Here is a 111702-nt window from a genome sequence, read left to right as displayed (position 1 = left end):
TCAAATTGTCGAAATGGCTGGTCAGGGTGCGGATCGGCTGCGTGGCGTTCAGCACCAGATACATGTCGCCGACGTAAATGGCGGCGCGATAAGGCCCAAAGATGGTGTAGGGGATCGAATAGCGCATCCGCCCGTCATAGAGAAACAGGCGGAAGGTGGGATAGAGGTCGTCGAGCAGTGTCGCCATGTGCAGGAGTTGCTGGTGGCGGTCGGCCTCCGGAAAGCGGTCCCACACGCCCAGCCCGCGCGCGAAGATCTCCAGCGTGTGGCGCGGCATACAGACTTCCATGTCGGTTTCGGGCCGTCGGTTGTAGTCGATGCGGTACTGCGTTTCGCCGGCCTGTGCTTCGCGGCTCTTGTTGGCGATGACGGCTTCGTAGTCGACAAGCGCCTCGGTGCGCAGAAGATCGGGAATGCCGGCCGGCACGTAGCGGATTTTCGTTCCCGCCGCCTCGGCATGCCAGCGAGCCAGCAGCGTGCGGTCGAAGCCGTCCGGCGCCTCCTCGATCTCAAGGCTCTCGCGGATTTCACCGGTGACGCCCTCGTCCTGGCTGAGGCCGAGCAGCCAGTCGAGCGAGACTTTGAATTCGGCGGCGATGTTGAGCAGCGTCTCGGCGCGGGGAAGGCGGGTCGAGGCGCCGGAGAGCAGCTGCGACAGCGCCGAACGGTCGATGCCAACGGCGGCGGCGAAGGCCGACTGGTTCAAATCGGACCTTGTCAAGAGCATTTTCAGGCGCTCGCGAAAGATCGTCGACAGGTCGCGCTTGTCCAAATCTCTACTCTCCCTGACGTGAGCAAAATTTTGCGCCGAAGCGGTCTACATGGCGTTTCGAGCGCAAATGAATCTACGAGCTTGTTTACAATAGATAACATCTGCAGCTGAAAATGCGCAATCGCAACAGTTTGTGCGCTTTATCGCGTTGCAGCGATGCAACGCTCCTGACACAATGCTGTCAGGAATCAAACGGGTTCCGGCGACTGGGAGGCAGTGGTCGATAGCATGACGAGCATGGGCAACAGGCGACACGGCGCAGCGGCCATCGAATGGCCGACAGTATTTCTCGCACTTATCTGCTACGGCGGCTGGCTCGCTACCGGCTTTCTGCTCTGGCCATCCTACCCGCTGCTGGCACTCGCCTTTCTGACCCTGATTGCGGCGCTGCAATCCTCGCTGATGCACGAGGTCCTGCACGGCCACCCAACCCGGAACGCGCGGCTCAATGAAGCCCTTGTTTTCCTGCCGATTGGCCTTGTCTGGCCGTTTCGCCGGTTCAAGACCATTCACCTGCGCCACCATGCAGACGAGCGCCTGACCGATCCGCTCGACGATCCCGAAAGCTATTACAAGGCGCTCTGGCAGCACGAGGAGCTGCCGTCGGCGATGAAATTCTTGCTCAAGGTCAACAACACGATGCTCGGCCGTTTGGTGCTCGGTCCTTGGCTTTCCTGCATAGGGTTCTTCATCGACGACGCCAGGCAGGTTGCCGCGGGCGACAATTCCATCCGCAAGGCATGGCTGCTGCACGCGATCGGCCTCGCCGTGGTGTTGCCTGTCGTGCAGTTCGGCTTCGGCATGCCGTTATGGCTCTACATACTGGTGCCGGTGTGGCTTGGGCAGTCGCTGATTTCGATCCGCACCTACGCCGAGCACCAATGGTCGGAACATCCGGAAGGCCGCACGATCATCGTCGAGCGCTCGCCGCTGTCCTTCCTGTTCCTCAACAACAATCTGCATTTCGTCCATCACAAGAGCCCGACGGTGGCCTGGTACAGGCTGCCGAAGCTGTTTCGCGACCGCCGCGACGAGTGGCTGCGGATGAACAATGGCTACGCCTATCCGAACTATTTCGCGCTGCTCAAGGCCTATGCCTTCAAGGCGAAGGAGCCGATCGTCCATCCCGTGCTGCGGCGCATGCCGGAACCAGGACGCGCATTCAAGCCGCGCGTCAGGGCACGCAGCCTCAATGGGCTTGGCAGCGCGCCGGTACCCGCCGAGCCGCCGAAGGAATGATTCTTGCGTTGTTGCAGGCGGTGCCGCGCGGACGACGCTTTCCTGACCTTGTCAATTTCCCCGCATAACGGTCAAATCCCGGCATGAGCGAATTCATTGCGGCTTTGCCGATGTACGACTGGCCGGAAGCGCGGGACGATGTCGACGCGCAATGGGCGCGGCTGCGCGATGCTTTCAGACAAAAAGGCATCGATGCGCCGGAGACGATCATCCGCCGCACCGGCGATTTGCCCCCCGTGCCTGGCGGTATTCGCGATGATCAGGGAAAACCCATCGCGCCCGATACGGCGACATTGCCGCCGGACGAGCTGGATTTTCACCAGCTCTGGCTGCATCCGGCGCTGCTCTTGGCGCAAACCTGTTGGGGACCGATGGAACTCGGCCTGTCGCAGCGTGTCCAGCTCGTCGGCCAGCCGCGTTACGACGCCTTCGAGGGTGGACAGGGCGAACTCTATTCGAGCGCCATCGTCATGAGGGCGGGCGAGGCACCGCCGGCAAGGTCGCCGGCCGACGGCGGCGCCGTCATTCCGCTCGATCTGCTGCGCAGCAAGCGTTTCACCTTCAACAGCCTCGATTCCATGTCGGGCATCATCGCGCCAGCCCGCGACCTGCAAGCATTGGGCGAGAGTTTGGATATCTTTTCCGGGCTGAGCGAGAGCTGCGGGCACCGCGCTTCGGTCGTTGCCGTTGCCGAGGGCAGGGCAGATGTGGCGGCGATCGACTGCGAGAGCTGGGCGCTGGCGCAGCGTTTCGAGCCTGCGGCGCAGAAGGTGACGGTCGTCGGCTGGACAAGGCGGCGCAAAGGCTTGCCGTTCATCACCGCCAGGACGATGCCGGAAACGATCGTCGCCGCGATGCGCGAAGCGATCGCCGCGTTCACGTAAAGCGCGTCGCGTTCGGTCGGCCTCATGCGACGCACTTAGATTCCTGTTTATGCATGTCGTTATCGCAAAACCGCTGCACACCGTCGGGTCAAGCCCGAGGGCATGCTTTTGCGCGACATGCATTAGCTTCGCTCAGCCGCCAAGCAGCCGATTGTCGAGCGGGTAGGTCGAAAGCTTCTCGCTGCCGGTCTCGGTGATCAGGATCTGTTCTTCGATCTTGACGCCTTCGTAGCCGCCAAGCCGGCCGATATAGCTCTCGACGCACAGCACCATGCCAGGTTCGAGCATTCCGTCGGGCGTGTCGTCGGTCCAGTCGCTAGCATGCGGCAAAGTCGGGTATTCGTCGGCAAGGCCGACGCCGTGATAGAGCACCCCGTAACGGGCCGGGAAGCAGTCTCCCGGCGGCACTGACGAGCGCTCGACGAGGCCGCGAAACGATACGCCCGGCCGCATCAGCTCCGTGTTGTAGGCGATCTGGTCGGCGGCGATGCGGAACAGGTCGCGCTGCTCCTGCGACGGCGGCGCGTCACCGCAAAGCCAGGTGCGCGAAAGGTCGGCGCAGAAGCCGTAAGGACCGATCAGGTCGGTGTCGAAAGCGACGAGCTCGCCGGCCTCGATCATCCGCGACGAGCACTCCTGGAACCATGGATTGGTGCGCGGACCTGACGACAGGAGCCGGGTTTCGATCCATTCGCCGCCGCGCGCGATGTTGCCGCGATGGAGTTCGGCCCATAATTCGTTCTCGGAGATGCCAGGCCTCAGCGCCTGCTCCATCTCGCCCATCGCCGCCTCGCAAGCGACGATCGCCCGGCGCATGGCAAGGATCTCGTCGGGTGATTTTATCAGCCGCGCATTTTCCATCACCGCCTCGCCATTGCCGGTCGAGATGCCGAGACGGGCGAGCTCTTCGATGCCCTCGGGATTGATGTGGTCGACTGCGATGCGGCGATTGCCGCCACCATGTTCCAATACCAACTCGGCGATGCCGGCTGCCCAGCGGCGGACTTTTTGACCGGTCAGCTCGCCGCTGTAGAGGTAAGCCCACGACACCGCCGGCCGCACCTCGTCGACGACGCCGGAATGGTCGGAAAGGTGCTCGCAGGAGAAATAGTCGAACAGCACCACCGGGCCATCGGTGGCGACGAAACAATGCCTGGTCGGATTGTGCGCGACCCAGAGCTGCATGTTGGTCGCATCAGTCGCGTAGCGCATGTTGACCGGATCGTAGAGCAGGGCTCCCGCATAGTCGCGGCGCTTCAGCTCGGCGCGGATGCGCTCGAGCCGGTATCGGCGCATGGCGGGCAGCTCAGGAGCAGCAATGCCCGCCGCCTGCCACTCGGCTTCCGCAAGCGCCCCATAGCCCAGCAGATGCTGGTTGAGTTCAGCGGCCTTCAGGCGCGATTTTTTGCGCAGCGCATCGATCGAGCTGTCCGGCTCGAACGGCATGATCTTGCGATGATGACGGGGCCGGTCACTCGGGTTCCTGTCCACCCTCGACTCCTTCGCCAGCGCCTTTCTTGGGCGCCATGGCTCCTTCCATTCTCTTCAGTCGGACGAATGCGCCGGGCCGGGCGGACTTGTCGGTGCCACGCAACAGCGGAACCATCATTTGCCGTGGCTGGCCGTCCGGCTCATAGCCGGCCGCTTTGAGCTGCTCCAAAATGACCGGCCGCGGATCGTCGCGGTCAAGCCAGACGAGTACGGCCGGCTCCTGCATCAGCGTTTCGAAATTAGGCACTTCCTGGTTAAGTGCGACCAGTTTTTGGTCGACCAACCGCAGATTTCCGACCCATGCACCATCAGATATTGCGGTTTTGACCGGTCCGTCCGCAGTCAATTGGCGATAGAGGGCGGGGTAATCCACGCGGATCATGCGCGACAGTCCACTGGTCCCGTTTATCTGGACGTACCAGGTGGCGGGGGCGAGCAGCACGGCGATGATCGCTCCAGCCGAGATCACCAGGAGCTGCGCATTCCTGCCGCGCGGCGCCAGCCGTTCCATAGTGGCGACGATGGCCAGCGGCAAGATGAACAGGACCGGCAGCAGCCAGCGGTCCTTGACCACCGTCACGCCGGTGGCCAGCACAAGTATCGCCAGCATGGCCAAGCCGAGCGCCAAGCTACGCCACAACAGAATTTCCCTGGCCGGACGTTTCGGGTGCCGCTCGGAGAAACGGAACTTCGCCAGCCAGAAAGCCAGGGCGGAGACGAGCACCGGCAAGACCGCGAAATTGAAGGTCCCCATGACAAACTTGCCGGCGCCGATAAAGGCCGCCGCCATGCGCTCTTGTTGCGAGTCTATTCCGAACTTCTCGCCTCTCGACAATAAATCGGCGGGATGCATGAGGCTCCAATAGGTGGTTGGCGCCAGCACTAATATCGCGACCGCTATGCTGATGGCGAACTTCGGATCAAGGATTGCGCTGCGCCATTCGCGCAGCGACAGCACGGCCGCAACAAGGGCAACCACGAGGAAGACATCATTATACTTGGCAAGAATTGCCGCCGCGGTGGCCAGGCCAAACGCCGCATAGGCGATCATGCTTCGCCGCTCGAGAAGATAGGCCATGGCGAGCAGGAGCAGCGAGCAGAAGCCGACGACGGCGACGGAATGCGACAAGGCGCGCTGCGATTCCCAGACGATCTGCGGGATCGTAAACAGGCCGAACATGGCCGCCGCCGCTGTCGCTTTGGTGTAGCCGAACCGCCGCATGGCGGCGAACACGCTGCAGGCGGCAAGGAACAGCACGGAGTATTTGACGAGCTTCAGCGTGAAGATACTGGTGCCGAAAACATGCGCGGCCAGCCAGTTGATCCAGGTGTACAGGGGTGGTTGTGAGCCGCCATATCCGGCCCAGAGATATGGAACATAGATCAGTTGCTCCGCATCATCGATGCCGACGCCGGTTCCCGCCCAAGAGCTCAACAGGGATAGTATGACGGTCTGTAAGGCAAAGTAAGCCGTGACCATGACGATCGCCGCCGGGAACGGGCCGATCCGTCCCTCGGCCAGCCACTCGGCCCATCTCAGATTGTACTTCAATGAAATCTCATCGCCCTTGCCAGCAGAGTGTTGCCGGCTGCGCTAGCATGAAGAGTATGCTCCGCACAATGCGACCGGCTGGCTGCGCCTACGTCCTCATCTTTTCGCCGCTCGGGTCGAAGGGCGGCTCGACATTGATGCGTGCCGGCCGCCGGTGTCCAAGAATTTCGACTTCGAACAGCCCGGCGCTCTCGTTCTCGGCAAGCGCTGCCGGTACATAGCCTTGCGCCATCGACTTCTCGACATAATGCGCATAGCCGCCGGAGGTGACCCAGCCGACCACGCGCCAGTCGCCGTCGACAATGCCGCGCACGGCAGACGCGCCTTCGGCGGCATTCGAGCCGCGCACTTCGTTACCACCCGCATCGAAGCGCGGCGCGCCATAGCCATGCGGCTTTTCCACGGTGCCGTAATCCTTGCCGCCGACCTTGGCCCAGATCGGCTCATCGCCCATGACGTCGGCATCCGCGGCATCGACGATGAAGGAGACACGGCGCAGTTTCGGCCCTTCTGCCTGTTCCTTGGCCGCTGCTTCCCGGCCGATGAAGTCGTTCTTCTCGAGCTTGATGAAGCGGTCCATCGAGCCTTCGAACGGTCCGTAGATCGGACGTAACTCGCGGAACCAGGTCGGGAAGTTCTTCTCAAGGCGCATCGAGAGCAAAGCCCGCATGCCGAAATCGACAAGGCCAAACTCTTCGCCAGCCTCCTTGATCGCATTGTAAACCAGGCGCTGGTAGGCAGGCGCCATCCAGATCTCATAGCCGAGGTCGCCGGTGTAGGTGATGCGGTTGACCATGCAGGGCGCGCCGCCGACCGCCATCTCGCGGAAATCCATGAAGCGGAAGGCCTTGGTCGAGATGTCGACATCGACCAGTTTCTGCAGCAGGTCGCGCGATTTCGGCCCGGCGATGGAGAGGCCGACCAGCGTCTGGTCGAAGCGGTGGATGCGCACGCTCCCGTCCTTCGGCAGATGCTTCTCGAACCAGCGCATGTGGTATTTTTGCGCTGCCGAAGAACCCCAGATCATGAAGCGATCTTCCCCACCCCTTGGGCCCGCCTTGGCGATGGTGAAGTCCCCGATCAGCCTGCCGAACTCGTTCAGCATCGGCGTCAGCACGATGCGGCCGGATTTCGGCATGCGATTGGTCATCAGCCGGTTGAGGAAGTCTTCGGCCCCTGGTCCGGAGACTTCGTATTTGGCGAAGTTGGCGATCTCGGTGACGCCTACCCTCTCGCGGGTGGCGCGCACCTCCTCGCCGATCGGGCCGAAATCATTGGAGCGGTGGAAGGACACGATGTCCTTCGGCTCCGAGCCTTTCGGCGCGAACCAGAGGGGGGTTTCGAGACCCCAGCTGTCGCCCATGACGGCGTTGTTGGCGAGCATGGTGTCGTAAAGCGGGGTCGTCTGCGCTGGTCTTGCCGCCGGTAATTCCTCATTGGGAAAGCGGATGGAGAAACGGCGCGAATAATTTTCACGCACCTTTGCGTTGGTATAGCGCAGCGTTGCCCATTCGCCGAAGCGTGCAACGTCCATGCCCCAGACATCGAAGCCGGGGTCGCCATGGACCATCCAGTTCGACAGCGCCAGGCCGACGCCGCCGCCTTGGCTGAAGCCGGCCATGACGGCGCAGGCGCACCAGAAATTGGTCAGGCCCTGCACCGGGCCGACCAGCGGGTTGCCGTCCAGCGCGAAGGTGAAGGGGCCGTTGATGATCTGCTTGATGCCGGCCTTCTCGATGCCGGGAAAATGCTTGAAGCCGATCTCCAGCGACGGCGCGATGCGGTCGATGTCTGGCTGCAGCAGTTCGTGGCCGAAATCCCACGGCGTGTTGACCGGCGACCACGGCTTGCAGGCCTTTTCATAGGTGCCGAGCAGGATGCCGTTGCGCTCCTGGCGGGTATAGATCTCGCCCTTGAAATCGAGCACGCCGATCATCTCGCGGCCGGTCGACTTGTTGAATTCCTCGACCTCCGGCATCGGCTCGGTCAGGAGATACATGTGCTCCATGGCCAGCACCGGCAGTTCGACCCCGACCATGCGGCCGATCTCGCGCGCCCACAGGCCGCCGCAGTTGACCACATGCTCGGCTTTGACTGTGCCTTGCTCAGTGACGACGTTCCACGTGCCGTCGACCTCCTGCGTCAGTTCCACGACGCGGTTGCGCAGTACGATCTCGGCGCCCAGCTTCCTGGCGGCCTTGGCATAGGCATGGGTGGTGCCGGAAGGGTCGAGATGGCCCTCGACTGGATCCCACATGGCGCCGACGAAATTCGTCTCGTCCATCAGCGGGAACATTGCCTTGGCTTCGGACGGCGTGATCAGTTCGGTGTCCATGCCGAGATAGCGGCCCTTGGCGTGGGCGAGCCGCAAGAAGTCCATGCGCTCGGGTGTGTCGGCCATCATCACGCCGCCGGTCAGGTGCAGCGAGCAGGATTGGCCGGAAATCTCCTCGATCTCCTTGTAAAGCTGCACCGTATAGGCCTGCAGCTTGGCGACGTTGGGATCGCCGTTCAGCGTATGGAAGCCGCCCGCCGCATGCCAGGACGAGCCGGAAGTGAGCTCCGAACGCTCGATCAGCATGATGTCGGTCCAGCCAGCCTTGGCCAGATGATAGAGCACCGAGCAGCCAACGACCCCGCCGCCGATAACAACCGCTTTTGCGTGAGATTTCATGAAGATAGTTCCGTTTTTGAAGAGATTGAATCGAGTGAGCGGGGCGCGAAAACAAAGCGGAGATCGGAAACGGCGATGTTTTCGGCCAGCCTGCCATCAAGACGGAGTGGGGGTCGACTACTCATCAGATGATCAAAAATCGGTCGGCGCGCCGCCTTCGGCCCGGCGCTTGTCGACGAAAGCGTTGAGCTCCTCGCGGATCGCCGGATCCATGTAAGGCTCTTCATAGGACGCCAGCCGTTCCTTCCAGACGCGATTGGCCTTTTCGAGTGCCGTCGGCGACCCGGCCTCCGCCCAACTCTCGAAATTGCGCCAGTCGGAAATGATTGGCGCGTAAAAGGCGGTCTTGTAGCGGTCCTGCGTGTGCTGGGTGCCGAAGAAATGGCCGCCGGGGCCGACCGACTGGATGGCGTCGAAACCGAGCGCTTCGTCGGAAAGATCGAGCGGCGTCAGGAACTCGGCGACCATCTGCAACAGGTCTATATCGAGGATGGTCTTTTCATAGGAGCAGCGCAGGCCGCCTTCGAGCCAGCCGGCGGCATGCATCATCAGATTGCCGCCGCCCTGGATGGCGCCCCACAGCGAGAACACGCTTTCATAGGCGGCCTGCGCGTCGACCGTGTTGGCGGCGCAGGTGTTGGAGGTGCGGTAGGGGATGTTGTAGCGGCGGGCGAGCTGTCCGCCGACCAGCTGCGCCTTCATATATTCCGGCGTGCCGAAGGCCGGCGCGCCGGACTTCATGTCGACATTCGAGGTGAAGCCGCCGTAGCCGACAGGCGCGCCCTTGCGCACCATCTGCGCGAAGGCGATGCCGGACAGCGCCTCGGCATTCTGTTGCACCAGCGCGCCGGCAATCGTCACCGGCGCCATGGCGCCGGACAGGGTGAACGGCGTCACGATGACCACCTGGCCCTTGCTCGACATCTGGATAATGCCTTCCATCATCGGCACGTCGAGCTTGAGAGGCGAATTGGTGTTGATGATGGTGAACACCGACGGCTCTGCGAGCAGCTGCTCATGACTGATGCCGCGTGCGATCCTGGTGATCTCTATGCCGTCGACATTGCGTTCCTTGCCGAGCGAATAGATGTGGAACATCTTGTCGGTCAGCGTGGCGAGGTCACGGATGCATTCGAGGTGGCGGACGGACGGATGGATGTCGATCGGCTCGACCGGATAACCGCCCGTGCAGTTCAATATGTTGTGCATCTGCGCAAGCTTGAGGAAGTTGCGGTAGTCCTGCTGGTTGCCCGGCCGGCGGCCGCGGTCGACGTCGGAGCAATTGGGCGCCGACGCCATCATCGAGATGATCAGATTATCGCCGCCGAAGCGCACGTTGTGCGCCGGGTTGCGGGCGTGGATGGTGAATTCCGGCGGGCAGTGCGCAACCAGTTCCAGGATCATGTCACTGTCGAAGCGCACCCGCTCGCTGCCTTCGCGGACATCGGCGCCATGCGCCTTCATGATGCGCCGGGCTTCGTCATGCAGCACGTCGACGCCGATTTCCCTGAGCACGCGCAGAGAGGCGAGGTGGATGGATTCCAGCTCGTCGTCGGAAACCAGCCGGGTCGGCGCCAGCGGGTTCTTCAACTGCCGAAACGGCGGCTGCTCGAACGCCGCCGATCCGCCGGCACGCTTCCCCGCGCGGCCGCCGCGACGGGCGCGATCGTTTGCCAATGCCGGTTCGGCGGGCTGAAGGGCGGCGGTCATGATAGTCCTCGTACGCTGCGGCAATGCGGCGGCATAATGGACTGCCGGCTGGCCGGCCATTGCGGAGGCGGCGACCACTAGGACGAGGGAAGCGACATGCCCTGGGGGCAGCCGGCGGGATCGTCAGCCTCTTGATCGCGTTCCGGCTGGCGCAAGCGGTTTTCGTTGCCGGTGCTTACTGTGACGGAACCGAACGCTAATGCTGCAGCCCGATATTTGGTGTGGATCATGGCGCGGGCGGAACAAAGCAGCGGCGAGACAGTGCAATGGGCGGCGATCACCGGCGTGATCGCCACCGTCTCAGTGTTCGCCATCGCGCAAGGGCTGAGCTATCCGCTGTTGAGCTTCATCCTGCAGCGCCAGGGCGTCTCGCCGGCCATGATCGGACTGTCGGCGGCAATGACGCCGATCGGCTTCATCGTCTCTTCGCCGCTCGTTCCGGCGTTGGCGCGCCGTTTCGGGGCAGGGCGCACCGCGCTTATTTGCGCGGCACTTTCCGCGCTGGTGCTGGCGCTGATCGGCTGGACGCAAAATGTCTATCTGTGGTTTCCGCTGCGCTTTTTGATCGGCGCCGTCACCAACCCGCTCTACGTGCTGAGCGAAGTCTGGGTGATCGCACTGGCGCCGCCGGAACGCCGCGGCCGCGTCATGGGCATCTATTCGACGATCATTTCGGCGGGCTTTGCGGCGGGGCCGCTTTGCCTGCTTGCGGTCGGCACCGTGGGATGGCCGCCGTTTCTGGTCGGCATCGGCGCTTTCCTGTTTTGCGGCGCCTGCCTAGCCTCTGTGCTGGCACGGCTGCCGAAGGTCGACGAGAGCGGGCACCGGGTTTCGGTCCTGGGATTCGTGCCGCAGGCTTGGCTGTTGTTATCGGCGGTCGTCGTGGCCGCCGGTTTTGAACAGGCGGTGCTCGCCTTACTGCCGGTCTATGGAACACATTACGGCATCGCCGAAGCGCGCATGTCGGCGCTGCTGTCAGTGATGATCGCCGGCAATATCGCTATGCAGGTGCCGCTCGGCTTGTTGGCGGAACGGCTGACGGCGCGGCTGGTGCGGTTCATCTGTGTTTCGGTGACGGTGCTCGGATGCGTGCTGTTGCCGGTTCTCATCGAGACGCCGCTGATCTGGCCATGCGTCTTCATCTGGGGAGCGGTTTCCTACGGGATTTACACAATGTCGATCATCGAGCTCGGCGAGCGGTTCACCGGCTCGGCACTGGTCGCCGGCAACGCCGCCTTCTCGCTGATGTGGGGCGTCGGCGGGATCGCCGTGCCGCCGCTGGCGGGCAGCGCCATGGATGTCCTTGGGGCAGGCGGTCTGCCGATGACGCTCGGTGCCATTTGCCTGGCGCTGGCGGTTGTAACCGTTATTCGAAGGCGGATGGTGTGAGATTCCGACCGGATGCTGAGATCCTCAATTGTCTTGCCGCCTGAAGACCGCCCAGAGGTCACAGTCGGCGTGGCGTTCTTCGGGATGCGTCTTGTGCAGCAATTCCTGAATCTCAACGGCGCGATCAAAGTCGTCTATCAGCCCAACGCAGGATAGCTCTTCGTTGGCGAAGACGTCGGGGAAACCACCGCAATTGGTCAATGCGCTGATGTCGACGTTCTTGTCGAGCAGATCATAGCCCATGAAGGTGAACTCGTCCCAACCGAATGAGCGCAGATCCGCCGAAGGACTTCGGATTACGCCAAGGATGTTAAGGTTGCTCGTATCGGTCAATTGCGAACGCAAAAACCCCAGATCCACGAAGAAATCCAGCATGAAATCTTCGTTCACGATGTAGGGCCAGTAGCTATCCTTTATCTCCCCAAGTGCGGTCGGGCACAGCATGCCGTCGAGAGAGACGACCTCTGTCAATTGGGTGAGGCCCGACCACTCCATGTACTTGTCCCATCCCGTGCCGTGGGATGGATCAAACTTCTCAGTCGCAATGTACAGACGTTGCATGAGGTTCCTCGCAGTCCATGCAGAGAGCGTTGTCATGGCACTCTCCGACCATTCGTATTTACGTGTTCCGGTTGAATGTCGGTAGCGCCATGCCGATGTTTGTGGCACCGAGCCTGACGAATTTTGGAGACCACATGACCGAGCCGATCACTCAAAAGCAGCCAGGTTCAGCCGGCGAGACAAAAGACCCCTTCCTCTGGCTGGAGGACAGGACCAGCAAGCAAGCGCTCGACTGGGTGCATCGCCAGAACGAGATCACGGTCGCCGAATTGCAGGGTGATCCATCCTATCAGGCAACGTTCCAGACCGCGCTCGACCTGATGACGGCCGAGGACAATATTGCTGTCGGGGCTGCGATCAACGGCCATGTCTATAATTTCTGGCAGGACCGGACCAATATACTCGGCCTCTGGCGGCGCACCACGGTCGCATCCTACAAGACCGACGAGCCGGAATGGCAGACGATCATCGACTTCGACAGTCTGGCGGCGGAAGAGGGAGTGAAATGGGTGTTCAGCGGCGCCAGCCGGCTCTACCCCGACTTCAGCCGCTGCCTGCTCAGCCTGTCGCCGGATGGCGGCGATGCCAGCGAGATGCGCGAATTCGATATCGAAAGCAGGTCCTTCGTCGATGGCGGTTTTCGGGCTCCTGCCTCGAAATCGAGCTTTAGCTGGCTGGACGAGGACGCAGTTATCGTTTCCGCCGCCTTCGAGGAGAACGACAAGACCCAGTCCGGTTATCCGCGCGTGGTCAAGCTTTGGCGGCGCGGCACGCCACTGGACGAGGCGATGCCGATCTTCGAGGCGCTGAAGCAGGATCTCGCAGCCGGCGGGTCCGTCGAATTCGACGGCGACAAACGCCATGTCTTCCTCGCCCGGACCCTCGACTTCTTCGCCTCGCACAGTTTCCTGCGGCTGCCATCGGGCGAAAACAGGCGCATCCCGCTGCCGGACGACGTCACCGATACAGCGCTGTTCAAGGGCCAGCTCGTCTTCGGCGTGCGTACCCCGTGGACGGCGCCGGACGGCACGCTGTGCAAGCCCGACGGGCTCTATTCACTCGATTTCGAGCGCTGGATCGAAACCGGGCTATTCGGATCCATCGATACCGTGCTCGAGCCGGCGCACCGCGTCTCGATTGCCGGCATTGCCCGCACGCAGGACCGGCTGTTCATCAATTTGATGGACAATGTGCGCGGCAAGGTCATCGCCGGCGAGCGCAGCGGCGGCGGCTGGGAGTTCAAGCCCGTTGCATTGCCCGAAAACGGCAATGTCGGCATCAGCCATGCCGAGCATTTCGGCTCCAGCGTCTCCTTTTCCTTCACCGATTTCCTGACGCCGAGCTCGATCATCTGGTCGGACGACAATGCCGCGACGCTGGCACCGGTGAAATCGCAGCCGGCGCGCTTCGACGCGTCGTCCCTGGTCTCCGAACAGTTCGAGGCACGCTCGAAGGATGGCACGATGATCCCGTACTTCGTGGTCAGGCGGCGCGACTTGGATGGACCCGTGCCGACATTGCTTTACGGCTATGGTGGCTTTGAAGTGCCGCTGTTGCCCGGCTATGCCGGCGTGCGCGGCAGGCTGTGGCTGGAGAAGGGCAATGCCTATGTGCAGGCCAACATCCGCGGCGGTGGCGAGTTCGGCCCGAACTGGCATCAGGCCGCGCTCAAGGCCAATCGCCAGAATGCCTTCGACGATTTCGCTGCGGTCGCGCAAGATCTGGTCAAACGCGGCATCGCTACGCCCGCCACGCTGGGCATCCAGGGCGGATCGAACGGTGGCTTGCTGACCGGCGTCTCGCTGACGCAGCGCCCGGAATTATTCGGCGCGGTGATCATCGACGTGCCGCTGCTCGATATGCTGCGTTACACCGAGCTGCCGCCCGGCGCGTCGTGGATGGCCGAGTATGGCGATCCGGCGAAACCGGAAGAGGCAGCCTGGCTCGCCGCCTATTCGCCCTACCAGCATGTAGACACGGATGCAGCCTATCCGCCAGTGTTGCTGACGACCTCGACCGCCGACGATCGCGTCCATCCCGGGCATGCCCGCAAGATGGCGGCACGGCTGCAGGCGGCCGGCCACGGCAAGACGCTGTTCTTCGAGGAGACCGAGGGCGGCCATGGTGGACGCGGCGATCGGCGGCCGCAGGCCGCACAGGCGGCGATGAAGTACGTCTTCCTGCAGCGGGCCCTGACTGGCACCAATTGACCGGCGTCGCTTGACCGGCACGGCTTGAACTGAGGGCTCGAGGCAGCCTAAGGTACATGCATGGCTCGGCTGGCGAAATCGGGTTGCGCATTTGGGGTGGCGGTGACGCCGTCGTCGCGCACGCTTCGCGCCGAGCTGTTGCGGCTCTGCGCCCGCATCGGCTATTCGCCGCCCGCTGTCCTCTGACGAATCCGCCCCGGCGCGAAAGCTGCCGGATTGGTTCAAGAGGAAAGACCAGACATGACCTACCAGAATTATTCGCTGAAGCAGCTTCAGCAGATTGATGCCGCGCATCACCTTCATCCGTTCACCGACCACAAGGAGATGCGCGAGACCGGCTCGCGCATCATCACCCACGCCAACGGGCCGTTCATCTACGATTCCGAAGGGACGGAAATCCTCGACGGCATGGCCGGGCTGTGGTGCGTCAATGTCGGCTATGGCCGCGACGAGTTGGCCGACGCCGCCTACGCCCAGATGAAGGAATTGCCCTACTACAACTCCTTCTTCAAATGCTCGACGCCGACGCCGGTTCTGCTTGCCAAGAAACTGGCGGAGATCGCGCCGAAGCATATCAACCAGGTGTTCTACGGCTCGTCCGGTTCGGAGGCCAACGACACGGCGCTGCGTCTTGTTCGCCACTATTGGGTGCTTGAAGGCCGACCCGAGAAGAACCGCATCATCTCGCGCAAGATGGGCTACCACGGCTCGACCATCGCCGGCGCCTCGCTCGGCGGCATGGATCTCATGCACAAGCAGCTCGGCGGCGCCGTGCCCAACATCGTCCACGTGATGATGCCCTACGCCTATGAACTGGCACTGCCCGGCGAAAGCGACCATGATTTCGGCCTGCGCGCGGCGAAAGCGGTCGAGGAGGCGATCCTCGAAGCCGGCGCCGATAAGGTGGCCGCCTTCATCGGCGAGCCGGTGATGGGGGCAGGCGGGGTGAAGATCCCGCCGATGGGCTATTGGCCGGAAGTGCAGCGCATTTGCCGCAAATACGATGTCCTGCTGATGCTGGACGAGGTCATTACCGGCTATGGCCGCACCGGCGAGTGGTTCGCCGCACAAGCCTTCGATGTCGAGCCCGACATCATCACCACGGCCAAGGCGCTGACCTCTGGCTATCAGCCGCTGTCGGCGCTGCTGGTCGGCGACCGCATCGCGGCGACGCTGGTCGAAAAGGGCGGCGAATTCTATCACGGCTACACCTATGCCGGGCATCCGGTGGCCTGCGCGGTGGCGCTGAAGAACCTCGAGATCATCGAGCGCGAAGGCTTGGTCGAGCGCGTCAGGAACGATACCGGGCCTTACTTCGCCAGGGCGCTGCAGGAACGTCTCGGTGGGCACGATCTGGTCGGCGAGGTGCGCTCGTTCGGGCTGATGGGAGCGATCGAGATCGTCAAGGACAAGGCAACCAAGGAGCGCTTCCTGCCGGCCGGCAGCGCGGCGGTGATGGTTCGCGACTACGCGATTGCCCGGGGCATGATGCTGCGCGCCACCGGCGACACGATGATCCTGTCGCCGCCGCTGATCTGGACGCGCGAGACGATCGACATGGCCTGCGACCGCATCGGCAGGGCGCTCGACCTGGCCGAGGCAGATTTGCGCAAGCGGTAAGATGGAACGATCGCCGGGCGCCCGGGTAATCGGGCGCCCGGAGATTGAATGCCGCTTTATGGCGAAGCGTTCGCCAGGCGAGGCTGTTGGCGGTATAGACGACCACGCGTGATCACTGGCCCGCCTTGACACCGATGACGTGCCCCTTAGCGTCAGTGACCAACATCCCTTTCGATTGGTCCAAGATCACAACTATGTTGCCGAAAGGATCGCGGACACGGGCGCACCGTCCGACCGCGATCTCGAATGGCGGTTGCACAGCCTCACCGCCGGCGGCCAAGAATTCCTCAAACGCGTCGTCCACGTTATCGACCAGGATATCGGTCTCGGGACCGATATGAAGATGGACAACCAGTTCCGCATCGGTTTCCGGCAGCGCAAAGCCAGCGGCTTCATCGTCCCGCCAAACGAGGGCATGACCGAGCCGATCCCCATAGAACGATACGGCTGCATCGAGATCGCTCACGCGTAATAGATGATTATCGAGCTTGCGGAATAATGGTCTTTTTCGAGGCTCGTGCGCCATTGCGGGACCTCAATATGTGAAGAGATTCGTGCGGCCATATAGCCTTTAACGAAATAGTCTTCGAGACTATGTCTGCAACCGAGTTGCCTTCAAGCTTCGAGCCCGCCCGGTGGAAATGGCGGGGCGTGTCCTGTCGACTTCAACAAGTGATCCGAAAGGCGATGGTGCCTCGGTTTGGATTCGGCTGTGGGTGGAATGTTGCCATTCGTCTCGTCGATGGAAACGAGCAGCAGTAAAGGTGTCATTAGGGTGGCGGGCGGATCGTCCTAGCGATCTGCACTGTATCCATGTTTCCCGGTCCGGTTGCTAGTTGATAGACACGTGCTTTAAGATGGCTGCTTGAAGCGCCGATCGGCCCGTTGCCCGAACGGCTGGTCCGGGAGGGACGCTATGGCCCAGCAAGAGCAGTGGCAGCTGGAAGGCAGCGCTGCGGAACTCTACGAGCGCTACCTGGTTCCGGCAATCACAGCCCAGTGGGCTGCCGACCTTTTGGATCGTGCTGCACCTCAATCTGGTGAGCGGATTCTGGACGTAGCTTGCGGCACCGGCGTGGTGGCACGCTCGGCGGCCGAGCGTATGGGAAATGGGCAGGTCGTCGGCCTCGACATCAACACGGGCATGCTTGCCGTTGCTCGCTCGCTCCCGAGAGGTGCTGGACCGCATATCGACTGGCACGAGGGAAGCGCGCTCGAAATGCCGTTCCCTGACTCCACCTTTGATTTGGTTCTTTGCCAGCTCGGACTGCAGTTTTTTCCGGACCGATCGAGTGCGCTACGTGAGATGTTCCGGGTTCTGGTGCCTGACGGCCGACTGGTCTTAAACGTTTTCAGCGCCATCGAGCACACTCCCGCGGCCAAGGCGTTGGCGGATGCCTTGGATCGACACCTCGGTCCCGGCGCTTCGGCAACGAAACGGTCCGAGCATTCACTCGCCGATGCGGACGAGCTTTACCGATTGGTGGCCGGGGCGGGATTTCGTCAGGTGACCATCCACACGACGACACAGAACATCCGGTTCCCCTCGTCAAAGCAATATGTGCGATTACAGTTGGCAGCGACTCCGCAGGCTGGGCTGGTCAGCGGAATGGAGGCCGGACATCGGGACGCAGTCATCGCAGCGATCACGGCTGATCTAAGTTCTTCGCTGGCAATCTATTCAACTGGAGGGGAGCTGATATTCCCCCAAGAGGCTCACGTCTTGCTCGCACGCAAGTAGCGCAGCTGACGCGCCGGTCGTCAACGTAGGTCAGGACCGCCGCCACGAGGCTGACGATCATCTGGAGTCGCGCCAGGGCGATCGTCTCACTGTCCTTGAAGAGTCCGAAACGCAAAAACCGCGCTCCATCGGAGCGCGGCTTTGCCAGATACGCATGGCGCTTCGCCAACAAAACACTTGCGAAACTTACGGCGAAACTTGCGGGCTCCGGTACGCGAGACCTGATCCGGAGCGCCGGGCGGATGTCCGCCTCGCAATCCGTTTTAAACGCACATCGTTACTGCAAGGTTAGCAAGAGCTTAAGCAAACCTAAACTTGCCAGCTTTCCGCATCAGGATATCGAAAAAACGATGAAATTCGGAGTTTACCCCGTGGCACCGCGCAGGAAATTTATGATGCCGGAAAAATCCGCGCCGGCGTTGCCTTGTGCATTGAACAGCGCATAGAGCTGGGCTGCCTCGGCGGCGAGCGGCGTTACCGCACCGGCGCTCTGCGCGGCCTCCTGCGACAGTTTCAGGTCCTTCAGCATCAGTGCCGCTGCGAAGCCAGGCTTATAGCCATTGTTGGCGGGCGATGTCGGCACCGGGCCGGGCACCGGGCAGTAAGTGGTCAGCGACCAGCACTGGCCGGACGAGGTCGAGGCGACATCGAACAGCGCCTGGTGCGACAGGCCGAGCTTTTCCGCCAGCACGAAGGCCTCGGCAACGCCGATCATCGAAATGCCCAAAATCATGTTGTTGCAGATCTTCGCCGCCTGTCCGGCGCCATCGTCGCCGCAATGAACGATGCGGCCGGCCATCGGCTTGAGGATTGGTTCGGCCTTGGCGAAGGCGTCCTTCGAACCGCCGGCCATGAAGGTCAGCGTGCCGGCCGCCGCACCGCCCGTGCCGCCGGAGACCGGCGCGTCGATCGTCAGCAACCCGTGCTTGGTGGCGATGGCATGGGCCTTTCGGGCCGACTCGACGTCGATGGTCGAGGAATCGATGAACAGCGCGCCTTTTTTCGCCTTGGCCGCGATGTCCGCGTAAACCGACAGCACATGCTTGCCGGCCGGCAGCATGGTAATGACCGCATCGGCATCCTTCACCGCTGCAACGGCATTGGCCATGATGACGACGCCGTGCTCCCTGGCGATGACGAGGTTCTCCGGCACCAGGTCGAAGCCGTGCACGGCATACCCGGCCTTGACCAGGTTGGCGGCCATCGGATTGCCCATATTGCCGAGGCCGATGAAGGCGATGGTGGTCATAATGGCACTCCGTGGTTTGGGTAGGCAGTAGGCAGTAGGCAGTAGGCAGTAGGCAGTAGGCAGTAGGCAGTAGGCAGTAGGCAGTAGGCAGTAGGCAGTAGGCAGTAGGCGACCTATTCGGGCGCAAGTTTGCTAATAAGTTGGCGAAGCATTTTTCTGATGCCCTTGATCTTGGCGGTCATCTTTCTGCCTACTGCCTTACCGTCCGATCAGGGCGCGAGCGATGATGACGCGCATGATCTCGTTGGTGCCTTCGAGGATTTGGTGGACGCGCAGGTCGCGCACTAGCTTCTCGATGCCGTAATCGTGCAGATAGCCGTAGCCGCCATGCAGTTGCAGCGCGTCGTTGGCAACGTTGAAGCCGGTGTCGGTGACGAAGCGCTTGGCCATAGCCGACCATTTCGAGGCATCCGGTGCCTTGCGGTCGAGCTTCGAAGCGGCGGTGTAGAGAAAGATGCGCGCTGCCTGCAGTTCGGTCTCCATGTCGGCGAGCTTGAACTGCAGCGCCTGGAACTGGTTGATCTTCGAGCCGAAAGCCTTGCGCTCGGCGGTGTAGGCGAGCGCCCTGTCGAGTGCCGATTGCGCGCCGCCGAGCGAGCAGGCGGCGATGTTCAACCGGCCGCCGTCAAGCCCGGCCATGGCGATGCCGAAGCCGGCGCCTTCGACTGAGAGCAGGTTTTCCGCCGGCACCTTGCAATCCTCGAAAACGACCTGGCGGGTCGACTGCATGTGCCAGCCCATCTTGTGCTCGTTGGCGCCGAAGGAAAGGCCCGGCGCATCGTTCGGCACGACGAAGGTGGAAATGCCTTTTGGCCCGTCGGCCCCGGTGCGCGCCATAACGACATAGAGGTCGCTGTCGCCGGCGCCGGAGATGAACTGCTTGGCGCCGTTCAGCACATAGTCGCCCCCGCTCTTTGTCGCGCGCGTCTTCAGCGCCGCCGCATCCGAGCCCGAACCCGGCTCGGTCAGGCAATAGCTGGCCAGCCATTCCATCGAGGTCAGTTTGGGCAGGAAGCGCCGGCGCTGTTCGTCGCTGCCGAAGCGGTCGATCATCGATGCCACCATGTTGTGGATCGAGATGAAGGCGGAAAACGCCGGATCGGCGCGCGAAAGCGCCTCGAAGATCAGCACGGCGTCGAGCCGGCCGAGTCCCGAGCCGCCGACATCGTCGCGGACATAGATGCCGCCAAGGCCGAGAGGGCCTGTCTCGCGGATCACATCGGCGGGGAAATATTTGTTGCGATCCCAGTCGAGTGCGTTCGGCGCCACACGGTCGGCGGCGAAGGCCTCGGCCATCTCCTGGATGGCGCGCTGGTCCTCGTTGAGTTCGAACTGGCTGGTGCCCGCATCGACAGCGGCGTCCATGGCGTGCTCCCTGATGTTTCCGGCCTTCTGGCCTGTCGTTTTTGGCTTTGCGCTCAGTCCAATCTAGACCAATGATGCCGCCGCGCAACCCGACCGTCTGCTCAGCCGCTGTGCGCGGATGCGCTTTGGAGCAAAGTGTGACGACAAATTTCGACGAACTGCTTGGACGCTTCCATGCCTATCTCCAGACGTTCGACGATGCGCTGGTGCGCGACGCCGTGGCCCGGATCGGCTGGGACATGCCGGCCCGGCCGCTCGAGCCGCATGCACTGCCTTGTCTCGTCCAGCTCGACCGGATCGTCGAACTCGCTCCCGCTGCGGCCAAGCCGCTGGCGCGGCTGGTTGCGGGGCGTCGCGGCGATCTGCGCTGGGGCCAGACCTATGGTGAAGCGGATTTCGGCAGGATTTTCATGGAGAATTACGGCTGGCTGGAGGTGTTCGGCACACGCGGCCATTTCGTCAATGAAGAGGTCGCCGGCGGTCTGCTGATCCTTGGACCCGACATCGTCTACCCCGATCACCACCACGTCGCGGAGGAGATCTACATCCCGCTGACCGGCGGCGCCGAATGGCGCATGGGCGATGGCGGTTTTCACCTTCGATCGGCGGGCGAGGTGATCCACCATGCCTCTGACGTCAGCCACGCCATGCGCACCTGCAGGGAGCCGCTGTTGGCGCTCTATCTCTGGCGCGGTGGGCCACTGGCGGCCAAGTCGACGATCACCGGAACCGTTGCGCAGGGCAGGGGCTGATATGGCCAAGGCGATCATGCTGCAGGGCACGGGTTCGGATGTCGGCAAGACGGTGCTCGTCGCCGGCCTCTGCCGCGCGGCGAAGAAGCGTGGCTTGAAAGTGCGGCCGTTCAAGCCGCAGAACATGTCGAACAACGCGGCCGTCGCCGATATTCCCGGCGTTTCAGGCGGCGGTGAGATCGGCCGCGCCCAATGGCTGCAGGCGATCGCCTGCGGCGTGCCGCCCACCATCCACATGAACCCGGTGCTGCTCAAGCCGCAGACCGATGTCGGCGCTCAAGTCGTCGTGCAGGGCAAGGTGTTCGGCGAGGCGCGGGCGCGCGACTACCAGGCGCTGAAGGGCCGGCTTATGGATGCGGTGCTGGACTCCTGGGCAAAGGTTGGCGAGGGCGCCGATCTGGTCATTGTCGAGGGCGCGGGATCGCCGGCCGAAATCAATCTCAGGAGCCGCGACATTGCCAATATGGGCTTTGCGACGCGCGCCGGCGTGCCGGTGATCCTGGTCGGCGATATCGATCGCGGCGGCGTCATCGCCTCGGTCGCGGGCACCCACCTGATCCTGCCGGACGAGGACCGCCGCATGATCGTCGGCTATCTCATCAACAAGTTCCGCGGCGATATCTCGCTGTTCGACGATGGCATCGAGGCGATCGAAAAATTCACCGGCTGGCGCTGTTTTGGCGTCGTGCCGTGGCTGAAGGCGGCGGCGCGGCTGCCGTCGGAAGACTCCGTCGTGCTCGAACGGCTGTCGTCCGGCGAGAAGCGCGCGCTGAAGATCGCCGTGCCGGTGCTCTCGCGCATCGCCAATTTCGACGACCTCGACCCGCTCAAGGCCGAACCGCAGGTCGAGGTGGTGTTCGTGCCGCCTGGCCAGCGCCTGCCGCAGGATGCAGGTCTGGTGGTCATTCCCGGCTCGAAGTCGACGATCGGCGATCTCCTGAAATTCCGCGAGAACGGCTGGGACCGCGACCTTGCCGCGCACAGGAAACGCGGTGGCCATATCGTCGGCATTTGCGGCGGCTTCCAGATGCTCGGTCATATCGTGCGCGATCCCGACGGCGTCGAGGGCAGCGCTACCGAGACGCAAGGCCTCGGGCTGCTCGACGTCGAAACGGTGATGGAGCCGGAAAAGACGGTGCGCAACGTCAGCGCGCGCTCGGTGCAATTCGATCTGCCGCTCGAGGGCTACGAGATCCATCTCGGCCGCACCACCGGTCCGGATATGCTGCGGCCGTCCGCCGTTATCAACGGCATCGATGACGGCGCTATCTCGGTCGACGGCAAGGTATTAGGCACCTATATGCACGGGCTGTTTTCCGCCGATGCCTTCCGGGCGAAATTCCTCGAAAGCCTCGGCGTCAAGGGCGGCGGCATCGACTACCGCGCCGAGGTCGAACGGGCACTGGACGAGATCGCAGCCGAGCTGGAAACCCACCTCGACTGCGACGCCATCTTTGGGCTGGCGCGTTAGCTGGCAGCTTCGTCAGCCTTCGGCCAGTAGGTGCCGAACGACCAGACATTGCCTTCCGGATCGCGGCAGATGAATTCGCGGCTGCCATAATCGCGGTCGGTGAGTTCTTCCAGAATCTCGGCGCCGGCCGTTTTTGCCCGAGCGTATGCGGCGTCTGCGTCCTCGACGGCAACATAGATCGATGTACCGCCGCCAGAGCCGGGCGCACCGACCATCTTGCCGTAGGCGTCATCGCGCGCCGTGCCGAGCATGATGATCGAGGAGCCGAATGCGAGTTCGGCGTGGTGCACCACGTCGCCTTCGCCATAGCGGGCGCGGACGCTGAAGCCGAAGGCCTCGCCCAGCCAGTCGATCATCTTGCCGGCATTCCTGTAGCGCAGCGCCGGATAAAGCCGCGGTGGTTCGGTGGTGTTCGGCATGGCTGATCTCCTTCAGCGGGTTGGTCGATAACCCAGTCTGGGCGAAGGCCGGTCGTGCGTCTTGAAGAAATGTTACCTCGCGCCAAGCGCCGTCGGCGTTATGCCTGCGAGGTCGCGGAACTCGCGCACCAGATGCGCCTGATCGGCATAGCCGCAGTCGGCGGCGATGTCGGCCCAATCGCTGTTGACCTGTCTCGACAGGCCGAGCGCATGGTTGAAGCGGACAATGCGCGACAGCGTTTTTGGGCCGGTTCCGATCGCGTCCGAAAATTTTCCGGCAAGATGCTTGCGGCTCCAACCCAGCTTGTTGGCAAGCAATGAGACGCGAATCCGGCCACCTGTCGTGACGATCGTCTGGTAGGCCCAGGCTATTTCGGCTTGAGTGCGGTCCGCCGTTGCCAACCGGTCCGCGACGAAGGCCTCGGAGATGGCAAAGCGTGTGCTCCAATCCGGTGCATTGCCAAGCCTTTCGCGAAGCGCGATGCCTTCAACGCCAAGCACGTCATCGAGCCCGACCATGCGGTCGGTCAGCTCGCTCATCGGCCGGCCGAAGAAGCGACGGGCGCCGAGCGGCGTGAAATTGATCTGCACACAACAGGCGCCGCCGAAGGATTCGATCACCACCGGCCCGGCGTAGAGGCCGGCGGCAAAACTGCCGAAGCGGTCATTGTCGCTTGGGTCCTTGCCGAGCCCGATGGCAAAGGGTTCGGCAAAGCTGATGACCAGCGGCACGGTCAGCGAGGCATATTCGACGACACGGAAATGGCCTGGCATGGTTTCGCGAAAGCCGCATATGTCGGTGACGGCGCCCTGAAGCCGATGACTGGGCGCGCGCCGCACCATCTCGAACCGATCGAGCCCTGTTCTGTCGTGGGGGCTGCCGTCTTCGCTGGCGGGCATGTGCTTTCCCTCGTCCAGGAATTCTAACAGACCATCCTGCAGAATCAAAAGCGCCCGGCTTTTGGCCGGGCGCTCCGAGTTGCCTGAGATTCTGAATTGTCTGGACGTGTTTAAGCGCCGCGCATCAGGCAGCCGGCGGCCAGCACAATGTAGGCGATGACGACAATCCACGCGGCATTCAAAGGGATAAACGCCAGAACGCCAAGCGCGGCGAGAACGCCGATGATGGCGATGACAAGGGATATGATGAAAATAAGCTGGGTAGGCGCACTAAGATTCATGTTCGGTCCCTCCTCAACATGATTCGTACAGCGGCATAGTATCAGTCGCGCGGTCACACACCAATGAGCCCACGCAGCCGGCTTGCCGGATTGGCCGGCAGTTTCCGGCGACAGAATATGGCGGGTTCCACCATGCGCACCCCGTTTGCGCCAAGCCGATTCCGCGCTACCTTCCCGACGAATCGGAAGGGGCTGACGGCGATGGGATTGCTGGACCAGATACGCTCGATCTTCGACGGCGATCCCGGCGTGCGCAAAGTCGCGGACGATCCGGTGCTGTCGGCAGAGCTGCTGATGCTGTTCCGCATGATCCTGGCCGATGGGTCGGTCAGCGAAAGCGAAATGACCGCCTTCAGGCGTATCTGCCGGGACGCCTTCGGCATTCCCGAAACCAGCATCGACAGCGTTATCGAATATCTCAACGAGTTCGGCTACGAGACCAACGGCTCGCAGGCCGTCGCCCAGTTTCGCGACCTCGACGTCGAGCGGCGCAAGCTGCTTGCCCGCCACATGGCCGAGATCGCCAAGGCCGATTCGCAACTTGCCGGGAGCGAGATGCAGCTGTTGCGCCGCACGCTCGACCTGCTCGACATCAGTCCGGTCGATGTGGTGAAGCCGCAAGACTGAGGCATCAGCTGGGCGAACGCGATAAAAGTGCACTGTCACCGTAATTCACGGAAGTTCACTCAGGGCAGCAAAACAGCGACACAAAAAAGCAGCGGAGAAAGAGCAAAATCCACTGTCCGCGAGAGCCCAAATTTCGTGCGCGCAAACCGGATTCGATGACAAAATTTGCAGGCCGCGAACGCAAAATTCTACCCGCGCGAAGCACTATCAGAGGCAAAAATCAGCATGCAGAACAGCCAAAAATCGCTGCGCGGGCCCCAGGTGTCCTCTCTATTTGATCGTCAATCGACCGGTTAAATGCAACAATAGAAACAGCGCAAAGGACACAGTAACGGCAGCGAGAACTGCGATGCACGCCTTTCTTTCGGTCGGCTTGGCGTATCGCATCAGTATCAAGAGACCAAAAATGGAAGCCAGCGGAATCAGGTATTGCCTGACTAATTCGGGCTCCCCAATCCAAGCTCCGGGTACATCGTAGCGGAACATGTGCCAGATCAGTGAAGCAGTCAGTGCCGCATGCATCAATGCCAGCAGCCCAAGTACAGCGATGGCAATCCACTTCAGTATCGTCACCATCTTTCGCCCCCACAGGATCGGGCGACAGGTCAACACGCCCACCAAAATCAAAGCCTCTCCACACACCCGCCAACGTCGCCGTCGTCCCCGTAGTGACAGGACCATCCGGCCCCAGACTCACATAAGAATTACGGTGACAGTGCACTTTTCCTTTCCCGGCAGCCGTGTCTTTCCTGTTTCACAGCTTATCCGGTTTGCTCGGCAATCCGGTCTAAAAATGCGTCGCTGCCGACCGGCCAACCGATACTATCGGCCTTTCAGGCAAATCGAACAGTCCCGCCTACGATGACAGCCGGTTCTCCTTTGACATTCGTAACGCTATCGGGTGTCGGACGTACGGTGCATTTTGGCAAGCGCGCCTCAGGCTTTGGCCCGGCCGACATCAGGATCAGCCGCACACGGTTCTGCATCGGGCACTACGCCCAGATGCCGATTTCGGCGACGCAGCAATGCAACTCGAGCCATACGGTCAGTCTACACGGCGATAGCGACCACAGCAAAAAAGTGCATTGTCACCGTAATTCAGACAACGTTTTATCTGCAGCCTTCGACTGCACGCCAACACAGATTGTGTTGGAAAACTTTTCTGCTGAAATATTCGCAACGTCTATCAGGCTGTTTACATTGGAGACTTTCTTTCCAAATACGACATTGTCTCAATCAGTCGCTTTCTAACAAACTCGACGTCAAAAAGAAATTCTCCACCACCAGGCCTATATCTAGCAAGAATCTCTATTGTTTCTTGTATAAAACCGTCGTCACCAAAATTGTCACCTAAGTTAGACTCAATTTTATTGACCAAACTTATACTTGTATCCTCCGTTGACGTGAACTTAACAACCATATTTTTTAATGACATTGTTTTACTCACCATCCAAAGAAGTCGCCAATAGTTCTAACACCTTGCCGTCTGCAGCCGTTTCGCGATCGCCCGGTGCAGGTCGGGGGCGCTAAGCAAGCCCGAATGCCAGGACCAGGAAGCCCATCGCTCCGAACCCGGCGTGGATAACGATCCCGGCCCATGTGCTGCGCCGCCGCTGGACGACATAGGGCAGCAGCAACGTGATCGGCACAAGGGTCAACAGGACTTGCCAGGGGAAGGCAGCGTGGAACAGCAACCACAGGATCCCATTGACCAGCCAGGCTCGCCTGCCGAAAGCAATCTCTTGCCGCGGCAGCGCGAACCCCCGCCAGACAAACTCTTCCCCAACGATGTTCAGCACAAAAAACGGAAGCCACGCGCCGAGGATCCAGTAGCGGCCGGGACCGAGCGGCTCGAAAGCCATGAACGAGGGATTGAAATTCGCCCCGTCTTGCAGCATCCGGAGCGCGCCGCCGATGCCGCTGGTCAGCACGCCGACGGCCGCCAGCCCTCCAACAGCCCAGAGCCAGTCGCCGCCATTCATCGGGCGAAGCCATAGCCGCGCGGCCAACGACCCCGGCAGACGCCGTTCCCGATACAACAGCAGGGCAGCTGCGAGAAGCAGAGGGCCAAAAAGGACGATGCTTGCGGCCAGGAACCACATCGCCACAGGCTCTGCCCCCGTGGCGGAGACGAACGCCGGGACGGCTACCCGCGTTGTCAGGAACAGCAGCAGGGCACCCGCGCCGAACAGAGCAGCGGAGCCGCCCAGGGCCAGCGGAGGAACCCGATCAGGCTCCGGCCCGTCGCGCCTTTCATAACCGTTTGCTGTCAATGACCATTCTCCCGCCCGTGCGCCGAGCGAATAAAGTCTGCTCACCCCTGTTCCTGCAGTCTTTTCGCAATTGCCCGATGCAAATCGGGAGCGGCGGCGACCAGCGCCTTGGCCGCTTCGGATTGCGGGTGGTCGAGCACTTCGCTCGTCCTGCCGCGCTCGACGATCTTGCCGTCATGCATGACCATCACTTCGTCGGTGATGGCGCGGGCGACGGTCAGATCATGGGTGATGAACAGATAGGCGATGCCGAGTTTCTGGTTGAGCTCGGCGAACAGGTCGAGAATCTGGGCGCGGATCGAGACGTCGAGCGCCGAGACCGGCTCGTCGGCGACGACCAGCTTCGGCCGGGTGATGATGGCGCGGGCGATCGACAGGCGCTGGCGCTGGCCGCCCGAAAACTCGTGCGGGTATTTGTCCATGTCGCCTGGTGAGAGGCCGACCTCGTGCAGCGCACGCGCCACCATCTCGCGCCGCGCGGCGGGCGCCGGCGTCTTCTCCAGCACATACAGCGGCTCTGCCACCAATCTTTCGACCTTCTGGCGTGGGTCGAAGGAGCCATACGGGTCCTGGAACACGACCTGCATGTCGCGCCGTGCCGGCTTCAGCTCCGCTTCGCTCTTGCCGGTGAGGGTGTCGCCACGGAAGCGGATCGTCCCGGCGGTCGGCCTATCCAGCGCCAGGACCATGCGGGCAAGCGTCGACTTGCCACAGCCGGAACGGCCGACCAGCGCCACCGACTGGCCGGGCGCAATCGAGAACGAGACATCGTCGACGGCGCGGATCGGAGCTGCGCGTTTCAACAGCGCTATGCGCCGTCCCGGATAATCGCGCGTCACGCTGTCTACCTGAAGAAGAGGTTTACCTTGCCCGACCTCATGTGTCTTGGCCCGCGCGGGCACATGCATCGAGGCCTGCGCCAGCTGTCGCGTGTAGGGATGAAGCTGTTCGGACAGCGTGCACGCGGTATCGCCGGCCTCCATCACCTCGCCATGGCGCAGGATGGTGATGCGGTCCGCCATCTCGGTCACCACTGCGAGGTCGTGCGAGATGAGCAGAAGGCCCATGCGGTTTTCCGCTACGAGGTCGCGCAGCAGGTCGAGGATCTGCGCCTGCAGCACCACGTCGAGCGCCGTCGTCGGCTCGTCGGCGATCAGCAGCTTGGGTTTCAGTGCACAGGCAATGGCAATGACAACGCGTTGGCGCTGGCCGCCGGAGAGTTCGTGCGGATAACGCGACAGCGGGAATTGTGCTGCCGGCAGGCCGACCCGGTCGAGCATTTTTCGCGCTCGTTCCTCGGCGTCGGCGCGGCTCGCCCTGGTGTGCCAGCGAATACCCTCGGCGACCTGCTCGCCGATGGTCTTGACCGGGTTGAGCGCCGTCATCGGCTCCTGGAACACCATGCCGATGTCGTCGCCGCGCAGTGCGCACATCTGGTCCTCGCTGGCGGCAAGGATGTCGATGCCGTCGAAGGTGATGCGGCCGCTGGCGTGTGCCGCCCAGGGCAGAAGCTGCATCACCGTAAGCGCCGTCATCGATTTGCCGGAGCCGGATTCGCCAACCAGCCCCATCACTTCGCCGGCCGCGACGGAAAAATCGACGTCTCTGAGGATAGCGGTGTCGCCGATGGTCAGCGACAGCTTGTCGATTTCGAGCAGGCTCATCGCTGCCGCCGCGATTTCGGATCGAGGATGTCGGCGATGCCGTCGCCAAGCAGGTTCAGGCCAAGCACGGTGACGACAATCGCCATGCCAGGAAAGATCGCCATCCACGGCGCCACCACCATGCGGGTCTGGGCGTCGAACAGCATGCGGCCCCAGCTCGGCATCGGCGGCTGGGTGCCCAGCCCGACATAGGAAAGCCCGGCTTCGGCCAGTATGCCCAGCGCGAACTGGATGGTGCCTTGCACCAGCAGCAAGGTGGCGATGTTGGGCAGCACATGTTCGATGCTGATCAGCGTCCTGCTCTTGCCGGCGGCGCGGGCGGCGAGGATGAATTCGCGCGGCCAGATCGCCAAGGCGCCGGCCCGGGCCACGCGCGCGAACACCGGGATGTTGAAGATGCCGATGGCAATGATGGCGTTGAACGCGCCCGGCCCGAAGATGGCGGTGATCATGATTGCCGAAAGCAGCGCCGGAAAGGCAAAGACCAGGTCGTTCAGCCGCATCAGCACGTCGTCGGCGAAGCCGCCGCGCGCCGCGGCAAAGGCGCCGAGCGGCACACCGATGCCCATGCCGATGCCGACCGCCACCAGAGCCACTGCAATCGAATTGCGGGCGCCGACCATGATCATCGACAGGATGTCGCGACCGAAATGGTCCGTGCCGAACCAGTGCGCCAACGATGGCGCCTGGGTCTTGTCGGAAATGACCAGCCTGGTGACGTCGTAAGGCGTCCACAAGAAGGAGAGGATCGCGACCGCAGCCACCAGTGCGGTGACGACGAAGCCGGCGAGGAACGAACGGTTTCGAAACGCCTTGGCCAGGATGCTGGCAAGGTTCTCGTCGGGGATGTCTATGTGCAGCGTCATTGCCTGCCTCTCAGGCGCGGATCGACCACCGCATAGGAGAGATCGACAACGAAATTGACGACGATGACGGCGGCAACCAGCAGCATGACGACGCTCTCGACCACGATCAGGTCACGCTGGTTGATCGCCTGGAACACCAGCCGGCCGAGGCCAGGCAAATAGAAGACGTTCTCGATGATGATGGTGCCGGCAAGCAGGAAAGCGAATTGCAGGCCTAGAATGGTGACCACCGGGATCATGGCGTTGCGCAGCGCATGCCGCCACAAGACAAGGCGGTAGGGCAGGCCCTTGGCGCGGGCGGTTCGGATGTAGTCCTCGTTCAGCACTTCGATCAGCGCCGAGCGAGTGACCCGGGCGAGGATTGCCGCCTGCGGCAGAGCGAGAGCGACCGCCGGCAGAAGCAGCGATTTCAGCGCCGGCCAGACGCCGGCGCCCCAGCCGGGAAAGCCGCCGCCAGGCACCAGCCGCAGCCAGACGGCGAAAAGATAGATCAGCATCAGCGCAAACCAGAAATTTGGCACGGCGACGCCAAGCTGGGCGGCACCCATCGCGATCGTGTCGCCGGTGCGGCCGCGCCGGCTGGCGGAAAACAGTCCGACCGGAATGGCAATGACGGTGGACAGCGCCAGCGCCATCAGTGCCAGCGGCAGAGAGACGACGAGGCGCTCACGGACCAGATCGATGACCGGCACCGAATAGGTGTAGGAACGGCCGAAATCGAGGCTCAGCAAGCCGCCGGCCCAATGCAGATAGCGCAGCACGACGGGAGCGTTGAGACCCATCTGGTTGCGCAGCAATTCGATCTGGTCGGCGCTGGCGTTCAGGCCAAGCATCAGCCGCGCCGGGTCGCCGGGAATGATCTCCAGCACGGCAAAGACCACCATGGAGGCCAGAACCAGCGTGACGACGGCGATGGTGAGGCGCTTGAGGAGATAGGCGGTCATGGACGTTGAGGAACCGCTGTGTTGCCGGACAAAACCGGGCGAAGCTTGCGTTCCCGCCCACCCCCCTCTGTCCTGCCGGACATCTCCCCCTCAAGGGGGGAGATTGAGCCCTCATCGCCGCTTTCGCTAACCACTAGCGTTGCAAGGACAGTGCCAGCGTGGAAACTGCCAATCTCCCCCCTTGAGGGGGAGATGCCCGGCAGGGCAGAGGGGGGTGGGCGGGAACGCAAGCTTCGCCTCTTTGCCCAGCGACCCCTCAATCCGTCCACTTCACGTTGGTCAGGTCGTTGGCCTGGATCGGGGCGTTTTCCCACAGGCCCTGCAGTTTGGCGTCCCAGACGCCGACCTTCGGCAGCTCGTAGAGGAAGCCGACCACGGCGTCATCGGCCAGGACCTTCTGCGCCTCGCCGAGCAGCGTAATGCGCTTGGCCTCGTCGGAGGTAAGGTTCAGCTCGTCGATGATCTTGTCGAAGGCCGGATTGTCGTAGTTGAAGTAATAGTCCTTGCGCGAATAGATATCGATGTCATTGGGCTCTGTATGGGAAACGATGGTGAGGTCGTAATCCTTCTTGGTGAAGACCTGGTCCAGCCACTGCGCCCATTCGACCGGGATGATCTCGAGATCGATGCCGATTTCGCGAAGCTCGGAGGCGATGATCTCGCCACCAAGCCGCGCATAGGAGGGCGGCGGCAGCTTGAGCGTCGCCTTGAAGCCATTCTCCAGGCCGGCTTCCTTTAGCAACTCCTTGGCCTTCTCCACATTGTGCGGATAGAGGCCGGTGAGGTCGACATAGGCCTTGCTGGCGGGCGACATGTGCGAGCCGATCGGCACGCCGAGGCCGGCCGAGGCGCCGTCGATGATCGCCTTGCGATCGAGCGCAAAAGAAATCGCCTGCCTGACCTGCAGCTTGTCGAAGGGCGGCTTCTTGTTGTTGATCGACAGGATGGTTTCACCCTCGGTCGAGCCGATCACCACCTTGAAGCGTGGGTCGTCCTTGATCTGGGCGAAGCTGTCGGGGTCGAAGAACGGAAAGGCCTGGACGTCGCCGGAAAGCAGCGCCGGAACGGCTGCGGCAGCATCTGGAATGATGCGGAACTCGGCCTTGTCGAGAAACACCGGGGCGCCCCAGTAATTGTCCGATTTGACCAGCGTGATCGATGAGCCCTTGGCCCAGTTCTGGAATTTGAACGGGCCGGTGCCAACAGGCTTTTCCTTGTTGGTGTCGGCTGTCTCAGGCGCCACGATAACCGCGTCGCCCCAGCCCATATTGTAGAGGAAGGAGCCCTGCGGGTTCTTCAGCGTGACCGTCACCGTCGTGGGATCGACGACCTCGACCTTGTCGATGGCGGCAAACAGGCCCTTTTGCGCGTTGACGGAATTGTCGGCGCGGGCGCGGTCGAGCGAGAATTTCACGTCGTCGGCGTTGAAGTCGGTGCCGTCATGGAATTTCACGCCGGTATGCAGCTTGAAAGTGTAGACCTTGCCGTCGTCGGAAATGCTCCAGCTTTCGGCGAGATCGGGCAGCACTTCGCCGTTCGGGCCGATGCGGGTCAGGCCCTCGAAGACATTGGCATAGAGCACCTCGTCGATCGCCGCGGCGGCGCCTGCGGTCGGGTCGAGATGCGGGGGCTCGAGCGTAATGCCGATGACCAGGTCGGTGCGCGCGGCCATCGCCGAGGTTCCGGCCGCCAACGCCAGCGCCGCAGCGGCCAGAATGGTTTTCCACAATTTCATCGTGCAACTCCCCATATGCTAAAACACGTGCTCAAACCCGGCGGATAGAAGCGTGAATTCGCCGCCGAGTAAATTGCGTTTCGTACCGTCCGCCGACGCCGGGAGGAATGTTTTTCCGCCCATCGCCGGATCATCGCGGGCCGGCGCCCCTCAGCAGCACGTCGAGGCCGATGGCCATCACCTTTGCCGAGTCCAGCATGTCGGCAATGCCGACCCATTCGTCGGGCCGGTGGGCGAGGTCGAGAATGCCCGGGCCATAGGCGATGCAGTCATAGATGTGGCCGATGCGGGCGATGTGCTTCTGGTCGTAGGTGCCGGGCGAAATCACATAATCCGGCTCGCGGTCGAATATCTCCATGATGCCTTGCGCGACCGCCTTAACCACCGGCGCATCGCGCTCGGTCATCAGCGGCAGCACCTCCATCAGATCGCGGATTTCGTAGTCGAACTTTTTGCGCTCGCGCTTCAGCCGTTCGAGGATATCGGTCACCTCTGTCTTGACCGTAGCGAGATCCTCTTCGAGCAGGAAGCGGCGGTCGATAGTCAGCCGGCAGGAATCGGGCACGTTGGGCGAGGGCAGCCCGGGCCGGAAATCCTCCGTCTGGCCGCCATGGATCGAGTTGATGTTCATGGTCGAGCGTTTTGCGCCTTCGGGCACGACCGGCATGCGCGTCATCTTGCGGTCGAGCGCCGGAAACAGCTCATCCTCGAAGGCCCGCAGCACGGCGCCCATATGGCGCACCGCATTGTCGCCGAGGAACGGCATCGAGCCGTGCGCGATCTCGCCCTTGGTCTCGATCTCCGCCCACCAGACGCCGCGATGGCCGAGGCAGATGCGGTCCTTGTTGAGCGGCTCGGGAATGATGACGTGGTCGACCTTCGGCCTGGAGAAATAGCCGAGCTTGGCCAGATGGGCGACGCCGCCAAAGCCGCCGGACTCCTCGTCGACCGTCCCCGAAATCTCGATGGCGCCGGGAAAATCGGGAAAGACCTCCATGAAGGCTTCAGCGGCGATGATCGAGGCGGCAAGCCCGCCTTTCATGTCGCAAGCACCGCGGCCATAGACCTTGCCATCCCTGACGATGCCGGCGAACGGATCGAGGCTCCAGCCGTCGCCGGGCTCGACCACGTCGATATGCGAATTGAAGTGCACGCAAGCACCCGGCGCCCGGCCATCGAAACGGGCGACGACGTTGACGCGCGGGTAACGGTCAGTGTCGCCGGGCGTCCCTTCGGCACGGATGAATTCGATCTCAAAACCACGCTTCTTCAACCGCGCGCCGATATATTCGGCACATGGCCGATAGGCTTCGCCGGGCGGATTGATGGTCGGAAAGCGGATCAGATCCGCGGTCAGTGCAACCAGATCATCGGCTCGGTCATCGATTGCCTTGAGGAGCCGTTCGTTCGGTTCGTTCATTCGGTGAATTGAGCAGCGGATGAGGCGGTTTTGCAAGCCCGATGGCGAATTGCCAGGCGATTGCGTGTCGTTACGGCAACTATTGCGGGAAATCGTTCAAATTCGCTGCTTTGGATTGGTGAAATCGTCAGGGAGTGGGTGTTAGCTCGCTGGCTTGCCATCAAAACGCTGGAGAACAGCGTGACGGCAGGCAGGCAAGGGGCATCAAAGGGGTTTGATTGCATGAAAAACACTGTTCTCATGGCAGCGGCATTGATGGCGATGCTCTTCGGTTCGTCGTTCGAGAGCCGGGCGGCCAGCCTGGTCGCGAACATCGATATTTCCTCACAGACGATGACGGTAAGATACGGGCTTTCGTATTACCGGTGGAGCGTTTCCACCGCCCGCAAAGGCTACATCACGCCGCGCGGCAGCTATCGTCCACAGCGGACGGCCCGGATGTGGTATTCGCGCAAATACGACATGTCGCCGATGCCCTATTCGGTGTTCTTCCGCGGCGGCTATGCTATCCACGGCACCGGCGCGATCCGGCAATTGGGGCGCCCGGCATCGCATGGCTGTGTGCGCCTCCACCCCAGCAACGCCGCCGCGTTCTATTCGATGGTGCGCAAAGCCGGCTTCGGCAATACGCGGATCCTCGTGACGAATTAGGGCCTGTCCTGGGCCCGAAATAAAAACCCGCCGGAACGGCGGGTTCGTCGGGGCCAAATGGCACCATAGCGAGATTAGTAGCATAGCTGCCGGCACAAAGCAAGAACAAAATAGCGTTTGTGCCCAAATGATGGTTCCGCTCAGGCGGCTTTGTCGCGCACTGTCGGCGGCCGACGCTTTTTGCGGCCGCTGATCTCCCAGCGCTTGTGGAACCACATCCACTGGCCGGGGTCTTCTCGCACCCAGCGCTCGACCACGTCGTTGAGAAGCTGGGTGGTGGCGCGGACGTCGACACTGCCGCCGACGGTGCGCGGCAAGGTGAGCTTGTCCTCGATCTCGAGCCGGAAACGGTTGTTCGGCAGGCGCACGCAGCGCGCCGGGTAGACATCGCAATCGTAGTGCCGCGCCAAGGTGCCGAGAACCCGGTTGCTCTCGCACGGGCGGCCGAAGAATGTCGTCTCGAGCCCGCCCGTGAATTTCTGGTCGACCAGCACGCCGATATTGCCGCCTTTCTCGAGGATGGCCGCAAGCGCGAACGAGGCGCCGGTCGAAGACGGCAGCAGCGATCCCATGCTCGAGCGGCGGGTCGAGAGGATGTAGTCGGCGAGGTAAGGGTTGTTGGGCGGGCGAAAGAGCGCCGTGATGTTCATGCCGAAGGTCGCCGCCGCCACTGGCAGCAGCTCGAAATTGCCGAGATGCCCGGTGAAGACGATGTGCGGCTTGTCCTCGCCGGCAATGCGCACGAAATGCTCCACGCCCTTGACCTCGACGCGGCCCGGCTTCGTCGCAGCCGGATCATAATCGAACAGAGCATCGAGGAAGATATATTCGGCGGCGAGGCGAGCCATGTTGCCCCACATGTCGGAAGCGATCGCCTCGATCTCGGCGTCGCTCGTTTCGGGATAGGCCTTGCGCAGATTGTCGACAGCAACCTTGTGACGCTGCACCCAAGGGCCGATGCGGCGGGCGGCGCTGTCGGCGAAATTGAGCGCCCTGTCGGGCGGCAGCAGGCGCAACGCGGAGATGATGATCATCGCGACGCGCGCGACCAGCCAGTAGTTGAACTGGCGAAGCCGCCTGCCATAGCGGAATCCCACGTCCCTGCGGATCTTCCTGAAGGCGTTGCCGATCATTTCAGCCGACGCGCAGGATGATCTTGCCGAAGACGTCGCGGCCTTCCATGCGCTTCAGCGCCGCATCGATGCCGTCGAAGCCGACCTCGGTGTCGATCACCGGCGCGACCAGGCCCGACGCCATTTTCTGCATGGCGTCGGCCATGTTTTCCATGCGGCAGCCAAACGAGCCGAGCAGGTTCAGTTGCTGCTGGAACAACTGCATCAAATTGATCTGCGTCGACACGCCCGAGGTCGAGCCGCAGGTGACCAGCCGGCCGCCGCGTTTAAGGCACAGCATCGAGGCGGCAAAGGTGTCGGCACCGACATGCTCGAACACCACGTCGACGCCCTTCTTCTTCGTCAGCTTGCGCACGACGCCTTCGAAGCGGTCGTCGCGGTAATTGATGACGTGGTCGGCGCCGAGCGCCTTTGCCTTGTCGATCTTGTCGTTCGAGCCGACGGTGGTGATGACCGTGCAGCCCATCTTCTTGGCCAGCTGAATCGCGGCGGAGCCGATGCCGGAGCCGCCGGCATGGACCAGTATCGTCTCGCCGGGCTGCAGCCGGGCATTGTCGAACAGCATGTGCTCGACCGTGCCGAAGGTGACAGGCGCCACCGCCGCGCCGATCTCGCTCACGCCGGGCGGGGCAGCGACGAGCAGGCGCGCCGGCAGGTTGATCTTTTCCTGCGCAAAGCCGTCGAGATGGAAGCCGTGAACGCCCGAAACATGCTCGCAGAGATTGTCACGGCCTTCGCGGCAGGCGCGGCAAAGACCGCAGGTGCGGGCGCCATAGATCGACACCAATTGCCCGGGCACAAGGCTGGAAACGCCGGGGCCGACCGCCTCGACCTCGCCGGAGGCCTCGGCGCCGACGACCAGCGGCAGCTTGCGCTTGGCAAAGGCCATGCCGCGCCAGCCCCAGACGTCGATATGGTTCAGCGCCACGGCCTTGATGCGCAGCGTCACCTCGCCGAGCGAAGGCGGCGGCGGTGGCGGCAGGTCCACCGTCTCAAGACGGCGATCCTCGATAAGTTGCAATGCGCGCATGCCAGATCCCAGGTTGCGCAGGACCGAGAACCGTTTCGGAAAGGACCATGCGCACGACAACAGTGCTAGAGCGGAACGGTCGCTTAGACCGGTTCCCGCGCCATGACAAGGCAGGTGTTCTGGCCGCCGAAGCCGAAGGAGTTCGACAGGACGGTGCCGACCTCGGCGTTGCGCTTGGTGTTCGGCACCACGTCGAGCACGATCGCCGGGTCGGGATTGTCGTAGTTGATGGTCGGCGGAATGACGCTTTCGCGCATCGTCATCAGCGAAAATGCAGCCTCGACGGCACCGGCAGCCGATAGGGTGTGGCCGATCATCGACTTGTTCGACGAGACCGGCATCGACGAGATCCGCTCGCCGAACACCGTCGACAGCGACAAATGCTCCATCTTGTCGTTTTCGGGCGTCGAGGTGCCATGGGCGTTGACATAATCGATCCCGTCTTCGCTCAAGCCGGCATCGGCAAGAGCGGCGCGCACCGCCGCGATCGCCGGCGAACCGTCCGGCTTGGAGCGGGTGCGATGGAAGTCGTCGGCCTTTTCGCCGCAGCCGCGCAATATGCCGAGAATGGTGGCGCCGCGGGCAATTGCTGCCTGCAGCGATTCCAGCACAAGGGCGCCCGAGCCTTCGGCGAGCACGAAGCCGTCGCGATCCTTGGAGAACGGCTTGGAGGCCTTTTCGGGGATGTCGTTATGGGTGGAGAGCGCGGACAGAAGCGAGAAGCGGATCAGCGCTTCGGCGGTCGCCGAGCCGTCGGCGCCGATCGACAGCGCCCTGTCGCATTCGCCGCGGCGGATCGCCTCGACGCCGAGCTGGATCGCCGTGGCGCCCGAAGCGCAAGCGGTCGACAGCGTGATCGGCAGGCCGCGCGTTCCGAAACGGTCGGCAAGCCGGTCGGCGATCGAGCCGAACTGGGTGGTCTCGAAGATGTCGAGTTCCCTGAGGCCGCGCGCCACCCGTAGCAGCCTCTCGGCGCCGGTGTCGTGCGTGTCGGAATTGTAGAGCGAAAAGCGCTCGCTCCAGTCGAGCTCGACCGGCGGCGAAGCGAGGAAAAGCGGTCCGCCGAAATCGCCGGCATCGAGGCCCGCCTCCGACATCGCTTCCTGGGCGGCGGTTTCGGCAAGCTCATAGGTGAGGAGACTGGCGCCCTTGGAACTCGACGGCAGGAAATCGACCATGCCGGAGATGCGGGTGTTGAGATGATCGACCGGGAAGCGGGTGATCGGATGGATGCCGGATTTGCCTGATGTCAGTGCAGCCCAATTGTCGGCCTTGCCGACACCGAGCGACGTCACCACGCCGATGCCGGTGACGGCGACGATCGGCCTGCCCATGTGGTCGTTCAGATTGGCCATTTGTTGTCCAAAAACCTGTTTCTCTTGGAGCGTCGGATCGCCCGAAAAGCGCGTCACACTTTTCGGTCCGATGCTCTAGGCGGCTTTGATCAGCGCCATGCCCTCGAATTGGTGATAGCCGATCGCCGTTGCAAGGACGGTCTTCGGGACGCCGGAAAACGGTTTTTCGACTGTGGCGTCGAAGACAGGGTAGGCGGCCTTGCGGTCGACAGCCAGGGCCGCCAGCGCAACAGCAAAGGGGAACTGCGCTTCCTTCATGTGGCCGGTCAGCGTCGAAAAGCCGCGTGCGGCGATCGCCGGATTGGCCTCGAGTGCCGATTTCTCGGCGGCGGTCGCGACATGGGCGCCCGAAGCGCCAGAGATCGCCAGCAGTTCGCCGTCCGGCAATGCGGCTTGCTTCAGCAGCGCTGCGATCTCACCGTCGAGTTCGCCCCGCCGGCGCCTAGCACGGCCGGACAAGACCGGACCGAGTTCCGCATAGATCTTCCGGCCACGGCTTTCCGCGTGCTCGCGTTGCTCCAGGACGAGAAACGCGCCGCCGGATCCGGTCACCACACCGCCGCCTTCGGCACCTTGCCTTTGCCAGACCGGCCGCCACGGACCGCGATGCAGGTAGCCGGCCAGTTCATAGCCGAGCAGCATGTCGGAATGTTCGGTCTGGAAAGCGCCGCCGACCAGTATATGCGTCGACTGGCCGGAGCGGATGCGCGCGGCTGCCGTCTCGACTGCGGCAACACCCGCACCTTCCTCGCCCATGAAGGTGCGAGAGGAGCCGGTCACCTTGTGGACGATCGAGATGTTGCCGGCGAGCAGGTTGGAAAGCTGTGCCAGAAACAGCGTCGGGCGCAATTCGGTGGTCAGCTTCTCGTTGAGCAGCACGTCGCGGTCATTGCGGCTTTCCGATGCCGCGAGAATGGCCGCGTCGACCGCCTCGTCGCGCTCGCCGCCGCCGGCGGCCACCACCATGTCCATGGTCGCGCAGAGTTCGTCATTGCCCTTGATGCCGGCATCGTCGAGCGCAAGGCCGGCCGCATAGGTGCCGAGCCTCTGCCAGGTCTCCATCTGCCGCTGGTCGCCACGCTTGGCGATCTGCAGGTTCCAGTCGATCTCCGGCAGCGGATGGACTGTATAGGGCGAGAAGCGCGAGGCCTCCAGAACCGGCTCAAGGCGCGGCTGGACAAGCTTTTGCCAATGCGCATCCGGACCCTCGCCCAGCGACGAGACAAGGCCGATGCCTGATATGACGACGTCGTGGGGGTTCATGGGGGGCTGTTGTGGGTCGGGCGCGTCAAGCGCTGTGCTCAGGTAGCGTTCTTGGCGGCGACGAGCGCGTCGATCTTGGCGCACAGGTTCTGCATGACGAAATAGTCGTCGGTCGAAGCCTTGCCGTCGTTGACCTCTTGCGTCCACTTTTCCAACGGCACCTTGATGCCGAATTCCTTGTCGATGGCAAAGACGATGTCGAGGAAGTCGAGGCTGTCGATGCCGAGATCGTCGATGGTGTGGCTTTCGGGCGTGATCGTCTCGATGTCGATCTCGCTGGTGTCGGCGATGATCTTGGCGACTTTGTCGAACGTGGTGGACAAGGGCTTTTCCTTCGATTGCGGGCGGAATCTGTCCGCATGTGTTTGGCGCTGTCTAATCGGTTTTTCCGGGCAGGAAAAGGCCTGATACGCCCCGCGCAGATGGGCTGGCTGCCCAGCCAGAGCAAGATCAGATCGGAATCCAACCACGACTTCTCGTGGCAGTGGCATTTCGGCAACAGCTATCTCGCTCGACGTGAGGAGCGACGACCCCTCAGAACGTAACGCGGCCGAGTACCCGCAGGCCGTCGCCCTGCGGCTCGACGATCACGGCTTCGCCTTCACGCGGCGAGATGCCGGTCAATTCCTTGATGTTTTCGAGATGTGTGACCATGACCAGATTGTCGGATCCGGAATAGCCGCGGATTTCGGCTACGATCGCGGCGATCTGGGCGGCCTTCTCCTTTTCGTCGGTCTTCAGCAGGTCAAGCGGTGCGAACGGCTCCGGCTCGCTTTCGAAAGCGATGCGGGCGGTCTCGAGGCAGCGGCAATAGCGGCTGGACAGCACGCGCTCGACCGGTGCCGCGCGGGCGCCAAACAGCGCGCCGATCTTGCGCGCCTGTTGCTTGCCGCGCTCCGAGAGATTGACCTGGGTCGCGCATTTGCCGAGGTCGAAATTGGCTGCATCGGTGGTGCCTGTGACCATGGCATGGCGCAGCAGGACCACATGCCCGCCGTCGCGCAGCAGCGCCCAGCCGGCTTCCGTCGCATGGGCTGTGGCGGAAACGGCAAGCAACAGCAGCGCCAGCACAAATCGAAGCATCAGACATCCTTTTCGGGTGACCGGCAGGCAGGTCCCCGGTGACCGGCATATAGGGACGGCAAAGCCGGCTGAAAGACAAGCCGAGTGCAACCTGCGGCCGAAACGCCTATTTCTTCGCTATCTGCTTCTTCACCAGATCGATCTTGCGGTCGGTCAGCGGGATGGGGATTGTGTAGCCGGCTTCGGTAAAGCCCTGCTTGGCGTTCTCGAAGAATTCGATCGCCTTGTGGTATTCGGCATTGCCGCCGCCATAGCTGCCGCGGTTCCAGTGGACGTCGCCGAGATTGTTCTGCTCGAAGGCCCATTGCATCGGCTGGCCTTCGCGGGTGAAGACCTTGAGTGTCGCCTCGAAGGCGGCTTCGGCCTCATCCAGATATTTGCCGGTGCGTTCGAGATTGCCGAGATTGATCAGGCTCATGCCGATGCCGTTCTGCGCGTTCGCCCAGTCGACGGGCGAGGTCTCGAAGGTCAGTACCTCCAGCGCTGCCCGGCGCGCGGCGATCGAAGTGGCCAGTTTGCCGGGATCGGCCTCGCTCATGCTCAGCCATTGCAGCGCCGAGCCGAGGCCGGCCTGCGCCAGCGCCCATTGCCGCGGCGTCGTCTCGCGCTTGTATTCGCGCAGTGCATCGCGATAGGCCTCGATCGCCTCCTCATAGTGCACCGGCTTGTCGGTCACGCCGCCGAGCAGTTGCAGCGTGTTGCCGAGATTGTAGTGGGTCATCGCCCAGTCGAGCGGAAATTGCTTTTTGGTATAGACGCGCCGTGCCGCCCGATATGCGGCGGCCGATTGCTCAAGTTTGGCAGCGTCGCGCGTGCGCTGGCCGAGCGTTTGGTAGATCGAGCCGAGATTGTTCTCCGCTGAAGCCCAATCCGTCGGAAAACGCTGGCGTGTGAATATGGTCAGCGCGTCGCCATAGGCGGCAGCCGCCTCTTCGAGCAGGCCGGTGCCGAGGTCGAAACGGGCAGCACTGCTCAGCGCGTTACCGAGATTGAGACGGCTGCTTGCCCAGGAGAGCGGGAAGGTGTCGCGGGTGCGGATTTCGAGCGCGGCGCGGAAGGCGTCGGCTGCCTCGTCGATTTTCGCCTTGTCGTTGCGTTGCGTGCCGAGCGACACCAGTGTGTTGCCGAGATTGTTCTGGACCATCGCCCACTGAACGGGGGCCTTCTCGCGCGTGTATTCCTCAAGCGCCAGCCGGTAGGCGGCCTCGGCCTCGGTCAGGCGCTCGCCGCCCGGTTCGCGCTCCGAAAGCGCGTAAAGCGCAAGGCCAAGGTTGCTTTGCGAGGCGGCCCAGTCCAGCGGGACTTTGTCGCGCGGCCGCTTCTCCAGCGTGGCGCGCATCGCCACCACCGCCTCGTTCAGGCGTTTCGGGTCGCTCTCGCGTTCGCCGATCTTCAGCAGCACATTGGCCAGATTGTTCTGAGCCGCCGCCCAGTTGATGTCGTCCTTTTCGCGCTCGAACACGGCAAGCGAATCGCGAAAGATTTTCGCGGCCTCCTCGAGCCGGTCGGTTTCGCGCTCGCGCTCGCCGATCGTCTGCAGCACCACCGCCATGTTGTTGCGGGTGATCGCCCAATCGCGGTTCTGCTCGCCATTAGGGATGAAGTTCAGGATGACACGGTAGGCGTCGATGGCGCGCTGCAGCGCTTGCCTGTCGCCGGTGGCGTTGCCATGCGCGTTCAGCGCTTCCGCCTCCTGGTTCTTGTAGTTCCAGCGCAGCCTGTCGTCCCATTTCTCGACCAGCGAGAAGGCCTTGCCGTAATCGTTGGCGGCCGACAGATAGTCGAAGACCAGCGCCGAAGCGTCGGCGCGCCTGGCATAGATCGCCGCGTCGGCAAGACGCTTCTGCCTGACCAGATCCTCTGCCTGGTCGACCACGCCGCTGGCCTGCTCGACCCGGCCCACTGCCTGGTCGAGGAAGTTGCGCGCAGTGACGATAGCGCCCTGGCCGATCGCCTTGTCGGCCGAGGCGACAAGGCGGCTGATCTCGGGGTCGTCGGTGCGCATCGCGTTGCGCTCGGAGATCATCTTCTTCAGGCGCTCGGCCTGAGCATCGAGCAGCTTTTGCAGGTCGGTGGGGTCCTCCGGCATCTTTTCGGTGCCGAGCGCCTTCAACACGCCATAAAGCGCGTCGAGCGGCACGCCGTCCTGCAGCGAGGCCAGTTCGACCTGTGCCCGCTTGGGGTTCGGCAACTCGGCGATCGTCAGCAGCAATTGCCGCCGCTCGCCGGTGATCAGCCCGTCGTCGCCGGTCGGTTCCTGCGGTGCTACGCCGAAATAGAGCAGCCGGCGCAGGCTTTCATTGACCCATGGCCGCTGCTTTGCCTTGGTGTCGAGATAGACCTCCTCGGTCACCATGCGCATGACCGAGCCGAACTCTGTGCCCTTCATTGCCGCGAGGTGGCGCAGAAGTGCCGCTGCGTAGGGGCTGTTTTCGCCGACGATGCCGTCGAGTGCCGGCCGCCCTGGCTCGGCGGCAAAGCCGATCACCGTTCCCAGATTTTCCGTCGCGGTCGCGTCCGCCAGTGCCCTGGCGCCGCGCACCGGCTCCAGCCCGCCGGCGCCGATCGGCGAGGCCGAGGCCGTGGGCGCCCGGCGCAGCACCGCATCCGCGGGAAACGGGTTAGTGCGGCAGGCATCGAGCAGCATGATCGTTACCGGCACGGTCGTCTTCAGTTCGTCCATGACGGCGGAAATCGGCACTAGGGCCTGATCGGCGTCCTTCAATGAAGAAACGTCGGCGTCGACCGGCACCAGATAGTTTTCGCCGCCGGCCTCGATGCCGTGGCCGGAATAGTAGATCAAGGCGACGTCGGCGTCCTCGGCATCCTCGGCGAAACGTTCGAGGTCGCGCTTCAGTTTTGCCGCATCGCGGTCGGTGACGCTGCGCGCGTCGAAGCCGAGATCGGTCAGCATCTTGGCGATGTCGCGGGCGTCGTTGGCGGGGTTGGGAAGAGCCGCTATGTGCTGGTATCTCGACTGGCCGACGATCAGCGCCACGCCCTTGAGGCTCGCCGGCTCCGAAGCATGAGCCGAGGCCACCACGAGGCAAAGCAGGGCGCCGACGAAGGCCGTCAGCCATCCCTGCTTGAAGAAATGCCGATTTCCGACAGCGCCCATTCGCCGCGTGTTCCCCCTACAGCCCTGTATAGCGCTGGCATCCAACCATGAGCAAATTCGGGCAAGATCCGAGCGGCCGGATTGTTGGCCGGTACATTCGTCAGGGAAGGGCGATTGCGCCGCGATCAGGGCTCGCCTATCACGGGAAAAATGTCTCCGCTTACCGAAACCGTCCTTTTCGTCTTCAGTCTCGTCGGGCTCGGCTATCTTGCCGGGTTCACCGGCTATCTGAAGCCGGCGAGCGGCGAGGGCGTATCCGAATTCGCCATCAACGTGGCAATGCCGCTGTTGCTGTTCCAGACCATGATAAAGGCTGATTTCCACGGCGTGGCGCCGTGGTCGCTATGGGGCGCCTATTTCGCGGCGGTCGCGCTCACCTGGGCCGCCGGCCATCTGGTCATTACGCGCGTCTTCGGGCGAGACGCCCGCGCCGGCGTCGTCGGCGGCGTGTCGTCGTCCTACTCCAACGTTGTCCTGCTCGGCGCGCCCTTCATCATCGGCGTGTTCGGGCCGGCCGGGTTCGAAGTGCTGTCACTGCTCGTTTCCATTCACCTGCCGGTGATGATGATGGCCTCGATCATCCTGTTCGAGATGTTCGGCCGCGGCGGCAGCGAGCCTGTGCATCCGCTCCGCGTCGTCAGGAGCTTTCTCAGGAGGGTATTCATCAACCCGCTGATCATCGGCATACTGGCCGGGCTGGCGTGGCGCTTCACCGGTGCGCCGCTGCCGGCGCTTGCGACGCGGCTGAGCGACGCGCTGGCCGGCACGGCCGCCCCGGTGGCGCTGTTCGCCATGGGGCTCAGCCTGCGCCGTTTCGGCATTTCCGGCAATGTAAAGCCGGCGCTGGCGCTGTCGGCGCTGAAACTGTTCCTGATGCCGGCGCTGGTTCTCGGCCTGGTCTGGCTGATCGGCCTGCCGCCATTGACGGCCAAGGTAGCGGTCATGGTTGCAGCGTTGCCGTCCGGCATCAATTCCTATCTCATCGCGGTGCAGTTCAACACCGGCCAGGCGCTGGCATCGAACCAGATGACCATCGCCACCGCCTGTGCGGTCGTGACCACTGCGTTTTGGCTGACCGTGGTCGTCCATGTTTTTGGGTAGGGCATGTTGATATTCAGGTGATGCCGGCCTGCGAACGGCGGTTTCCTGCGCTTCCGGTACTCACGGACCCAATGTCCGCTCCGTTCCGGTTCTCGGAACCCACCATTCTCGACTCGGCCTGACCTGAATCTCAACATACCCTGGAGCCTTGGCTGCATCGCTCTCGCTTTGGCTGGCCCAAACCCTATATGCCATCTTGTGATTGCTTGCGGGGCTTGCCCTGGGCTAAGAGCAGTGGCTCTAGCGATGCTATCGCGCACGTCCATTCACGAAATCAGCGACCGGCCCGCCAGGTGCCGAACGGAGGCGAGATCATGCTTCAGAAAACCAGCCATTTCATGCGGCAGGCCAATCTCATCAATGGCCAATGGGTGCAGGCCGATTCAGGCCAGACGGTCGACGTCAACAATCCTGCCACCGGCCTCAAGATCGGAACCGTGCCGAAATCGGGCAAGGCCGAGACCCGCCGCGCCATCGAAGCCGCCGACGCTGCCTTCAAGACATGGCGCAAGACCACCGCGCTCGAACGCTCGAAGCTGTTGCGCAAGCTGCACGACGCGATGATGGACAATCAGGACGTGCTGGCCGAACTGCTGACCATCGAGCAGGGCAAGTCGCTGTTCGAATCGAAGGGCGAGATCGGCTCGGCCGCGTCCTACATATTGTGGTTCGCCGAAGAGGGCCGCCGCACCTATGGCGACGTCGTCCCGTCACCCTGGGCGGACCGCCGCATCCTGGTGACCAAGGAGCCGGTCGGCGTCATCGCCGCCATCACGCCGTGGAATTTCCCATCCTCGATGCTGGCCCGCAAGCTCGGTCCGGCGCTTGCCGCCGGCTGTACCGCCGTGGTCAAGCCGGCGTCGCAGACACCTTATTCCGGCCTTGCCTGGGGCGCGCTTGCCGAGGAAGTCGGCTTCCCCAATGGCGTGATCAATATCCTGACCGGCGCCGCCGGTGAGATCGGCGACGAGATCTGTGCCAACCCGCTGGTCAAGAAGATCACCTTCACCGGCTCGACCGAGGTCGGCAAGATCCTGATCCAGAAGTCGTCGGTGACCGTCAAGAAAGTGTCGATGGAGCTCGGCGGCAATGCGCCGTTCATCGTCTTCGACGATGCCGACCTCGAGCGGGCTGTCGCTGGCGCCATCACCGCCAAGTACCGCAATTCCGGCCAGACCTGCGTCTGCACCAACCGCTTCCTGGTGCAGGCCGGCATCTATGACCAGTTCGTCGAAAAGCTGGCTGCTGCCAGCAACGGGCTGAAGGTCGGTTCCGGCCTCGAAGACGGCGTCCAGCAGGGACCGCTGATCGACGAGAAGGCGGTGGAGAAGGTCGAGGAGCTGATTGCCGACGCTACCGCCAAGGGCGGCAAGGTCGTCGCCGGCGGCAAGCGCCACGCGCTCGGCGGCTCGTTCTTCCAGCCGACGGTGATCGCCAATGCGACGCCGAAGATGCGCTTCATGAAGGAAGAAATTTTCGGCCCGGTGGCGCCGGTGTTCAAGTTCGAGACCGAGGAAGAGGCCGTGGCACTCGCCAACGATACCGAGTTCGGCCTGGCCTGCTATTTCTACACCGGCGATCTCGGCCGCGCCTTCCGGGTCATGGAAGGGTTGAAGTACGGAATGGTCGGCGTCAATGAAGGGCTCATCACCACGCCTGAGGCACCGTTCGGCGGCGTCAAGGAATCGGGCCTCGGCAAGGAAGGCGGACATCAGGGCATCGAGGATTATCTCGACACCAAATATGTCTGTATCGGCGGACTTGGTCTCTAGAAGCCTCATGCGGTAATGCCGAAAACGATCCTGGGCCGCTTCGGAAGGCCAGGCTGGCATCGAGCAACGAACTTGCGAGCATGGCAATGAAGGACGGCGAGGTTTTCGGCACGACGCAGGCGGGCGAGGAAGTCCGCCGCTTCACCATCCGTGGCGGCGGCCTCACCGCCAACATTATCGGCCTGGGCGCGATCATCCAGGATCTGCACCTGGCCGGGCACGAGGCGCCATTGGTGCTCGGCTATGACCGTTTCGAGCACTATGAGACGGATACCGCCTTCTTCGGCACTGTCGTCGGGCGCTATGCCAACCGTATCCGCGACGGTCGCTTCACGCTTGCCGGCAAACGCTACCAGACCGAGCGAAATTTCCTCGAAAAGCACACGCTGCATGGCGGTTCGCAAGGTTTTTCGCGCCGCGCCTGGGCGGTTTCGCTGCATGGCAGGGATTTTGTCACGCTGACCCTGCATGACCCGGACGGCACGATGGGCTTTCCCGGCGCGCTCGACGTGACCTGCACCTACCGGCTGAAGATCCCCGGCACGCTCAGCGTCGAACTGACCGCCACCTGCGAGGAGCCGACGCTCTGCAACCTCACCCAGCATTCCTATTTCAACCTGGATGACGGCGGCACCGGCGACATTCTCGACCACCGGCTGATGCTGAATGCCGGCGCCTATCTGCCGGTCGACGCGGATCTGATCCCGACAGGCACGGTCAAACCGGTCGACGGCACCCCCTTCGATTTTCGCCAGGCACGGCCGCTGCGCATGGAGACCGAAGGCGAGCAGCTCCCCTACGACCAGAACTTCTGCCTCGCCTCGACGCGCGGTCCGCTGAAGCAGGCGTCGTGGGCGCAAGGGGCGAATTCCGGCGTCGAGATGGAACTCTGGACCACCGAGCCGGGCGTCCAGCTCTATACCGGCCAGTATCTGGCGCCGTCCTCGCCTGGATTGGGCGGACGCCAGTACAAGGCGTTTTCAGGCTTCTGCCTGGAGCCGCAAATCTGGCCGGATGCGCCGAACCGGCCGTATTTCCCGCAAGCCACGCTATGGCCGGGCCAGATCTACCATCATGTGACGGAATACCGGTTCAGGCTGCCTTAGCGAACGACCGAATTCGAACTCTTGTCGGACCTTTTGATCTGGCGACGCAAGTTGACCCAGTGCGGACATTCACGAACCTGCACTCGACGGCTCAAGTGGGTCAAAAAGCGGTTTGAGAGGATTGCAACGCTGGGCGGCTCACACAAACACGATGGGGTTTTGTTCAAGCCGTGCCATGCTGATCAACGCCAGTAATTCATCGGCGAATTCCCTGACAACTGCTTCGGGGCTGGATTCGATAAGTCTCAGTTCTCCTTCAAGGTCGTCGAAGCTTGCACCCTTGATCACGTCCCCGGCATGGCTGCCGGAATAGAGAACAAGCCGCTCCAAAGCCGATCCCTTGCCGAGATATCCAAATATCGTCTCCCTTAGTACTCCAATATGAGAGATGTTCCCAAACCTTCGCTCGCAGGCAGTTACGGTATCCTGAGGAATTCGTGCACCGTCAGGATAAATAACCTCGCATTCTCCCGACGTCGGTTCACACCGAAAGTGATATCCGGGGAACTCTTTTTCCAAAGCCGAGGCGCTCTTGTAGACCACTGCTGAGAGACCCATCTCGATCCTCCGGGAAACCAGAAACCATCAAGGAGGAGGCAAGTCAATGTACGCCAAAGGGCCGGAAGCCGATGGCAACGGCGTGTCCGCTCCTGGTGCTCTGAATGGTTTCTGACGACAATTCAAACGACAGGTTTCGGCCATTTCGGCCATTGGCGGCAGGTGGCTAATTGAGTTTTGCCGTTAGGCGGCGGCGAGCGCCTCGAGCATGGCGGCCTGCGCTTCGGTTGCGCGGGCCTTGGCCACGGCTCTCGGGACGCCACTTCGTCATGAACCCGCCCGCATCAGCGCCTTTGCGGCATCTGCTCCCGCTGTAAGGACACGATCCGACAATTCCGTCCCTTCTAGGCGCGGGCCAGTTGAAGCGCGCCGATGAGCGTCGCGAACATGCCCAGCGCAGCGCCCTCGGGGTCCGTGGTCGGCGGCAGAGCTTCAGCTATCCGGCGCACCAGGGTTATCTCAGAACCGGCTGGAGCGTTCTTGCGGCTGAGGCGACTTCAAGCCGTGACAGGAGCATTCCGGGTCAGCGGGAAGTCGCGCGGCGGTCTCCAGGGCGACCCGCGAGGCTGTCATGGAGAGATTGGGCAGCACGTCCTCCTGCAGCAATTTCTGGCGATTGCGATCCATATAGTCGTTGAAGCCCGCCGTCACGAATGCGCAAGGCACGAAACACGCGCCGATCTCGCGCGACAGGGTCGCCTCAGGGGCGATGGAATGGTTGAGTACATCCGCCCCCATGCCCCGATACGCCAAGGCTTCGGCTGGCGTTGTCAGTCGGGGTCCATAACAATGGGCAGCCACCAACTGCTGTTCGATGCCATAAACGCGGCATTCGGCTGGCCAATGACGGCGGGCCGTTTCAACCAGAACCGCCGCACATCTTGGACACACGATTTGCTTGCCCGAACAGTCGAAGCTCTGGCGGTCTGGAAGCAGTGAAAACGGGGTCTGCGTCAGTTCGATGATGTCGGCGGCCACCACCATGTCGCCCGGCTGGATCGCCTTGTTGACGGCGCCTACAGTCGAGCAGGCGAGAACTTGCCGTACACCCGCCCGCATCAATACCCAGAACGCGCGGCGATGGCAGGAATGGTCGATACGGTCGCGGGGATTGCCGTGCGAATACATGCACAGCGCGCGCTTCGCTCTCCCTTCGGCGGTGATCGACGCATCGAACTCGAGCAGCTTCCAGTTGTCGGTGCGACCGAAAGGCGTTTCAAAACTCATGTCGCGCCGCAAGGTGCGCACACCATCGAATTCGACATCTTCCGGGAAGGCAAGCCCCCAGTTTGCCGACCCGGTGATGATGGCCAACCCTACCTGAGGGATGTCGGTCGAATGATCCGTCAGATCGTCGGCTGCGTGGTGATTGGTGGGCATGTTTCCAGTCTCGGTCAGGACTTTTGGCGAAGGGTCACAATCAGGACGACGGCCACGACGATGACGGTCCACAATGTCGATATCGCCGCAATGGTCGGATCGATCTGATCGCGCAGCGACAGGAACATAAGCTTCGGCATCGTGCTGTTGCGACCACTTGCGACGAAGATCGAAATCACAGACTCATCAAGCGAAGTCAGGAACGCCATCAATGTCGCCGACAGCAAGCTGATCCGAAGTTGCGGAACGATTATTCCGCCAATGGCTCTGGCCCAGTTTGCACCGAGGCTGCGCGCCGCCTGAACCTGGTTCCAGTCAAAGCGGGCGAGCGCGGGTAGCAACACAATGCAGGCGACCGGAACGGCCAGCACCACATGTCCGACCAGCACACCGAATAGCGTTCCGATCAGATGTTGTGCAGCCAACACAAAGAAGAGGCCGATCGCAAGCAGGATTCCTGGAGTGATCGAGGGGGTTAGCAGGACGCTCTGGATCGTCGCAGCGGTCTTTCCGCCCAGCCGATTCATCGAAATGCAGGCGAGCAGCGCAAATGGCACCGTGATCAACGCCGTCAACGTCCCAAGGATCAAACTCGTTCTGAGCGCAGCCATCCACGTTGCCGAGCCGAAGAAGTTCTCATACCAGCGCAACGAGTAGGCGTGCGGCGGAAACTCGAGGAGATTCGACGCCGAAAACGAAAGCGGCACCACCACGAGCGTCGGCAGCATCAGAAATGCCATGACAAGAGCGGCAAAGCTCCAGAGCAAAATGCGGGCGAGCCTGTTTTGCGGATAGGCTTCAAGCATGGGAGGCTTCCACCGTGTTCTGGGCCATCAGGCGGCGTGCCGCCAGCAACATCACACCGATCAGCGCCATAAGAACGAGGAGCAGAATGCCCAGGACGCTCGCCGACCCCCAGTCCTGAAAGGTCGATAGTGTACGCTCGATCCGGGTAGAGAGCGGATTTACCTTGCCGCCGCCAAGCACCGCCGGCGTGATGAAAAAACCTATGGCGTAGATGAGGACGATGATCGAACCCGAGAAGATGCCGCCCGCCGAAAGCGGCATAATGACTGTGCGGACGACCTGCCTGAGAGTGGCTCCCATGCTCGCTGCCGCGCGAATGAGATTTGGGTCGATATCGCGCATCGCAGCATAAACAGGCAGCAGAAAGAGCGGCAGCATGTAGTGAACCATGCCGATGAGCGTTCCCGTGAAGTTGTAGACCAGCGGCAATGGCTCCGCCGTCAGGCCTGAACCGGTCAAAGCCGCGTTGATCAGGCCATCGCGCCGCAAGAGCACCAGCCAACCATAGGTACGCACCAGAATGGAGGTCCACAGCGGCAGCATGACGAACGCCATGAGCACGTTGGCCAGCCTTGGTCTGACGCTGGCCAGAGCCAGCGCCAGAGGGGTGCCGAGAACAATGCAGGCCGCCAGCGTACCCAAGGACAGTTCGAGGGTCGTGACGAGCGCCGACCATGTCAGTCCGCTCGAAAGGACCTTCTGGTAATTGCCGACGGTGTACTCACCCCCGGTGGTCAGGAAGGATTGCCGGATGATCCAAAGGATGGGCAGTATCGCCGCCAGTCCAACGATGAACAGCGCCGGGAGCGAAAGTGAAAGAAAAAACCGCCGCTCGCGCCGCGCATCCGCCGCGAGCGCCGGATCCCGGACGACGGTCACGCCATCGCTCCCGGTATCGCGTGTACCTTCGCTGCTGGTGCATATGCAATCATCCGCTGACCGGCGGCAAGCTCGGCGCAGCCGCCGGCCAGCGCTGCCGGAATGCAGACAAGAACCTCTTGCCCGCCGTCAAGCGCCAGCGTCAAAAGCCAGTTCTCGCCGCGGAACGCTTTGGCGCGCAGTATTCCTTCGAGAGCCACTCCGTCTCCCCCGACGAGCTTCGCATCAAGATGGAAGCTTTCGGCGCGGATCATCAGAGTTTCGCGTGATGCTTCGGCGCCATCGATTCTGCGCGCTGAGCCCGGGGCCACAATGTTAGCCTCGCCCATGAACTCCGCGACGAAGCGGGTCGATGGACGATCATAAATCCGCTGCGGCGTATCTATCTGCTGGATGCGGCCAGAATTCATCACCGCAATCCGGTCAGACATAATCAGCGCTTCGCGCTGGTCGTGGGTCACATAGATTGTGGTGATCTTTAGATGATCATGCAGACGCCGGATCTCATACTGCATGGTCTCGCGCAGATTCTTGTCGAGCGCCGACAGCGGCTCGTCCATCAACATCACGCGCGGTTCGAAGACGATAGCCCGCGCCAATGCCACCCGTTGACGTTGGCCGCCGGATAGTGCGGCAACATTGCGCTCCGCCAGACCATCCAGCTTCACGCGGGCCAAGGTATCGAGCGCCCGCTGACGCGCCTCCGCTCTCGGTATCTTGCGCAGCACCAGCGGATACGCGACGTTCGCCAGGACGTTCATGTGCGGAAACAAGGCGTAATTCTGGAATACTATGCCGATGTCTCGTTTGTTGGGCGGCAGGCGGGTGATGTCTCGGTCGCCCAAGAAAAGTTTACCGGAATCCGGCCGGACAAAACCGGCCAGAGCCATGAGCAACGTGGTTTTGCCCGATCCCGATGGCCCTAGTAGCGTGAGGAATTCGCCAGCCTGAATGTCGAGCGAAACATCATCCAGTGCGACGTAGGACCCATAAGCCTTGTGCACGCTTTCGATGGTGATCGCGAGCGACTTCATCATATGCTCCAGCCTTGAAGCGCGTCGCGTTCGACCGGCCTCGCGCGATACGCTTTAGGTTCTTGTTTTCATGCATGTCGTTGTCGCGCGCTGCACATTTTTGCGCGACATGCATTAGAGCTGAGAGTCAGCGGGCCATCATTTCATCGAAGGCTCTTTGGGCAGCCTCGCCATTCTTGACCCACCATTCTGAATTGGAAAACACCGAAGTGCCAGCATTTTCAGGCGCGGTCGCAAGGGTCTTCAGACGGTCCTCGGGAATAAGGCCACCCTCATATGCCGCAGGATTGACTGGGCCGTAGGCAATGAAATCGGTCAGCTTGGCAACGCGCGCGGGCTGCGTCATCGCTGCGATGAGCTTCATCGCGGCTTCCTTGTTCGGCGCTCCCTTCGGCACCCCAAGACAGTCCGTGCCGATGACCGAACCCTTGAACGTGTAGTCAGCCGCGCCGCCATCTGCTTTCACGGTTTGGGCCCGTCCGTTCCAGGTAATGACCAAATCCGCCTCACCGTCTTTCAGCAACTGCGCGGATTGAGCTCCCGAGGTCCACCACACGGCGACATCTGGTTTGATCGCTTCAAGCCGCTTGATGGCGCGTTCTAGCCCTTCCGGCGTGCTGAGCACGGAATAGACGTCCGCCGGTGCCACGCCGTCGGAGAGAAGCGCGATCTCGATCGAGTCTTGCGCATTGGCGCGCAACGCGCGACGGCCAGAAAATTTGGCAACATCCCAGAATTCCGCCCACGTCTTCGGCGGGTTCTGGCCATAGGTCTTGGTGTTCCACGACATGACGGTGCCATAGGAGTCGAACGGATAGCAGTAGTCGGACTTTGCACCCTCCGGCACGGATTTCGGATCGATGATCTTGTAGTCGAGTGGCTCAAGCAGCGACTGTGCGGCAGCCTGCGCGCCTTCCGGCGAACCCAGGTGGACGATATCGGTCGTGACTGCACCCGAGGTAACCTGCATCTTCAGGGCGGCCAGGCCGTCGCTCTGCGTCTCCTCGCGGACATCATAGCCAAGCTCTTTTGCAGCGGGGCCCCACATGGCCTCCTTGATGGCGTTGCCATAGTCGCCGCCTGCGGTCGTGATGGTGACCGTTTGCGCATGTACGGGCAGGGCAGCCGAGATTGCGAATGCTGTTAAGGAAATGCGTAGCCAGGACATAGGTTCTCCTCCCCAACTTTTATGGAATATCGCTTGAAAGAGCCATTATTTTGTAATCGTAACGTTACGATTGCACCTGAATACGCTGGAGTCAAGCTGCTTCCTACGGGAGTTTGGATTGACCGGGATGTCGAATCCGGTAACGTTGGCGGTCAGCAAAATCAGCCGGCGCTTTCGCAAATGAAGTCGGGCGAACAATGGCCAATCTAAAGCAGATCGCCGCGGAACTTTCCCTCTCGGTGACCACGGTGTCCCGCGCTCTGAAGGATGGGCCGGAAGTGCAGCCCTCGACCATAGCCCGCGTCAAGGAGGCGGCTAAGCGGGTCGGCTATTTGCCAAATCATCATGGTCGCGCGCTCAAAACCGGTCGAACGCAGACGCTGACTGCCGTACTCCCGATGGAAACACGAGACCATCTGTCCGATCTGTTGAAGCTTCCTTTAATCGAAGGCATGACGCTGGCGGCGCGGCAAGCCGGTTATAGTCTGTCCATCTATTCCACCACTCCCGACGACGATCCCGTTGAGAGTGTGCAGCGGCAGCTTCAGGCGCGCAGCGCAGACGGCCTGATCATCACACGCCTGGTGTCGGCTGATCCGCGCGTCAAGCTGCTGCTGGATAAACGCATGCCATTCGTCGCGTTTGGAAGAACCGACCTGGATATCGCGTATCCCTATGTCGATGTCGACAATGAACAGATTGCCTACGAGGCGACCCGGCGGCTCATGGATAAGGGCTGTCGACGCATTGCGCTGCAACTTCTCGTTCCGGAGGACCAGGCGAGCGCCATGCGTCTTTCCGGTTATGGAAGGGCAATGGCCGAGGCCGGTATTCCGATCGACCCATCGCTGATCGGTCATGGCATGTTCACCATGGAATCGAGCGCAGGCTGGTTCGATCGCTTGCTGGCGTCGTCGGATCCGCCAACGGGCCTGGCGTGCGCCAACGAACTGGGCCTTCTGGGAGCGTTGCACGCTCTCGGCAAGCGGGGTCTTACACCAGGCCGCGACGTCCACATCGTCACCCGTGACAGCACGCGGCTGGCACGCTTCCTGCCGGCAAAGATCGGAGTTCATTCCGTGGATATGGCTGGTGTTGGACGCAAACTTATCGAAGTCCTGGAGAGCCGGATCATCAATCCGCTTGGGCCGGTGGAGACAGTCTTGGTGCAAGGCAGATTCGAGCCGGCCGAATAGTCCGGGCTGCCCTCAGGAGGCCACCTTGTCTTGAACCGGCCGGATCAGCGCTTTCGCGGCATCTGCTCCCGCCGCTAGGATGCGATCCGACAATTCCGTCCCTTCCACGGCGCGCGCGAGTTGAAGAGCGCCGATGAGCGTTGCAAACATGCCCAACGCAGCGCCCTCTGGATCATTGGTCCGCGGCAGAGCTTCGGCTATCTGGCGCACCAGGGATTGAATGCGCTCGGCGTAGAGGGCCCGCGTTTCAGGCGGCTGCCGCGCGATTTCCGGCAACAACGCGGCCGAAGCGCAGCCCTTTCCAGGATTGTCCCGGTGCTCGGCCGATAGATACGTCTCTATGGCCATTTCCGGGCCGCCGGCGGCCAATGCTTCCTGCACTTGATGCGACTGAGCGTCCAAGGCCGCCGCCACGCTTTCACGGACGAGCTCCGCCTTGGACTGGAAGTGCGGATAGAAGGCGCCGTTCGTCAGCCCGGCGTCGCTCATGATGGTTGCCAGCCCGGACGCCGCGATGCCGTCAGATCGAAAACGTTCGGCGGCGACCTCCATGATCCGGCTGCGTGACGCGTCTTTTCGGCCCTTTTCGTAGCGCATGCTGCTATTCCTCTTTGCTATTGCATTATTAGCGTAATGTGATATTATGATCATAATTCAATTGATGGAAAAAATCTAGCCCTCATGATTTTGGAGCACGAAATGAAGATGAATTCGGGAAAGACCGCGCTCGTGACTGGAGCCTCCTCGGGCATTGGCCGAGCCAGCGCCGAGGCACTGGCGCGGGCAGGGTTTACGGTCTTCGGGACAAGCCGCAGGGCGACAAGCAACGGACCGACACAGGTATCCATGCTGACGTGCGACGTCACCAACGGGGACTCGGTCGGCGCCCTCGTCTCAACTGTGCTCGCGCAGACCGGCCGGATCGACCTCCTGGTCAACAATGCCGGTGTCGGCCTGCTAGGCGGCGCCGAGGAATCCTCGGTCGCACAGGTACAAGCCCTGTTCGACGTCAATCTGTTCGGCGTCATGCGGATGACCAATGCGGTGTTGCCGTCGATGCGGCGGCGCGGCGAAGGGCGCATCATCAATATCGGCTCCATTCTGGGACTGGTACCCGCGCCATACTCAGCTCATTACTCGGCGGTCAAGCACGCGCTCGAAGGCTATTCGGAATCGCTCGACCACGAGGTGCGCGCCTTCAACGTCCGCGTTTCCGTCATCGAGCCGGCATTCGTCCGCACCGTCTTCGACCAGAACGGCATCGAGCCGGATTCGCTGTTGAAGGAATACGATCGGGCTCGAGCCGGGCTCAAGGCGCTGCTGGGCGATGTGATGCCCAAAGCCGATCGGCCGGAAGTGGTGGCGGATGTGGTTGTCAAGGCAGCGACCGATGCCCGTCCGCGACGGCGCTATACCGCTGGCAAGGCAGCGCGCCAGGTCAGCCTGCTGCGCCGCTTTGCCCCCGCGGGGATTTTCGACAAGAGCCTGCGCAAGCAGTTCCGACTGCCGGTCTGAACAACAGCGAGCCAGAGGATTTCACGCACATGCGACTAGCAACCACAACACATTTGGTCAGGCCCTACGAGACGGAGGCGCCAAGCATGACACATACATCCAATCGGTCGCCGCGTTCACCGGCATTGTTCCAGGACGCGCCAACGCTCTCGATCGATGTCGGCGGCACAGCATTTGCTTACAGGGAACTCGGGCCCAGGGCGGGCGTGCCGGTGATCCTGCTCAACCATCTGGCTGCTCAGCTGGATAATTTTGATCCGCGCATCGTCGACGGCCTCGCTGCGACCCGGCGGGTGATTGCCTTCGACAATCGCGGCATCGGTGCTTCGGGGGGCAAGACTCCGTCGACCATTTCCGGCATGGCGCGGGATGCAATCGCCTTTATCCGGGCGCTGGGGTTCGAAGAAGTCGATCTCTTCGGCTTTTCGCTCGGCGGCTTCGTGGCGCAGGAAATAGTGCTGACGGAGCCTAAGCTCGTGCGCAAACTCATCCTGGCTGGAACGGGGCCGGCCGGTGGGCAAGGCATCGACAAGGTGACGCCGCTGACGATCGTGGACATGATCAAGGGCGCGCTGACTTTGCGGGATCCGAAATACTATCTCTTCTTCACAAGGACGCCGAATGGGCGCCGCGCCGCAAACGCGTTTCTGGGACGGCTGAAGGAGCGCCGGAATAACCGGGACAAGGCGGTATCGCTGAGCGCCTTCGGCGCGCAACTCAAGGCGATCAAGGCCTACGGACTGCTGGCGCCGCAAGACCTGAGCGCCATCCGCATTCCCACTTTGGTTGCGAATGGCGACCAGGACAGGATGGTGCCGAGCAGCAATACCTACGATCTCGCTAGGCGTATCCCGGGGGCGCATCTGGTTATCTATCCGGATGCCGGGCATGGCGGGGTATTTCAGAACTACGCCGATTTTGTCCCGAAAGCCCTGTCCTTCCTCGAGGCTGAGGCCTTGCCGCAGGGCGGCTATGCAGCTGAAAACGTTCGGCTTGTTTCGTCCGGAACAGCAACAGACATTCTTAGAAAGTAACTGCCATGAAGGCATTCGTTGTCGATAAGTATAATAAAAAGGGCACCCTGCGGCTGGCCGAAATGCCGGAGCCGGAGCTCCAGGACAGCGATGTTCTGGTCGAGGTCCATGCCGCAGGGGTGAACCTGCTCGATTCCAAGGTCAGAACCGGAGAATTTAAACTCATCCTGCCCTATCACCGGCCCTTCACCCTGGGCCACGACGTGGCCGGGAAGGTTGTTCGCGTGGGATCCAAGGTCGGCAAGTTCAAAGCCGGCGACGAGGTCTATGCGCGGCCGCGCGATGGCCGGATTGGGACATTCGCCGAATTCATTGCCGTCAATGAAGCCGACGTGGCGCTCAAGCCTGAGAATCTCAGCATGGAAGAGGCGGCCTCGATTCCCCTGGTCGGTCTCACCGCCTGGCAGACGCTTATCGACAGGGCAAACCTGAAGAAGGGACAGAAGGTGTTCATTCAGGCTGGTTCCGGCGGCGTCGGGATATTTGCTATTCAGTTGGCCAAGCACCTCGGCGCGACCGTTGCGACAACCGCCAGCGCGGCGAGTGCCGATCTGGTGAAAAGTCTCGGCGCCGATGTCGTCGTCGACTACAGGAAAGACGACTTCGAGAAAGTTCTGTCGGGCTACGATGTCGTCTTGAACAGCCAGGACGCCAAAACACTGGAAAAATCTCTGAGCGTGCTGAAACCGGGTGGGAAGCTCATCTCCATCTCGGGTCCGCCGGATCCCGAATTTGGCAGGGAAAAGGGACTGAATTTGATGCTGAGGCTGGTGCTGCGCCTACTCAGCCGCGGAATTCGGGCCAAAGCCAAGCGCCGTGGTGTGCAGTTTTCGTTCCTTTTCATGTGGGCGCAGGGCGATCAGCTGAGCAAAATCACCGCCCTCATCGAAGCCGGCGCGATCCGCCCGGTTTTGGATCGGGTCTTTCCATTCGAAGCGACCAATGACGCCCTGGCCTATGTCGAAACAGGACGCGCCAAGGGCAAGGTCGTCATCAAGGTCAGATAGCAGGCGCCTCGAACGCTGCCCTCAGCGTCTCGAACGGTGCCAGCGCGCCGCGCACCTGCACGACGGCGGCGGCGACGCGATGGGCGCGCAGCACGGCTTCTGCCGGGGCATGGCCGGCAAGGCGAGCGGCGAGATAGGCGCCGTTGAAGGAGTCGCCGGCGCCGGTGGTGTCGACCGGGTTGGCCACGTGTACCGCCGGCACCGATTGCAAGGTTCCGTTTTGCGCGATCAGCGCCGGTTCCTCGCCGTTCTTGACGACGACTTCGCCAACCAGTTTTCGCAGCCGTTCAGCTGTTTCCTGCGATGTCGTATCACCAAACAGCATCTGCTCATCGGGAAAGGTGGGTAGTGCGATGTCGGCGACGGCGAGCGCCTCGAGGATCGCGGCCTGCGCTTCCTCGCGCCGGCGCCACAGCCGCAGCCGGTAGTTGGGATCGAAGGCGATCAGCGAGCCGGCCGCGCGCGCCTTGGCCACGGCCGTCAGCAGCACCTCGCGTGCGTCGTCGTCGAGGATTGCCAAAGTGATTCCGGAAAAATAGACAAGCGCCTGGTTTTCAAGGCTTTTCTGCAAAGCGGCTGGGTCCGAAGCCAACTGCCTTGCGGCCGCATCGGCCCGCCAATAGGTGAAAGAACGTTCAGGGCCGGTCAGCGTGATCGCATAGAGGCCGGGGCGGGCGCCCGCTATCACCGGGCTGGCGCCGATGCCGATGCCGTTCTCGGCCAGGAACTTGATCTGGTCGCGTGAGAACGGGTCGTCGCCGAAGGCCGACACATAGGTCGCCGGCCGCTCGCCGCTCAAGGCATGCAGCGCCCACAAAGTGTTGAACGTGTCGCCGGCAAAGCCCATGCGCCAGTTCGGCCCGACCTGCCCCGAAAGCTCGAGCATGCACTCGCCGATCGAGGCGATGCCGTTTCCTGCCATGAAGTACTCCTCCATCCTGCAATTGCGGTGCTGTAGCTTTTTGCTGCCGGCAGCGCCATGCTTGGCGACGGCGGATTCTTGCACTGGGGGCAATTTCCCACAGGGGCGTGGGACGCGATCTGCCCAGCGAAACGTTATCCGCAGAACAGGAATAGGTTTGGCATCGTTATGGCGTTATCTTCTTGGAGGCCTCGGCTTGGCTACCTTGCTCGCCGGCGTGCTGGCCGTCGTCTATCTGACGGCGCCGCATGCGCCGCAACCAAGCTCGGACGTAGGCCGTTCCAAGACGGCAGCGAACAAGCTGTTCGTGGCGACTTTCGAGCCCGAGAAGGGCGTCATCCGGCAGGGCGAACTGGAATCCTGGCTGCTGACGCTGAGAACCGTCGAGGGTGCGCCGGTGGAAGGTGCTGCGATAACGATTTCCGGCGGCATGCCGCAGCACAAGCACGGTCTGCCGACCAGCCCGCAGGCGACCGATTACCTCGGCGAGGGGCGCTATCGCATCGACGGCGTGAAATTCACGATGAGCGGGTGGTGGCAATTGCATTTTGCCATTTCCGCTGCGGCCGGTTCGGACACTGTCGTCTTCAACGTGGTGCTGTGAGCCACTGATGGCCCGGTTTTCCAGTCTTCTCGCGTTGGTGGTGGTGGCCGTGCTTGCCGGCTGCGGCAGACCGGAGTTTTCCGATGCCGAAAAGCAGACCATCGCCTCGCTGGCCCTGTCCAAGCTGCCGCCGCTGAAGCCCGACACCACCAATCGCTTCGCCGATGTGCCGGCCGCAGCGGCACTGGGCTCGACGCTGTTCTTCGACACCGGGATGAGCGGCGACGACACGGTATCGTGCTCGACCTGCCACAAGATCGACCGCCAATTCCAGGACGACCTGCCGCAAGCTGTCGGCGTCGGCCGCACCAACCGTCGTACCATGCCGTTGGCCGGCGTCGCGCATGATCCCTGGTTCTTCTGGGACGGGCGGCGCGACAGCCTGTGGGCGCAAGCGCTGACACCGCTCGAAAATCCGCTGGAGCAGGCCGGCAACCGCGCCGCCTTCGCGCATTACATCAAGGCCCGCTTCGGCGAGCGCTACGAGCGCATCTTCGGGCCGCTGCCTGACCTTTCGAGCGTGCCGGCCAATGCCAGCCCGCTCGGCACCGATGCCGAGAAGGCGGCCTGGAACGCCATGCCCGCCAGCCAAGCCGAGGACGTCAACCGCGTCTTTGCCAATATCGGCAAGGCGATCGCCGCCTTCGAGCGCTCGATCGCGCCGCCGCAGACACGCTTCGACCGCTTTGCCATCGACCTGGCTGCGGGCGCCGAGCCGAAAGGCGACGCCGCCTTTTCGCCGGAGGAAATCCTCGGCCTGAAGCTGTTCATCGGCAAGGCCAATTGCGTGACCTGCCACAATGGCCCGCGTCTTACCGACGGCAGCTTCCACAACACCGGCGTGCCGCCGGTCGCGGGCCTGCCGCCGGATCGCGGCCGTGTCGACGCGGTGGCGCAGGTCGAGGCCGATCCGTTCAACTGCTTCGGTGCCTTTCGCGACGGCGATGCCAGCGCCTGCCGCGAACTGCGCTTCATGGTCAAGGCCGGGCCGGAACTCGTCCGTGCCTACAAGACCCCGTCGCTGCGCGGCGCGGCCACCCGTCCGCCCTACATGCATGCCGGGCAGTTTTCCTCGCTCGACGAAGTGGTGGCGCATTATTCCAAGGCGCCGGCAAGTGTCGAAGGCACATCCGAGATCCATCCGCTGCAGCTTTCGGATCGCGAACGCGCGGCGCTGGTGGCGTTTCTGAAGACGCTGGCGGAGTGAGGTTGGCGGGACAACAGCAGCGCTCTCCTACCGATCCTTCACCGTCTCCATCGCCACGAAGGTCGAGGTCTGGGCGACGTGCGGCAGGGCCGAGATGCGCTCGCCGAGCACGCGGCGGTAGGCGGCGATGTCGGTGGTGCGGACCTTCAGCAGATAGTCGAAGCTCGACGCCATCATGTGGCACTGCTCGATCTCCGGCACCGCCTGCACGGCGCGGTTGAAGGCGTCGAGCGCGGCCGAGCGGGTGTCGGACAGTTTCACCTGGACGAAGGCGACATGGCCTTCGCCCATGCGCTCACGGTCGATGATCGCCTGGTAGCCCCTGATGAAGCCGTCCTTCTCCAGCCGCTTGACTCGAGCCTGCACCGGCGTCTTCGACAGGCCGACTTTCGCCGCCAGATCCGACATGGAAAGCCGGCCATTGCTACCCAACGCCGACAGGATGTTCCTGTCGATCCGGTCCAATTGGTCTTCTGTCATTGGATTCCTGGTCGAATTGGAGGTGATCAGTCCTAATGATAGATCGATCGACCTGTGCTGTCGATTTCTTTGGACCGACTGGAATCCCTACTTATGTTAGCTTGCGCCATTCGGTCCGGTGACCGCCGGCCCGCTCCCTTATACAGGACCGCCATGCCAGCGCTCGACACCATCCGCCAGCAGATCCGTGCCAATTATTTGCCCGACGAAGACCAGGCGGTGAAGCGGCTGGCCGAGGCGGCCGGGCTGTCCGCGCAAGACCGCAAGGCGATTTCGGCCCGTGCCGCCGATCTGGTGCGCGCGGTGCGCGGCTCGTCCGATCCGCGGCTGATGGAGGTCTTCCTGTCAGCCTATGGTCTCTCGACCAAGGAGGGCGTGGCGCTGATGTGCCTGGCCGAGGCGCTGCTGCGCGTGCCCGACACCGAGACGATGGACGACCTCATCGCCGACAAGATTGCGCCGCACGACTGGTCGGCGCATTCGGGCGGCTCGAGCTCGATCTTCATCAATGCGTCGACCTGGGCGCTGATGCTGACCGGCCGCGTGCTCGACGAAGGCGAGGGCGGCATCGAAGGCACGCTGCGCGCCATGGTGCGCCGGCTGGGCGAGCCGGTCATCCGCAAGGCGGTGGCGGCGGCGATGCGCGAGATGGGCGAGCAATTCGTGCTCGGCCGCACCATTGCCGAAGCCGTCAGGCGCGGCCGGCCGATGACGCAGAAAGGCTATCTCTATTCCTTCGACATGCTGGGCGAGGCGGCCCGCACCGAGGCCGACGCGCTGCGCTACCTCAAGGCATATGCCGACGCCATCTCCTCGCTCGATGCCGGCGCCAACGGCCCCGACATCCGCCAGAATCACGGCATCTCGGTAAAACTGTCGGCGCTGCATCCGCGCTATGAAGTGACGCAGAAGGAAAAGATGCTGCCCGTCATGGCCGAGCGGCTATTGTCGCTGGCGCTGGCGGCGCGCCATTCGCGCATGGGCCTCAACATCGACGCCGAGGAAGCCGACCGCCTCGATTTGTCGCTCGACGTCATCGAGCGGGTGCTGGCCGAGCCGGAGCTTGCCGGCTGGAACGGTTTTGGCGTCGTCGTGCAGGCCTATGGCCCGCGCGCCGCCTTCGTTATCGACTGGCTCTACGAACTGGCGAGGAAATACGACCGCAGCATCATGGTGCGGCTGGTCAAGGGCGCCTATTGGGACACCGAAATCAAGCGGGCGCAGACGCTCGGGCTCGACGGCTATCCGGTCTTTACCCGCAAGGCCAACACCGACGTGTCCTACCTGGCCTGCGCGAAGAAGCTGTTGGCGATGACCGATCGCATCTATCCGCAATTCGCCACCCACAACGCCCACACCGTCGCCGCCATCCTGTCGATGACGACGGACCGCGATACATTCGAGTTCCAGCGGCTGCACGGCATGGGCGAAGCACTGCACGAGACGGTGCGCAAGGCCGAAGGCACGCGCTGCCGCATCTATGCGCCGGTCGGCGCGCATTCCGACCTGCTCGCCTATCTGGTCCGCCGGCTGCTGGAGAACGGCGCCAACTCCTCGTTTGTCCACCAGCTCACCGACGAGGAGGTCGAGCCCGAGGACATCGCCCGCGACCCGCTCGAAACGGTGGAGAAACAAGGCCCCGCCGCCAATCCGGCGATCGTGCCGCCGTCGGCGATCTTTGGCCCCGGCCGGCGCAATTCCAGGGGTTTCGACATCACCGACACGCTGACGCTGGCGGCGATCGACAAGGCCAGGGCCGAGTTCGCCGGGCCGGAGCGCTGGCACGCCAAGCCGGTCAGCCGCGCTGCCGGCTATGGCAAGCAGCGTCCGGTCGTCAATCCGGCAAAACCTTCGGAAGTGGTCGGCACGGTCAGCGAGGCCGGCGCCAAGCAGGTCGAGACCGCCGTGCGCATCGCCGTCGAGGCACAACCGGCATGGGCAAGACGCCCGGTCGCCGAGCGCGCCGCCATCCTCAACCGGGCGGCCGACCTCTATGAGGCGAACGCCGTCGAGTTCTTCGCGCTGGCCTCACGCGAGGCCGGTAAGTCATTGGCCGACGGCGTCGCCGAGGTGCGCGAGGCGGTCGATTTCCTGCGCTACTATGCGGCTGAGGCCGCCAATGCCGAGGCGGGCACCGAGGCGCGCGGCGCCATCGCCTGCATCTCGCCGTGGAATTTCCCGCTGGCCATCTTCACCGGGCAGATTGCGGCAGCACTCGTCACCGGCAATTCGGTGATCGCCAAACCGGCCGAGCAGACGCCGCTGATCGCCTTCCGCGCCGTCCAGCTGCTGCGCGAGGCCGGCGTGCCGGAAGACGTCATCCAGCTTCTGCCCGGCGACGGTCCCTCGGTCGGCGGCCCGCTGACCGCCGATCCGCGCATTGCCGGGGTCTGCTTCACCGGCTCGACCGAGGTCGCCAAGCTGATCGAAAAGCAGCTCGCCGACACCGCCGCGCCCGACGCCATGCTGATCGCCGAGACCGGCGGCCTGAACGCCATGATCGTCGATTCCACTGCGCTGCCGGAACAGGCGGTGCGCGACATCCTCGCCTCCGCCTTCCAGAGTGCCGGCCAGCGCTGCTCGGCATTGCGCATGCTCTACGTGCAGAAGGACGTCGAGAAGAAGATGCTTGAGATGCTGAAAGGCGCGATGGAAGCGCTCAGCCTCGGCGACCCGTGGCGGATCTCGACCGATGTCGGCCCGGTCATCGACGACGAGGCGCAAGCGTCGATCCGCGACTATTGCACCAAAATGGGCCTGCAGGGCCGGCTGATTGCCAAGCTCGAAGCACCGAAGGACGGCCGCTTCGTTGCGCCGCACGTCTTTCGAGTCAAGGGCATCGAGGAGTTGGAGCGCGAGGTGTTCGGCCCGGTGCTGCACGTCGCCACCTTCGATGCCGACGAGATCGATGCGGTGATCGCCGCGATCAACCGCAAAGGCTATGGCCTGACCTTCGGCCTGCACACCCGCATCGAAGGCCGCGCCCAGCATTTCGTCGATGGCATCCATGCCGGCAACATCTATGTCAACCGCAACCAGATCGGCGCCGTCGTCGGCGCGCAGCCGTTCGGCGGCGAGGGGCTTTCCGGCACCGGGCCGAAGGCCGGCGGGCCACATTATCTCCGGCGCTTCCGCAAGGGGCCGGAGGCCGGCACCCATCTTGCCGAAGGCCGCAAGGTGACTGCGACCGAGCTCGCCGACAATCTGCCGGACCCGGCGTTTGGCGGCTGGTCGACGCGGCCGGATCGCGTCGCCATCCTGAGGAAACATCTGCGCGGCAAGGGCGCCGCGGCCATCGGCGCTGCAGCCGCCGTCGATTTCGGCCAGGTCGACCTGCCCGGGCCGACCGGTGAGGCAAACACGCTGTCGCTGTCGCCCCGCGGGCGCGTGCTCTGCCTCGGTCCCGACGCGGATACGCTGCTTGCCCAGGCGATCCAGGCGCTATCCGCCGGCAATGCGGTGCTCGCCGTCGCGCCCGGCGCGCCGGCAGCGCTGTCGGCGCTGACCGGCAAGGGCCTGCCGCTGGCGGCCATCGACGGTAGACCGGACCCGGTCGAAGCGCGCTCGCTGCGGGTCGATGTCGTGGCCTTTTCTGGCACGCCCGAGGCCGCGCGCATCGTGCGCAAGGTCATCGCCGAGCGCGCCGGCCCGATCGTGCCGCTGGTCAGCGAAGTCTATTATCCGGCCGCCTATGCGCACGAGCGCGCCGTGTGCGTCGACACCACGGCGGCGGGCGGCAATGCCAGCCTGCTGGCTGCGGCCTGAGGGTTTCGCTACGGCTCGCTCATCGCGGGCAGGGGCGGCGCCGACTTTGGTGCCCGCATGAGGACGATCGTTACCTAATACCGAGCGGCACTTCGAACTGCCAGGCCGAGCGACCGGCTCCGTCTGGAATAGGGGGAAACGGAGAAGCCCGGCGGACTGCGTCGAGTGCGGCCTTGTCCAGCGCGGCAACACCCGAACTGCCCGTCAGCCTGGCCGACCGGACGCTGCCGTTCGAGCCGACGGTAAAGGCAACGGTAGCCGTGCCAGTGGCGCGCGTGCGTGTCGAATTGAAGGCCCGCACCAGCTTTGACCGGATCTTGCCGGGATAGTTCGTGACGGCTGCATTGCCGACGCCTGATTTGCCGCCCCTGCTGGCGGTCAGGATCTTGCCGTCCTTCTTGCCGTCGGCCGTGCCGCGCGCGACATCCGTTTCGTCACGGCCGCCGGAGCCGGTCTTTCTCTTCTTGGAATCGGCTTTGGCAAGTGCCTTGGCCGCCTTCTTGCGCAGGGCCGGCTTTTCAGGCTCGTTTGGTTCGGCCTTCTTGGCCGGCTTGTTCTTTGCGGTTGCCTTCTTCGGCTGCTTGGGCTCCGGCCTGTTCGGCTTCGGTTCTTCCGCCGCGCCGACGGTCTCGGTCGTCTGAACTGTTTCGGCTGGCGTCGGATCGGCTGGTGCCGGTGCGCTTGTCTCGGCAGGCTCGGCCGTTTCGGTGGCGCTGACTGGCGGCGGCACGGCATTGTCGTCGGCAGGCACCAGCCTGTCGGTCGCAAGAATGTCGGGCGATGGGTCCTGGCGCGCCGGCTGCGCAGGTGCCGGCTCTGTGCGATCGGCAAGTGCAGTTTCTTTGGCGGCCTCGCTGACCGGCTCGACCACCTCGATGTCCGACGTCTTCGCCGCGTCAGTGACCGGCTGGAGTGTCTCCTCAGCCGCGGTCGCCTGCGCCTCGACCGTTTCGACGGGCTTGGCGTCGAGCATGGTCACCATCGTTACGTTGGCCACTTCCGGGTCGTCTCCGACATCGCCGGCCGCCTGCTGCGGCTCGGCGCCGAGCAGCATTTCGCCTTGCTGGTCGGCACCCTCGATCCTTGGCCGGTCGTCCGGCAGCGTGAGAAAGGCCAGCGCCACGGCTACGTGGAATGCGCAAGAGCAGGCGATCGCGACCGTCCAATTGCGGCGCCGCTGCTTCTGTCGTGCCTGCCGCAATGGCTCCACTGGTACCGCAGTCAAGTCGCCGTCGGCATCGGCGATGTAACTGTCTTCCGGCCTGTCGCGCGGCGAAACACGCGGCGCCCCGCGCGGGATGGCGAAATCCGGATCGTCCGGCTCCGGCGGCAGCAAACCGGCTAGCGGCCACGCCACGGTGTTTCGCGCGAATGCGGGTTCCAGTCCCAAATTCAGACCCCGAAGGCGATGCCGGTCCTGGTCTGCGTCTTCAGCCCGCGCATGCAGGCATTCGGCTCGGCGCCGGCGCATTCCGTGGCGCTGTTGATCAACACGCGGCTAACCTTGCCGCAATCGGTGCCGGCAAGGTCGAAACGCGTCACCTTGGTCTTGCCTGACGGCAGCTCCTTGAAATCGAGCACGGTCAGCCGATCGACGACACCGGCCTCGTTGAACAGCGCGATCTCGAATGCCGCCTTGGACAGACCGGCGCCGAGATTGTTGGTGACCACGAAGGTCAGGCGGCAGCCCTTGTCGGAAGGCTGCGCGCCGTTGAGCTCGAGGAGAAGCGCCGGCGCTTGCTGTTGTGTCCATGCCGGAGGCGCCGCAAGCGATATTGCCAGCACCGCGGCGAACAGACGAAGGGATGCCGTCATGCTTGTCATTGTCGTCAGCCTCCAAACCTCATCGTCGCCGCCAGCTTCAGGGTGACGCCGGGCTCGTAGACGACACTCGTGGTCGACGCGTTCAGCGGGTTGGCATATTTGACGTCGAACAGATTGTCGGCGCGGAAATCGACCTTGAAATTGTCGGACGCCTGATAGCTGGCGAAGGCATTGACCAGCGTATAGTCCTTGGCCACCGCGTTGCCCTGCGGCTTGCCGTTGTATTGCACCTCACCGCCGATGGTCAGCCTGTCCTCGAGGAAGCGAAAGCCGAGTTGCCCGGTGACCTGGGAGGAGGGGACGGTGACTAGGTCCGCCCGTTCGCCTTCATAGGAAATCGTGTGGCCATCGGTGAACGAGGCGGAAAGGCCGGCAAAGCCCCACGCTGCGTCGTAGACGCCCTCCATCTCGAAGCCGTGAATCTTGGCCTTGGCGAAATTCTGATACTGGAAACAGATCGGTATGCCCGGACCGAACGGGCAGCCGCTGGTAGGGTCGAACGCCGATAGAGTTACGCCGTCGATGTAATCGTCGACATTGTTGTTGAATAGGCCGCCTTCAGTCGCAGCGCGTCGTCGGCCTGGATGACGCCGTTGGTGCTGTAGTTGACGCCGAATTCCACGGTCTTGCCGGTTTCGGGCTTGAGATTGGGATTGGGGAGGAACGGGAAGCTGACGCCTGCCGGATGATTGCCGCTGATCAGCGTCTCCGACAGCGACGGAGAACGGTAGCCTTCCGCATAGGTGCCGTAGAATTGCAGCCCGGAAAGGCTGGCGGTTTCGAAGGGCGAAATGCCCACTGTGATGCGTGGCGACAGCCGGTTGCCAGAGGTTTCGCCGACATCGCTGTCGAGCTTGTAGCTATCGTAACGCAGCCCGGCGATGACCTCGAGCCAGTCCCAGGTGAGCTTGTCCTGAACGTAAGCGCCGGAGACGTTTCTATCGCCCGAGGGCGTGTAGAAACTGTCGCCGCCCGCCGTGCCGCCTGTCTCGACATCGTCGGCAACCCAGTCGCCGCCATAGGTCAGCTCATGCGCAATGCCGACGGTCTCGAATCTCGACGTGTTCCAAATGTCGATGCCGGAGGTGCCGATGTCGAACGTCGATTTCGAACCCGCCGGCAGAACCACAGGCAGGCCGGTGACCGGATCAAACCGGTTTTGCGCGACAAGGGTCGTCAGATCGAGCTTGGTCTTGTTGTAGGAGGCGTTGATGTGGAGATCGAGCCAGCTCTTGTCTTCGTCGGTGATGTTGTAGCGGGCCGTGAAGGTATTCGCCTTCAGGTCGGCGTCGTTCACCGGCGCGCTGCCGCTGGTCTCGGTCCATCCGTCGTTCGAGCCGATCCAACCGAGCTTCAGCTCGCTGTTTTCGCTGGGGCGGATGGTCGTCTTGAGCAGGCCGCTCAAGACATCGAAGCCAGTGCCCGCTACAGTGTCGCCGCCGCCATACTTGTAGTCGTCAAAGTCGCGGTAGGCGCCGCCGCGCCGGCCAGCAACGCGGCCATTTTGCTTGCCATAGACCCCATTTTGCTTGCCGTCGACCAGTGTGCCAGGCCGCTGCCCGCCAGCCGTCCCCAATTCGCCAACCCCATGCTGGAACTCCAAGAATCCATGTTCGATGCTGGCTGGCTTGGGGCTCGCTGGCATTTTTCATCGCGTCCGGCGTCTTAAATGTTGACTCATTTACTCCGGTATTGCACTGCTAGATAACATGACCATTCGAGTCAAGAATTGAATCGGCATTTCACGCAGGCGCCGAGCCAGATGCCCGGCACAAAACAGGGAGCGAACCCATGAACACGCACAATCCCAGCGACTTTCGCTATCGCGTCCGCCGTTCCGACGAAAATTCCGTCCGTTTCGACCGGGTCCAATCGGCCGTGAGAACGCTGTCCAGCAACACGCTGTTCCAGGGCGAGCACGAGATCGGCATCGAGCATCATGGTGCGCTGTACCGGCTGAAGATCACCCGGCAGGGCAAGCTCATCCTCAACAAGTAGGTGGTAGAAATGGACCAGCGCGTAAAACCCGCCCCGCACGAGATCCGGCGGGCACGGGCAGACAATCCGAAAATGCGCGAGCGCGACCTCGCCGCCCAGCTCGGTATTTCGGAGGCCGAACTGGTCGCCGCGCATTGCGGCGACGGCGTCGTGCGCGTCGAGCCGCGTGTCAACGACCTTTTGACTGGCCTCGAAGCTGTCGGTGAGGTGATGGCGCTGACCCGCAACGAAAGCGCGGTGCACGAGAAGATCGGCGTCTACGACAAGGTCGTCACCGGTAATCACAATGCCATGGTGCTCGGCGAAAACATCGACCTGCGTATTTTCCCGAAAGTCTGGGCGCACGGCTTTGCCGTGGAAAAGCGCGACGGCGCCGACATCCGACGCAGCCTGCAGTTCTTCGACACCGCAGGCGAGGCGGTACACAAGGTGCATCTCAGGCCAGCATCCAACCTCTACGCCTATCAGAGGCTGGTGGCCGGGCTGGAATCGCCGAACCAGGAACCGACGGTGGCGATTTCAGCGGGCGTGCCTGACGACGAGACCGAGACTGCGGACAATTCGGCGAGCGTCGACGATCTGCGCGACCGCTGGAGCCAGCTGACCGACGTGCATCAGTTCTTCGGCATGTTGAAGACACTGAAGCTCAGCCGCCGCCAGGCGGTGCGCTTGGTCGGCCAGGATTATGCCTGGCTGGTCGATAAGGATGCGGTGAGCGCCATGTTCAACCACGCCGCTGCTGGCGCCATGCCGATCATGTGCTTTGTCGGCAATCGCGGCTGCATCCAGATCCATTCCGGCCCCGTCGCCTCGATCAAGCCGATGGGACCATGGCTCAATGTGCTCGACGAGACCTTCCATCTGCACCTGCGGACCGATCACATCGATGAGGTCTGGGCCGTGCGCAAGCCGACCAAGGACGGCCATGTCACATCGCTCGAAGTCTATGGCGCCGACGGCAAGATGATCATCCAGTTCTTCGGTAAGCGGCATGAGGGCGAAAGCGAGCGCGAAGACTGGCGCTTTCTGGCCGAAAACCTGCCGCGTATCCCAAGCCCGACCGCAGCCTGAGGAAACGATGATGGTTCTATTCTCCAGGCTGGCATCGGTCTCCAGGTCGGCGCTTGGTCCTGCGGCCGCTGTTTTCCTGGCGTTCGCCGTGCTGATGCCGGCTCAGGCCGCCGAAGGCATCGCGACTTTCGCCGACCGCTCAAGGATCGTGGCCATCGGCGGCTCGATCACCGAGATCGTCTACGCGCTCGGCGAACAGGATCGCCTTGTCGCGCGCGATTCGACCAGCCGCTATCCGCAAGCGGCGGCGGAGCTGCCGGATGTCGGCTACATGCGCCAGCTGTCGCCGGAGGGTGTGCTGTCGGTCAATCCGTCGGGCATATTGGCACTGCACGGCAGCGGACCGAAAGAAGCCGTCGACGTCTTGAAGAAATCAAGCATCCCGTTCATCGAGGTGCCCGAGCGCTATGATAATCAAGGCATTCTGGAAAAGATCCACATCGTCGGCAAGGCGCTCGGCACCGAGGCCAAGGCCGATGCGCTGGCGGTCCAGATCGACGCCAGGCTGAAGGCAGCCGAAAAGCAGACCGCCTCGATCAAGGAGCGCAAGTGCATCCTGTTCGTGCTGTCGATGCAGGGCGGCAAGCTGCTTGCCGCCGGCAGCGACACCGCAGCCGACGGCATCATCAAGCTTGCGGGCGGCATCAACGCCATCGACGGCTTTGCCGGCTACAAGCAATTGTCGGACGAGGCAGTCATCACAGCCAGGCCCGACGCGATCCTGATGATGAACAATGCCGGGCCGGCAACCGCGGATGACGAATTGTTTTCGAACCCTGCCGTGGCTTCGACGCCGGCGGGTGCCGCCCGCAAGCTGATCCGCATGGACGGCGGCTATCTGCTCGGCTTCGGCCCGCGCACGGCCGACGCTATCCACGACCTCGCCGTCTCGCTCTATGGCGGCCAGGTCACGGATTGAGCGCGATGGCGGATCATTCGATCGCTGGTGCGGCGGGAATTATGGTGACGGCCGCCGAGGGTGACCGCTCGCGGCGCGCCCGCCTCGTCATCGTGCTGCTCTGCGTCGGGCTGGCTATCGCCGTGCTGTTGTCGCTGACCTCCGGCGCATCCGATGCCTCGCCCATCGGCGTCATGCACAACTGGCTGTTCGGCGCGTTGCCCGGCGACGCGGCGTTGAGCGCCCGCGACGGCCTGATCATCCATGACATCCGTCTGCCGCGCATCATTCTGGGCGTGCTGATCGGCGCATCGCTTGCCGTCTCCGGTGCCGTCATGCAGGGGCTGTTCCGCAATCCGCTGGCCGACCCCGGCCTGATCGGCGTTTCGGCGGGATCGAGCCTCGGTGCGGTCGCCGTCATCGTGCTTGGCTCGACCATGCTGGCGCCGCTGACTTCGGCGCTCGGCACGATGGCTCTGCCGCTGGCTGCGTTCTGCGGCGGGCTGGCGACGACATTGCTGCTCTATCAGGTCGCGACACGGCAGGGCCGGACCTCGGTCGCCACCATGCTGCTCGCCGGCATCGCGCTGGCGGCGCTTGCCATGGCGCTGACCGGCATCCTGATCTTCATGGCCGACGACCGGCAATTGCGCGACCTGACCTTCTGGCAGCTCGGTTCGCTGGGCGGCGCCACCTGGCAGAAGATCGGCTCGGTCGGACCGGTCATCGTGCTGGCGCTGGCGGCAATGCCGTTCCTGGCGCGCGGCCTCAACGCGCTGGCGCTCGGCGAGGCCACGGCCGGCCATCTCGGCATTCCGGTGCAGCGGCTGAAATACACCGCGATTGTCGGCGTCTCGGCGGCGGTCGGCGCGTCGGTCGCCGTCAGCGGCGGCATCGGCTTCGTCGGCATCGTGGTGCCGCATCTGCTGCGCCTGCTGATCGGCCCCGACAACCGTTACCTGCTGCCGGCATCGGCGCTGCTCGGCGCCGCGCTGCTGCTGTTGGCCGACGCCGTTGCCCGCACCATCGTTGCCCCGGCCGAATTGCCGATTGGCATCGTCACCGCGGTCGCCGGTGCCCCGTTCTTCCTGTGGATCCTGCTGCGCAAGCGCGGCGTCATCGACCTGTAAAAGGGGCTCTTATGATCGAAGCGCGCGATGTCTCGGTGGCGATCGGCGGCAAGCGCATTGTCGCCAATGTCGATTTCGCGGCGCGGCCGGGCGAAATCGCGGCCATCGTCGGCCCCAATGGTTCGAGCAAGACGACCTTCCTCAGAGCACTGTCCGGCGATCTTGCTTATTCGGGAGAGGTCACCGTCAACGGCCGCAATCTATCCGCGATGAAGCCGGTCGAGGCGGCGACGGTGCGCGCGGTGCTGCCGCAGGCGGCGACGCTGTCGTTTCCATTCACGGTGCGCGAGATCGTCAGGCTCGGCCTGGTCGGCGGGCGCTCCGGTGTGCTGCCCGGCGAGGACCAGCGCCTGCCCGAACGCGCGCTGGCGCGCGTCGACCTCGACGGTTTCGCCGGCCGCTTCTACCAGGAGCTGTCCGGCGGCGAGCAGCAGCGCGTGCAGCTTGCCCGCGTGCTGTGCCAGGTGTGGGCGCCGGTGCTCGACGGCAAGCCGCGCTATTTGTTCCTCGACGAGCCGGTGTCCAGCCTCGACATCAAACACCAGCTGATCATCATGGACATCGCGCGTGATTTCGCCAGATGCGGCGGCGGCGTGGTCGCCATCCTGCACGACCTCAATTTGACGGCGATGTATGCCGACCGGATTTTCGTCATGCATCGCGGCAAGCTCGCGGCTACAGGTTCGCCGCAACAGGTGCTCAGCGACGAGCTGATCGAAAAGGTCTTCGATTGCCGGCTGAAGGTCGGCGTGTTGCCGGCCGCAAACATGCCATTCGTATTGCCGCAATCGGCAGCTTAGGCAATCAGAGAAATCAGGCGGCCGGCGCCCTTTGCACCAGCATGTCGATGCCGAGCAGGTGTCGCACATTCGGGCGCGCCGCCACCAGATCGGCGATCGTGTAGCGCGACAGCACGGCGAAGAAGGCGTTGAGCGCTTCGCGCAATGCCGAATTCAAGGCGCAGCTGTCAATCAGCGGGCATTCGGCGGCGTCGTTCTCGAAGCACTCGGCCATGGCAAAGCTTTCCTCCGTCACCCGCACGACATCGAACAGGCTGATTGATTCGGCCGCGCGGCCGAGCCTGACGCCGCCATTCCTGCCGCGCACCGTTTCGATCAGGCCGTTTTCGACCAGCGGCTGCAGGATCTTGAACAGGAAAAGTTCCGAGACCGAATAGGCGGCGGCGATCTCGGGGATGCGGCTCAACCGCTCGGTGTTGGCGGCGCAATACATCAGAATGCGCATGGCGTAGTTGGTCTGACGGGTAAGCCGCATTGTGTCCTCACATAACAGTGGTTGGCGTCAATATGGCCTATAGTTTGGAACAATTCCAGACTGGCGCTGCATAATAGATGAATTCCGGCGTCAAGTTTGCGTGCACGATTGCGCGCACCGGAACCAGCGGCGCGCTTTCTGGGGCAGGCGACACTAGATAAGTTCGCATACACGATCAGGAGCGGCCCATCATGTCACGACCAGCCCCGGCATTTGCATCCGTCGCGTCCGTCCGGTTCGACGCCGATGCCGACGCCAAGCTTTCGGCGCTCAGGCGCACCAAGTTCGTCGCCGCCGCAGCACTTGCGTTTTGCGTGCTGGTCTTTGCGGTGGCGAAATCGCTCGAGAGCCGGCATGCGTGGTTGGGCTTCGTCGCCGCTTTCGCCGAGGCGGCGACGATCGGCGGGCTGGCGGACTGGTATGCGGTGGTGGCGCTGTTTCGGCGGCCGCTTGGCCTGCCGATCCCGCATACGGCCATCATTCCGGAAAACCAGAATCGCATCGCCGACAATCTCGGCCGCTTCATCGAGGTGAATTTCCTGGCGCCGGAACCGGTGCGCGAAAAGCTCGCCGAGGTCGACTTTTCCGCGCTGGTCGCGGACTGGTTGGCCGACCCGAACCGCGCCGCCGACCTGTCGCGCTTCGTCGGCCGGCTGGTGCCGCAGACGCTGGCGGCGGTCGAGCAATCCGGACTGCGCGGCTTCTTCACCAGCCGTATGCTGGAGCAGATCGAGAAGGTGCCGCTGGCGCCGCTCGCCGCCGAGCTGCTGTCGGCGCTGACCGACGACCGTCGCCACCAGAAACTGTTCGACGAGTTCACCAAGGTGGTCGGCCGCTTCTTGAGCGACGAGCAGGCGCTGGCGACGATGCGCGAGAAGATCCGCGAGGAACTGCCGTCGCTGTTCAACCTGTTTCGCGCCGACGCCTATCTGTTGAAGAAGATCGTTGCATCGGCCGGCTCGCTGCTCGATGAAGTGCGCGCCGATCCGCACCATCCGATGCGAGCCGAATTCGACCTTTTCGTCGGGACCTTCGTCGAGCGGTTGAGGACATCCAAACAATATGCCAGGCGCGCCGAAAAGCTGAAGCGCGATTTCCTTGCCCGGCCAGAACTCAGCTCGCTGGCCGGCGATATGTGGGACAGCCTGCGGCTGTTCATCGAACAGGACGCCAAGGCGCCGAATTCGATGATCCGCGACCATCTCGCCACCATGTTCGTCGAGGTCGGCCGCCATCTTGCCGACGACGCGCAGATCAGGGCCGACATGAACCAGGGGTTCATCGTGGCGCTTGCATCCTTCGTCGAAAGCCAGAAGAGCGGCGTGTCCAAATTCATCGCCGACCAGGTCAAGCGCTGGGACCTCGCGCAACTGACAAGGCTGATCGAAATGAACATCGGCAAGGACCTGCAATATATTCGCTTCAACGGCATGATCATCGGTGGCCTTGCCGGGCTCGTGCTCTACACCGCCGAACGGCTGTTTCTCGTCGGCTGACTCGTCCGAATGGACCGCTGAGCTTTGCTGCACTATCTTCCGTGCAGTGGTGGCGTTCACGGCAACAGGGGGAGAGAACCAGCATGGCAAAACGACCGGAGTCCGAGTCCTTCATCGACATGTTCAGCAAGTTCGGCCGCGACCTGAAGCTGCCGAATGTCGACGTCGAGGCGATCCTCGCTCACAACCGCAAAAACTTAGAAGCGCTGGAGAAGTCGGCCCGGGCGAGTGCCGCCGGAGCGTCGGCGCTGTTGTCCAGGCAACGCGAGATGCTGCAGGACACGCTGCGCGAAATCACCGACATGGCACAAAACTACAGGGCGCCCGGCAATCCCCAGGAAATGATGGAGAAGCAGGCGGCGTTCGCCAGGAGATCCTTCGAGACCGCGCTGAAGAATGCCGGCGAGATGGCCGAACTGGCGAGGGCGTCCGGCACCGAATCGATCGAAATCCTGCGCAGCCGCATCAAGGAGGCGATGGAGGAGATCCGCGCCGGCCACAACAAGAAGTAAGCTGTTCCCCGGCAGCACACTTGCCGGCGGCAAAGACCGGCGGCTCGGCCGAAGATTATGCGCTGGAATCGCATTGGCGAATTGACAGGGGCGGCCCGTCGTGGTCCGGAACAGGCAAGCGATCGGGAAAGCAGGAATGACGCAGATACGGCCGAGGACGCCGCCGACCTTCGAGCAACTCAGGGCGATGGCCGGGCAGGAGTTGGGCGTCTCGGACTGGACAGTGGTCGATCAGCACCGCATCGACCAGTTTGCCGAATGCACTGGCGATCATCAATGGATCCACGTCGATCCGGAGCGGGCGAAGCGGCAAAGCCCGTTCCGCACCACCATCGCGCATGGCTATCTGACCCTGTCGATCATCGGCGCGCTGGCGCTCGAGATGGGCATCGTACCCGAAAACACGCAGGCCGCCTTCAATTACGGTTTCGACAAAGTGCGTTTCGTGGCGCCGGTCAGGGTCGGCTCGCGGATCAGGCTGCGCACCACGCTCTTGTCGATGGAAGACAAAGGTCCGGGGCAATATCTGATGAAGGCTGCCAATACGGTCGAGATCGAAGGCGAGCAGAGGCCGGCGCTGACCGCCGAGACGCTCGTCATGCTTTATGCGCGCCGCAAGCGGGCCGGCACCTGAGAGTTCAGCCTCAGTTTTGCGGCAGCGCAATCAACGCGACATCGCGTCTTCAAGCGCCCTGAAAATCCGGTCGCCTCCCGATTGCGCGACGTTGAAGCGCATGTAACGGCTGGCCGACCGGGACAGGCTGAACGCATTGCCCGGCGCAAGCACGACATTGGCCGACAGAGCGTGGCGGGCGACATCTGCGGCATCTATCCCCTCCGGCAGCCTGCACCATAAAAACATGCCGGCCGGCTGATCTATCCATGGCATGATGCCGATCGCCCTGAGGCGGGTGCTGCTTTCTTCCATGGCGCGCGAGAGCCGCGCGCGCAGCAGATCGACGTGCTTGCGATAGAGACCGTCCTTCAGCAGCGCCAGTACCAGTTCGGATGCAAGCCGACCGCTGCCAAACGACGTGGCGATCTTGAGATCGGTCAATCCTTCCATCCAGTCGCGAGGAGCGGCGATGAAGCCGCAGCGCACCGATGCCGACAGCGTCTTGGAAAAGCTTCCGACGTGGATGACCCGGCTGAGCCCGTCGAAGGCCGCCAGCCGGGGCGCGGGCGTGTGTTCGAAATCGGCGAACAGCTCGATGTCCGGACCCGAGCGCGTGTAGGGGACGCTGATCACCTTGGCCCGATGGGCGCGCAACAGGGCATGGAAGTTGAAATAGCAGGGATCGTCGACCAACACAGTGTCACCCGGTTCGAGCAGGAACCGGCACAGCAGGTCGATCGCCTGGGTGCCCGACTCCGTCAGCATGATCTGGTCCGGAGAGGCTTCGATGCCGTGCTCGGCCATGCGCCGCGCCAGCAGATGGCGCAGCGCCGGCAACCCGAGCGGCGTGCCGTAGTCGGTCAGCGCGGCATCGTCGGCGCGGGCCATCGTCCGCAGCGCGCGGCGCAATCCGGCCTCGGGCATCCATGACGCCGGCAACCAGCCGCAACCCGGTTTCAGGACGCCGTCGCCGGCTTCCAGCGATTGGCGCGAGACCCACAGCGGGTCGACAGCACGGTCAAGCCTGGGGCCGATCTCGGCCAGCGACAGCGGAGCCAACTGTCCGGCGGCATAGAAACCCGAGCCTGGCCGCGAGCGGATCATGCCTTCCGCCGCTAGACGCTCATAGGCTTCGACCACGGTGGACTTGGAAACCTGCATGGCCTTGGCGAAAGCCCGGATCGAAGGCAGCCGCATTCCCGGTGTCAGGCTGCGCGCGGCGATCCTGTGCCTGATCGTCGCCATGACGCTTTCGACAAGCGTCCGGCTGCCCTCATCTGTTGTCGTCTGCTCATCCATCCGTACTGCTCAGCCTACCATGACGGTTTTGTCAAACTGTACCTCATTGTCTCTGGCGGAGCCATACGCCCGGCCCGATAGAGGGCGAAAACGAGCGGAGCATCAATGGACAAGGCGGCAAGTGGCTGGGCGGCGAGTGGCTGGGTCAACGGGTTCATAGGCGTGCTGATCTTCAGCGGTTCGCTTCCGGCGACGCGCGTGGCGGTGATGGATTTCGATCCGGTGTTCGTAACGGTCGCCCGTGCGGCGTCGGCGGGCATCCTCGGCCTGGCGCTGCTGCTTCTCTTTCGCCAGAAGCGCCCGGAGCGGCGAGATCTGCTCCCGCTGGCGATCGTGGCGCTTGGCGTCGTGGTCGGCTTTCCCCTGCTGACGGCGCTGGCGCTCAAGCACATCAATTCGGCTCACTCGATCATTTTCGTCGGCCTGTTGCCGTTGGCGACCGCGATCTTCGGCGTGGTTCGAGGCGGTGATTGCCCGAAGCCGGCGTTCTGGCTGTTCTCGTGCCTCGGCAGCGTCCTTGTCGCCGGTTTTGCAGTCACCCAAGGCCTGTCGGTCTCGCCGCTCGGCGACATCTTAATGCTGGCCGCCATCATCGTGTGCGGATTGGGCTATGCGGAAGGAGCGGCGCTGTCGCGCAAGCTCGGCGGTTGGCAGGTGATCTCGTGGGCGCTGGTGCTGTCGCTGCCCGTCATGCTGGCGCTGACGTTCATCACCATGCCGCCGTCGCTCGAAAGTGCCGGCAGGGGCGCCTGGATTGGCCTGGCCTATGTCTCGCTGTTCAGCATGCTGATCGGTTTCGTGTTCTGGTATCGCGGCCTGGCGCAAGGCGGCATCGCTGCGGTCGGGCAGTTGCAACTGCTGCAGCCTTTCTTCGGCCTTGGGCTGGCGGCAGCGCTGCTGCATGAGCAGTTCAGTCCCGCCATGATCTCCGTCACCGCCGCCGTCGTGCTTTGCGTCGTCGGTGCCAAGAGATATGCGAGATAGGTGCGCCAGCATACTCTTGAACTCGATACCATCGCGTCCAATTGATACCAAGAGCTGCCGACCTGGCGAAACGACGCCTCTGAGGCGCCGAATCGGCCAGCGTGACGCAAGGAGCGAGGTGGCCTGCATCGGCGTGGAGGAAAGGTACAATTTTGGTGCCTGGGGTCCAGAAGATAGCCTTGTCCTCCGGTGGTGAGGTGGCCGTCCGGACGGCTGGTGACGCTTCCAAGCCCGCGCTCGTGCTGCTGCACGGCTTTCCCAGCTCCTCGCGGACGTTTCGCGACGTGATTGCCCCGCTTTCCGGCAGCGTCTATGTCGTGGCGCCTGACCTGCCGGGCTTCGGCGCGTCCGATCTGCCGCCCGAGCCATCGTTCGACATGCTGGCCCGCGCGATTGACGAGCTGCTCTCGCGTCTCAACGTTGGCCGCAGGTTTCTCTATTTGCATGATTTCGGAGCCCCGGTAGCGCTTCATCTCGCCATGCGCGCGCCGGAACTCGTCGAAGGCCTCGTTATCCAGAATGCCAATGCCCACCGCTCCGGCTTTGGTCCGCAATGGGCAGACACATTGGACTTCTGGGCTGCGCCGAATGCTGCGAACCAGCAGGCCGCCACCGCCCATCTGACCCTCGAGGGAGCCCGCGACCAGTACGTCGCCGGCCTGCCAGCCGAGATCGCGGCGCAGATCGATCCAGGTAATTGGATTGAAGACTGGCGGGTCATGTGTCTGCCGGGACGACTTGATCTGCAGAAGGCGCTCATTGCCGACTACGGCCGATATGTCGACCGGTTCGGGGAAGTGGCTGATTATCTGGCGAAGCATCAGCCCCGAGCGATGCTTTTTTGGGGTCGCCACGATGCCTTCTTCGACGTTGCAGAGGTTCAGTCCTGGCTTATGGATCTTCCCCGGATGGAGGCTCACGTCTTCGACGCAGGCCATTTCCTTCTGGAGACGCATGCGCTCAGGGCTGCTGAACTGATGCTGGAGTTTGTCGCTGGCGGCTCAGCTAAGCGTGCTGGCCGCGGCGATCAGAAATAATCGCAAGGATCAGCGCCGCCACGACCAGGGCCGTCGCGACCTGGAAGGTGACCTGCATGCCGCGTGCGGCTGCCGCAGATGCCAATATCTGCTGACCGGTGCCTTCGCTTCCGCCAGCCGATGCGAAGGCAAACACCGCGCCCATCACCGACGCACCGGTGATCAGGCCGAGATTGCGCGACAGATTGAGCAGGCCGGAGACGACGCCGCGCTGGTCGGATGCCACATCGGTCATCACGGCTGAATTGTTGGAGGTCTGAAACAGGCTGTAGCCGGTACAGACGATGATGATTGGTACGACATAGCCGGCAATACCGAATTCCGCCCGCGACAGAGCAAAGGTACCAATAGCGAGATCGAACAGGCCGACGATCATCATCCGGTGCGCCCCGAAACGATCGACCAGGCGTCCGGCCGGCAGTGCCGCCAATGCGGTAACCAGAGGGCCGGTCGACAGGACCAGCCCGACCATGGCTGCGTTCAACCCAAGTGCGCGCGACAGATAGAATGGCGCGACCACCAGCGTCGCCATCATCACGGTGGCGACGATCAGGTTCATGGCAAGGCTTGCGTTCAAGGCGTGATCGCGGAATCTGGCAGGTTGAATCAAGGGGTTCTCGGCCCTTGTCTGCGCAATGACGAACAGCAGGCCAGCCACGGCGGCGGCAATCAGCAAGCCGACATTGAGAAAACCAAAACTGCCGCGCCCAAGGGTCATGGCGAGCGCATAGGCGGCCAACGTCAGAGCGAGCAAAGCCGTGCCGATCCCGTCGAAACCGCGCCGATCCGGTTCCGCTGTCTTTCTTCCGGCCGGCAGGACGCGCCAGGCGAGCGCGAAGGCCAGCGCTCCCAACGGCAGATTGATGAGGAAGATCGCGCGCCAGCCGAGGCCGGCGATCAGCAGTCCGCCAAGCGAGGGGCCAAGCGTGGTGCCGATCGCCGACATGGCGCCGAGCAGGCCCATGGCGCTGCCGGTTTTTTCCCGGGGAACCGTGTCGGCGATAAAGGCCAGCGTCAGAGCCATCATAACGGCCGCGCCGAGCCCCTGTGCCGCCCTTGCGGCGATCAGCAGCCAGAGCGTCGGCGCGAGCCCGCAAAGCACCGATGCGAAGGTGAACAGGGCAATGCCGCCGAGCAACAGCGGTCGGCGGCCGAATATATCGGCGAGCCGCCCGGCGCTGACGATCAAGGTGGTGATGGCGAGCAGATAAGCCAGGACAACCCATTGCACGAGCTGGAACGATGCGCCGAACGCCTGCATCAGCGATGGCAGCCCGACGCTGGCGATGCTGGTGGCGAGCGACGACAGCAGCGTTGAAAGCGACAGACTTGCCAATGCCCATCGGGCCGAGCGGGCGCTCACCGGGGCAACTTCGTTCCAAGTCTTTTCAGCGATCGATGCCAAGGTGAACTCCTTTGCCGACAGCCCCAGGATCGGAGCTGCCGCAAGCTATTCCCCGGCTTGATGTGGCGGAAGACGCAGCACTTGCATTTTATTCGTGCATTGAACGCCACGTCACGATTGAACTGTGCTACGGTCCCTCCATGTCGTCGCCCGATCTCAATCTGCTTGTCGCCCTCGATGTGCTGCTGACCGAGGGCAGTGTGGCGCGCGCGGCCGGGCGGCTACGCCTCAGTCCCTCGGCGATGAGCCGGACGTTGGCGCGGTTGCGCCAGGCGACAGGCGACCCATTGCTGGTTCGGGCCGGCCGTGGCCTGGTTGCGACGCCGCGCGCACTGGAATTGCAGCAACAGGTAGGCCGCGTCGTTCAGGATGCGGAAGCTCTCCTGAGCCCGGCCAGGCTCCTCGACCTCTCTGCTCTCGACAAAGTCTTCACGCTGCGCGCCAACGAAAGTTTCGTCGAGGAGTTCGCGCCGCGTCTTGTCGCCCGCATCGAAGCGGACGCGCCCGGCGTGCGGCTGCGTTTTGCGCCGAAATCCGACAAGAACGACATGGCGCTGCGCGACGCTGGGATTGATCTTGAAATCGGGGTTGCCGGTGAAACGAGCCCTGAAATGCGCATTCAGGCGCTGTTTCGCGACCGCTTCATCGGTGCGGTGCGAACGGGACATAGACTGAGCGAGGGCCTTGTGACGCCGGAACGCTATGCCGCCGGTCGCCACATCAGCGTTTCGCGGCGTGGCCGCGAAAAGGGCCCGATCGACGAGGCATTGAAGCCGCTGGGCCTCGAGCGGACGATTGCGTGCATGGTTTCCAGCTTCTCGGCCACGCTCGCCATGGCGCGCGCCTCCGATCTGATCGCCAGCGTCCCCGAGCGGCACACGCTGGGCGCGCGCGCATGCATGTACAGCTTCCCGTTGCCGGTCGATGTTGCCGAGGTCACCATCTCAATGCTCTGGCATCCGCGGCTCGATGCCGATCCGGCGCAGCGCTGGCTGCGAGCCTGCGTGCGGGAGGTCTGCGCCTCTTTTCGTTAATCTAGAATCTAGTCACCACGCCGATGCCGATGCCTTCGAAGCCGCCCATCGCCATCAAAGCGGCCGGCGCCTCCTCGAGGCTGATCTTCTTGCCGACCAGCAGTTCGGGTTTGAGCTTGCCGGTGCGGATCATCTCCATCATCGCCTGGTAGCGAAACGCCTGCATGCCGTGGCTGCCGCGGATTTCGAGCTCGAAGGCGATCACCTTGTCCATCGGTATCTGCGGCCTTGCGTGGTCGCCGAGCATCAGGCCGACCTGCACGTGGCGCCCGCGGCGGCGCAGGTTCGCGATCGAATTGAACGAGGTACTGGGGTGGCCGAGCGCGTCCATCGACATATGCGCGCCGCCATTGGTGATCTGCTTGACCGCCTTGACCACGTTCGGCGTCTTTGCCGCGTTGATCGTCGCCACCGCGCCGATCTTTTTGGCGAAGTCCAGCTTCTCGTCGGTGAGGTCGATGGCGACGACATTGGCGCCCATGGCGCTGGCGATCATGATCGCCGACAGGCCGACGCCGCCGCAGCCATGCACGGCCACCCATTCGCCGGGGGTCACGCGGCCCTGATCGACGATGGCGCGGAACGAGGTGACGAAGCGGCAGCCGAGGCTGGCGGCAGTGGCGAATTCCATCTCGTCGGGCAAGCGCACGAGATTGGTGTCGGCATGGTCGATGGCGACATATTCGGCGAACGATCCCCAGGCGCTGAAGCCGGGCTGGAACTGATGCTCGCAGACCTGGTGGTTGCCCGAGGTGCATTCGAAGCAGCGGCCGCAGCCGACGGCAAACGGCACAGTGACGCGCTCGCCGCCCTTCCAGCGGGTCACCTGGCTGCCTGCGGAGACCACGACGCCGGCCAGTTCGTGGCCCGGCACATGCGGCAGGCGGATGCCGTCGTCGTGGCCCATCCAGCCATGCCAGTCGCTGCGGCAGAGGCCAGTCGCCTCGACCTTGATGACGACGCCTTCCGGTGCCGGCTCCGGATCGGGAACGGTCTGGATCGTTGGCGTTTCGCCGAACTTTTCGAAGACGACGGCTTTCATGACAAGGCTTTCATAAGTTTCAATTCAATAACGGCGCATTGGTCAGGCGGTTGTTCGGAGTTAGCTTGATGCCGGCGGCGTGTCGAGAAGCGGTTGCCGCTTTCGAAACCACTCGCTCGCTTCAGGATCCCACGGCCAGATGCCTTCGGTCGTAGGATAGATAAGCTGCATAACCCGGAAGCCCAGGCCGTCGTAGAACCAGATGTCCCAACCGAAATGTTCAGGGTAGTGCTCCACATGGACCGAGCCGAACTGACAGTCGAAGCCGCCTATGAAACCAGACGATCGCTGCCCGATGCGGAAAATCTCGCCGTTGCACACCCGTCTGCAGTATTGGTTGATGACAGACTGGGAAAGCTCTGGCTTCAGCCCGACAACGACCAGTTCAGGAGCATTGAAATTGTGCTCTATCCCCACCGAGTAGCTGAAAGGCGGATGCTCGCCTTCTTCCAGCACATACAGAATGTGGCAGCCATATTCTTCGATGTCGGCGAGCGTTTTCGCTTCATCTGGATCTTTGGCTTCTCTATTCGGCATCGATCTGGTTCTCCGGCGCGGCCTTCTGGAACGCCGGCAGCGCCATGCAGGCGGCATGGATGCGCGAGATAGTCGGGTAGGGCGTCATGTCGACGCCGAAACGGGCATTGCTGGTGACCTGCGCGACCAGGCAGATGTCGGCCAGCCCCGGCGTGTCGCCGTGGCAGAATGTCTTGGTCTCGGGCGAGGAAGCCAGAATCTTTTCAAGCGGCTGGAAGCCTTCGTTGACCCAGTGCCGGAACCAGTTGACGACATCCTGGTCGCCGGCGCCGAACAGTGTGCGCAGCGAGGTCAGCACGCGCAGATTGTTCACCGGATGAATGTCGCAGGCGATCATCTGCGCCAGCATCCTGACGCGAGCCCGGCCGGGTGCATCCTTGGGCAGCAGCGGCGGCTCTGGCGTGGTCTCGTCGAGAAATTCGATGATTGCCAGCGACTGCGTCAGCAGCGTGCCGTCGCCCAGGATCAGCGCCGGCACCAGCCCTTGCGGATTAACCGCGAGGTAGGCGGGATCCAGATGCTCGCCGTGGCGCAAATGATGCGGCACGTACTCGTAGGCCAGGCCCTTCATCTCCAGCGCGATCCGCACCCGGTAAGAGGTCGAGGAACGGTAGTAGTTGTGAAGGATGAGGTCGCTCATCGGATCACGGGCCCGGTTGGCCAATAGTCAGTTCGATTTCGCCGATGCCGTCGACGCCGCCGGTGATCTTTTCGCCCGGCCCAATGGCGCCGACGCCAGCTGGCGTTCCGGTGAAGATCAGGTCGCCGGGCCGAAGTTCTACCGCCTCGCTGCAAATCGAGACGATGTCGGGAACCGACCAGATCAGTTCGGCGAGGTCGCCGTCCTGCCTGATCTCGCCGTCGACCGCGAGCCAGACGCGACCCTTTTCGAGATGACCGGATTTTTGCGCCGGGACCAGCGGGCCGCAGGGCGCTGAGCGGTCGAAGGCTTTCGACCAGTCCCACGGCCTTGCCGCCTTTTTCGCCTCGTCCTGAAGGTCGCGGCGGGTCAGGTCGACGCCGACGCCGTAACCCCAGACATGGTCCAGCGCGCGCTCGCGCGGTATGCGAAAGCCGGCTCTGCCGATCGCGACGACCAGCTCGATTTCGTGATGCAGGTTTTGGGTCAGCGGCGGGTAGGGGATCGTGGTGCCCGAACCGACTGCCGCGTCGACCACCGCGTCGCCCGGTTTGGTGAAGAAGAAGGGCGGGTCGCGCTCGTCATTGCCGAGCTCGCGGGCATGCGCGGCGTAGTTGCGGCCGACGCAGAAGATCCGGCGCACCGCAAAACGCTCCGGCGAGCCTGCGACGGCTACCGACGGGGTTGCGGGCAGGGGAAGGACGAAGCCGGTCATGCACTGTCTCTGTTTCAGCGGATCTGTCCCCCGCACATTCGGCCGATTTGGGCGGACGGGCAAGGCATTGGATGGCGGAAGAGCCAGGCCTGTCGCATGGCGCCGCGGAAATCATGGGCACATTCTGCTTTAGCAAGCCAGGATGGCAATGTACTATTTGCCAATAAGCTGGCCATGGTTGCAGGACTATTCTAGGCCAGACCAAACCGAAATGAAGCTGATGACCGATCGCGCCAGGTTCCTGATCATTGACGACCATCCGCTGTTTCGCGAGGCGCTGCACAGCGCCGTGCAGATGGCCTATCCGGAGGTCGACACGGTGGAGGCGCGCTCTATTGCCGAGGCGCTCGAGCTTCTGACGGATGCCAAGCCGTTCGACCTGGCGCTGCTCGATCTCAGTATGCCCGACGTGCATGGCTTCGACGGACTGCTGCAGCTCAGGACGCGTTATCCGCGCCTGCCGGTGGTCATCGTCTCCGGCTATGAGGAACCGAAGATCATTTCCGAGGCGCTGTCCTATGGTGCGGCAGGCTTCATCCCGAAATCGGCGCGCAAGAGCGATCTTGCCGCGGCCATCCGCTCGGTGATGGAAGGCGCGATCTATGTTCCTGGGAGTTATGAGGGCCGGCCGCCCGACGCCAACAGCACCGACCGCGCCGAGATGGTGCAGCGCCTGGCCACGCTGACGCCGCAGCAGCTCAAAGTGTTGCAGATGCTGCGCCAGGGCCTGCTCAACAAGCAGATCGCCTATGAGCTGCAGGTCGGCGAGACCACCGTCAAGGCGCATGTCTCCGAAATCCTGCGCAAGCTCAACGTCTACAGCCGCACCCAGGCGGTGATCGAGGTCTCGAAGCTCGACAATGCCGAGCTGTTTCGGGACCATGCGGGGTTTTGATCTCACGGTCGCCTGCGAACAAAGATGGACTCTTCACCCCTTCTGTTGTTCTAAATTTTCATCAAAAAAACCGAACCAAGATAGAAGATTCCAGCTTTGTTATATAAATGAATACTTCCTCCATCGTGCAGGCGAAGACCACGGTCGGAATCGCTGTCAAACGTTTTATCGTAGTTGAATCCGACAGAGTTAATCATTAGATATTCCACAACGTTACTCATTTGTAATAGTTTTTTGGAAATTCTTTCGCTATCAAGCTTTGGAAGCCTGATCTCGCCCTTACTGGTTTTCCCAGGATATAAGCCGTAGTACCGAACAGTTTTCAATTCGTTTGTTTCGTCTAGTCCGACCTCGAGGTCGTCGAAGCACATTATATTCTCCCCTTTCTCCCAAAAAGGGTCGGGACCAAGCGCCCGATTGATGGCTTCCGGCACTGACGTTTCATCAAGTTGGTACACAGCCTCTCCTCGAAGAATGCGCCAAAAGGGAGATGTATAGTGTTCAACTTTTTTCTTATTGCTGTTGGTCATTGTTTTGTTCGGCACACCCTTCATTGCCCCCTTGTTCCCCGGCAGCGTCGTTCTTGGCCTTGTCCGCGACGGTTTCAATCACTGCAATTCAAAATCGGTGACAGGTGCACCATGTTTCTTTCGTCGCCTGCCTCATTTTCGTGGGTTCACGGCTTTGCCGATTTGCACCGCAACCCGGTCAGCTGCGTTACCTAGTGCGGCAGACCGGGAACGATAAGGCGGGCGAGGCGAGCCGTGCAGTCGATCTACGGACAACGACGGCCGGGCGAACAGTAGAAAAGTGCACTGTCACCGTAATTTCTAAGGTAGGCGGCGATCCCTCGGGGAGGTCGTCAGTTATGTCTTCCCATCCGACGGGCAAGTCGAAGGTGATGCCGTAGAACTGCACTATCATTGTGGTTTCCCGGGTCCTCTCAGTCGCGCATGGCATGCCCGGCATAGTCAACGGCACCGCGTCGGCGCGCATAAGCGTCACCCTTGTTATCCGGTTTGCATGAGCGTGATATGAGATATGTATTGAATGATGCGCCTCGTCGAAGCGGTCCCAACGGCCGTATTCACCCAAAAAAGGATCTCTCCGTGCCGCGCCGCTTTTTGAGGGCACGCCCAATATACGCAGCACGTCGTTGCGGCTGAGTGAAAAGGAAATGTCCAGGAGGCTTCGATCCAAATTATCAGCCTCTATGAATATGGTGTCTATTTTTTCATCGCTATCGCAGATGAAGGAAAATCTGTTACGCGCAGAAACGTAGTCTATGCGGATTTCCGGAAGATCATTGTCAACAGTTCGTTTGAATTCCCAGGACTCAAACGGCGGTGACGTCAAAGGAGATGACGCCGGTTTTCCCAAGTAGTCGAGGATCGCGTTAGTCATTCTCTAAGCCAGCAGATGTGCCAGCAACGCCCTCAGCTGCGCTGGCTTCAGCGGCTTGCGCATCAGCTCGATGCCGGCGGCGCGGGCGGCCTTGGCGACTGTCTCCGAGCCGTCTGCGGTGACGATCAGCGCGGGCACGGCGCGACCGAGATAATCACGGACCTCGGCGATTGTGGTGGTGCCGAGGTCGCCGCCGTCGAGATGCTGGTCGGCTATGACAATATCTGGCAACCAGTCGGTATCGCCAAGCATGTCGAGCGCGTCACCGGTCGAAGTGGCGGGGCGCACCAGGCATTGCCAGCGCTCGAGCAGGGAGGTCATCGCCTGCAGCACGTCGATGTCGTTCTCGACCAGCAGCACCTTTGTGCCGAACAGGCCGTAGCCACGCGGCCGCTCCATCTCGGCGGTGCTGGCGATTAGATCGGCTGCGTCGCCGATCCCGACCGGAACGTCGATATGGAAAATCGTGCCATGTCCGACCTTCGACGAAAACGTGACGGGATGGCCGAGTGCCGCGGCGATGCGGCGCACGATGGCCAGCCCCAACCCCAGCCCGCCGGCGGCAAGCCCGGCATCCGTCGGGATCGCGCCGCGATGGAATTCCTCAAACACCGCCTCGCGCTGGTCGTCGGGGATGCCGCAGCCGGTATCGGCGACGTCGATGCGGATCGTGTCGCCGCGATGCCTGGTGCCGACCAACACGCCGCCCGAGCGGGTATAGCGCAGTGCATTGGACAGGATGTTCTGCAGGATGCGGCGCAGCAAGGTTCGGTCCGAACATACGAGCGCATTGACCGGCCGGAACTTCAGCGTCAGCCCCTTCATCTCCGCGACCGGCTGAAAATCCGAGCGCAGAGACGAAAACAGCGTCTCCAGGCTGACATCGGTGATGTCGGGCTGCACGACGCCGGCATCGAGCTTGGAAATGTCGAGCAAGGTGCGGAGCAGGTCCTCCATCGTCTCAAGCGATCGCTCGACCTGGCGGACCAGGTTTCTGCCTTCGTCGCTGGTCTGTACTTCGGCAAGCGCCGAGACCGACAGATGCGCGGCGTTCAGCGGCTGCAGCACGTCATGGCTGGCGGCCGCCAGGAACCTGGTCTTGGACAGGTTCGCCAGCTCGGCGTTTTCCTTGGCCGCGTTCAAGTCGATGTTCGACTGCTCCAGCCGGCGCAAGGTCGAATGCAGCTCTTCGGTGCGGTTGCGCACCCGGTTCTCGAGCGAAATGGCGGTCTGGAACAGCGAAAAGGCATTGCCTTGCTGGTCCATGGAACGCTCGACGCGGCTGATCAGCGCGGCGTTGATCTTCTTCAGCCTTTCCAGGTCGTCGATGTTCCTCAGCGGCATCCCGGATTTCCTACTCCGCCGCTTCGGCCGCGTTGCGTTCACCGAAGGCGATGCCGGTAAAGGTCTGGTTCAGATGCATCGAACGGTACTGTTCGCCATAGGTGCCGAAGCCGAGGACGTTGTTGACCTTGTAGAGTTCCGAAATCTCGCGATAGACTTGGCGGTTGCGCGCGTCGAGCCGGCGCAGCACGCAGTCGAAGCCGAGGATCAGGTCGATGCCGCCAAGCCTTTCGCTGACGTCGCTGAGCGCGGCGCGGGTCGCCTCGACCATGTCCTTGGGCTGGGCGACGGCAAGCACGACACCATCGTCGATGGCGCAGAAGAACGACAGCGAGCCGTCCGCGTGCATCTTCTGGATTGAACGGCAGTAAAATTCGCCGCCCACTTTCACCACCACCGGGTGCGAGGCAAAACTCAGTGGCGTCAGCATCTGCGCGACGACGCCGACCGAGGCGGCATATTCCTCGGCGGCATTGGTGGCGTTGAATTCGCGCACGATGCGGTGGTCGGGATCGGATGCCGTCACCACCAGCTTCTCGTCGGTGGGAACGAAATTGTCGGTCTTGAACACGTGGAAAGGAATTTCCGTGGTGATCAGCACGATGATGGCGCTGTCGGAGGTCACTTTGCCGTTCGAGATCAGCCGCGTTGTTTCGAATTTCAAATCATCGCCAGCCGACCCGCCGATCAGTGGAATATCGTCGAGCCCCCAATGGATGGCGGAGGTCACCGCTTCTTCGGCATAGGACAGCCCGTCGATCAAGCAGAGCGCGAAAGTGGTGTCGGCTCGCTCGTGCCCGAGGCGCTCGCGTAACGAACGCCTCAGCGCCTCGACTTCGCCGGTAATCCCGTCCATGCCGGATGAGGACAGATTTTCGACCATGGTGCTGGCTGCCGAAAACGATGCGGAGGGAAACAGCATAGCCAGGATCTGGCCTTCCTCCAGCCCTTTGGGCGTTATCTCACCGGCCGTCGAGCAGCCGGCATAGTGGAGCGCCGGCGCGTGGGTCTTCAGCGCTTCCGACAGGGCGACGGCCTCTATGAGACGTTGCGAGAAAAACAGGAGGGCAAACCCGGCGTCGATGGCCATTGCTTCCGCTGCCACCGCCCGGGCGAACGCATCCGCGTCAGATTGGTCGGTGGTGAGCACCGAAAGGCCGCATGCATAGCGCGTCCGTGACTTGGCCAGCGGCTTCCTCCTCCATTTCCTCCGACGCTTTTTTTGTGCGCGTCTGGCGCGCCGGCGTCGAGGTCATTGTTGTCTTGAAGCGGTGCTTTGGCAATGAGCCAACATGATGGATTTGAAGTTTCTGCCGTTTGACGGCGTCCGCGCAGCCGCTCACAGACGGAAGGCGACATCGCACCGCGATGGCGGTGGCTGCCGCCAACGCCTGAGACTGCAGACCGTCGTTTTGGGAAGGGGCCTTGATGGCCCCTTTTTTGTGCGTCCCGTACTTCGGCGTGTCGTTATCTCGCACTTGCACAAAGTTTTAGTGCATTGCAATATGGCTGAGAATGCGGCCTCCAGCCCGCCTGTCGCAGAAGGGACCGGCATGACGGACATCTCCGCGACGCGTCTTGTCGTGTCCAGGCCTGTCGCCGACAGCTCGGCAAGAACCAGGCTTGCCTATCTCGACGGCTGGCGCGGCCTGTCGATCGCGCTGGTGCTGATCGGCCATTTCTTCCCCGTTCCCGCCATCAATCTCGGTGTCCTGGGCGTCGAATTCTTCTTCGTACTCAGCGGCCGGCTGATGGCCGAGATCCTGTTTGTCGAACATTATCCGCTGAAGAAATTCTTCAAGCGCCGGTTCTCTCGCATCTATCCGGCACTGCTGGTGTTTGTCGTTGCCGCGATGGTTGCCTTGTCCGGCACATTCATCGCCTTCAAGTGGAAGGCGGCGCTGACTGCGCTGACGTTCACTTACAACTACGCCGGAATTCTCGTCACCCGCGCCGGCGCGCTCGACCATATCTGGTCGCTCTGCGTCGAAGAGCACGCCTATATCATCCTGGCGCTGATCAGCGTCGTCGTTTCGAAGCGATCGCACGTCATCCTATTGCTAGGCGCATTGTCGGTGCTGGCCATGGCAAACGGCGCCATCTCCTACCGGGTGTTCGCAATAGGCTACGAGGGCGCCTATTGGCGCACCGACGTGCACATCGCCTCGATCCTGCTTTCGGCGGTGATATGCCTGCTCAAGGCCGACGACAGGCTGCCGGCGCTGCTCAAGGGGCCGCATGTCGCCCTGGCGGCCTCAGTCGTGGCTGTGCTCCTTTTCATGGCTGCCGTGCCAACCCCGATCCACTATCTGGTCGCGGTGCCGCTGCTGGCACTCGCCGTCAACTCGCTCGACTTCAGCAGCCGGTACCTGACCGGGTTTCTATCCTCCCGGCCGATGACGATGCTGGGGCTGTGGTCGTATTCGCTCTATCTTTGGCAGCAGCCCTTTTATCAATTCGTCGACATACAAGGTAGTTCGGCGTGGCTGACGCTGGTGGCGGCGTTCGCTTGCGCTCTGTGCAGCTACTACATCGTCGAAAAGCCGGCCCGCTCCTGGCTGAACCGCAATTGGTAGGGTGAATAGCGCCCGCCGTTCAGCCGGCGATCCGTCTTGCATAATACCGCACGGCTTTCTTGCCGCCGTGGATTACCGCGTCGCCCACTTCCACAAAGCCGAGTGCGGTATGGAAGGCGTCCGAAGCCGGATTGGGTGGCTCGGCATTGACTTCGCAGGTGACGATCGCCTGGCCGGCGCGTGACGCCTGCTCGAACAGATCCTCATACAGCCGGCGGGCATGGCCGCGGCCGCGCGCTTTGGCGTCGACCACGACACGATCGACATAGACGAACCGCGGATAGCGCTGGCGAAACCACAGGAAGTTGGGGCTGTCGTAGCTGGCGTCCTGATGGAAGGTCATGATGAAGGCTTCGAGCGTGCCGATGCGGCGCGTGTAAAACGCTTCGCCGAGCAGGAAGGAGAGGCGCTCGGGTTCGAGCCATGACAATTCGGCAGCATGCTCGTTGTTGAGCGCGAGGATGGCGGGCTCATCCTGCGGCGAGACCTGCTCGATCGGGAAATGCGTTTCAATCATGTTTTCTTCTGTCATCCGGCATCATGTCCGGGCAGCGGCGATGGTTGCCGCCACCATCGCCTCGTCGGTCACGGTGTTGCGGTATTCGCGGTCGAGGTCGGTGCCGCCCATGCCGACTTTCGGATTGCGGTAACGCATGGCGCTCGGCACGTCCTTGAGCGCGGCGAAGTGCATTTCGCTCAACCCGGTTTTCCTCCGCACCTTGCCGATGTTCTCGGGATCAAGCCCGCCGCAGCCGAGGATGATGATGCGGTCGCCGGCCTGCCTGACAAGATCGGCGAGCAGGTCAGCGCCCTCGAGCGCCGTGTCCCGCTGGCCGCTGGTCAGCACGCGGCCGACCTTGCAGCGGATCAGCGCCTCCAGTGCCTCTGTCGGGTCGCGGGTCATGTCGAAGGCGCGGTGGCAGGTGACGTTCAAGTCCCCCGCCGCCTTCACCAGTTCGCTCATGCGCTGCTCGTCGATCATGCCGTCGGCGTTGAGGCAGCCGACGACGACACCGGCGACGCCGACCTCGGCAAGCGCGCGGACATCGGCGAGCATCGAACGATATTCGGCTTCGCTATAGAGAAAATCGCCGCCGCGCGGCCGCACGATGACGTGGAACGGGATCGTCGCTAATTCAAGCGCCGTGCGCACGGTGCCGAAGCTCGGCGTGATGCCGCCTTCGATCAGGCTGGCACAGAGCTCGACACGGTCGGCGCCGGCGGCTTGCGCGGCCAGCAGGCCGTCTATGCCTTCGACGCAGATCTCGATCAGCGGCAGGCGAGGGCGTTCGGTCTCGGTCATGGGCGATCCGTCGATGATTTGGCTGGCCAGCGGTAGCATCGGGTCTGGTGCGATGAAAGCCCGAAGTGTTGGCTCAATGTGCTTGCGGGCGCGCCTGCCATTCCGCCGCTTGACACATTCATAACTTAAGCGTTATACGTAACTCATAGCTGATGGGTTATTGGTTCTCATGGAGAGCGCGTTGTTGAATAGCCCAGCCAAACCGCAAACAACGGGTCCGAAGTCATGACTGAAGCAACCACAATCGAAACCAAATCCATTGTCGTCGAGCGTCTGATTCCGCACGCGGCTGAAAAGATATGGCGCGCACTGACCGTGCCGCATCTGGTTGCCGAATGGCTGATGGAGAACGACTTTGCGCCTGAGCAAGGCCATCGCTTTACCTTTCGCGCGACGCCGGTGCCTGGCTGGTCCGGCGTGACGAACTGCGAGGTGCTGAAGATCGAGCCGCCACGCCTGCTCGCCTACAGCTGGGGCGACGGCACCGAATCCGACAGCGGTCTGAAGACCGTGGTGACATGGTCGTTGACGCCCGAAGGTACGGCGACGCGGGTGCGCATGGAGCATTCCGGGTTCCGGTCCGAGGACGAGCGCGGCTACATCGGCATGGGAAGCGGCTGGCCGCGCATTCTCGAGCGGCTTGAGCGGGTGACTGCCTCGCAAAGCTGAAGATCCCGGCGCTCGCCTTGCCGCAACGCGGCGGCCGGCGAACTGACAGAACCAAGAAATATCGAGACCCCGGATGTTCGTCGTCCGGGCTTGAGAAAACACGTCCGAAGGAGACCACTGTGCAAGCACGATTGAAAAACCCGGTGATGCTCATTCCCGGCGCCCTGCAGGCGCTGCTCGCGCTGGACAAGTCGACGGAAACGGCTGACCTGTCCTATGTGACGCGCAAGCTCGTCCATTTGCGCGCCAGCCAGATCAACGGATGCAGCCTCTGCGTCGACATGCATGCGCGCGAATTGAAGAAGGCCGGCGAAAAGGACGAGCGCGTCTTCACCGTGTCCGCCTGGCGGGAGACACCTTATTTCACCGACGCCGAGCGCGCCGCGCTGGCGCTGACCGAGGCGGCAACCCGGTTGGCCGACCGGCCGGATCCGGTGCCGGACGCGGTCTGGGACGAGGCAGCCCGGCACTACGACGAAAAGGCGCTTGCCGCCCTGGTCGTCCAGATTGCCCTGATCAATGCGTTCAACCGTCTCAACGCAACTACCAGGCAGATGGTCGGCGCCTGGGGCTGAACGGGGCCGGGTTCCCGCAAAGCCACATCAGATCCGCAGCTTGTGAGAATTCGCGCGCACGAAGTCGATGAAGGCCCGCAGCTTCGGCGGTACGAGGCGGCGGCTCGGATAATAGAGGTGGAGCGGCTCGTAAGCGGGACAGAAAGGCTCCAGCACCTTGACCAGCGCGCCTGAGGCAAGAAGCGGCGCGGCGAGGCCCTCGACCGCGAAGGCGAGGCCAAGCCCCTGCGCGGCGGCGGTAATGCACAGCGGAAGCGTGTTCACGACCAGACATGCGTCCGGCGTGAATGCGACTTCGCGTCCCTCCACGATGAACTCCCAGGGCGAAATCGTGCGGGTGCGGGTGAGAGCGAATGCGATGCAGCGATGGGCGGCGAGGTCGGCCGGCCGCTTCGGCGTGCCGTTGCGCGCCAGATAATCGGGGCTGCCGACCACGACCATCTGCAGGGGTCCGCCCAGGCGCGCGCCGATCATATCTTTCTGGAGAAGCTCGCCGATGCGCAGGCCGGCGTCGAAGCCCTCGGCGGCGATGTCGACGAAGCTGTCGTCGAAGATCAGGCTAAGCCGCACTTCGGGATAAGCATCCATGAACGGCCGCATCAGCGGTTCGATCAGCAGCGGGGCGGCGATCCAGGGCAGGCTGAGGCGCAGCGTGCCGGCGGGACGGTCGCGGGCCTCGCGCAGTGCCGCACCAGCCGCCCGGATATCTTCGGCTGCCGGGCGCACATGATCGAGGTATTGGGCACCGGCTTCGGTCAACCCAACGCTGCGGGTCGTACGGTTGAGCAGCCGCACCCCCAGGCGCTCCTCGAGCCCCTTGACCGCCTCGCTCAACGAGGCCGGAGCGACGCCGAGCTCGGCTGCGGCGCGGGTGAAGCTCCTGGCCTCCGCAACTTTTACGAAGGCGACGATGCCGCTGAATTGGTCGAGGCGCATTGTAAGGTTTTTCCAAATAGCCCTGTCGAACCCTACTGGTTTTTCCGGCGAACAAAAGGCGTCATGTTGGGCTCGACGAACGGGCCTCGCTGTTGCGACGGCTCGAACTGGCAAGGAGACAGGACCGATGACCAGGCTCGCTTCACTCGCCGCCGGCGCCCTTCTGGCGGTGTCTGCCGCCCCGGCGAATGCCGGGCCGCTGGAGGACAGCAACATCCAGCTCATCAAGGACTACTACGCAGCTTACGCGAGCGGCAATCCCGAGGCCGTGCGGCCCTTCCTCGCGCCTGACATCGTGTGGCGCATTCCCGGTCATCATCCGCTCGCCGGCGACAAGCGCGGCCGGACGAGGTGGTCGCCTTCTTCCGCGGCCTGGCCGACGGCAAGTTCAAGGCGGAGCCGATCTTCTTCCAGGCGCAGGGCGACCTCGTCGTCGATGTCCATCGCGGCTGGTCGAATGTCGGCTCAGGTCCCGAGATCGACCAGCTCTACGCGCTGATGTTCCGCATCAAGGACGGCAAGATCGCCGAGGCACAGAATTTTTTGACCGACATGTATCAGTCGGACGCCTTCTACTGGGCTCATTACCCGCTGACGCCATTGCCCGGCCGACTGGCTGGCGAGCGCTGGGACGGCGGTCTTTCTCGCAACGCGCCGCGCTTCTCACTCCAAGCCAAAGGAGACTTGCGATGCTTAAAATCCTGACACTTGCTGCAGCAACCGCCGTGGCGCTCGCCGCCTCCAATGCCTTCGCCGCACCGCGCATCGAGCGCGTCGCTTTCGCCTCGAACGGTGAGCAGATCATCGGCGAGCTCTATCTGCCGGAGGATTTGGACGCGGCGAAACCTCGGCCCGCGCTGGTCGTCACCGGCGCCTGGATGACGGTAAAGGAGCAAATGCCGGCCCGCTACGCGCGCGAGATGGCCGACCGCGGCTTCGTCGCCTTGACGTTCGATTTTCGCGGTTGGGGCGAAAGCGGCGGCATACGCCGCCAGTACGAGGATCCTAAGGCCAAGATCGCCGACATCGAAGCAGCGGTCGCCTATCTCGCGAGCCGGCCCGAAGCCGATCAGGACCGCATCGGGGGGCTCGGCATTTGCGCCAGCTCCGGCTACATGGTCACCGCTGCGGCCGAAAACGCCGCGATCAAGTCGGTCGCCCTCGTTGCGCCCTGGTTGCAGGATGCCGAAGTGGTCGAGCAGACCTATGGCGGCAAGCACGGCGTCGCCAGGCTTGAAGCCACGAGCGATGCGGCCGAGGCCGCGTATCGCCGCACCGGCAGACAGGCGTTCCTGCCGGCCGCGAGCCTGACCGACGAGCGCGCGATCATGTTCAAGATGCCCTATTACACCGAGCCCGATCGCGGCATGATCCCGGCCTGGCGCAACGAGGCCGATCCGGCCTTCTGGCGCGGCTGGCTGAGGTTCGACGCCATCCAGGCTGCCCCGCGCCTGCACCAGCCCTTTCTGATGGTGCATAGCGAGGCGGCAGCCATTCCCCAGGGTGCGCACAAGTTTTACGCGCGGCTGACCAGCTCCAAGCAGGAGCTGTGGCTCGACAACGTCACCCAATTCGATTTCTACGATCGTGCCGCGCCGGTGAAGGCGGCGAGTGATGCCGTCGCCGCGCACTTCCGCGCGACGCTGGGCAGTGCGGGGGAGGCGGGACAATGAGCTTCGTCACCCGCCGGCATGTCCTGATCTCGGCGGTTTCCGCTGCGATGATTTCCGCCATCTCGGCGCCCGCCTCGAGCGCATCGGGAGATGCGCTGACGGTCGAAGACAGGATCGCAATCGCCGAGGCGGTTGCCGGGATCGGCCTCTATGCCGATCTGCGTGAATGGAACCGGGTCAGATCCTATCTCGCGGCCCGCGTCACGACCGACTATACCAGCCTTTTCGGCGGCGAGGCGACAACCAGCGACCGCGACGCGCTGATCGCCGTGTGGCAAGGGCTGCTGCCGGGCTTCGACGCCACCCAGCACCTCATCACCAACATCACCGTCGAAGGCGCGGGCAATGACGCGGTTGCACGCAGCCATGTCCGCGCAACTCACTGGATCGGCGCCCGGTTCTGGACGGTCGGCGGCAGCTATCTCCACCGGCTGGTGCGGACGCCGGAAGGCTGGCGCGTCAACGCCATTGCCATCCATCGGTTGTACGAGGAGGGGGATCGCGCCGTTCTGGCCGCCGCTGCCGACCGGGCGAAAGCGGCGGAGTGAATTCGGACGTTGCTTGCTGCAGTGCCCGACGACCGCAGCTACTGGCGCAATACCGTGTTCTTGGTGCCTTCTTCAACCTGATCGATGACCAGCAGTTTGACGGGATCGGCGCCGACATTGGTCGCTTGATGCCATTGCCCGATCATTTCGATGATGAAATCACCTGTTTGATAGGTGTTGCTCTTGCCGGTCTCGACATTGGTCACCTGAAGCGTGCCGGCCTCGACATAGGCATAGCGCGGAAACGGATGCTTGTGGACCGGCAAGGTCGCGCCCGGCGCGATCTGATAGGCCGAGACCAGGACCTGCACGTTCTTCTGGGGCAGCGTAATCGGCTGGCCGGACGCGGTCTCGGTGCGAGAGGCAAGCGGGGTCACGACAACCGGGGTGCCGCTGGCATCCAGCGCCTGGGCCCTATTTGCAAACAGTGCAGCCGCGAGCAGCAGCGTCGATGCCAAGATTTTTCGCATGATTCCCCCCGAGCTGCGTCAGCATTGCGCAGCACGCATTGGCGCGCAAGCTGTCTGTTCAGGAGCGCCTATCCCGCTCTTCTAAATATGCCCGGCGTCATGCCATGCATGGCCCGGAATGTACGGGACAGATGGCTCTGGTCGGCGAAACCTGCCGCGATGGCGGCGTCGGCGAGGCCAAATCCCCGTTCGATCAGCGCGCTCGCCCGGCGCAATCGCCGGTCGCGGATATAGGCCGCCGGCGTGAGGCCGATCGCCTTGTTGAAGTCGCGGATGACCTGGAACCGGGTTACGCCGGCCGCGCCTGCAAGCCGCTTGAGGTCGAGCTGCGAGCCAAGCTCGCTTTCGACAAGATCGCGGTAGAGCGAAAACCTTCGCCGTGAACTGGAGCTTTCGAGCTCCTCGGGACGCCCGTTCCAATCGCCATGCCGAACGATCAGCCGTCGCAGCGCCACGAACAGGGACGTCTCGGCCATCGTTGTGTCCGGGGATGTCGAGCCCTGGTGTGCTGCCGCCAACGCTGCAGCAAGACCACTGTCTTGGATAGTCGCGCGCGAAAAGACCGGAGCGCCATCGCGGCCGAGTTCGCGGGCAAGCGCGGTCATCAGCGGCACCGAAGGATAAAACGTCCGGTAGGCCCAGCCTTCGTCCGCGCCGCGTTCGCCGTCATGCCACTCCTCTGGATTAACGACGGCAATGGCGCCTGCCGGAGCAAGAACGCTTTGACGGCCGATGCGAATCCGCTCGCAGCCGAAGGTGATCAGGGCGATCACATAGGTCGGGTGCGTGTGCAGTTCGTAGCGGTGCTGGGTGAAGCGCGCCTCGAACAGGCCAAGGTCGGGGAAGCACGGATGCCGCCAGTATTTCCCGGTCTCTGCCGCTTCGTTTGTCCTTGCCATGGTCAATCCGGTTCAAGACGCCTCTCGTCCGGCCTTGTATGCCTGGCAGGATCAAATCGCGCCGCCTTTGTCGGCGTGAAAGGAGGCATCATGCTGCATAATGACCGCATCGCCGCGCTGACACCAGACGTCATAGGCTGGCGGCACCATATCCATGCCAATCCGGAGCTCGGATTCAATGAATACGAAACGGCGCGTTTCGTTGCAGAGAAACTACGCTCCTTCGGCCTCGACGAGGTGCATGAAGGGATCGGCGGCACCGGGGTCGTCGGTGTCCTGCGCAGCGGTGGTGGCGCGCGCGGCATCGGCCTGCGCGCCGAGCTGGACGCGCTTCCGGTGCTGGAGAAAACCGGCTTGCCCTATGCCTCCAGGAAAGAAGGAGTAATGCATGCCTGCGGCCATGACGGCCACGCCGCCGTGCTGCTCGGCGCCGCCAAACTGCTCAGTCAATCCCGCACCTTCGACGGCACCGTCGCTTTCATCTTTCAGCCGGCCGAGGAGAACGAGGGCGGCAGCATGCGCATGATCGAGGACGGCCTGTTCAAGCGCTTTCCGGTCGAGGCGGTCTATGCAGTCCACAACTGGCCGGGCGTCAGGCTGGGGACGATCGCCGCCCGCGTCGGGCCGCAAATGGCGGCCGTGGATAATTTCGAACTGACCTTCGAGGGTCTTGGCGCGCATGCCGCGATGCCGCAGTTCGGCGACGACCCGATCCTGGCCGCCGGCGCCTTCGTGCAAGCCGTCCAGCGCATCGTCAGCCGCTCGGTCGACCCGCAAAGCGCGCTTGTCGTCAGCCTCACGCAGATCCATGGCGGCAATGTCGGCAACATCGTGCCGGGCAAGGTCTGGCTGCAAGGCACCTGCCGCTTCTTCGAGCCCGGCCTTTCCGACCATTGCGAGAGGCTGATCGGCGAGATCGCACAAGGTATTGCCGCCGCGCATTCGCTCAAGGCCAGGCTCGATTACCGGAAGGGCTATCCGCCGCTGATCAACACCGCGGACGCGACGGCCCGCGCCGTCGAGGCGGCGGCATCCGCCGTCGGCCGGGAGAATGTCATGACCGAGTTCAGTCCCAGTCTCGGCTGCGAGGATTTCGCTTTCATGATCCGTGAGGCGAGCGGCTGCTATGCGTGGATCGGTGCCGGCGAGGTCGGCCCGGGCGAAGGCCTGCACGGCGACCGCTACGTCTTCAACGACGAGATCGTGCCGACGGTAATGCGCTATTACGTCAACCTCGTCGAGCAGACGCTTCCGCGGGCCGGTCCTTCTACAGCAGTTTTTCCGGCGTGATCGGCAGCTCCCGGATCCGCTTGCCTATAGCGTCGAAGACGGCATTGGCCACCGCAGCGGCAACGCCGGTGGCGCCGAGCTCGCCGATGCCCTTGCCGCCAATCGGGCTGGCATGCTCGTCCACCTCGTCGACGAAGTGGATAATGATATCGCCGGGAATGTCGGCGTTGACCGGAATGGCGACCCCGGAAAGGTTCTTCGACAGGAACCGTCCAAGCACCGGTTCGTGCCTGCTCTGCTCCATCGCCGCCATGCCCCAGCCCCAGATGATGCCGCCCGTCATCTGGCTGCGTGCGGTGCGGGGATTGACAATGCGGCCGGCGCTGTAGCTGCCGACGGCGCGACGAAGCCTGAGCAGGCCGAGCCCCGGATCGACACCGACCTCCATGAAGATCGCGCCGAAAGTGCGCATGGCGAGGCCTTTGCCATGCTGCGCCGGATCGAACGAGCCGGAGCCGATGATCTCGCCGATGTCGGTATGGCTCATAACATCGGCGATCGTCTGACCGCCGGCAGCGCCTTTGCGGCGAATCTTGCCGTCTTGCATCTCGACCTCGTCCGGCAGCAGATTGGCAAGACGGGCAAGCTGCGAACGTGCATCTTCGGCGGCTGCGAGCACCGCCGCGCCCACCCCCATGGTCGACGATGAGCCATAGGTCGGACCCGCCTCCGGCAGCTGTGTATCGCCCATTTCCAACTCGATCTTCTCCATCGGCAGGCCCAGCACGTCGGCTGCGATCTGCGGAAAGATGGTGAGTGTTCCGGTTCCTATGTCCTGGGTGCCGGTGCGGATGAGCACCGTGCCGTCCCTGTGCAGCCTGACCTCGGCTGCAGGCGTCGGGTGGCGGAAACAGCCCATGCTGCAGGTCGCCATGCCGTAGCCGATCAGCCAATCGCCGTCCCGTTGCGGCTTGCGCGGGCGCTCGCGCCAGCCGAACAGGCGGGCGCCTTCCTCATAAGCCTCGCGCAGCTTCTTCGATGACCAGGGCCGGCCGGTGGCCGGATCCGTGTCCGCATGGTTGATCAGACGCAGGTCGAGCGGATCGACGCCCAGGCGGTGGGCGAGCTCGTCCATCGCGCTTTCGAGGGCCCAGGTACCCGGACCCTCGACCGGCGCGCGCAGCGCCGTCGGCATGGCGACGTTTGCGCGCTCGACGCGCTGGCTGAGACGCATGGCCGGCGTGGCGTAGAGACCCTTCGAGGCCTCGGTGGCGAACTCGACGAAATCGTCGGTCACGGTTGTCAGGTTGACCACGTCCTGTTGCACGGCGGTCAGCTTGCCCGACCTGTCCGCCGCCAGCACGATCTTCTGTGCCATGCGCGGCTGGTAGCCGAGGCAGGAATAGGCATTGGCGCGGCTGAGCGCCAGCCGGACCGGGCGCTGCATGATGCGCGCCGCGGCGGCGGCCAGCACCTGATGCGGCCAGATCCAACCCTTACCGCCGAAGCCGCCGCCGGTATGGCGGGAAATCACGCGGACCTTCTCGGCCGGGATATTCAAACGGGCGGCAAGCACCTGGCGGACACCATAGACGTGCTGCGTGGCGTCGTGCAGCGTCAGCTCTCCGTCGTTCCACTCAGCGAGCGTCGCCGAGGGCTCCATGGCGTTGTGATGGCGCGACGGCTGCAGGTAGACGGCTTCGACCATGGCGGCTGCGTTGCTAAGCCCGCGGTCGACCTCGCCCTTCGTAAACGTCGGCTCCAGGAACAGAAAGCCGCTCTCCCTCGGCACGACCGCAGCCTTGTCGATGGCGGTCCACTCCGGCGGTGCCGGCAATTCCGGCTCGGCGAACTCGTAGCGCAATGCGACGCGGCGGGCGCCGGCTTCCGCCGCCTCCAGCGTCTCGCCCAGCACAATGGCAAGCGGCTGGCCCTCGTGGCGTATCTCGTTGCCCTGCATGGGCATGAAGCTCTGCGCCGCCGGCGGGCCTTCGGCCTGCTGCATCTGCGTATCGGGCTCCGCCCTCGGCGATGCGAACCGGCCGAATTTGGGCATGTCCTCATGCGTGAGCACACGCACGACGCCTTTCTCGGCGAGCGCATCGTCGACGGCGATCGACGTCACGCGGCCGGCGGGAACGGGCGCGGTCACCAGCACTGCATGGAGCAGATCGGGAGCAAAATAGTCGGCCGCATAGCTGGCGCGGCCGGTAACCTTGACGCCGCCGTCAGGGCGGGCAACAGGCTGGCTGATCATCATGACGGCATCCTCGCTGCTCTTTCGATCGCCCGCAAAGCGGCGGTCTTGGCCAGTTCGATCTTGTAGGCGTTCTGCGACAAGGGACGCGCTTCGGCGAAGGATTGCTCGATGGCGGTGCTCAACGCCTCGCGATCGCCGAGTTCGGCACCGGCGAGCTGCTCCTCGGCGGCGCTCAGGCGCCACGGCCGCAGCGCGACGGACCCCAGCGCCACGGCAGCCCGACGGATGGTTTGGCCGTCCATCTCCAGCACCGCGGCGGCCGAGACGATGGCATATTCGTAGGATTCGCGCTCGCGCACCTTGAGGTAGGCCGATCGCGGCGCCGCTGCCGGCAGCTCGATTGCCGTGATCAGTTCGCCTTGCTGCAACACATTGTCTGCCTCGGGCCGCGTGTCGGGAAGCAGGTGGAATTCGGCTGCCGGAATACGCCGGCCGCCGCTGCGGTGCGCGGTGACGACGACCGCATCAAGTGCTGCCAGCGCCACCGCCGGGTCGGATGGCTGGGTGGCGACGCAATCTTTGGTCCAACCGAATATCGCGTGATTGTCGTTGATGCCATGCAATGCCGAGCAACCGGAGCCGAGCTGACGCTTGTTGCATGGCAACTGCTCTTCGGCACGGAAATAGGCACAGCGCGTCTTCTGCAGCAGATTGCCGCCTATCGTTGCGAGATTTCTCAGTTGCGGCGACGCCGCGTTGAGGATCGCCTGGCTCAACACCGGATAGTCGCGCATGACCAGCGCATGCTGCGCGACGTCGTTGAGATGCGTCAGCGCGCCGATCTTCAGGCCGCCGCCGGGCAGTGCCTCGATGTGATCCAGCCCGTCGAGGCGGGAGATATCGATGATCCGCGTCGGCCCGGCAATTCCAAGGCGTAGCCAGTTGAGCAATTCGGTGCCGCCGGCGAGAAAGGCGCTATCCGGCGCGGCACCTGCCGCGATCGTTTCGCCCAGGCTGTCGGCGCGCGCATAGACGAATGGGGTCATTGGCTCACCCTCCCGGCCGCCGCGCGCACCGCCTCGACGATTTGCGGATAGGCCGAGCAGCGGCACAGATTGCCGCTCATCCATTCGCGGATCTCGGCATCGGAGCCGGTATGTCCCTCCTCGATCAGCGCCGCCGCCGACATCACCTGGCCGGGCGTGCAGAATCCGCACTGGAAACCATCATGATCGATGAACGCCTGCTGCACGGGATGAAGCGCATCGCCGTTTGCCAGGCCTTCGATCGTCGTGACCTCGCGTCCCTCGGCGGACACGGCAAGTATCATGCAGGCATTCACACGCCGTCCGTCGAGATGCACGGTGCAGGCGCCGCACTCGCCGAAATTACATCCCTTTTTCGTTCCGGTCAGATGAAGCCGCTCGCGCAGCAGGTCGAGCAGCGTGACGCGGGGATCGAGATCGGAAAGGCTGTGATCCTCTCCGTTCACCCGCAACCTCAATAGGTGCCGATCGTGGAAGTTCATGTGGGGTACCTCGAAGCACATGCCGTACTCGCCGCAAGGACTCGTCCAGCAAGCAGCCGCCCACCTGTTGAGACGAAATAGGGCGGGCGATTCCGGGGGAAAGACGCTGTCATGCGCCGAAAGAAAAAAACGCGCGTTTGAGATTTGCGGCGGAAAGGTTTGCACGACCTACGACCGCTCGATCCCCCAAGCCCTTCGATCGGCTGTCGAACGCACGACGGTCGGAGCCGGCAGTCCCATCGACCGGCCGGGCGAGGTGAGGACTCGCCACGACCAGGAGGCACATTGGAATGATTGCGCCTTGGCTCGCGTTCATCGTTTCCGCTGGCGTCGCGCTTGCGCTGGCGTGGTGGCCATACTGAGCATGGGCCTGCTCAATTGTGTTTTGACTATTTGGCTGCACAGGCGCGTAAAATATCAGGTTCGCCCAGTCGGGCGGACTAACTCAGGGAGGATAATGTTATGAAGATGAATCGACGTAATGCTCTCGCCCTTGGTGCCACCTCGTTGTCGACCCCGCTATTGGTTGCATTGCCGACTCCGGTAGCGGCCAAGACCTACGGTCCGACTGATGGCAAAGAGATTTTTCCCGGCGTTCGGCTCGTCGAACTGGGAACACGAGACTCCCATATCAAGGGGTACAAGAAAATCGCGATGGAAGACGTCGTGTATCAGCCAAAGGGATCTAGCCCGCTGGGGGATGTCATGGCCGACGACATGGTCTGCACGGTCACTGAAGGCGAGCTGCAGGTCACGGCCGGGGATATGCAGTTCACGGCCAAGGAAGGCGATGTATGGAGCTGCGGCAAGGGTAGCACGAAGGAGGCTGCTACGAACAACGGGACAGTGGTCGCCGTGATGCGGGTGATTAACCTCAAGGCTGAATAAAGCCAAGTTGGCGATCGTGGGCGCAATCCGCGCCCGGGTGGAATCTTGCGGGTTAGCGATCTAACCGGCCAGCGTCATTCCAGTGCCAACGCCGATGGCAAGGCCCCATTAGAAGCTTCCCGGCCAGATCGATGGCCAAGACGCGGACGGCTGCCCAAACGTCTGCACGGGGCCCCTGATCGCGCTGGCAAGATCGTCAAACGTCGTTTCCATTCCTGGAGTCTAGATCGACACCGGGAATCTCTGAATTCCCCTGTTTGTTGTCCGCTAATCCACCATGTCAACGCAGCGGCTTCTTGCGCTTCGGCGGCCTGTACTTCTCGACCAGCCTGACCTTATCAATATCGAGCGTCACCGGCGGTCCCATGTCGATGGTCACCTTGCCGCCTTCCTCGTCTATGCGCGTGATCTCGCCGGCAAGCTCTATCTGCTGGCCTCGCTTGACCTTGGACTTGCTGTCCACGCTCGAATGCGGGAAGTTGTAGGAGAGGATTGAGACGCTGATACGGTCGTCGGCGACCCGCCTACTACCGTGGCCGTGATCGCAACCACGTCACCGATGCCAAATGCCCCGCGCCATACACTTGAGTCTGGAGCGGAAGGTGCCCTAGTCAAGATGTTGCTAATATATACGCGGCCTGCAAGCTTCGCCCTTGGCGAGGCGGCCCAGCGGCTTGGTTGCGGGTGGGGACTGGCAGCTAGAGGCCGCTGGGCCTTGACGGCCAGCGAGCTTAAGAGGAGGCCCTGTGCTGGCTGACCAAAACCTTGCGCTTATGGCAACGGAAAAGCATCATTCGAACGAACACTTTTCGTCCACGAGGAGGGAAGGGAATGCGGTCGGTGGCGCTCTCAATACCCATACACAGCCGGCCGTCAGCAGTGGTGACGATGGCACAGTTCGTGGAGCCGGTTGCCGTTAAAAAATGTCGCGTTCGCGGAAGATATTTCGAATAACGCACCCACCAAGAAAGCACGGCAACTGCTTTCCTTGTGCCTCGCATAAGGCATCAACTGAGTTAACCAGCTTCCTGGGCATCATTTGCCGATATAGGCGGCCAGCTCGTCAGGCGTTCCCATGGGAAAGGCCTGCTTCAGATGGTCGATAAATGCGGAGACGCGGGCGCTCAGCAGCCGCCGAGAGGGATACAGCGTCCACAGGGCGATGTCGGGCCGATCGAGATCCCCCCAATGTACCAGCGTTCCGTCCGCCAGATCATGACTCACCAGCGACACCGGCAGGCGTGCCGCGCCGACGCCCGCTCGCACCGCATCCCGGACCATGATGAGTGACGACAGCACAAGGACCGGCTCGATCGCGATTGTTGACCGGCCAGTGGGCGTCTTCACCGCCCAAGCCCTTCGATCGGCTGTCGAACGCATGACGGCCGGGGTCGCCAGACCCTCCGCCGGCCGGGAGAGGTGAGGACTTGCCACGACCACCAGTCGGTCACGCAGAAAGGCTCGCCCGACGAGGCTCTCATCCGGATCCGGATTGACCCGGATCACCAGATCAAATCCCTCTTCGATCATGTCGACGGCGCGGTCTTCCGTCGTGACCTCGAGCCTTACCTCCGGGTATTTCAGGGCGAAGCCGGCAGCGATCTTCCCCATCGCGGTCTGTGAGAACAGCACTGGGGCGCTGATCCGCAACCTGCCTCGCGGCCTTTCGCCACCTGAGGCGATCGCCGCCGCGGTCTCTTCGAGCTCGGACAGCAACCGCCCCGCGCGCTCGAAAAGCGCACGTCCTTCTTCCGTCAGCTTCAGCGCGCGCGCGCCACGCTCGAACAGCCGTAAGTCGAGACTCGCCTCTAGCTCCGCCACGCGTCGGGACAAGGTGGCCTTCGGGCGCCCGGCAGCGCGCGCGGCCTTACCGAAGCCCCCATGGCGGGCGACCAGATTGAAATCAGCAAGGGCAAGTAGATCCATGTGTTCCACCTGTGGGACGGCGTGTCCAGATATAACGCCTACCGACACAAATGTGGATCACTAATTTTCTGGGATGCCATACGGCTCAACTCAGGAGTAACCCCATGACCATTCTCGTTACCGGCGCGACCGGCAATGTCGGCCGCAACGTAGTCGAACAGCTCGTGAAGCGTGGCGCCAATGTGCGCGCTTTGGTTCGCGATCCCTCCAAGGCCAATTTCCCCGCTGGCGTAGATGTCGTGCAGGGCGACCTGCTCGACGTCGATTCCCTGCGCAGAGCTTTCTCCGGCATCTCCACCCTTTTCCTGCTGAACGCGGTGGTGGCCGACGAATTCACCCAGGCGCTGGTAGCGCTGGCCGCTGCCCGCGAGGCCGGCATCGAGCGGATCGTCTACCTGTCGGTGATCCACAGCGACCTCTACGTCAACGTGCCGCATTTTGCCGGCAAGTTCGGCGTCGAGCGGATGATCGAACAGATGGGGCTCAACGCCACCATCCTGCGGCCCGCCTACTTCATGGACAACGACATCACGATCAAGGACGTGGTGACCGGCTACGGCATCTATCCGATGCCGATCGGAGCCAAGGGCGTCGCCATGATCGACGCGCGGGACATCGGCGAGATCGCCGCGATCGAACTCATCCGCCGCGAGCAGGCCGCAGCGCGGCTCCCGTTCGACCGCATCAACCTGGTCGGCCCTGACACGCTGACCGGCGCCGATGTCGCGGCCATCTGGACGGACGTCCTCGGACGCCAGATCGCGTATCCGGGCGACGACACCGCCGGGTTCGAGCAGAACCTGCGGCAGTTCATGCCGAGTTGGATGGCGCTCGACATGCGCCTGATGGCCGAGCGTTTCCTCACGGACGGCATGGTCCCCGATGCCGGCGATGTCGATCGGCTGACCGCGCTGCTGGGCCGGCCGTTGCGCTCCTATCGCGACTATGCGGCCGCAATTGCCGGCTGAGCCCCACCACCGACCTTCTGTCCAGGAGACACATCATGATTTACTCGACAGCTACCGTTCCTGTGAATCCCGGAGGCGAGACCAAGCTGACCCGTGCGCAGATATGGCAGGGCCTGGAACTGAAGGCGCGCGATGCCCGCCTGTTCCTGCCCGCAGGCCTCTGCACCCGTTGCGACGTCGTGGAGGAGGGCGCGACCCACTTCGTGCGCGAAGCTACGATCGCCGGTGCTGATCTGCGCGAGATCGTAACGCTCGAGTCGGAAAGCAAGGTCACCTTCTTCCAGGCGACCGGTCCACGCGAAGGCGCGGAAATCGCCTTCATAGCTAGTGGCCGGGTTATTCACATCAGAAAGTTGCGCCAACGGCAAATTGCAACCAGCTGGTGAGCGAGCTGCTTCATAGGCACAGACGACAACGCAAAGCCAGTCCGTCAAACAATCAGCCCGATACCCTCTCCAGCACCCTCGAAACCTGCTTCGCTGTCCATCGGCCGCCGCGTGACGCTGAATAGCGGCGAACCCAAAGGCTCCCCAACGCAACGTACCCCGACTACGCGCGTTCTAGTGAATGGGAGGGCGGCATAGCCGATCTGACGGGGGTGGCCTGATGACAAATCGGAGCAACAGGGATGGCAAAGTTTAAAGAAGCCCTTGAGCGCGGGAAGGAAGCTCGCCGTCAGCAGGAGGAGCCCGTCGGCGGCGCGGCGATGGGGAAGCGAGATGCCCCCATGGCGGACTTCAGCGAGCAAGCAAAGGCTTGGCTAAAGGACGTCGTGATTGCATCGCTGGAGGCGGCCAAGGCTGACGTGGCAGGCGAGGTGGCTGTCGACATAGACACCGCGCCACGCCGGCAGGTCAAAGCTTTAACCCCGTCGATTCGTTTCCAGATCTACAGTAAGCGAGAATTGGAGAAGGCGCCTAGAAGAACCTTTACGGTCAACGTTAAGGTGAGCGGGGCGGTGTCCGTATCTTCGCCGGGGATGGTGACGAAAGATGTGGGAAACATAGGGGATAGGTCCGACCTACGGGTCCGCACCTTAATAGCCGAACTGATCGAGGACGCTGCCAAGGGTACATAGCAAGGCTGTGCCCACCGGCGCCGTAAGGGAAACGGAGGGGGTACGGGGGTTCCTCGCGCGAGCCAGTTATCCGATCACCCCCTCGGGTTTTTGTACCAAACATTCCCCGCCCTCTAAGGAACAAATCCGCTCGCGAGGGGGTTCGGCCCTATTAAGCATGTAGGCCTGAACGTGGTCGAAATCGATAAAGCCAGACAGGAAGTTGTTGCCGAAGTTGTGCGGCGGTGGATCACTTCAGAGGTAATCCGCAATTACCTTCGCGCCATGCTAAATCTGCCTGTAGAACAGGAGCTGCCGGCTGAGCAAAAGCATTTGCTGCAGGAACTTGATCGGGCCGACAAAGAGTGACTGCATGGCGCTCCATTGGTTCTCCCCGCCGGTCCCTGTAAGGACCGAGGGTAGCGGTTCGACGCGCAAGGTCAGCAACGCTGAAGCAGCCGCTGAGGAACTCCTGAAGTGGACCAACCATGGCCTTCAGTGGGACCTCGCGGTGCGCGTTTGCATCGCCGTGATTTCCGACCAGATGGAACCCGAGGAGGCCCGCAAGGCATTCCTGGCTGCCGCTAAGGAGCAGGGGACGTTAGTCCCTCCATAAGGTGGAGGCCCGCCGCTCGTGAGAAAGGCGACGAACCCAGCAGGCGGCTGCATCCACGAAGAATCGACCGCTGCGATTTCTAAACTACAGAGCGCCTGCGTTTGTTCCATTATTGCGGACTACAACTGGGTTGGTCGGCAGGCTCGTCCCGCTCTAGATTCCCCTCATGGCAACCCATTGGTTCGTCCCTCCTGTGTTCGTAAGGACTGCGTCCGGTGATAGGCATGGCTGCAACAATGCGAGGGCAGCCCTTGAGCAGCTAAAGACGTGGACCCGGAGAGGACCTTGCTGGCACAAGGCGGTGACCCTCTGCCTGTCGGCTGTGGAGGGCGATCCGATTGACCCTCACGTGATACGAAAGGCATTTGAGGCTGCCGCTAAGGAGGCCAAGATGTATCTCTCCCTTGAGTAGTAGGTGTCATGGCTACCCATTGGTTCTCCCCTCCGGTCAACGTCAAGACCGTAAGCATCCGGTAGGGACCGCGGCGTGCCGATTTGAGGGGACAACTAGCTGTCGACTAGTCTCGAATGATTTCGCGAAGGGCCTCGATGCCGAAGTCGCTAAAGGCAGGGGTTGCGATTCCATCGATATCGTAGACCCACAACTTACCATCCTCAGGCTCGAGCTGGTCCGACAGGTCCCACAGCGGGTCTTCATCCTGGCCCAGGATTTGGGCGAGGCGCCGGATCATGAAGACGTGGGCGATCACTGCCATGGTTCAGGCGGCTGCAGCTTGCTGATCGGTCTTTCTCCATTCCCAATTGAAGCGCGTAGACGACACGAACTATCATCACCCGGTGTTGCAACCGGTACGAGTTTGCGACAGACTCAGTCCCAACAAGCCGGTCATCTGATGGACATCGCTCGAGCTCTATGGCACCAAGCAAGGGGAATGCGATGCGTGCATATTGGTTGATGCGCATTGCCGCGCTTGCTCTCAATGCCGCGCCGGCGGCAGGGGAACCTTCGGTCGAGCGAGGACTCTACATCTCCATCATCGGCGGCTGCCACGATTGCCACACCGAAGGATATAGCGAAAGTGGCGGCAAGATCGATCCGGCCAAGGCTCTCAAGGGAAATGCACTCGGCTTTCAGGGTCCGTGGGGAACCAGCTATGCGGCAAACCTACGACTGACGGCCGTCGACCTCACAGCCGACGGCTTCGTTTCATATCTTCGAGGCCTTGGGACTTATCCACCGATGCCAGGGTATAATGTACGGGCGATGAGCGATGAGGACAAGAAGTCGCTCTATCTCTATATCCGCACGCTCGGTGACGCAGGCGAGCGAGCGCCGGCTTTCGTGCCGCCTGGCGACAAGGTCCATACGCCTTATATCGTCCTCGCCCCGCCCTTGTCGCCGCCCGCCTGCACACGCGATTTCGATTGCGGTGTAGGAGAAGTCTGCGATCCCGGCGGCTCCGGGCAGTGCATGAAGAGATAACGCTCAGACCAGCTGGCCGCCATCGCGCACTGGCGTTCGCTGGCGACCAGCTCTACTTCGCCATCCAGGTCCGGGGAGCAGAGCGTCAACTTCCGAAATGAACCTACCGATCTAGCATTGCAGGAAACTGACCACTGCTGCCACCGGCCGGCCTTTCTCAAGACCCAACGACCTGGGGTCACCTAAGTGCGGAATCGCGTGGTCAAGGTGTACGTCCGTCACCCGCAGGCCCGACACCTCAGCGAGGCGGCAGCCGGTGCCATTCAGAATTGTCCAAATGTGTTGAAGGTCCGCCTTGGCATGGTACGAGATGCGGGCGGTTATGGCGGTGACCTCGTCCAAGGTGAAAGGACGGCGCTTGTCCTTGTCGGGCTCGGCCTTGTCCTTCGACGCGGCCTCCAAATTCATGAAGGGATTGGTGACGCCAGATAGGTCAAAGTCTCTTATGGCGTGGTTGATGACCGCGCGAACTACGTTCAAGTAGCGATCTACCGAAGACGCTTTGCGACCGTCAAGCATGTGATCCATGTGATCGCGGACTTCCATGGCATCCGCGCGCTTAATGCTTGCCAGCTTGCGATCCACTATCGCAGACAGCGCAGAAGGGTCGGGGCCGCACCAAAATGCGGCGCCGAAGGGATCAGTGGCTGCTTGCGGCTGCGATGGCGGGATAATCCGTATAGCCCGCGGCGCCCCCGCCATAGATCGTAGCCGGGTCGACGGCCGCCAGCGGTGCGCGGGTCTCAAGCCTCTCCACAAGGTCGGGATTGGCGATGAAGGGGCGGCCGAAGGCGAACAGGTCGGCCTTGTCCTCGGCCAGCCGCGACGTCGCGAGGTCGAGATCATAGCCGTTGTTGGCGATATAGGTGTTGTTGAAGCGCCGGCGGAGCGATCCGAAGTCGAACGGTACGACATCGCGCGGCCCGGCCGTGGCGCCCTCGACGACATGAATGTAGACGATGCCCAAGGCATCGATTTGATCGACGATATAGTCGAACTGTGCCTGAGCATCACTGCTCGAAACGCCATTGGCGGGCGATACGGGCGAGATCCGGATTCCGGTGCGCGCGGCGCCGATCTCCTCGACCACCGCAGCCGCAACCTCCAGCATCAGACGGGCGCGGTTCTCGACCGAGCCGCCATAAGCATCGGTGCGGACATTGGCGCTGTCTTTGGCGAACTGGTCCAGCAGATAGCCGTTGGCACCGTGAATCTCGACGCCATCGAAACCGGCCTCAATGGCGTTAGCTGCCGCTTGCCGGAAGTCGTTCACGATCCCAGAAACCTCTTCGAACTCCAGCGCGCGGGGCTCCGAGACGTCGACGAAGCCATTGTTGACGAACGTCTTGGTCTGGGCCCGGATCGCCGACGGCGCAACCGGCGCCGCCCCGTTCTCCTGTAGGTCGACGTGCGAGACGCGGCCGACATGCCAGAGCTGCAGGAAAATCCGTCCGCCCTTGGCGTGCACGGCGGTCGTGACCTTGCGCCAGCCGTCGATCTGAGCCTGGGAGTAGATGCCTGGCGTGTCCTGGTAACCTTGTCCCTGCCGCGAGATCTGCGTGGCCTCGGAAATCAGCAAGCCGGCCGACGCGCGCTGGCCGTAATACTCCGCGGCGAGATCGCCTGGAACGAAGCCCGGTCCAGCGCGATTGCGCGTCAGGGGCGCCATCACAATACGATTGGAGAGGGTTAGCGAGCCGAGAGTATAGGGCTCAAACAGCGTTGTGCTCGTCATAGGTCACCTTTGTTTGTCCCCGCTGCGGCGGGGTCGTTTATCGAAATGGCTTCGTTGGTGCTCAGGCGACCGTGCGGTACCGCTCGGCGGGATGTTCGTTCCGATAGTTTGGAAGCATGGCCTGGCGCGCGGCCTGAAGCGCGTCCCACTGCCCGGCATCGGGAAGCGGCGGGATGGTCACCGGTTCGCGGCGGTCGAATCCGACCAGCGCCGCATCAACCAGATCGTCCACATGGGGTAATCGCGGGAGCGAGTCGCCCTGAAACCAATCATATCCTTGGAAGGTGGCTGTTCCCCGATAAGATGGAGATACGGGCTCACGACCTGA

At 62.8% G+C, this 111702-nt stretch carries 108 protein-coding genes and 3 pseudogenes (1 of these 111 only partly in view); 48 read left to right on the top strand and 63 right to left on the bottom strand.

What is annotated here, in order from left to right; all coding sequences use genetic code 11:
* Positions 1–772, bottom strand: partial view of a helix-turn-helix domain-containing protein gene (locus NKH23_RS22870; RefSeq protein ID WP_352528189.1) — the 5' portion only. It extends 71 nt beyond the left edge of the window; the window shows 772 of its 843 coding nt (coding positions 1–772); it begins with the start codon at positions 770–772; its stop codon lies beyond the left edge, outside the window.
* A gap of 228 nt (positions 773–1000) precedes the next feature.
* Here NKH23_RS22870 and NKH23_RS22865 point away from each other — a divergent pair, with 228 nt between their 5' ends.
* Both NKH23_RS22865 and NKH23_RS22860 read left to right on the top strand, forming a co-directional pair.
* Positions 1001–2011, top strand: a complete 1011-nt coding sequence (locus tag NKH23_RS22865; RefSeq protein WP_352913250.1) for a fatty acid desaturase — start codon at positions 1001–1003, stop codon at positions 2009–2011.
* A gap of 83 nt (positions 2012–2094) precedes the next feature.
* On the top strand, positions 2095–2895 hold the full coding sequence (locus NKH23_RS22860; RefSeq protein WP_353035373.1) for a phosphate/phosphite/phosphonate ABC transporter substrate-binding protein: 801 nt from the start codon (positions 2095–2097) through the stop codon (positions 2893–2895).
* A gap of 132 nt (positions 2896–3027) precedes the next feature.
* Here NKH23_RS22860 and NKH23_RS22855 read toward each other — a convergent pair whose 3' ends face one another.
* From NKH23_RS22855 to NKH23_RS22840, 4 genes are all read right to left on the bottom strand, one after another.
* On the bottom strand, positions 3028–4341 hold the full coding sequence (locus tag NKH23_RS22855; RefSeq protein ID WP_352913413.1) for a M24 family metallopeptidase: 1314 nt from the start codon (positions 4339–4341) through the stop codon (positions 3028–3030).
* Positions 4342–4366: 25 nt separating this feature from the next.
* Positions 4367–5938: an ArnT family glycosyltransferase gene (locus NKH23_RS22850; RefSeq protein WP_352913253.1), complete on the bottom strand. Its 1572-nt coding sequence runs from the start codon at positions 5936–5938 to the stop codon at positions 4367–4369.
* Positions 5939–6026: 88 nt separating this feature from the next.
* Positions 6027–8612, bottom strand: a complete 2586-nt coding sequence (locus tag NKH23_RS22845; RefSeq protein WP_352913254.1) for a GcvT family protein — start codon at positions 8610–8612, stop codon at positions 6027–6029.
* Positions 8613–8744: 132 nt separating this feature from the next.
* On the bottom strand, positions 8745–10322 hold the full coding sequence (locus tag NKH23_RS22840) for a trimethylamine methyltransferase family protein (protein WP_352719668.1): 1578 nt from the start codon (positions 10320–10322) through the stop codon (positions 8745–8747).
* Between the two features lie 228 nt (positions 10323–10550).
* Here NKH23_RS22840 and NKH23_RS22835 point away from each other — a divergent pair, with 228 nt between their 5' ends.
* Positions 10551–11711: an MFS transporter gene (locus tag NKH23_RS22835; protein WP_352913256.1), complete on the top strand. Its 1161-nt coding sequence runs from the start codon at positions 10551–10553 to the stop codon at positions 11709–11711.
* Between the two features lie 24 nt (positions 11712–11735).
* Here the strand turns inward: NKH23_RS22835 and NKH23_RS22830 are convergent, their stop codons facing one another.
* The gene (locus NKH23_RS22830) at positions 11736–12308 is read right to left on the bottom strand and encodes a hypothetical protein (protein WP_352913258.1); all 573 of its coding nucleotides are present in this window, start codon (positions 12306–12308) and stop codon (positions 11736–11738) included.
* A gap of 98 nt (positions 12309–12406) precedes the next feature.
* Here NKH23_RS22830 and NKH23_RS22825 point away from each other — a divergent pair, with 98 nt between their 5' ends.
* Genes NKH23_RS22825 through NKH23_RS22815 form a run of 3 tightly spaced genes read left to right on the top strand, consistent with a single transcriptional unit; the run spans position 12407 to position 16102 of the window.
* The gene (locus tag NKH23_RS22825; RefSeq protein WP_352913260.1) at positions 12407–14482 is read left to right on the top strand and encodes a prolyl oligopeptidase family serine peptidase; all 2076 of its coding nucleotides are present in this window, start codon (positions 12407–12409) and stop codon (positions 14480–14482) included.
* A gap of 60 nt (positions 14483–14542) precedes the next feature.
* Positions 14543–14668 (top strand): capsid protein, encoded by a 126-nt coding sequence (locus NKH23_RS22820; RefSeq protein ID WP_084641091.1) that lies wholly within the window; start codon positions 14543–14545, stop codon positions 14666–14668.
* Positions 14669–14722: 54 nt separating this feature from the next.
* A complete protein-coding gene (locus tag NKH23_RS22815) occupies positions 14723–16102 on the top strand; it encodes an aspartate aminotransferase family protein (protein ID WP_352913262.1) in 1380 nt (459 codons plus the stop codon).
* Between the two features lie 112 nt (positions 16103–16214).
* Here the strand turns inward: NKH23_RS22815 and NKH23_RS22810 are convergent, their stop codons facing one another.
* Positions 16215–16628 (bottom strand): VOC family protein, encoded by a 414-nt coding sequence (locus NKH23_RS22810; protein ID WP_156948098.1) that lies wholly within the window; start codon positions 16626–16628, stop codon positions 16215–16217.
* A gap of 390 nt (positions 16629–17018) precedes the next feature.
* Here NKH23_RS22810 and NKH23_RS22805 point away from each other — a divergent pair, with 390 nt between their 5' ends.
* The gene (locus NKH23_RS22805; RefSeq protein WP_352913264.1) at positions 17019–17843 is read left to right on the top strand and encodes a methyltransferase domain-containing protein; all 825 of its coding nucleotides are present in this window, start codon (positions 17019–17021) and stop codon (positions 17841–17843) included.
* 364 nt (positions 17844–18207) lie between these two features.
* Here NKH23_RS22805 and mmsB read toward each other — a convergent pair whose 3' ends face one another.
* Entirely contained in the window at positions 18208–19092 is an 885-nt protein-coding gene (gene mmsB / locus NKH23_RS22800) for a 3-hydroxyisobutyrate dehydrogenase (RefSeq protein ID WP_352913266.1), read from the bottom strand.
* Positions 19093–19290: 198 nt separating this feature from the next.
* Positions 19291–20457: an isobutyryl-CoA dehydrogenase gene (locus tag NKH23_RS22795; RefSeq protein ID WP_352913268.1), complete on the bottom strand. Its 1167-nt coding sequence runs from the start codon at positions 20455–20457 to the stop codon at positions 19291–19293.
* A 137-nt stretch (positions 20458–20594) separates the two neighbouring features.
* On the opposite strand from NKH23_RS22795, the gene NKH23_RS22790 reads away from it, so the two are divergent.
* Together NKH23_RS22790 and NKH23_RS22785 are read left to right on the top strand one after the other, a co-directional pair.
* Positions 20595–21209, top strand: a complete 615-nt coding sequence (locus NKH23_RS22790) for a dimethylsulfonioproprionate lyase family protein (RefSeq protein ID WP_352719656.1) — start codon at positions 20595–20597, stop codon at positions 21207–21209.
* A gap of 1 nt (position 21210) precedes the next feature.
* Positions 21211–22680, top strand: a complete 1470-nt coding sequence (locus NKH23_RS22785; protein ID WP_352913269.1) for a cobyric acid synthase — start codon at positions 21211–21213, stop codon at positions 22678–22680.
* Here the strand turns inward: NKH23_RS22785 and NKH23_RS22780 are convergent.
* The 3 genes from NKH23_RS22780 to NKH23_RS22770 form a co-directional block, all read right to left on the bottom strand.
* Positions 22677–23099, bottom strand: a complete 423-nt coding sequence (locus tag NKH23_RS22780) for a VOC family protein (protein WP_352913271.1) — start codon at positions 23097–23099, stop codon at positions 22677–22679. The genes NKH23_RS22785 and NKH23_RS22780 overlap by 4 nt on opposite strands.
* A gap of 72 nt (positions 23100–23171) precedes the next feature.
* Positions 23172–23999, bottom strand: a complete 828-nt coding sequence (locus NKH23_RS22775; RefSeq protein ID WP_352913272.1) for a helix-turn-helix domain-containing protein — start codon at positions 23997–23999, stop codon at positions 23172–23174.
* Between the two features lie 110 nt (positions 24000–24109).
* Positions 24110–24280 carry a hypothetical protein gene (locus tag NKH23_RS22770; RefSeq protein ID WP_023676480.1) on the bottom strand — a complete coding sequence of 57 codons (171 nt, stop codon included), beginning with the start codon at positions 24278–24280 and terminating at the stop codon, positions 24110–24112.
* Between the two features lie 201 nt (positions 24281–24481).
* Between NKH23_RS22770 and NKH23_RS22765 the strand changes: the two genes are divergently transcribed.
* Complete coding sequence (locus NKH23_RS22765) at positions 24482–24907, top strand: TerB family tellurite resistance protein (RefSeq protein WP_352719749.1); 426 nt, start codon at positions 24482–24484, stop codon at positions 24905–24907.
* A 270-nt stretch (positions 24908–25177) separates the two neighbouring features.
* On the opposite strand, the gene NKH23_RS22760 is transcribed toward NKH23_RS22765, so the two are convergent.
* The 7 genes from NKH23_RS22760 to NKH23_RS22730 form a co-directional block, all read right to left on the bottom strand.
* Positions 25178–25483, bottom strand: coding sequence for a hypothetical protein (locus NKH23_RS22760; protein WP_352719647.1), 306 nt, complete (start codon positions 25481–25483; stop codon positions 25178–25180).
* A gap of 950 nt (positions 25484–26433) precedes the next feature.
* Positions 26434–27180, bottom strand: coding sequence for a CPBP family intramembrane glutamic endopeptidase (locus tag NKH23_RS22755; RefSeq protein WP_353035370.1), 747 nt, complete (start codon positions 27178–27180; stop codon positions 26434–26436).
* Between the two features lie 41 nt (positions 27181–27221).
* A complete protein-coding gene (locus NKH23_RS22750; protein WP_352719641.1) occupies positions 27222–28844 on the bottom strand; it encodes an ABC transporter ATP-binding protein in 1623 nt (540 codons plus the stop codon).
* Positions 28841–29710 (bottom strand): ABC transporter permease, encoded by an 870-nt coding sequence (locus tag NKH23_RS22745; protein ID WP_352913280.1) that lies wholly within the window; start codon positions 29708–29710, stop codon positions 28841–28843. The genes NKH23_RS22750 and NKH23_RS22745 overlap by 4 nt, the downstream gene beginning before the upstream one ends.
* The gene (locus NKH23_RS22740) at positions 29707–30654 is read right to left on the bottom strand and encodes an ABC transporter permease (RefSeq protein ID WP_352913281.1); all 948 of its coding nucleotides are present in this window, start codon (positions 30652–30654) and stop codon (positions 29707–29709) included. Before NKH23_RS22740 ends, NKH23_RS22745 begins: the two co-directional genes overlap by 4 nt.
* A 256-nt stretch (positions 30655–30910) precedes the next feature.
* Positions 30911–32389, bottom strand: coding sequence for an ABC transporter substrate-binding protein (locus tag NKH23_RS22735; protein WP_352913283.1), 1479 nt, complete (start codon positions 32387–32389; stop codon positions 30911–30913).
* 130 nt (positions 32390–32519) lie between these two features.
* Positions 32520–33809 (bottom strand): acetylornithine deacetylase/succinyl-diaminopimelate desuccinylase family protein, encoded by a 1290-nt coding sequence (locus NKH23_RS22730; RefSeq protein ID WP_352913285.1) that lies wholly within the window; start codon positions 33807–33809, stop codon positions 32520–32522.
* A gap of 222 nt (positions 33810–34031) precedes the next feature.
* Here NKH23_RS22730 and NKH23_RS22725 point away from each other — a divergent pair, with 222 nt between their 5' ends.
* Positions 34032–34460 carry a L,D-transpeptidase gene (locus tag NKH23_RS22725; RefSeq protein ID WP_023676467.1) on the top strand — a complete coding sequence of 143 codons (429 nt, stop codon included), beginning with the start codon at positions 34032–34034 and terminating at the stop codon, positions 34458–34460.
* Between the two features lie 140 nt (positions 34461–34600).
* On the opposite strand, the gene NKH23_RS22720 is transcribed toward NKH23_RS22725, so the two are convergent.
* The 7 genes from NKH23_RS22720 to NKH23_RS22690 all read right to left on the bottom strand — a co-directional run bounded on the left by NKH23_RS22720 (position 34601) and on the right by NKH23_RS22690 (position 43442).
* Positions 34601–35593 (bottom strand): lipid A biosynthesis lauroyl acyltransferase, encoded by a 993-nt coding sequence (locus tag NKH23_RS22720; RefSeq protein ID WP_353025961.1) that lies wholly within the window; start codon positions 35591–35593, stop codon positions 34601–34603.
* A gap of 1 nt (position 35594) precedes the next feature.
* Complete coding sequence (locus tag NKH23_RS22715; protein ID WP_352913289.1) at positions 35595–36623, bottom strand: zinc-binding dehydrogenase; 1029 nt, start codon at positions 36621–36623, stop codon at positions 35595–35597.
* Positions 36624–36706: 83 nt separating this feature from the next.
* Entirely contained in the window at positions 36707–37978 is a 1272-nt protein-coding gene (locus NKH23_RS22710; protein WP_352913290.1) for a beta-ketoacyl-ACP synthase, read from the bottom strand.
* Positions 37979–38053: 75 nt separating this feature from the next.
* Positions 38054–39241 (bottom strand): beta-ketoacyl-ACP synthase, encoded by a 1188-nt coding sequence (locus tag NKH23_RS22705; RefSeq protein WP_352913291.1) that lies wholly within the window; start codon positions 39239–39241, stop codon positions 38054–38056.
* Between the two features lie 38 nt (positions 39242–39279).
* Complete coding sequence (locus NKH23_RS22700) at positions 39280–39564, bottom strand: acyl carrier protein (RefSeq protein WP_352913292.1); 285 nt, start codon at positions 39562–39564, stop codon at positions 39280–39282.
* 211 nt (positions 39565–39775) lie between these two features.
* Entirely contained in the window at positions 39776–40324 is a 549-nt protein-coding gene (locus NKH23_RS22695; protein WP_352913293.1) for a histidine phosphatase family protein, read from the bottom strand.
* A 106-nt stretch (positions 40325–40430) separates the two neighbouring features.
* Positions 40431–43442 (bottom strand): caspase family protein, encoded by a 3012-nt coding sequence (locus NKH23_RS22690; RefSeq protein WP_352913294.1) that lies wholly within the window; start codon positions 43440–43442, stop codon positions 40431–40433.
* Positions 43443–43592: 150 nt separating this feature from the next.
* Here NKH23_RS22690 and NKH23_RS22685 point away from each other — a divergent pair, with 150 nt between their 5' ends.
* From NKH23_RS22685 to NKH23_RS22675, 3 genes are all read left to right on the top strand, one after another.
* Positions 43593–44543, top strand: coding sequence for an AEC family transporter (locus tag NKH23_RS22685; protein ID WP_352719623.1), 951 nt, complete (start codon positions 43593–43595; stop codon positions 44541–44543).
* A gap of 314 nt (positions 44544–44857) precedes the next feature.
* Positions 44858–46315, top strand: coding sequence for an NAD-dependent succinate-semialdehyde dehydrogenase (locus NKH23_RS22680; RefSeq protein ID WP_352719621.1), 1458 nt, complete (start codon positions 44858–44860; stop codon positions 46313–46315).
* A gap of 80 nt (positions 46316–46395) precedes the next feature.
* On the top strand, positions 46396–47421 hold the full coding sequence (locus NKH23_RS22675; protein ID WP_352719619.1) for an aldose epimerase family protein: 1026 nt from the start codon (positions 46396–46398) through the stop codon (positions 47419–47421).
* A 138-nt stretch (positions 47422–47559) separates the two neighbouring features.
* On the opposite strand, the gene NKH23_RS22670 is transcribed toward NKH23_RS22675, so the two are convergent.
* The 6 genes from NKH23_RS22670 to NKH23_RS22645 form a co-directional block, all read right to left on the bottom strand.
* Complete coding sequence (locus tag NKH23_RS22670) at positions 47560–47979, bottom strand: hypothetical protein (protein WP_352913304.1); 420 nt, start codon at positions 47977–47979, stop codon at positions 47560–47562.
* A 459-nt stretch (positions 47980–48438) separates the two neighbouring features.
* The gene (locus NKH23_RS22665) at positions 48439–49293 is read right to left on the bottom strand and encodes a phosphorylase family protein (RefSeq protein ID WP_352719615.1); all 855 of its coding nucleotides are present in this window, start codon (positions 49291–49293) and stop codon (positions 48439–48441) included.
* An 80-nt stretch (positions 49294–49373) separates the two neighbouring features.
* Positions 49374–50165 carry an ABC transporter permease gene (locus NKH23_RS22660; protein WP_352719613.1) on the bottom strand — a complete coding sequence of 264 codons (792 nt, stop codon included), beginning with the start codon at positions 50163–50165 and terminating at the stop codon, positions 49374–49376.
* On the bottom strand, positions 50158–51045 hold the full coding sequence (locus tag NKH23_RS22655) for an ABC transporter permease (protein WP_352719611.1): 888 nt from the start codon (positions 51043–51045) through the stop codon (positions 50158–50160). Before NKH23_RS22655 ends, NKH23_RS22660 begins: the two co-directional genes overlap by 8 nt.
* Positions 51042–52079, bottom strand: a complete 1038-nt coding sequence (locus NKH23_RS22650) for an ABC transporter ATP-binding protein (RefSeq protein ID WP_352719609.1) — start codon at positions 52077–52079, stop codon at positions 51042–51044. The genes NKH23_RS22655 and NKH23_RS22650 overlap by 4 nt, the downstream gene beginning before the upstream one ends.
* 127 nt (positions 52080–52206) lie before the next feature.
* On the bottom strand, positions 52207–53247 hold the full coding sequence (locus tag NKH23_RS22645) for an ABC transporter substrate-binding protein (protein WP_352719608.1): 1041 nt from the start codon (positions 53245–53247) through the stop codon (positions 52207–52209).
* A 197-nt stretch (positions 53248–53444) separates the two neighbouring features.
* On the opposite strand from NKH23_RS22645, the gene NKH23_RS22640 reads away from it, so the two are divergent.
* Positions 53445–54443 (top strand): LacI family DNA-binding transcriptional regulator, encoded by a 999-nt coding sequence (locus NKH23_RS22640; RefSeq protein WP_352913307.1) that lies wholly within the window; start codon positions 53445–53447, stop codon positions 54441–54443.
* Positions 54444–54455: 12 nt separating this feature from the next.
* On the opposite strand, the gene NKH23_RS22635 is transcribed toward NKH23_RS22640, so the two are convergent.
* Positions 54456–55040: a TetR/AcrR family transcriptional regulator gene (locus tag NKH23_RS22635; RefSeq protein WP_352913308.1), complete on the bottom strand. Its 585-nt coding sequence runs from the start codon at positions 55038–55040 to the stop codon at positions 54456–54458.
* Between the two features lie 102 nt (positions 55041–55142).
* Here NKH23_RS22635 and NKH23_RS22630 point away from each other — a divergent pair, with 102 nt between their 5' ends.
* From NKH23_RS22630 to NKH23_RS22620, 3 genes are all read left to right on the top strand, one after another.
* Positions 55143–55958: an oxidoreductase gene (locus NKH23_RS22630; RefSeq protein WP_352913310.1), complete on the top strand. Its 816-nt coding sequence runs from the start codon at positions 55143–55145 to the stop codon at positions 55956–55958.
* An 86-nt stretch (positions 55959–56044) separates the two neighbouring features.
* Positions 56045–56992, top strand: a complete 948-nt coding sequence (locus NKH23_RS22625) for an alpha/beta fold hydrolase (RefSeq protein ID WP_352913312.1) — start codon at positions 56045–56047, stop codon at positions 56990–56992.
* Between the two features lie 5 nt (positions 56993–56997).
* Positions 56998–57999 (top strand): NADP-dependent oxidoreductase, encoded by a 1002-nt coding sequence (locus NKH23_RS22620; RefSeq protein ID WP_353015179.1) that lies wholly within the window; start codon positions 56998–57000, stop codon positions 57997–57999.
* On the opposite strand, the gene NKH23_RS22615 is transcribed toward NKH23_RS22620, so the two are convergent.
* Complete coding sequence (locus NKH23_RS22615) at positions 57992–58921, bottom strand: sugar kinase (protein ID WP_353025954.1); 930 nt, start codon at positions 58919–58921, stop codon at positions 57992–57994. The two genes, NKH23_RS22620 and NKH23_RS22615, sit on opposite strands and share 8 nt — an antisense overlap.
* Before the next feature lie 157 nt (positions 58922–59078).
* Between NKH23_RS22615 and NKH23_RS22610 the strand changes: the two genes are divergently transcribed.
* Together NKH23_RS22610 and NKH23_RS22605 are read left to right on the top strand one after the other, a co-directional pair.
* Complete coding sequence (locus NKH23_RS22610; RefSeq protein ID WP_352913315.1) at positions 59079–59525, top strand: FixH family protein; 447 nt, start codon at positions 59079–59081, stop codon at positions 59523–59525.
* Between the two features lie 7 nt (positions 59526–59532).
* The gene (locus tag NKH23_RS22605; RefSeq protein WP_352913316.1) at positions 59533–60732 is read left to right on the top strand and encodes a cytochrome-c peroxidase; all 1200 of its coding nucleotides are present in this window, start codon (positions 59533–59535) and stop codon (positions 60730–60732) included.
* Positions 60733–60759: 27 nt separating this feature from the next.
* Here NKH23_RS22605 and NKH23_RS22600 read toward each other — a convergent pair whose 3' ends face one another.
* The gene (locus NKH23_RS22600) at positions 60760–61212 is read right to left on the bottom strand and encodes an Lrp/AsnC family transcriptional regulator (protein WP_352568904.1); all 453 of its coding nucleotides are present in this window, start codon (positions 61210–61212) and stop codon (positions 60760–60762) included.
* A 153-nt stretch (positions 61213–61365) separates the two neighbouring features.
* On the opposite strand from NKH23_RS22600, the gene putA reads away from it, so the two are divergent.
* Positions 61366–64977 carry a bifunctional proline dehydrogenase/L-glutamate gamma-semialdehyde dehydrogenase PutA gene (putA, locus tag NKH23_RS22595; RefSeq protein ID WP_353025951.1) on the top strand — a complete coding sequence of 1204 codons (3612 nt, stop codon included), beginning with the start codon at positions 61366–61368 and terminating at the stop codon, positions 64975–64977.
* A 70-nt stretch (positions 64978–65047) separates the two neighbouring features.
* Here putA and NKH23_RS22590 read toward each other — a convergent pair whose 3' ends face one another.
* From NKH23_RS22590 to NKH23_RS34660, 3 genes and pseudogenes are all read right to left on the bottom strand, one after another.
* On the bottom strand, positions 65048–66367 hold the full coding sequence (locus NKH23_RS22590) for an energy transducer TonB family protein (RefSeq protein ID WP_353025949.1): 1320 nt from the start codon (positions 66365–66367) through the stop codon (positions 65048–65050).
* Positions 66368–66369: 2 nt separating this feature from the next.
* Positions 66370–66801, bottom strand: coding sequence for a hypothetical protein (locus NKH23_RS22585; protein ID WP_352913320.1), 432 nt, complete (start codon positions 66799–66801; stop codon positions 66370–66372).
* Positions 66802–66806: 5 nt separating this feature from the next.
* Positions 66807–68272, bottom strand: a pseudogene (locus tag NKH23_RS34660) (TonB-dependent receptor domain-containing protein); the annotation flags it as partial.
* Positions 68273–68592: 320 nt separating this feature from the next.
* On the opposite strand from NKH23_RS34660, the gene hemP reads away from it, so the two are divergent.
* Genes hemP through NKH23_RS22550 form a run of 5 tightly spaced genes read left to right on the top strand, consistent with a single transcriptional unit; the run spans position 68593 to position 72698 of the window.
* Entirely contained in the window at positions 68593–68799 is a 207-nt protein-coding gene (gene hemP / locus NKH23_RS22570) for a hemin uptake protein HemP (protein WP_352451949.1), read from the top strand.
* Positions 68800–68808: 9 nt separating this feature from the next.
* Positions 68809–69870, top strand: coding sequence for a hemin-degrading factor (locus NKH23_RS22565; RefSeq protein ID WP_352913321.1), 1062 nt, complete (start codon positions 68809–68811; stop codon positions 69868–69870).
* Positions 69871–69880: 10 nt separating this feature from the next.
* Positions 69881–70789, top strand: coding sequence for a heme/hemin ABC transporter substrate-binding protein (locus tag NKH23_RS22560; RefSeq protein WP_352721078.1), 909 nt, complete (start codon positions 69881–69883; stop codon positions 70787–70789).
* A 5-nt stretch (positions 70790–70794) separates the two neighbouring features.
* Complete coding sequence (locus NKH23_RS22555; protein WP_353035365.1) at positions 70795–71898, top strand: FecCD family ABC transporter permease; 1104 nt, start codon at positions 70795–70797, stop codon at positions 71896–71898.
* 11 nt (positions 71899–71909) lie between these two features.
* Positions 71910–72698 (top strand): heme ABC transporter ATP-binding protein, encoded by a 789-nt coding sequence (locus NKH23_RS22550; protein ID WP_352721074.1) that lies wholly within the window; start codon positions 71910–71912, stop codon positions 72696–72698.
* A 13-nt stretch (positions 72699–72711) separates the two neighbouring features.
* Here NKH23_RS22550 and rirA read toward each other — a convergent pair whose 3' ends face one another.
* On the bottom strand, positions 72712–73173 hold the full coding sequence (rirA, locus tag NKH23_RS22545; protein WP_352721072.1) for an iron-responsive transcriptional regulator RirA: 462 nt from the start codon (positions 73171–73173) through the stop codon (positions 72712–72714).
* Positions 73174–73364: 191 nt separating this feature from the next.
* Here rirA and NKH23_RS22540 point away from each other — a divergent pair, with 191 nt between their 5' ends.
* The 3 genes from NKH23_RS22540 (at position 73365) to NKH23_RS22530 (ending at position 75815) form a co-directional block, all read left to right on the top strand.
* The gene (locus tag NKH23_RS22540; protein ID WP_352721071.1) at positions 73365–74669 is read left to right on the top strand and encodes a DUF445 domain-containing protein; all 1305 of its coding nucleotides are present in this window, start codon (positions 73365–73367) and stop codon (positions 74667–74669) included.
* 83 nt (positions 74670–74752) lie between these two features.
* Entirely contained in the window at positions 74753–75181 is a 429-nt protein-coding gene (locus NKH23_RS22535; protein ID WP_352721069.1) for a phasin family protein, read from the top strand.
* Positions 75182–75317: 136 nt separating this feature from the next.
* Entirely contained in the window at positions 75318–75815 is a 498-nt protein-coding gene (locus NKH23_RS22530; protein WP_352721068.1) for a MaoC family dehydratase, read from the top strand.
* A gap of 30 nt (positions 75816–75845) precedes the next feature.
* On the opposite strand, the gene NKH23_RS22525 is transcribed toward NKH23_RS22530, so the two are convergent.
* Positions 75846–77096 (bottom strand): aminotransferase-like domain-containing protein, encoded by a 1251-nt coding sequence (locus tag NKH23_RS22525; RefSeq protein ID WP_353035363.1) that lies wholly within the window; start codon positions 77094–77096, stop codon positions 75846–75848.
* Between the two features lie 105 nt (positions 77097–77201).
* Here NKH23_RS22525 and NKH23_RS22520 point away from each other — a divergent pair, with 105 nt between their 5' ends.
* Positions 77202–78080: a DMT family transporter gene (locus NKH23_RS22520; protein ID WP_352913327.1), complete on the top strand. Its 879-nt coding sequence runs from the start codon at positions 77202–77204 to the stop codon at positions 78078–78080.
* Positions 78081–78259: 179 nt separating this feature from the next.
* Entirely contained in the window at positions 78260–79117 is an 858-nt protein-coding gene (locus tag NKH23_RS22515) for an alpha/beta fold hydrolase (RefSeq protein WP_353035361.1), read from the top strand.
* On the opposite strand, the gene NKH23_RS22510 is transcribed toward NKH23_RS22515, so the two are convergent.
* Complete coding sequence (locus NKH23_RS22510) at positions 79086–80522, bottom strand: MFS transporter (protein ID WP_352721062.1); 1437 nt, start codon at positions 80520–80522, stop codon at positions 79086–79088. The two genes, NKH23_RS22515 and NKH23_RS22510, sit on opposite strands and share 32 nt — an antisense overlap.
* A 140-nt stretch (positions 80523–80662) precedes the next feature.
* Between NKH23_RS22510 and NKH23_RS22505 the strand changes: the two genes are divergently transcribed.
* Complete coding sequence (locus NKH23_RS22505; protein WP_352721060.1) at positions 80663–81556, top strand: LysR family transcriptional regulator; 894 nt, start codon at positions 80663–80665, stop codon at positions 81554–81556.
* 1 nt (position 81557) lies between these two features.
* On the opposite strand, the gene NKH23_RS22500 is transcribed toward NKH23_RS22505, so the two are convergent.
* From NKH23_RS22500 to NKH23_RS22485, 4 genes are read right to left on the bottom strand one after another with little or no spacing between them, the layout of a single operon-like run.
* Entirely contained in the window at positions 81558–82598 is a 1041-nt protein-coding gene (locus tag NKH23_RS22500) for a zinc-dependent alcohol dehydrogenase family protein (protein WP_352721058.1), read from the bottom strand.
* A gap of 60 nt (positions 82599–82658) precedes the next feature.
* Positions 82659–83135 (bottom strand): DUF4262 domain-containing protein, encoded by a 477-nt coding sequence (locus NKH23_RS22495; protein WP_352913332.1) that lies wholly within the window; start codon positions 83133–83135, stop codon positions 82659–82661.
* On the bottom strand, positions 83125–83775 hold the full coding sequence (gene maiA / locus NKH23_RS22490) for a maleylacetoacetate isomerase (RefSeq protein WP_352913334.1): 651 nt from the start codon (positions 83773–83775) through the stop codon (positions 83125–83127). The genes NKH23_RS22495 and maiA overlap by 11 nt, the downstream gene beginning before the upstream one ends.
* Before the next feature lie 4 nt (positions 83776–83779).
* A complete protein-coding gene (locus NKH23_RS22485) occupies positions 83780–84490 on the bottom strand; it encodes a fumarylacetoacetate hydrolase family protein (protein WP_353035359.1) in 711 nt (236 codons plus the stop codon).
* Positions 84491–84701: 211 nt separating this feature from the next.
* Here NKH23_RS22485 and NKH23_RS22480 point away from each other — a divergent pair, with 211 nt between their 5' ends.
* Positions 84702–85385: a response regulator gene (locus NKH23_RS22480; RefSeq protein ID WP_292662956.1), complete on the top strand. Its 684-nt coding sequence runs from the start codon at positions 84702–84704 to the stop codon at positions 85383–85385.
* Positions 85386–85435: 50 nt separating this feature from the next.
* Here the strand turns inward: NKH23_RS22480 and NKH23_RS22475 are convergent, their stop codons facing one another.
* From NKH23_RS22475 to NKH23_RS22460, 4 genes are all read right to left on the bottom strand, one after another.
* The gene (locus tag NKH23_RS22475; RefSeq protein ID WP_352913337.1) at positions 85436–85939 is read right to left on the bottom strand and encodes a hypothetical protein; all 504 of its coding nucleotides are present in this window, start codon (positions 85937–85939) and stop codon (positions 85436–85438) included.
* Between the two features lie 163 nt (positions 85940–86102).
* Entirely contained in the window at positions 86103–86789 is a 687-nt protein-coding gene (locus tag NKH23_RS22470; RefSeq protein ID WP_352913338.1) for a DUF6392 family protein, read from the bottom strand.
* Positions 86790–86792: 3 nt separating this feature from the next.
* A complete protein-coding gene (locus NKH23_RS22465; RefSeq protein WP_353025943.1) occupies positions 86793–88133 on the bottom strand; it encodes an ATP-binding response regulator in 1341 nt (446 codons plus the stop codon).
* Between the two features lie 10 nt (positions 88134–88143).
* Positions 88144–89223 carry an FIST N-terminal domain-containing protein gene (locus NKH23_RS22460; protein WP_353025942.1) on the bottom strand — a complete coding sequence of 360 codons (1080 nt, stop codon included), beginning with the start codon at positions 89221–89223 and terminating at the stop codon, positions 88144–88146.
* A 463-nt stretch (positions 89224–89686) separates the two neighbouring features.
* Here NKH23_RS22460 and NKH23_RS22455 point away from each other — a divergent pair, with 463 nt between their 5' ends.
* Entirely contained in the window at positions 89687–90709 is a 1023-nt protein-coding gene (locus NKH23_RS22455; RefSeq protein WP_352978311.1) for an acyltransferase family protein, read from the top strand.
* Positions 90710–90728: 19 nt separating this feature from the next.
* Here NKH23_RS22455 and NKH23_RS22450 read toward each other — a convergent pair whose 3' ends face one another.
* Together NKH23_RS22450 and NKH23_RS22445 are read right to left on the bottom strand one after the other, a co-directional pair.
* Positions 90729–91226: a GNAT family N-acetyltransferase gene (locus NKH23_RS22450; RefSeq protein ID WP_352978309.1), complete on the bottom strand. Its 498-nt coding sequence runs from the start codon at positions 91224–91226 to the stop codon at positions 90729–90731.
* A gap of 21 nt (positions 91227–91247) precedes the next feature.
* The gene (locus NKH23_RS22445; RefSeq protein ID WP_353035355.1) at positions 91248–92012 is read right to left on the bottom strand and encodes a copper homeostasis protein CutC; all 765 of its coding nucleotides are present in this window, start codon (positions 92010–92012) and stop codon (positions 91248–91250) included.
* 225 nt (positions 92013–92237) lie between these two features.
* Between NKH23_RS22445 and NKH23_RS22440 the strand changes: the two genes are divergently transcribed.
* Together NKH23_RS22440 and NKH23_RS22435 are read left to right on the top strand one after the other, a co-directional pair.
* The gene (locus NKH23_RS22440; protein WP_023676417.1) at positions 92238–92681 is read left to right on the top strand and encodes an SRPBCC family protein; all 444 of its coding nucleotides are present in this window, start codon (positions 92238–92240) and stop codon (positions 92679–92681) included.
* Between the two features lie 119 nt (positions 92682–92800).
* The gene (locus NKH23_RS22435) at positions 92801–93256 is read left to right on the top strand and encodes a carboxymuconolactone decarboxylase family protein (protein ID WP_292662971.1); all 456 of its coding nucleotides are present in this window, start codon (positions 92801–92803) and stop codon (positions 93254–93256) included.
* Positions 93257–93283: 27 nt separating this feature from the next.
* Here the strand turns inward: NKH23_RS22435 and NKH23_RS22430 are convergent, their stop codons facing one another.
* Positions 93284–94192: a LysR family transcriptional regulator gene (locus NKH23_RS22430; protein WP_352913349.1), complete on the bottom strand. Its 909-nt coding sequence runs from the start codon at positions 94190–94192 to the stop codon at positions 93284–93286.
* A 351-nt stretch (positions 94193–94543) separates the two neighbouring features.
* On the opposite strand from NKH23_RS22430, the gene NKH23_RS22425 reads away from it, so the two are divergent.
* From NKH23_RS22425 to NKH23_RS22415, 3 genes are read left to right on the top strand one after another with little or no spacing between them, the layout of a single operon-like run.
* Complete coding sequence (locus NKH23_RS22425; protein WP_352913350.1) at positions 94544–94897, top strand: nuclear transport factor 2-like protein; 354 nt, start codon at positions 94544–94546, stop codon at positions 94895–94897.
* Positions 94882–95865, top strand: coding sequence for an alpha/beta hydrolase (locus NKH23_RS22420; RefSeq protein ID WP_352913352.1), 984 nt, complete (start codon positions 94882–94884; stop codon positions 95863–95865). The genes NKH23_RS22425 and NKH23_RS22420 overlap by 16 nt, the downstream gene beginning before the upstream one ends.
* Complete coding sequence (locus tag NKH23_RS22415; RefSeq protein WP_352913353.1) at positions 95862–96413, top strand: nuclear transport factor 2 family protein; 552 nt, start codon at positions 95862–95864, stop codon at positions 96411–96413. Before NKH23_RS22420 ends, NKH23_RS22415 begins: the two co-directional genes overlap by 4 nt.
* A gap of 38 nt (positions 96414–96451) precedes the next feature.
* Here the strand turns inward: NKH23_RS22415 and NKH23_RS22410 are convergent, their stop codons facing one another.
* On the bottom strand, positions 96452–96883 hold the full coding sequence (locus tag NKH23_RS22410) for a cupin domain-containing protein (RefSeq protein WP_352913354.1): 432 nt from the start codon (positions 96881–96883) through the stop codon (positions 96452–96454).
* Between the two features lie 68 nt (positions 96884–96951).
* Positions 96952–97782 (bottom strand): AraC family transcriptional regulator, encoded by an 831-nt coding sequence (locus NKH23_RS22405; RefSeq protein WP_353025941.1) that lies wholly within the window; start codon positions 97780–97782, stop codon positions 96952–96954.
* Between the two features lie 90 nt (positions 97783–97872).
* Between NKH23_RS22405 and NKH23_RS22400 the strand changes: the two genes are divergently transcribed.
* Positions 97873–99072, top strand: coding sequence for an amidohydrolase (locus tag NKH23_RS22400; RefSeq protein WP_352913358.1), 1200 nt, complete (start codon positions 97873–97875; stop codon positions 99070–99072).
* Here NKH23_RS22400 and NKH23_RS22395 read toward each other — a convergent pair.
* From NKH23_RS22395 to NKH23_RS22385, 3 genes are read right to left on the bottom strand one after another with little or no spacing between them, the layout of a single operon-like run.
* Positions 99050–101272 carry a xanthine dehydrogenase family protein molybdopterin-binding subunit gene (locus NKH23_RS22395; RefSeq protein ID WP_353025940.1) on the bottom strand — a complete coding sequence of 741 codons (2223 nt, stop codon included), beginning with the start codon at positions 101270–101272 and terminating at the stop codon, positions 99050–99052. The genes NKH23_RS22400 and NKH23_RS22395 overlap by 23 nt on opposite strands.
* On the bottom strand, positions 101269–102258 hold the full coding sequence (locus NKH23_RS22390; protein ID WP_353025938.1) for an FAD binding domain-containing protein: 990 nt from the start codon (positions 102256–102258) through the stop codon (positions 101269–101271). Before NKH23_RS22390 ends, NKH23_RS22395 begins: the two co-directional genes overlap by 4 nt.
* Complete coding sequence (locus NKH23_RS22385; RefSeq protein ID WP_352468744.1) at positions 102255–102740, bottom strand: (2Fe-2S)-binding protein; 486 nt, start codon at positions 102738–102740, stop codon at positions 102255–102257. The genes NKH23_RS22390 and NKH23_RS22385 overlap by 4 nt, the downstream gene beginning before the upstream one ends.
* A gap of 462 nt (positions 102741–103202) precedes the next feature.
* On the opposite strand from NKH23_RS22385, the gene NKH23_RS22380 reads away from it, so the two are divergent.
* Entirely contained in the window at positions 103203–103628 is a 426-nt protein-coding gene (locus tag NKH23_RS22380; protein ID WP_353015191.1) for a hypothetical protein, read from the top strand.
* A 280-nt stretch (positions 103629–103908) separates the two neighbouring features.
* Here NKH23_RS22380 and NKH23_RS22375 read toward each other — a convergent pair whose 3' ends face one another.
* The gene (locus NKH23_RS22375) at positions 103909–104091 is read right to left on the bottom strand and encodes a hypothetical protein (protein ID WP_353025935.1); all 183 of its coding nucleotides are present in this window, start codon (positions 104089–104091) and stop codon (positions 103909–103911) included.
* A gap of 572 nt (positions 104092–104663) precedes the next feature.
* Positions 104664–105554 (bottom strand): LysR family transcriptional regulator, encoded by an 891-nt coding sequence (locus NKH23_RS22370; RefSeq protein ID WP_352913364.1) that lies wholly within the window; start codon positions 105552–105554, stop codon positions 104664–104666.
* 104 nt (positions 105555–105658) lie between these two features.
* Between NKH23_RS22370 and NKH23_RS22365 the strand changes: the two genes are divergently transcribed.
* The 6 genes and pseudogenes from NKH23_RS22365 (at position 105659) to NKH23_RS22340 (ending at position 108607) form a co-directional block, all read left to right on the top strand.
* The gene (locus NKH23_RS22365; protein ID WP_353035353.1) at positions 105659–106522 is read left to right on the top strand and encodes an SDR family oxidoreductase; all 864 of its coding nucleotides are present in this window, start codon (positions 105659–105661) and stop codon (positions 106520–106522) included.
* A gap of 35 nt (positions 106523–106557) precedes the next feature.
* A pseudogene (locus NKH23_RS22360) lies at positions 106558–106836 on the top strand (AtaL-like protein); the annotation flags it as partial.
* A 314-nt stretch (positions 106837–107150) separates the two neighbouring features.
* Positions 107151–107600 carry a hypothetical protein gene (locus NKH23_RS22355; protein WP_352721015.1) on the top strand — a complete coding sequence of 150 codons (450 nt, stop codon included), beginning with the start codon at positions 107151–107153 and terminating at the stop codon, positions 107598–107600.
* A gap of 171 nt (positions 107601–107771) precedes the next feature.
* Complete coding sequence (locus tag NKH23_RS22350; protein ID WP_352978285.1) at positions 107772–107948, top strand: hypothetical protein; 177 nt, start codon at positions 107772–107774, stop codon at positions 107946–107948.
* A 4-nt stretch (positions 107949–107952) separates the two neighbouring features.
* Entirely contained in the window at positions 107953–108195 is a 243-nt protein-coding gene (locus NKH23_RS22345; RefSeq protein WP_352468750.1) for a DUF982 domain-containing protein, read from the top strand.
* A 166-nt stretch (positions 108196–108361) separates the two neighbouring features.
* Entirely contained in the window at positions 108362–108607 is a 246-nt protein-coding gene (locus NKH23_RS22340; RefSeq protein WP_353035351.1) for a DUF982 domain-containing protein, read from the top strand.
* 106 nt (positions 108608–108713) lie between these two features.
* Here the strand turns inward: NKH23_RS22340 and NKH23_RS22335 are convergent, their stop codons facing one another.
* On the bottom strand, positions 108714–108911 hold the full coding sequence (locus tag NKH23_RS22335) for a hypothetical protein (RefSeq protein ID WP_352721010.1): 198 nt from the start codon (positions 108909–108911) through the stop codon (positions 108714–108716).
* A gap of 182 nt (positions 108912–109093) precedes the next feature.
* Between NKH23_RS22335 and NKH23_RS22330 the strand changes: the two genes are divergently transcribed.
* Positions 109094–109639, top strand: a complete 546-nt coding sequence (locus NKH23_RS22330; protein WP_352468752.1) for a hypothetical protein — start codon at positions 109094–109096, stop codon at positions 109637–109639.
* Positions 109640–109750: 111 nt separating this feature from the next.
* Here NKH23_RS22330 and NKH23_RS22325 read toward each other — a convergent pair whose 3' ends face one another.
* The 3 genes and pseudogenes from NKH23_RS22325 to NKH23_RS22315 all read right to left on the bottom strand — a co-directional run.
* Entirely contained in the window at positions 109751–110224 is a 474-nt protein-coding gene (locus tag NKH23_RS22325) for a site-specific integrase (protein ID WP_352721009.1), read from the bottom strand.
* Between the two features lie 55 nt (positions 110225–110279).
* Positions 110280–111374: an alkene reductase gene (locus NKH23_RS22320; RefSeq protein WP_353025932.1), complete on the bottom strand. Its 1095-nt coding sequence runs from the start codon at positions 111372–111374 to the stop codon at positions 110280–110282.
* Positions 111375–111435: 61 nt separating this feature from the next.
* Positions 111436–111702 (bottom strand): annotated as a pseudogene (locus tag NKH23_RS22315) (hypothetical protein); the annotation flags it as partial.

Origin of the sequence: Mesorhizobium sp. M1328 (assembly GCF_040318075.1) — a bacterium.
In the GTDB taxonomy this organism is placed as follows: Bacteria; Pseudomonadota; Alphaproteobacteria; order Rhizobiales; family Rhizobiaceae; genus Mesorhizobium.
Note: the sequence above shows the minus strand (reverse complement) of the source record. Positions and strands in the feature narration are given on the sequence as shown.

What these genes read in the sequence shown, in the direction of transcription:
- NKH23_RS22865 (WP_352913250.1), top strand. Translation starts at nt 1,001, where the DNA reads ATGACGAGCATGGGCAACAGGCGACACGGCGCAGCGGCCATCGAATGG.
- NKH23_RS22860 (WP_353035373.1), top strand. Translation starts at nt 2,095, where the DNA reads ATGAGCGAATTCATTGCGGCTTTGCCGATGTACGACTGGCCGGAAGCG.
- NKH23_RS22855 (WP_352913413.1), bottom strand. Translation starts at nt 4,341, where the DNA reads ATGCCGTTCGAGCCGGACAGCTCGATCGATGCGCTGCGCAAAAAATCG.
- NKH23_RS22845 (WP_352913254.1), bottom strand. Translation starts at nt 8,612, where the DNA reads ATGAAATCTCACGCAAAAGCGGTTGTTATCGGCGGCGGGGTCGTTGGC.
- NKH23_RS22840 (WP_352719668.1), bottom strand. Translation starts at nt 10,322, where the DNA reads ATGACCGCCGCCCTTCAGCCCGCCGAACCGGCATTGGCAAACGATCGC.
- NKH23_RS22835 (WP_352913256.1), top strand. Translation starts at nt 10,551, where the DNA reads ATGGCGCGGGCGGAACAAAGCAGCGGCGAGACAGTGCAATGGGCGGCG.
- NKH23_RS22830 (WP_352913258.1), bottom strand. Translation starts at nt 12,308, where the DNA reads ATGACAACGCTCTCTGCATGGACTGCGAGGAACCTCATGCAACGTCTG.
- NKH23_RS22825 (WP_352913260.1), top strand. Translation starts at nt 12,407, where the DNA reads ATGACCGAGCCGATCACTCAAAAGCAGCCAGGTTCAGCCGGCGAGACA.
- NKH23_RS22820 (WP_084641091.1), top strand. Translation starts at nt 14,543, where the DNA reads ATGGCTCGGCTGGCGAAATCGGGTTGCGCATTTGGGGTGGCGGTGACG.
- NKH23_RS22815 (WP_352913262.1), top strand. Translation starts at nt 14,723, where the DNA reads ATGACCTACCAGAATTATTCGCTGAAGCAGCTTCAGCAGATTGATGCC.
- NKH23_RS22810 (WP_156948098.1), bottom strand. Translation starts at nt 16,628, where the DNA reads ATGGCGCACGAGCCTCGAAAAAGACCATTATTCCGCAAGCTCGATAAT.
- NKH23_RS22805 (WP_352913264.1), top strand. Translation starts at nt 17,019, where the DNA reads ATGGCCCAGCAAGAGCAGTGGCAGCTGGAAGGCAGCGCTGCGGAACTC.
- mmsB (WP_352913266.1), bottom strand. Translation starts at nt 19,092, where the DNA reads ATGACCACCATCGCCTTCATCGGCCTCGGCAATATGGGCAATCCGATG.
- NKH23_RS22795 (WP_352913268.1), bottom strand. Translation starts at nt 20,457, where the DNA reads ATGGACGCCGCTGTCGATGCGGGCACCAGCCAGTTCGAACTCAACGAG.
- NKH23_RS22785 (WP_352913269.1), top strand. Translation starts at nt 21,211, where the DNA reads ATGGCCAAGGCGATCATGCTGCAGGGCACGGGTTCGGATGTCGGCAAG.
- NKH23_RS22780 (WP_352913271.1), bottom strand. Translation starts at nt 23,099, where the DNA reads ATGCCGAACACCACCGAACCACCGCGGCTTTATCCGGCGCTGCGCTAC.
- NKH23_RS22775 (WP_352913272.1), bottom strand. Translation starts at nt 23,999, where the DNA reads ATGCCCGCCAGCGAAGACGGCAGCCCCCACGACAGAACAGGGCTCGAT.
- NKH23_RS22770 (WP_023676480.1), bottom strand. Translation starts at nt 24,280, where the DNA reads ATGAATCTTAGTGCGCCTACCCAGCTTATTTTCATCATATCCCTTGTC.
- NKH23_RS22765 (WP_352719749.1), top strand. Translation starts at nt 24,482, where the DNA reads ATGGGATTGCTGGACCAGATACGCTCGATCTTCGACGGCGATCCCGGC.
- NKH23_RS22760 (WP_352719647.1), bottom strand. Translation starts at nt 25,483, where the DNA reads ATGGTGACGATACTGAAGTGGATTGCCATCGCTGTACTTGGGCTGCTG.
- NKH23_RS22750 (WP_352719641.1), bottom strand. Translation starts at nt 28,844, where the DNA reads ATGAGCCTGCTCGAAATCGACAAGCTGTCGCTGACCATCGGCGACACC.
- NKH23_RS22745 (WP_352913280.1), bottom strand. Translation starts at nt 29,710, where the DNA reads ATGACGCTGCACATAGACATCCCCGACGAGAACCTTGCCAGCATCCTG.
- NKH23_RS22740 (WP_352913281.1), bottom strand. Translation starts at nt 30,654, where the DNA reads ATGACCGCCTATCTCCTCAAGCGCCTCACCATCGCCGTCGTCACGCTG.
- NKH23_RS22735 (WP_352913283.1), bottom strand. Translation starts at nt 32,389, where the DNA reads ATGAAATTGTGGAAAACCATTCTGGCCGCTGCGGCGCTGGCGTTGGCG.
- NKH23_RS22730 (WP_352913285.1), bottom strand. Translation starts at nt 33,809, where the DNA reads ATGAACGAACCGAACGAACGGCTCCTCAAGGCAATCGATGACCGAGCC.
- NKH23_RS22725 (WP_023676467.1), top strand. Translation starts at nt 34,032, where the DNA reads ATGAAAAACACTGTTCTCATGGCAGCGGCATTGATGGCGATGCTCTTC.
- NKH23_RS22720 (WP_353025961.1), bottom strand. Translation starts at nt 35,593, where the DNA reads ATGATCGGCAACGCCTTCAGGAAGATCCGCAGGGACGTGGGATTCCGC.
- NKH23_RS22715 (WP_352913289.1), bottom strand. Translation starts at nt 36,623, where the DNA reads ATGCGCGCATTGCAACTTATCGAGGATCGCCGTCTTGAGACGGTGGAC.
- NKH23_RS22710 (WP_352913290.1), bottom strand. Translation starts at nt 37,978, where the DNA reads ATGGCCAATCTGAACGACCACATGGGCAGGCCGATCGTCGCCGTCACC.
- NKH23_RS22705 (WP_352913291.1), bottom strand. Translation starts at nt 39,241, where the DNA reads ATGAACCCCCACGACGTCGTCATATCAGGCATCGGCCTTGTCTCGTCG.
- NKH23_RS22695 (WP_352913293.1), bottom strand. Translation starts at nt 40,324, where the DNA reads ATGCTTCGATTTGTGCTGGCGCTGCTGTTGCTTGCCGTTTCCGCCACA.
- NKH23_RS22690 (WP_352913294.1), bottom strand. Translation starts at nt 43,442, where the DNA reads ATGGGCGCTGTCGGAAATCGGCATTTCTTCAAGCAGGGATGGCTGACG.
- NKH23_RS22685 (WP_352719623.1), top strand. Translation starts at nt 43,593, where the DNA reads ATGTCTCCGCTTACCGAAACCGTCCTTTTCGTCTTCAGTCTCGTCGGG.
- NKH23_RS22680 (WP_352719621.1), top strand. Translation starts at nt 44,858, where the DNA reads ATGCTTCAGAAAACCAGCCATTTCATGCGGCAGGCCAATCTCATCAAT.
- NKH23_RS22675 (WP_352719619.1), top strand. Translation starts at nt 46,396, where the DNA reads ATGGCAATGAAGGACGGCGAGGTTTTCGGCACGACGCAGGCGGGCGAG.
- NKH23_RS22670 (WP_352913304.1), bottom strand. Translation starts at nt 47,979, where the DNA reads ATGGGTCTCTCAGCAGTGGTCTACAAGAGCGCCTCGGCTTTGGAAAAA.
- NKH23_RS22660 (WP_352719613.1), bottom strand. Translation starts at nt 50,165, where the DNA reads ATGCTTGAAGCCTATCCGCAAAACAGGCTCGCCCGCATTTTGCTCTGG.
- NKH23_RS22650 (WP_352719609.1), bottom strand. Translation starts at nt 52,079, where the DNA reads ATGAAGTCGCTCGCGATCACCATCGAAAGCGTGCACAAGGCTTATGGG.
- NKH23_RS22645 (WP_352719608.1), bottom strand. Translation starts at nt 53,247, where the DNA reads ATGTCCTGGCTACGCATTTCCTTAACAGCATTCGCAATCTCGGCTGCC.
- NKH23_RS22640 (WP_352913307.1), top strand. Translation starts at nt 53,445, where the DNA reads ATGGCCAATCTAAAGCAGATCGCCGCGGAACTTTCCCTCTCGGTGACC.
- NKH23_RS22635 (WP_352913308.1), bottom strand. Translation starts at nt 55,040, where the DNA reads ATGCGCTACGAAAAGGGCCGAAAAGACGCGTCACGCAGCCGGATCATG.
- NKH23_RS22630 (WP_352913310.1), top strand. Translation starts at nt 55,143, where the DNA reads ATGAAGATGAATTCGGGAAAGACCGCGCTCGTGACTGGAGCCTCCTCG.
- NKH23_RS22625 (WP_352913312.1), top strand. Translation starts at nt 56,045, where the DNA reads ATGACACATACATCCAATCGGTCGCCGCGTTCACCGGCATTGTTCCAG.
- NKH23_RS22620 (WP_353015179.1), top strand. Translation starts at nt 56,998, where the DNA reads ATGAAGGCATTCGTTGTCGATAAGTATAATAAAAAGGGCACCCTGCGG.
- NKH23_RS22615 (WP_353025954.1), bottom strand. Translation starts at nt 58,921, where the DNA reads ATGGCAGGAAACGGCATCGCCTCGATCGGCGAGTGCATGCTCGAGCTT.
- NKH23_RS22605 (WP_352913316.1), top strand. Translation starts at nt 59,533, where the DNA reads ATGGCCCGGTTTTCCAGTCTTCTCGCGTTGGTGGTGGTGGCCGTGCTT.
- NKH23_RS22600 (WP_352568904.1), bottom strand. Translation starts at nt 61,212, where the DNA reads ATGACAGAAGACCAATTGGACCGGATCGACAGGAACATCCTGTCGGCG.
- putA (WP_353025951.1), top strand. Translation starts at nt 61,366, where the DNA reads ATGCCAGCGCTCGACACCATCCGCCAGCAGATCCGTGCCAATTATTTG.
- NKH23_RS22585 (WP_352913320.1), bottom strand. Translation starts at nt 66,801, where the DNA reads ATGACAAGCATGACGGCATCCCTTCGTCTGTTCGCCGCGGTGCTGGCA.
- hemP (WP_352451949.1), top strand. Translation starts at nt 68,593, where the DNA reads ATGAACACGCACAATCCCAGCGACTTTCGCTATCGCGTCCGCCGTTCC.
- NKH23_RS22565 (WP_352913321.1), top strand. Translation starts at nt 68,809, where the DNA reads ATGGACCAGCGCGTAAAACCCGCCCCGCACGAGATCCGGCGGGCACGG.
- NKH23_RS22560 (WP_352721078.1), top strand. Translation starts at nt 69,881, where the DNA reads ATGGTTCTATTCTCCAGGCTGGCATCGGTCTCCAGGTCGGCGCTTGGT.
- NKH23_RS22555 (WP_353035365.1), top strand. Translation starts at nt 70,795, where the DNA reads ATGGCGGATCATTCGATCGCTGGTGCGGCGGGAATTATGGTGACGGCC.
- NKH23_RS22550 (WP_352721074.1), top strand. Translation starts at nt 71,910, where the DNA reads ATGATCGAAGCGCGCGATGTCTCGGTGGCGATCGGCGGCAAGCGCATT.
- rirA (WP_352721072.1), bottom strand. Translation starts at nt 73,173, where the DNA reads ATGCGGCTTACCCGTCAGACCAACTACGCCATGCGCATTCTGATGTAT.
- NKH23_RS22540 (WP_352721071.1), top strand. Translation starts at nt 73,365, where the DNA reads ATGTCACGACCAGCCCCGGCATTTGCATCCGTCGCGTCCGTCCGGTTC.
- NKH23_RS22535 (WP_352721069.1), top strand. Translation starts at nt 74,753, where the DNA reads ATGGCAAAACGACCGGAGTCCGAGTCCTTCATCGACATGTTCAGCAAG.
- NKH23_RS22530 (WP_352721068.1), top strand. Translation starts at nt 75,318, where the DNA reads ATGACGCAGATACGGCCGAGGACGCCGCCGACCTTCGAGCAACTCAGG.
- NKH23_RS22525 (WP_353035363.1), bottom strand. Translation starts at nt 77,096, where the DNA reads ATGGATGAGCAGACGACAACAGATGAGGGCAGCCGGACGCTTGTCGAA.
- NKH23_RS22520 (WP_352913327.1), top strand. Translation starts at nt 77,202, where the DNA reads ATGGACAAGGCGGCAAGTGGCTGGGCGGCGAGTGGCTGGGTCAACGGG.
- NKH23_RS22505 (WP_352721060.1), top strand. Translation starts at nt 80,663, where the DNA reads ATGTCGTCGCCCGATCTCAATCTGCTTGTCGCCCTCGATGTGCTGCTG.
- NKH23_RS22500 (WP_352721058.1), bottom strand. Translation starts at nt 82,598, where the DNA reads ATGAAAGCCGTCGTCTTCGAAAAGTTCGGCGAAACGCCAACGATCCAG.
- NKH23_RS22495 (WP_352913332.1), bottom strand. Translation starts at nt 83,135, where the DNA reads ATGCCGAATAGAGAAGCCAAAGATCCAGATGAAGCGAAAACGCTCGCC.
- maiA (WP_352913334.1), bottom strand. Translation starts at nt 83,775, where the DNA reads ATGAGCGACCTCATCCTTCACAACTACTACCGTTCCTCGACCTCTTAC.
- NKH23_RS22485 (WP_353035359.1), bottom strand. Translation starts at nt 84,490, where the DNA reads ATGACCGGCTTCGTCCTTCCCCTGCCCGCAACCCCGTCGGTAGCCGTC.
- NKH23_RS22480 (WP_292662956.1), top strand. Translation starts at nt 84,702, where the DNA reads ATGAAGCTGATGACCGATCGCGCCAGGTTCCTGATCATTGACGACCAT.
- NKH23_RS22475 (WP_352913337.1), bottom strand. Translation starts at nt 85,939, where the DNA reads ATGAAGGGTGTGCCGAACAAAACAATGACCAACAGCAATAAGAAAAAA.
- NKH23_RS22470 (WP_352913338.1), bottom strand. Translation starts at nt 86,789, where the DNA reads ATGACTAACGCGATCCTCGACTACTTGGGAAAACCGGCGTCATCTCCT.
- NKH23_RS22465 (WP_353025943.1), bottom strand. Translation starts at nt 88,133, where the DNA reads ATGCCGCTGAGGAACATCGACGACCTGGAAAGGCTGAAGAAGATCAAC.
- NKH23_RS22460 (WP_353025942.1), bottom strand. Translation starts at nt 89,223, where the DNA reads ATGGCCATCGACGCCGGGTTTGCCCTCCTGTTTTTCTCGCAACGTCTC.
- NKH23_RS22455 (WP_352978311.1), top strand. Translation starts at nt 89,687, where the DNA reads ATGACGGACATCTCCGCGACGCGTCTTGTCGTGTCCAGGCCTGTCGCC.
- NKH23_RS22450 (WP_352978309.1), bottom strand. Translation starts at nt 91,226, where the DNA reads ATGATTGAAACGCATTTCCCGATCGAGCAGGTCTCGCCGCAGGATGAG.
- NKH23_RS22445 (WP_353035355.1), bottom strand. Translation starts at nt 92,012, where the DNA reads ATGACCGAGACCGAACGCCCTCGCCTGCCGCTGATCGAGATCTGCGTC.
- NKH23_RS22440 (WP_023676417.1), top strand. Translation starts at nt 92,238, where the DNA reads ATGACTGAAGCAACCACAATCGAAACCAAATCCATTGTCGTCGAGCGT.
- NKH23_RS22430 (WP_352913349.1), bottom strand. Translation starts at nt 94,192, where the DNA reads ATGCGCCTCGACCAATTCAGCGGCATCGTCGCCTTCGTAAAAGTTGCG.
- NKH23_RS22420 (WP_352913352.1), top strand. Translation starts at nt 94,882, where the DNA reads ATGCTTAAAATCCTGACACTTGCTGCAGCAACCGCCGTGGCGCTCGCC.
- NKH23_RS22415 (WP_352913353.1), top strand. Translation starts at nt 95,862, where the DNA reads ATGAGCTTCGTCACCCGCCGGCATGTCCTGATCTCGGCGGTTTCCGCT.
- NKH23_RS22410 (WP_352913354.1), bottom strand. Translation starts at nt 96,883, where the DNA reads ATGCGAAAAATCTTGGCATCGACGCTGCTGCTCGCGGCTGCACTGTTT.
- NKH23_RS22405 (WP_353025941.1), bottom strand. Translation starts at nt 97,782, where the DNA reads ATGGCAAGGACAAACGAAGCGGCAGAGACCGGGAAATACTGGCGGCAT.
- NKH23_RS22400 (WP_352913358.1), top strand. Translation starts at nt 97,873, where the DNA reads ATGCTGCATAATGACCGCATCGCCGCGCTGACACCAGACGTCATAGGC.
- NKH23_RS22395 (WP_353025940.1), bottom strand. Translation starts at nt 101,272, where the DNA reads ATGATGATCAGCCAGCCTGTTGCCCGCCCTGACGGCGGCGTCAAGGTT.
- NKH23_RS22390 (WP_353025938.1), bottom strand. Translation starts at nt 102,258, where the DNA reads ATGACCCCATTCGTCTATGCGCGCGCCGACAGCCTGGGCGAAACGATC.
- NKH23_RS22385 (WP_352468744.1), bottom strand. Translation starts at nt 102,740, where the DNA reads ATGAACTTCCACGATCGGCACCTATTGAGGTTGCGGGTGAACGGAGAG.
- NKH23_RS22380 (WP_353015191.1), top strand. Translation starts at nt 103,203, where the DNA reads ATGAAGATGAATCGACGTAATGCTCTCGCCCTTGGTGCCACCTCGTTG.
- NKH23_RS22370 (WP_352913364.1), bottom strand. Translation starts at nt 105,554, where the DNA reads ATGGATCTACTTGCCCTTGCTGATTTCAATCTGGTCGCCCGCCATGGG.
- NKH23_RS22365 (WP_353035353.1), top strand. Translation starts at nt 105,659, where the DNA reads ATGACCATTCTCGTTACCGGCGCGACCGGCAATGTCGGCCGCAACGTA.
- NKH23_RS22355 (WP_352721015.1), top strand. Translation starts at nt 107,151, where the DNA reads ATGGCAAAGTTTAAAGAAGCCCTTGAGCGCGGGAAGGAAGCTCGCCGT.
- NKH23_RS22345 (WP_352468750.1), top strand. Translation starts at nt 107,953, where the DNA reads ATGGCGCTCCATTGGTTCTCCCCGCCGGTCCCTGTAAGGACCGAGGGT.
- NKH23_RS22340 (WP_353035351.1), top strand. Translation starts at nt 108,362, where the DNA reads ATGGCAACCCATTGGTTCGTCCCTCCTGTGTTCGTAAGGACTGCGTCC.
- NKH23_RS22335 (WP_352721010.1), bottom strand. Translation starts at nt 108,911, where the DNA reads ATGGCAGTGATCGCCCACGTCTTCATGATCCGGCGCCTCGCCCAAATC.
- NKH23_RS22330 (WP_352468752.1), top strand. Translation starts at nt 109,094, where the DNA reads ATGCGTGCATATTGGTTGATGCGCATTGCCGCGCTTGCTCTCAATGCC.
- NKH23_RS22320 (WP_353025932.1), bottom strand. Translation starts at nt 111,374, where the DNA reads ATGACGAGCACAACGCTGTTTGAGCCCTATACTCTCGGCTCGCTAACC.